The 112,283-nt window shown below is 64.9% G+C and carries 108 protein-coding genes and 1 pseudogene (2 of these 109 running past the window's edge); 47 read left to right on the top strand and 62 right to left on the bottom strand.

What is annotated here, in order from left to right:
• On the bottom strand, window positions 1-687 hold the 5' portion of the coding sequence (locus tag NOV72_RS02345; protein ID WP_106852944.1) for a response regulator. It extends 9 nt beyond the left edge of the window; only the first 687 of its 696 coding nucleotides appear in the window; the start codon lies at window positions 685-687; its stop codon lies beyond the left edge, outside the window.
• 196 nt (window positions 688-883) lie between these two features.
• Between NOV72_RS02345 and NOV72_RS02340 the strand changes: the two genes are divergently transcribed.
• Window positions 884-1,336, top strand: a complete 453-nt coding sequence (locus NOV72_RS02340; protein ID WP_106853247.1) for a response regulator — start codon at window positions 884-886, stop codon at window positions 1,334-1,336.
• Between the two features lie 120 nt (window positions 1,337-1,456).
• Here the strand turns inward: NOV72_RS02340 and NOV72_RS02335 are convergent, their stop codons facing one another.
• The 9 genes from NOV72_RS02335 to NOV72_RS02295 form a co-directional block, all read right to left on the bottom strand.
• A complete protein-coding gene (locus NOV72_RS02335) occupies window positions 1,457-2,392 on the bottom strand; it encodes an aldose epimerase family protein (RefSeq protein WP_106852943.1) in 936 nt (311 codons plus the stop codon).
• 51 nt (window positions 2,393-2,443) lie between these two features.
• Window positions 2,444-3,346, bottom strand: a complete 903-nt coding sequence (locus tag NOV72_RS02330) for an ABC transporter permease (protein ID WP_106852942.1) — start codon at window positions 3,344-3,346, stop codon at window positions 2,444-2,446.
• Window positions 3,346-4,212: an ABC transporter permease gene (locus tag NOV72_RS02325; protein WP_106852941.1), complete on the bottom strand. Its 867-nt coding sequence runs from the start codon at window positions 4,210-4,212 to the stop codon at window positions 3,346-3,348. Before NOV72_RS02325 ends, NOV72_RS02330 begins: the two co-directional genes overlap by 1 nt.
• Window positions 4,209-5,285 carry an ABC transporter ATP-binding protein gene (locus NOV72_RS02320; protein ID WP_106852940.1) on the bottom strand — a complete coding sequence of 359 codons (1,077 nt, stop codon included), beginning with the start codon at window positions 5,283-5,285 and terminating at the stop codon, window positions 4,209-4,211. Before NOV72_RS02320 ends, NOV72_RS02325 begins: the two co-directional genes overlap by 4 nt.
• A 91-nt stretch (window positions 5,286-5,376) precedes the next feature.
• Window positions 5,377-6,480 carry an ABC transporter substrate-binding protein gene (locus NOV72_RS02315; RefSeq protein ID WP_245932879.1) on the bottom strand — a complete coding sequence of 368 codons (1,104 nt, stop codon included), beginning with the start codon at window positions 6,478-6,480 and terminating at the stop codon, window positions 5,377-5,379.
• A 612-nt stretch (window positions 6,481-7,092) separates the two neighbouring features.
• The gene (locus NOV72_RS02310) at window positions 7,093-7,785 is read right to left on the bottom strand and encodes a FadR/GntR family transcriptional regulator (RefSeq protein WP_106852938.1); all 693 of its coding nucleotides are present in this window, start codon (window positions 7,783-7,785) and stop codon (window positions 7,093-7,095) included.
• 125 nt (window positions 7,786-7,910) lie between these two features.
• Window positions 7,911-8,747, bottom strand: a complete 837-nt coding sequence (locus tag NOV72_RS02305; RefSeq protein WP_106852937.1) for a 3-oxoadipate:acetyl-CoA acetyltransferase — start codon at window positions 8,745-8,747, stop codon at window positions 7,911-7,913.
• A gap of 172 nt (window positions 8,748-8,919) precedes the next feature.
• Window positions 8,920-9,201, bottom strand: a complete 282-nt coding sequence (locus NOV72_RS02300) for a DUF3303 domain-containing protein (RefSeq protein WP_106853246.1) — start codon at window positions 9,199-9,201, stop codon at window positions 8,920-8,922.
• Window positions 9,202-9,310: 109 nt separating this feature from the next.
• The gene (locus NOV72_RS02295) at window positions 9,311-9,622 is read right to left on the bottom strand and encodes a hypothetical protein (RefSeq protein WP_245932858.1); all 312 of its coding nucleotides are present in this window, start codon (window positions 9,620-9,622) and stop codon (window positions 9,311-9,313) included.
• A gap of 256 nt (window positions 9,623-9,878) precedes the next feature.
• Here NOV72_RS02295 and NOV72_RS02290 point away from each other — a divergent pair, with 256 nt between their 5' ends.
• The 3 genes from NOV72_RS02290 to NOV72_RS02280 are packed head-to-tail and all read left to right on the top strand — an operon-like array spanning window position 9,879 to window position 12,259.
• Window positions 9,879-10,181, top strand: a complete 303-nt coding sequence (locus tag NOV72_RS02290) for an EF-hand domain-containing protein (RefSeq protein WP_106852935.1) — start codon at window positions 9,879-9,881, stop codon at window positions 10,179-10,181.
• A 12-nt stretch (window positions 10,182-10,193) separates the two neighbouring features.
• A complete protein-coding gene (locus tag NOV72_RS02285) occupies window positions 10,194-10,907 on the top strand; it encodes a response regulator (RefSeq protein ID WP_106852934.1) in 714 nt (237 codons plus the stop codon).
• 5 nt (window positions 10,908-10,912) lie between these two features.
• Window positions 10,913-12,259 carry an ATP-binding protein gene (locus NOV72_RS02280; protein WP_106853245.1) on the top strand — a complete coding sequence of 449 codons (1,347 nt, stop codon included), beginning with the start codon at window positions 10,913-10,915 and terminating at the stop codon, window positions 12,257-12,259.
• A gap of 2 nt (window positions 12,260-12,261) precedes the next feature.
• Here the strand turns inward: NOV72_RS02280 and NOV72_RS02275 are convergent, their stop codons facing one another.
• Window positions 12,262-13,653: a polyhydroxyalkanoate depolymerase gene (locus NOV72_RS02275; RefSeq protein ID WP_106852933.1), complete on the bottom strand. Its 1,392-nt coding sequence runs from the start codon at window positions 13,651-13,653 to the stop codon at window positions 12,262-12,264.
• 187 nt (window positions 13,654-13,840) lie between these two features.
• On the opposite strand from NOV72_RS02275, the gene NOV72_RS02270 reads away from it, so the two are divergent.
• The 3 genes from NOV72_RS02270 to NOV72_RS02260 all read left to right on the top strand — a co-directional run bounded on the left by NOV72_RS02270 (window position 13,841) and on the right by NOV72_RS02260 (window position 16,199).
• A complete protein-coding gene (locus NOV72_RS02270) occupies window positions 13,841-14,494 on the top strand; it encodes a glutathione S-transferase family protein (RefSeq protein ID WP_106853244.1) in 654 nt (217 codons plus the stop codon).
• 65 nt (window positions 14,495-14,559) lie between these two features.
• Window positions 14,560-15,267, top strand: a complete 708-nt coding sequence (locus NOV72_RS02265; protein WP_106852932.1) for a Crp/Fnr family transcriptional regulator — start codon at window positions 14,560-14,562, stop codon at window positions 15,265-15,267.
• Window positions 15,268-15,824: 557 nt separating this feature from the next.
• Window positions 15,825-16,199: a DUF3564 family protein gene (locus NOV72_RS02260; protein ID WP_245932857.1), complete on the top strand. Its 375-nt coding sequence runs from the start codon at window positions 15,825-15,827 to the stop codon at window positions 16,197-16,199.
• A 15-nt stretch (window positions 16,200-16,214) separates the two neighbouring features.
• Here NOV72_RS02260 and NOV72_RS33040 read toward each other — a convergent pair whose 3' ends face one another.
• On the bottom strand, window positions 16,215-16,541 hold the full coding sequence (locus NOV72_RS33040; protein WP_342753354.1) for a DUF2964 family protein: 327 nt from the start codon (window positions 16,539-16,541) through the stop codon (window positions 16,215-16,217).
• Between the two features lie 174 nt (window positions 16,542-16,715).
• Here NOV72_RS33040 and phaP point away from each other — a divergent pair, with 174 nt between their 5' ends.
• The gene (gene phaP, locus NOV72_RS02250; RefSeq protein ID WP_106852930.1) at window positions 16,716-17,138 is read left to right on the top strand and encodes a phasin family protein; all 423 of its coding nucleotides are present in this window, start codon (window positions 16,716-16,718) and stop codon (window positions 17,136-17,138) included.
• Window positions 17,139-17,201: 63 nt separating this feature from the next.
• Here phaP and NOV72_RS02245 read toward each other — a convergent pair whose 3' ends face one another.
• A complete protein-coding gene (locus NOV72_RS02245; RefSeq protein ID WP_106853242.1) occupies window positions 17,202-19,346 on the bottom strand; it encodes a serine/threonine-protein kinase in 2,145 nt (714 codons plus the stop codon).
• A gap of 397 nt (window positions 19,347-19,743) precedes the next feature.
• Between NOV72_RS02245 and NOV72_RS02240 the strand changes: the two genes are divergently transcribed.
• Window positions 19,744-19,965 (top strand): hypothetical protein, encoded by a 222-nt coding sequence (locus tag NOV72_RS02240; protein WP_106852929.1) that lies wholly within the window; start codon window positions 19,744-19,746, stop codon window positions 19,963-19,965.
• 9 nt (window positions 19,966-19,974) lie between these two features.
• Here the strand turns inward: NOV72_RS02240 and NOV72_RS02235 are convergent, their stop codons facing one another.
• The gene (locus NOV72_RS02235) at window positions 19,975-24,342 is read right to left on the bottom strand and encodes a DEAD/DEAH box helicase (RefSeq protein ID WP_106852928.1); all 4,368 of its coding nucleotides are present in this window, start codon (window positions 24,340-24,342) and stop codon (window positions 19,975-19,977) included.
• 223 nt (window positions 24,343-24,565) lie between these two features.
• Here NOV72_RS02235 and NOV72_RS02230 point away from each other — a divergent pair, with 223 nt between their 5' ends.
• Window positions 24,566-26,965: a phosphoketolase family protein gene (locus NOV72_RS02230; protein ID WP_106852927.1), complete on the top strand. Its 2,400-nt coding sequence runs from the start codon at window positions 24,566-24,568 to the stop codon at window positions 26,963-26,965.
• 48 nt (window positions 26,966-27,013) lie between these two features.
• On the opposite strand, the gene NOV72_RS02225 is transcribed toward NOV72_RS02230, so the two are convergent.
• From NOV72_RS02225 to amaB, 8 genes are all read right to left on the bottom strand, one after another.
• Complete coding sequence (locus NOV72_RS02225) at window positions 27,014-28,351, bottom strand: MFS transporter (RefSeq protein WP_106852926.1); 1,338 nt, start codon at window positions 28,349-28,351, stop codon at window positions 27,014-27,016.
• A 32-nt stretch (window positions 28,352-28,383) separates the two neighbouring features.
• Window positions 28,384-29,322: a hydroxymethylglutaryl-CoA lyase gene (locus tag NOV72_RS02220; RefSeq protein ID WP_106852925.1), complete on the bottom strand. Its 939-nt coding sequence runs from the start codon at window positions 29,320-29,322 to the stop codon at window positions 28,384-28,386.
• Window positions 29,319-30,512, bottom strand: coding sequence for a CaiB/BaiF CoA transferase family protein (locus NOV72_RS02215; protein WP_106852924.1), 1,194 nt, complete (start codon window positions 30,510-30,512; stop codon window positions 29,319-29,321). The genes NOV72_RS02220 and NOV72_RS02215 overlap by 4 nt, the downstream gene beginning before the upstream one ends.
• Window positions 30,513-30,632: 120 nt before the next feature.
• Window positions 30,633-31,550, bottom strand: coding sequence for a LysR family transcriptional regulator (locus NOV72_RS02210; RefSeq protein WP_106852923.1), 918 nt, complete (start codon window positions 31,548-31,550; stop codon window positions 30,633-30,635).
• Window positions 31,551-31,567: 17 nt separating this feature from the next.
• Complete coding sequence (locus tag NOV72_RS02205; RefSeq protein ID WP_425428701.1) at window positions 31,568-31,996, bottom strand: PaaI family thioesterase; 429 nt, start codon at window positions 31,994-31,996, stop codon at window positions 31,568-31,570.
• 272 nt (window positions 31,997-32,268) lie between these two features.
• Window positions 32,269-32,460 carry a hypothetical protein gene (locus NOV72_RS02200; protein WP_106852922.1) on the bottom strand — a complete coding sequence of 64 codons (192 nt, stop codon included), beginning with the start codon at window positions 32,458-32,460 and terminating at the stop codon, window positions 32,269-32,271.
• A gap of 265 nt (window positions 32,461-32,725) precedes the next feature.
• Window positions 32,726-33,898: an NAD(P)/FAD-dependent oxidoreductase gene (locus NOV72_RS02195; RefSeq protein ID WP_106852921.1), complete on the bottom strand. Its 1,173-nt coding sequence runs from the start codon at window positions 33,896-33,898 to the stop codon at window positions 32,726-32,728.
• Between the two features lie 121 nt (window positions 33,899-34,019).
• Window positions 34,020-35,519 (bottom strand): L-piperidine-6-carboxylate dehydrogenase, encoded by a 1,500-nt coding sequence (gene amaB, locus NOV72_RS02190; RefSeq protein ID WP_106852920.1) that lies wholly within the window; start codon window positions 35,517-35,519, stop codon window positions 34,020-34,022.
• A gap of 222 nt (window positions 35,520-35,741) precedes the next feature.
• On the opposite strand from amaB, the gene NOV72_RS02185 reads away from it, so the two are divergent.
• Complete coding sequence (locus NOV72_RS02185; protein ID WP_106852919.1) at window positions 35,742-36,380, top strand: helix-turn-helix domain-containing protein; 639 nt, start codon at window positions 35,742-35,744, stop codon at window positions 36,378-36,380.
• 5 nt (window positions 36,381-36,385) lie between these two features.
• On the opposite strand, the gene NOV72_RS02180 is transcribed toward NOV72_RS02185, so the two are convergent.
• From NOV72_RS02180 to NOV72_RS02145, 8 genes are all read right to left on the bottom strand, one after another.
• Window positions 36,386-37,837 carry a cytochrome P450 gene (locus NOV72_RS02180; RefSeq protein ID WP_106852918.1) on the bottom strand — a complete coding sequence of 484 codons (1,452 nt, stop codon included), beginning with the start codon at window positions 37,835-37,837 and terminating at the stop codon, window positions 36,386-36,388.
• A 111-nt stretch (window positions 37,838-37,948) separates the two neighbouring features.
• On the bottom strand, window positions 37,949-38,227 hold the full coding sequence (locus NOV72_RS02175) for a type II toxin-antitoxin system RelE/ParE family toxin (protein WP_106852917.1): 279 nt from the start codon (window positions 38,225-38,227) through the stop codon (window positions 37,949-37,951).
• On the bottom strand, window positions 38,227-38,442 hold the full coding sequence (gene relB / locus NOV72_RS02170) for a type II toxin-antitoxin system RelB family antitoxin (protein WP_245932856.1): 216 nt from the start codon (window positions 38,440-38,442) through the stop codon (window positions 38,227-38,229). The genes NOV72_RS02175 and relB overlap by 1 nt, the downstream gene beginning before the upstream one ends.
• Window positions 38,443-38,511: 69 nt before the next feature.
• Entirely contained in the window at window positions 38,512-39,351 is an 840-nt protein-coding gene (locus NOV72_RS02165; protein ID WP_106852916.1) for an IclR family transcriptional regulator, read from the bottom strand.
• A gap of 72 nt (window positions 39,352-39,423) precedes the next feature.
• Window positions 39,424-40,248 carry a sugar phosphate isomerase/epimerase family protein gene (locus tag NOV72_RS02160; protein ID WP_106852915.1) on the bottom strand — a complete coding sequence of 275 codons (825 nt, stop codon included), beginning with the start codon at window positions 40,246-40,248 and terminating at the stop codon, window positions 39,424-39,426.
• A gap of 12 nt (window positions 40,249-40,260) precedes the next feature.
• Entirely contained in the window at window positions 40,261-40,872 is a 612-nt protein-coding gene (locus NOV72_RS02155; protein ID WP_106852914.1) for an NIPSNAP family protein, read from the bottom strand.
• Window positions 40,869-42,605, bottom strand: a complete 1,737-nt coding sequence (locus NOV72_RS02150; RefSeq protein WP_106852913.1) for an FAD-dependent oxidoreductase — start codon at window positions 42,603-42,605, stop codon at window positions 40,869-40,871. The genes NOV72_RS02155 and NOV72_RS02150 overlap by 4 nt, the downstream gene beginning before the upstream one ends.
• A complete protein-coding gene (locus NOV72_RS02145) occupies window positions 42,602-44,371 on the bottom strand; it encodes an FAD-dependent oxidoreductase (RefSeq protein WP_106852912.1) in 1,770 nt (589 codons plus the stop codon). The genes NOV72_RS02150 and NOV72_RS02145 overlap by 4 nt, the downstream gene beginning before the upstream one ends.
• Window positions 44,372-44,564: 193 nt before the next feature.
• On the opposite strand from NOV72_RS02145, the gene NOV72_RS02140 reads away from it, so the two are divergent.
• The 4 genes from NOV72_RS02140 to NOV72_RS02125 all read left to right on the top strand — a co-directional run bounded on the left by NOV72_RS02140 (window position 44,565) and on the right by NOV72_RS02125 (window position 49,158).
• On the top strand, window positions 44,565-46,283 hold the full coding sequence (locus tag NOV72_RS02140; protein WP_106852911.1) for a SulP family inorganic anion transporter: 1,719 nt from the start codon (window positions 44,565-44,567) through the stop codon (window positions 46,281-46,283).
• A 141-nt stretch (window positions 46,284-46,424) separates the two neighbouring features.
• Complete coding sequence (locus tag NOV72_RS02135) at window positions 46,425-47,252, top strand: shikimate dehydrogenase family protein (RefSeq protein WP_106852910.1); 828 nt, start codon at window positions 46,425-46,427, stop codon at window positions 47,250-47,252.
• 364 nt (window positions 47,253-47,616) lie between these two features.
• Window positions 47,617-48,483 (top strand): alpha/beta fold hydrolase, encoded by an 867-nt coding sequence (locus tag NOV72_RS02130; RefSeq protein ID WP_106852909.1) that lies wholly within the window; start codon window positions 47,617-47,619, stop codon window positions 48,481-48,483.
• Window positions 48,484-48,687: 204 nt separating this feature from the next.
• The gene (locus NOV72_RS02125; RefSeq protein ID WP_106852908.1) at window positions 48,688-49,158 is read left to right on the top strand and encodes a hypothetical protein; all 471 of its coding nucleotides are present in this window, start codon (window positions 48,688-48,690) and stop codon (window positions 49,156-49,158) included.
• A 2-nt stretch (window positions 49,159-49,160) separates the two neighbouring features.
• On the opposite strand, the gene NOV72_RS02120 is transcribed toward NOV72_RS02125, so the two are convergent.
• Window positions 49,161-50,489 (bottom strand): MFS transporter, encoded by a 1,329-nt coding sequence (locus NOV72_RS02120; RefSeq protein ID WP_106852907.1) that lies wholly within the window; start codon window positions 50,487-50,489, stop codon window positions 49,161-49,163.
• Window positions 50,490-50,595: 106 nt separating this feature from the next.
• Window positions 50,596-51,555: an MBL fold metallo-hydrolase gene (locus tag NOV72_RS02115; protein WP_106852906.1), complete on the bottom strand. Its 960-nt coding sequence runs from the start codon at window positions 51,553-51,555 to the stop codon at window positions 50,596-50,598.
• 176 nt (window positions 51,556-51,731) lie between these two features.
• Between NOV72_RS02115 and NOV72_RS32595 the strand changes: the two are divergent.
• Window positions 51,732-53,299: pseudogene (locus NOV72_RS32595) on the top strand (IclR family transcriptional regulator).
• Here NOV72_RS32595 and pdxY read toward each other — a convergent pair.
• The gene (gene pdxY, locus NOV72_RS02100) at window positions 53,296-54,177 is read right to left on the bottom strand and encodes a pyridoxal kinase PdxY (protein ID WP_106852903.1); all 882 of its coding nucleotides are present in this window, start codon (window positions 54,175-54,177) and stop codon (window positions 53,296-53,298) included. The pseudogene NOV72_RS32595 and the gene pdxY sit on opposite strands and share 4 nt — an antisense overlap.
• Window positions 54,178-54,672: 495 nt before the next feature.
• On the opposite strand from pdxY, the gene glgC reads away from it, so the two are divergent.
• The 4 genes from glgC to NOV72_RS02080 are packed head-to-tail and all read left to right on the top strand — an operon-like array spanning window position 54,673 to window position 59,790.
• Window positions 54,673-55,947, top strand: a complete 1,275-nt coding sequence (gene glgC, locus NOV72_RS02095) for a glucose-1-phosphate adenylyltransferase (RefSeq protein WP_106852902.1) — start codon at window positions 54,673-54,675, stop codon at window positions 55,945-55,947.
• A 54-nt stretch (window positions 55,948-56,001) separates the two neighbouring features.
• Entirely contained in the window at window positions 56,002-57,465 is a 1,464-nt protein-coding gene (gene glgA / locus NOV72_RS02090) for a glycogen synthase GlgA (protein ID WP_106852901.1), read from the top strand.
• A 57-nt stretch (window positions 57,466-57,522) separates the two neighbouring features.
• Window positions 57,523-58,323 carry an SDR family oxidoreductase gene (locus NOV72_RS02085; protein WP_106852900.1) on the top strand — a complete coding sequence of 267 codons (801 nt, stop codon included), beginning with the start codon at window positions 57,523-57,525 and terminating at the stop codon, window positions 58,321-58,323.
• A 30-nt stretch (window positions 58,324-58,353) separates the two neighbouring features.
• On the top strand, window positions 58,354-59,790 hold the full coding sequence (locus NOV72_RS02080) for a dihydrolipoyl dehydrogenase (RefSeq protein ID WP_106852899.1): 1,437 nt from the start codon (window positions 58,354-58,356) through the stop codon (window positions 59,788-59,790).
• 76 nt (window positions 59,791-59,866) lie between these two features.
• Here NOV72_RS02080 and NOV72_RS02075 read toward each other — a convergent pair whose 3' ends face one another.
• The 3 genes from NOV72_RS02075 to NOV72_RS02065 form a co-directional block, all read right to left on the bottom strand.
• The gene (locus NOV72_RS02075; protein ID WP_035507454.1) at window positions 59,867-60,223 is read right to left on the bottom strand and encodes a hypothetical protein; all 357 of its coding nucleotides are present in this window, start codon (window positions 60,221-60,223) and stop codon (window positions 59,867-59,869) included.
• A 264-nt stretch (window positions 60,224-60,487) separates the two neighbouring features.
• A complete protein-coding gene (gene mmsB, locus NOV72_RS02070; RefSeq protein ID WP_106852898.1) occupies window positions 60,488-61,384 on the bottom strand; it encodes a 3-hydroxyisobutyrate dehydrogenase in 897 nt (298 codons plus the stop codon).
• Window positions 61,385-61,396: 12 nt separating this feature from the next.
• Entirely contained in the window at window positions 61,397-62,929 is a 1,533-nt protein-coding gene (locus tag NOV72_RS02065) for a CoA-acylating methylmalonate-semialdehyde dehydrogenase (RefSeq protein WP_106852897.1), read from the bottom strand.
• Window positions 62,930-63,146: 217 nt separating this feature from the next.
• Between NOV72_RS02065 and NOV72_RS02060 the strand changes: the two genes are divergently transcribed.
• From NOV72_RS02060 to infA, 6 genes are all read left to right on the top strand, one after another.
• A complete protein-coding gene (locus NOV72_RS02060) occupies window positions 63,147-64,106 on the top strand; it encodes a LysR family transcriptional regulator (protein ID WP_245932855.1) in 960 nt (319 codons plus the stop codon).
• Between the two features lie 282 nt (window positions 64,107-64,388).
• Window positions 64,389-65,339 carry a M23 family metallopeptidase gene (locus NOV72_RS02055; RefSeq protein WP_106852895.1) on the top strand — a complete coding sequence of 317 codons (951 nt, stop codon included), beginning with the start codon at window positions 64,389-64,391 and terminating at the stop codon, window positions 65,337-65,339.
• Window positions 65,326-65,691 (top strand): hypothetical protein, encoded by a 366-nt coding sequence (locus NOV72_RS02050; RefSeq protein ID WP_106852894.1) that lies wholly within the window; start codon window positions 65,326-65,328, stop codon window positions 65,689-65,691. The genes NOV72_RS02055 and NOV72_RS02050 overlap by 14 nt, the downstream gene beginning before the upstream one ends.
• Before the next feature lie 58 nt (window positions 65,692-65,749).
• Window positions 65,750-66,184, top strand: coding sequence for a bactofilin family protein (locus NOV72_RS02045; RefSeq protein ID WP_106852893.1), 435 nt, complete (start codon window positions 65,750-65,752; stop codon window positions 66,182-66,184).
• Between the two features lie 167 nt (window positions 66,185-66,351).
• Entirely contained in the window at window positions 66,352-67,329 is a 978-nt protein-coding gene (gene corA, locus NOV72_RS02040; protein ID WP_106852892.1) for a magnesium/cobalt transporter CorA, read from the top strand.
• 458 nt (window positions 67,330-67,787) lie between these two features.
• A complete protein-coding gene (infA, locus tag NOV72_RS02035) occupies window positions 67,788-68,054 on the top strand; it encodes a translation initiation factor IF-1 (RefSeq protein ID WP_006999277.1) in 267 nt (88 codons plus the stop codon).
• 162 nt (window positions 68,055-68,216) lie between these two features.
• Here the strand turns inward: infA and NOV72_RS02030 are convergent, their stop codons facing one another.
• Genes NOV72_RS02030 through zwf form a run of 3 tightly spaced genes read right to left on the bottom strand, consistent with a single transcriptional unit; the run spans window position 68,217 to window position 71,527 of the window.
• A complete protein-coding gene (locus tag NOV72_RS02030; protein ID WP_106852891.1) occupies window positions 68,217-69,101 on the bottom strand; it encodes an HAD family hydrolase in 885 nt (294 codons plus the stop codon).
• Window positions 69,101-69,922: an ROK family protein gene (locus tag NOV72_RS02025; RefSeq protein ID WP_425428698.1), complete on the bottom strand. Its 822-nt coding sequence runs from the start codon at window positions 69,920-69,922 to the stop codon at window positions 69,101-69,103. Before NOV72_RS02025 ends, NOV72_RS02030 begins: the two co-directional genes overlap by 1 nt.
• Before the next feature lie 39 nt (window positions 69,923-69,961).
• Window positions 69,962-71,527, bottom strand: coding sequence for a glucose-6-phosphate dehydrogenase (gene zwf, locus NOV72_RS02020; RefSeq protein WP_106852890.1), 1,566 nt, complete (start codon window positions 71,525-71,527; stop codon window positions 69,962-69,964).
• Between the two features lie 208 nt (window positions 71,528-71,735).
• Here zwf and NOV72_RS02015 point away from each other — a divergent pair, with 208 nt between their 5' ends.
• The 6 genes from NOV72_RS02015 (at window position 71,736) to NOV72_RS01990 (ending at window position 76,175) form a co-directional block, all read left to right on the top strand.
• Window positions 71,736-72,572: an arylamine N-acetyltransferase family protein gene (locus NOV72_RS02015; RefSeq protein WP_106852889.1), complete on the top strand. Its 837-nt coding sequence runs from the start codon at window positions 71,736-71,738 to the stop codon at window positions 72,570-72,572.
• Window positions 72,573-72,596: 24 nt separating this feature from the next.
• Window positions 72,597-74,300, top strand: a complete 1,704-nt coding sequence (locus tag NOV72_RS02010; protein ID WP_106852888.1) for a peptidoglycan D,D-transpeptidase FtsI family protein — start codon at window positions 72,597-72,599, stop codon at window positions 74,298-74,300.
• 119 nt (window positions 74,301-74,419) lie between these two features.
• Window positions 74,420-74,785, top strand: coding sequence for a hypothetical protein (locus NOV72_RS02005; protein ID WP_106852887.1), 366 nt, complete (start codon window positions 74,420-74,422; stop codon window positions 74,783-74,785).
• Window positions 74,786-74,795: 10 nt separating this feature from the next.
• Window positions 74,796-75,068, top strand: a complete 273-nt coding sequence (locus NOV72_RS02000; protein WP_106852886.1) for a hypothetical protein — start codon at window positions 74,796-74,798, stop codon at window positions 75,066-75,068.
• Between the two features lie 276 nt (window positions 75,069-75,344).
• Window positions 75,345-75,650 carry a hypothetical protein gene (locus NOV72_RS01995; RefSeq protein ID WP_106852885.1) on the top strand — a complete coding sequence of 102 codons (306 nt, stop codon included), beginning with the start codon at window positions 75,345-75,347 and terminating at the stop codon, window positions 75,648-75,650.
• A 192-nt stretch (window positions 75,651-75,842) separates the two neighbouring features.
• Window positions 75,843-76,175, top strand: a complete 333-nt coding sequence (locus tag NOV72_RS01990) for a beta-xylosidase (protein ID WP_106852884.1) — start codon at window positions 75,843-75,845, stop codon at window positions 76,173-76,175.
• A gap of 14 nt (window positions 76,176-76,189) precedes the next feature.
• On the opposite strand, the gene NOV72_RS01985 is transcribed toward NOV72_RS01990, so the two are convergent.
• The 3 genes from NOV72_RS01985 to NOV72_RS01975 all read right to left on the bottom strand — a co-directional run bounded on the left by NOV72_RS01985 (window position 76,190) and on the right by NOV72_RS01975 (window position 79,415).
• Window positions 76,190-77,047: a formate/nitrite transporter family protein gene (locus NOV72_RS01985; RefSeq protein ID WP_106852883.1), complete on the bottom strand. Its 858-nt coding sequence runs from the start codon at window positions 77,045-77,047 to the stop codon at window positions 76,190-76,192.
• An 83-nt stretch (window positions 77,048-77,130) separates the two neighbouring features.
• Complete coding sequence (locus NOV72_RS01980) at window positions 77,131-78,198, bottom strand: HoxN/HupN/NixA family nickel/cobalt transporter (RefSeq protein WP_106852882.1); 1,068 nt, start codon at window positions 78,196-78,198, stop codon at window positions 77,131-77,133.
• A gap of 101 nt (window positions 78,199-78,299) precedes the next feature.
• Window positions 78,300-79,415 (bottom strand): YjgN family protein, encoded by a 1,116-nt coding sequence (locus NOV72_RS01975; RefSeq protein ID WP_106852881.1) that lies wholly within the window; start codon window positions 79,413-79,415, stop codon window positions 78,300-78,302.
• Window positions 79,416-79,661: 246 nt separating this feature from the next.
• Here NOV72_RS01975 and NOV72_RS01970 point away from each other — a divergent pair, with 246 nt between their 5' ends.
• The 7 genes from NOV72_RS01970 to NOV72_RS01940 all read left to right on the top strand — a co-directional run bounded on the left by NOV72_RS01970 (window position 79,662) and on the right by NOV72_RS01940 (window position 85,318).
• Window positions 79,662-80,669, top strand: a complete 1,008-nt coding sequence (locus NOV72_RS01970) for a fatty acid desaturase (RefSeq protein ID WP_106852880.1) — start codon at window positions 79,662-79,664, stop codon at window positions 80,667-80,669.
• Window positions 80,670-80,716: 47 nt separating this feature from the next.
• Window positions 80,717-81,529 carry a phosphate/phosphite/phosphonate ABC transporter substrate-binding protein gene (locus NOV72_RS01965; RefSeq protein ID WP_106852879.1) on the top strand — a complete coding sequence of 271 codons (813 nt, stop codon included), beginning with the start codon at window positions 80,717-80,719 and terminating at the stop codon, window positions 81,527-81,529.
• Between the two features lie 117 nt (window positions 81,530-81,646).
• Window positions 81,647-82,642 (top strand): luciferase-like monooxygenase, encoded by a 996-nt coding sequence (locus tag NOV72_RS01960; protein WP_106852878.1) that lies wholly within the window; start codon window positions 81,647-81,649, stop codon window positions 82,640-82,642.
• 241 nt (window positions 82,643-82,883) lie between these two features.
• Window positions 82,884-83,129: a hypothetical protein gene (locus NOV72_RS01955; RefSeq protein ID WP_008353523.1), complete on the top strand. Its 246-nt coding sequence runs from the start codon at window positions 82,884-82,886 to the stop codon at window positions 83,127-83,129.
• Between the two features lie 366 nt (window positions 83,130-83,495).
• On the top strand, window positions 83,496-83,825 hold the full coding sequence (locus NOV72_RS01950) for an H-NS family nucleoid-associated regulatory protein (RefSeq protein ID WP_106852877.1): 330 nt from the start codon (window positions 83,496-83,498) through the stop codon (window positions 83,823-83,825).
• 430 nt (window positions 83,826-84,255) lie between these two features.
• On the top strand, window positions 84,256-84,660 hold the full coding sequence (locus NOV72_RS01945) for a helix-turn-helix domain-containing protein (RefSeq protein ID WP_181290796.1): 405 nt from the start codon (window positions 84,256-84,258) through the stop codon (window positions 84,658-84,660).
• A 52-nt stretch (window positions 84,661-84,712) separates the two neighbouring features.
• Entirely contained in the window at window positions 84,713-85,318 is a 606-nt protein-coding gene (locus tag NOV72_RS01940; protein WP_106852876.1) for a copper-binding protein, read from the top strand.
• 278 nt (window positions 85,319-85,596) lie between these two features.
• On the opposite strand, the gene rhaS is transcribed toward NOV72_RS01940, so the two are convergent.
• From rhaS to rhaM, 6 genes are all read right to left on the bottom strand, one after another.
• Window positions 85,597-86,610, bottom strand: coding sequence for a rhamnose ABC transporter substrate-binding protein (gene rhaS, locus NOV72_RS01935; protein ID WP_106852875.1), 1,014 nt, complete (start codon window positions 86,608-86,610; stop codon window positions 85,597-85,599).
• 67 nt (window positions 86,611-86,677) lie between these two features.
• The gene (locus NOV72_RS01930) at window positions 86,678-87,682 is read right to left on the bottom strand and encodes an ABC transporter permease (RefSeq protein WP_106852874.1); all 1,005 of its coding nucleotides are present in this window, start codon (window positions 87,680-87,682) and stop codon (window positions 86,678-86,680) included.
• Window positions 87,675-88,715, bottom strand: a complete 1,041-nt coding sequence (locus tag NOV72_RS01925; RefSeq protein WP_106853237.1) for an ABC transporter permease — start codon at window positions 88,713-88,715, stop codon at window positions 87,675-87,677. The genes NOV72_RS01930 and NOV72_RS01925 overlap by 8 nt, the downstream gene beginning before the upstream one ends.
• On the bottom strand, window positions 88,715-90,229 hold the full coding sequence (locus NOV72_RS01920; RefSeq protein WP_106852873.1) for a sugar ABC transporter ATP-binding protein: 1,515 nt from the start codon (window positions 90,227-90,229) through the stop codon (window positions 88,715-88,717). The genes NOV72_RS01925 and NOV72_RS01920 overlap by 1 nt, the downstream gene beginning before the upstream one ends.
• 11 nt (window positions 90,230-90,240) lie before the next feature.
• A complete protein-coding gene (locus NOV72_RS01915) occupies window positions 90,241-91,125 on the bottom strand; it encodes an amidohydrolase family protein (RefSeq protein ID WP_106852872.1) in 885 nt (294 codons plus the stop codon).
• A gap of 30 nt (window positions 91,126-91,155) precedes the next feature.
• On the bottom strand, window positions 91,156-91,470 hold the full coding sequence (rhaM, locus tag NOV72_RS01910; RefSeq protein ID WP_106852871.1) for an L-rhamnose mutarotase: 315 nt from the start codon (window positions 91,468-91,470) through the stop codon (window positions 91,156-91,158).
• Window positions 91,471-91,633: 163 nt separating this feature from the next.
• On the opposite strand from rhaM, the gene NOV72_RS01905 reads away from it, so the two are divergent.
• On the top strand, window positions 91,634-92,590 hold the full coding sequence (locus NOV72_RS01905) for a LysR family transcriptional regulator (RefSeq protein WP_425428697.1): 957 nt from the start codon (window positions 91,634-91,636) through the stop codon (window positions 92,588-92,590).
• Here the strand turns inward: NOV72_RS01905 and lra1 are convergent.
• The 4 genes from lra1 to NOV72_RS01885 are packed head-to-tail and all read right to left on the bottom strand — an operon-like array spanning window position 92,584 to window position 96,692.
• Window positions 92,584-93,366, bottom strand: coding sequence for an L-rhamnose 1-dehydrogenase Lra1 (gene lra1 / locus NOV72_RS01900; RefSeq protein ID WP_106852870.1), 783 nt, complete (start codon window positions 93,364-93,366; stop codon window positions 92,584-92,586). The genes NOV72_RS01905 and lra1 overlap by 7 nt on opposite strands.
• 11 nt (window positions 93,367-93,377) lie before the next feature.
• Complete coding sequence (gene rhmD, locus NOV72_RS01895; RefSeq protein WP_106852869.1) at window positions 93,378-94,556, bottom strand: L-rhamnonate dehydratase; 1,179 nt, start codon at window positions 94,554-94,556, stop codon at window positions 93,378-93,380.
• Window positions 94,557-94,576: 20 nt separating this feature from the next.
• Complete coding sequence (locus NOV72_RS01890; RefSeq protein WP_106852868.1) at window positions 94,577-95,908, bottom strand: MFS transporter; 1,332 nt, start codon at window positions 95,906-95,908, stop codon at window positions 94,577-94,579.
• Between the two features lie 22 nt (window positions 95,909-95,930).
• Window positions 95,931-96,692: an SDR family NAD(P)-dependent oxidoreductase gene (locus NOV72_RS01885; protein WP_106852867.1), complete on the bottom strand. Its 762-nt coding sequence runs from the start codon at window positions 96,690-96,692 to the stop codon at window positions 95,931-95,933.
• Window positions 96,693-96,887: 195 nt separating this feature from the next.
• On the opposite strand from NOV72_RS01885, the gene NOV72_RS31805 reads away from it, so the two are divergent.
• From NOV72_RS31805 to NOV72_RS01870, 3 genes are all read left to right on the top strand, one after another.
• The gene (locus NOV72_RS31805) at window positions 96,888-97,142 is read left to right on the top strand and encodes a hypothetical protein (RefSeq protein ID WP_146149935.1); all 255 of its coding nucleotides are present in this window, start codon (window positions 96,888-96,890) and stop codon (window positions 97,140-97,142) included.
• 22 nt (window positions 97,143-97,164) lie between these two features.
• On the top strand, window positions 97,165-97,422 hold the full coding sequence (locus NOV72_RS01875; RefSeq protein WP_245932854.1) for a hypothetical protein: 258 nt from the start codon (window positions 97,165-97,167) through the stop codon (window positions 97,420-97,422).
• 192 nt (window positions 97,423-97,614) lie between these two features.
• Entirely contained in the window at window positions 97,615-98,469 is an 855-nt protein-coding gene (locus tag NOV72_RS01870) for a helix-turn-helix domain-containing protein (protein WP_106852864.1), read from the top strand.
• Between the two features lie 9 nt (window positions 98,470-98,478).
• On the opposite strand, the gene NOV72_RS01865 is transcribed toward NOV72_RS01870, so the two are convergent.
• The 3 genes from NOV72_RS01865 to NOV72_RS01855 form a co-directional block, all read right to left on the bottom strand.
• Window positions 98,479-100,317, bottom strand: coding sequence for an ATP-binding response regulator (locus NOV72_RS01865; protein ID WP_106852863.1), 1,839 nt, complete (start codon window positions 100,315-100,317; stop codon window positions 98,479-98,481).
• Between the two features lie 3 nt (window positions 100,318-100,320).
• Complete coding sequence (locus NOV72_RS01860) at window positions 100,321-101,958, bottom strand: ATP-binding domain-containing protein (RefSeq protein WP_106852862.1); 1,638 nt, start codon at window positions 101,956-101,958, stop codon at window positions 100,321-100,323.
• Window positions 101,959-102,036: 78 nt separating this feature from the next.
• Window positions 102,037-102,708 carry a glutathione S-transferase family protein gene (locus NOV72_RS01855; RefSeq protein ID WP_106852861.1) on the bottom strand — a complete coding sequence of 224 codons (672 nt, stop codon included), beginning with the start codon at window positions 102,706-102,708 and terminating at the stop codon, window positions 102,037-102,039.
• A gap of 151 nt (window positions 102,709-102,859) precedes the next feature.
• Here NOV72_RS01855 and NOV72_RS32145 point away from each other — a divergent pair, with 151 nt between their 5' ends.
• Complete coding sequence (locus NOV72_RS32145) at window positions 102,860-103,030, top strand: hypothetical protein (RefSeq protein WP_181290794.1); 171 nt, start codon at window positions 102,860-102,862, stop codon at window positions 103,028-103,030.
• A gap of 37 nt (window positions 103,031-103,067) precedes the next feature.
• On the opposite strand, the gene NOV72_RS01850 is transcribed toward NOV72_RS32145, so the two are convergent.
• From NOV72_RS01850 to NOV72_RS01825, 6 genes are all read right to left on the bottom strand, one after another.
• Window positions 103,068-103,478, bottom strand: coding sequence for a response regulator (locus NOV72_RS01850; protein WP_245932853.1), 411 nt, complete (start codon window positions 103,476-103,478; stop codon window positions 103,068-103,070).
• A 339-nt stretch (window positions 103,479-103,817) separates the two neighbouring features.
• On the bottom strand, window positions 103,818-104,621 hold the full coding sequence (locus NOV72_RS01845; protein ID WP_106853235.1) for an AraC family transcriptional regulator: 804 nt from the start codon (window positions 104,619-104,621) through the stop codon (window positions 103,818-103,820).
• 106 nt (window positions 104,622-104,727) lie between these two features.
• The gene (locus NOV72_RS01840) at window positions 104,728-105,999 is read right to left on the bottom strand and encodes an NAD(P)/FAD-dependent oxidoreductase (RefSeq protein ID WP_106852859.1); all 1,272 of its coding nucleotides are present in this window, start codon (window positions 105,997-105,999) and stop codon (window positions 104,728-104,730) included.
• The gene (locus NOV72_RS01835; protein ID WP_106852858.1) at window positions 105,996-106,244 is read right to left on the bottom strand and encodes a 2Fe-2S iron-sulfur cluster-binding protein; all 249 of its coding nucleotides are present in this window, start codon (window positions 106,242-106,244) and stop codon (window positions 105,996-105,998) included. The genes NOV72_RS01840 and NOV72_RS01835 overlap by 4 nt, the downstream gene beginning before the upstream one ends.
• A complete protein-coding gene (locus NOV72_RS01830) occupies window positions 106,237-107,376 on the bottom strand; it encodes an NAD(P)/FAD-dependent oxidoreductase (RefSeq protein ID WP_106852857.1) in 1,140 nt (379 codons plus the stop codon). The genes NOV72_RS01835 and NOV72_RS01830 overlap by 8 nt, the downstream gene beginning before the upstream one ends.
• A complete protein-coding gene (locus NOV72_RS01825) occupies window positions 107,373-108,314 on the bottom strand; it encodes a 4-hydroxyproline epimerase (RefSeq protein ID WP_106853234.1) in 942 nt (313 codons plus the stop codon). Before NOV72_RS01825 ends, NOV72_RS01830 begins: the two co-directional genes overlap by 4 nt.
• 215 nt (window positions 108,315-108,529) lie before the next feature.
• Here NOV72_RS01825 and NOV72_RS01820 point away from each other — a divergent pair, with 215 nt between their 5' ends.
• Window positions 108,530-109,435, top strand: coding sequence for a dihydrodipicolinate synthase family protein (locus NOV72_RS01820; RefSeq protein WP_106852856.1), 906 nt, complete (start codon window positions 108,530-108,532; stop codon window positions 109,433-109,435).
• Window positions 109,436-109,492: 57 nt separating this feature from the next.
• Here the strand turns inward: NOV72_RS01820 and NOV72_RS01815 are convergent, their stop codons facing one another.
• A complete protein-coding gene (locus tag NOV72_RS01815; protein ID WP_106852855.1) occupies window positions 109,493-110,236 on the bottom strand; it encodes a response regulator transcription factor in 744 nt (247 codons plus the stop codon).
• A gap of 528 nt (window positions 110,237-110,764) precedes the next feature.
• Here NOV72_RS01815 and NOV72_RS01810 point away from each other — a divergent pair.
• Together NOV72_RS01810 and NOV72_RS01805 are read left to right on the top strand one after the other, a co-directional pair.
• A complete protein-coding gene (locus NOV72_RS01810; protein WP_106852854.1) occupies window positions 110,765-112,057 on the top strand; it encodes an MFS transporter in 1,293 nt (430 codons plus the stop codon).
• Between the two features lie 59 nt (window positions 112,058-112,116).
• Window positions 112,117-112,283, top strand: the 5' portion of a protein-coding gene (locus tag NOV72_RS01805) for an MFS transporter (protein ID WP_106853233.1). It continues 1,297 nt past the right edge of the window; the window shows 167 of its 1,464 coding nt (coding positions 1-167); its start codon is at window positions 112,117-112,119; its stop codon lies beyond the right edge, outside the window.

Below are 112,283 nucleotides of genomic sequence, written 5' to 3'. Positions count from 1 at the left end.
CGACGACGTATTGCTCATCGGCATTTCGATCCCGCGCCGCGCCATCTCGACGATCAGAAAAGTTCGCCGCGTGACGTGAAAACGCGCGAGCAGATCGCTCGAATATTCCTTGGCGGTGTTCTCGCTGATGTTCATCTTGCGCGCGATCGCCTTGTTCGACAGTCCCTGCAGCAGATAGCGCAGCGTCTCGGTCAGGCGCGGCGGCAGATCCAGCGATTCGACCGTCACGCCCGCATGCGGCGAAACCGGCTTCGGGCTGTGGCCGCCCTTGCCGAGCACCGTGTTCGGCAAATAGACGCGCCCGTTGAGAATGGTTTTGAGCGCTTCGCGGAAGACGCCCGCGCCCTGCTCGCTGCCCTTCGAGATGAACCCGCACGCGCCATTCTTGATGCATTCGAGCACGGTGTCGCGGTCGTCCTGCGCGGACAGCATGATCGTCTGGATTTCGCGCTCTTCCTCGCGAATCCAGTTGAGCAGGTCCATGCCGGTGGCCTGGCCGCGCAAGTGGTAGTCGAGGAACATCAGATCGTAGGTATTGGCGGAAAGCTTGACTTTCGCCTGCTCGAATCCGTCGGCTTCGTCGATTTCGAGCAAAGGCTCGTTCGCCAGAATGAGGCTTTTCATGGCGCTCCGGGTGAGCCCTTCGTCCTCTACCAGCAACACAGTTTTGAAATAGCCATTTTCCATTGCGACGCTCCGAGAACGGTTTCGATATTACGCGCGCCCTGTCCGACTTCCACCCTCCTTTCGCAGGGATACATTCGGCAGTCCCCCAAAATCTCCCGCATTCCCCTCCCGTGCCGGGTTTGGCGATCGATACGTTCAGTCGAAACTGGTCGCAGTCGAATCGCTCACGTCACGCAATACGAGAATGGAGGATGAGATGTCAAGCCGTCTGGCCGACAACGAACGCGAATTCGCGTTGTGGCGTATCAAGCGGGCCCGCAACGGGGACGCCTCGCGCCGAGTGCTGATCGCCCACAAGGACAAGTCGATCGGCGATTCCCTCGCCGTGCAACTTCGGCTCAAAGGCTTGCAGGTCATCCATTCGCAGGATCTGAAATCCGTGCGCGCGCTCGTGCATAGCTGGCAACCGCAGGCGTTGCTTCTCGACACGAGCCTCGACAACGATTCCGGCTACGTCTTTCTGCGCACGCTGCGCATGGACGCCGAAGTCACCGGGCGGCTCCTCGTCGCGATGAGCAACGTCTGGCCGGCCGATCCGGTTCAGACGCTCAAGGAAGCCGGTTTCGACGCCCACTGCCGCCGGCCTTGCGCGACCTGGCGCATCGTCGATCTGGTCGAGTCCTTCTTTTCCATGCCGCTCACGCGCTGATACGCAAATCTGGAGGTGCCGCCATGAGCAGGGACGCTTGCCTCGTCGTCGGGAGCCGGTTGCCGGCGAATGCGTCGCGCTTTTCCGCGATGCGCGAGCGCGCCTGCGTCGAGGCGCGCGTCAGGCGGCGTCGCCGTCGCGTGGGACCGGGTTCGCGCCGGCTGCCATCACGAGCGACGCCCGTATTTCACTACCTGGCTCGATGATCGCGATGCCGGTTCCGGCCAGCCCTCGCGCCGCGAGGTTGAAGCCGTCGCTCACATGCGAAACCGGCTCGACGCACAGATAGCCCGCGCCCGCCGGACAATGCACGACGACGTGATTCAGTGTGTCGTCGGCGCGCAGTCCTAGCGTGCGGCCGTCCGCGTAATGCAGCGTGGCGCGGCCGTCCCAGCCGCTCAGATAACGCGTGTAGCCCTCCGATTCCCGCACATGCCGACGCGCGGGCGATTCGATCGTCGGCTCGATCGCGATTTCGGCTTCGTGACGCCAGTGCGTCGTCGCATGAAGTTCGGCCTCCTGCGCGCCGAAGTAAGGGTGAAAGCCGAGGCCGACCGGCATCGGGCTCAACGACCGGTTCGCGATTCGCATCGAAAGACGCGCGCCCTCGGCATTCGCTTCGATCAGTTGCACGGCCTCGAACGCCCACGGCCAGCCGTGCTCGCCTTCGCCGTGCACGTAGCGCAGCACGGCGCAATCCGCCTCCTGAAGCTCGACGCTCCACGCCGCGAACTGGCCGAAGCCATGCAGCGCGTGCGCCATGCCCGGAAACGTCGCGAGTTCGACGACGGCACCATCGGGCGCGGCAAAGCGCGCATCGCGCACGCGATTGGAAAACGGCACGAGCGGATAGCTGCCGCCTTTGGGCCATGCGTCGCACGGCCAACTGGCGGCCGTCACGGGCACGAGCCAGTCCTGCAATCCGCGCGCGCCTCGCGTGGCGAAACGCGTGATGCGTCCGCCCGCCGCCGGCGCGATCTCGACGACATGCGGCCCGCTCGATATGCTCAGGCGCGGCTCCGCGCTCAGCGATACGACTTCACGAAATTTCGTCACGACACGACTTCAGTATGAAAAGAACCCGCGCGCAGCCGCGCGGGCGAGACGTCACTGCTTCTGTTCCTTCACGCGCGACACGAGTTGCGTCGGGCTCACGAACTGCAGCGCGATCAGCACCCAGACCATCGTGATGGCCATGTAGATCATCGCCATCGCGTCGATGGACTGCGGCGCGCGCACGCCCGTCGAGAACACCGCGTAGTAGAGCGCGACGACGAGCGTCTGCGTGGTCGGCCCCGCGGTGAAGAACGTCAGCTCGAACATGCCGATGGTGCGCACCAGCACGAGCAGCCCCGCGGCCAGCATGCCGGGCACGAGCAGCGGCAGCAGCACGTAGCGGAAATAGCGGAACGTGTTCGCGCCGAAGATGCGCGCGGCCGATTCCAGATTCGGATCGATCTGCTCGATGAAAGGCGTCATCACGAGAATGACGAACGGCAGCGCAGGCACCAGATTCGCGAGGATCACGCCGGTCAGCGTGCCCGCGAGATGGAACTTGTACATGACCGTCGCCATCGGGATGCCGTAGGTCACGGGCGGCACCATCAGCGGCAGCAGAAACACGAGCATCGCGAAACGCTTGCCGGGAAACTGCACGCGGGCGAGCGCGTAAGCCGCCGGCACGCCCAGCGCGATCGACAGCAGCACCACCGCGCCCACCACTTCGAGCGTGACCAGCAGCACGCTCGAAAGCTGGAAGTCGCTCCACGCCTGCGCGTACCAGTGCAGCGTGAAGCCCTGCGGCAACAGCGTGCCGAACCAGCGCGTCGCCACCGAATTCACCGCGACGGTCGCGATCAGCAGCAGCACGTTGACGAGGAAGAAGCCCATCGTCGCCCAGACGAAGCACTTCCACAGCCTGTCGCGCAGGCTCGACTGTTGTTTCATGACCTTGCCCGCGTTGTTGCCGGGCGATGCCCAGGCCGGCGCCGTTTGATTATCGAGAGCCATTATCCCTTGCCTCCCGTCACCGGACCCGTATAGAAGAAGCGGCGCGCGCCGAGCATGCCGCCCACGACGAGCAACTGCACGAAGCCCATCACGATCGCGATGGTCGAAGCGAGCGCGTAGTCGTAGTTCTCGAACGCGGCTTCGGACGCGGCGATCGAAATCACGCGCGTCGGACCGGCCGGCGCGCCGAGCAGCACCGCCGACGGAAACACCGAGAACGCCTGCACGAACGAGAGACAGGCGGTCATCGTCAGGCCCGGCAACAGCAGCGGCAGATAGATCTGACGGAACTGCTGCCACGGACTCGCGCCGAGCGTCGCGGCGGCGCGCGCGAGCGTCGGGTCGATGCCGGTCACGTACGACAGCGTCAGCAGAAACGCGAACGGAAAGCCCGACACGATCAGCGAAATCAGCACGCCCCAGTAGTTGTGCGTGAGGCGCACTTCATCGCCGTAGAGATGCAGCGCCTGCAACGCCTGCGGAAACCAGCCGTTCGGGCTGAAGTACGTCAGCATGCCGTCGGCGATCAGCACGGTGCCGAGCGTCACCGGCACGACGAGCAGCGTCGTCACGAACTTCTGCCACGGCGACGTGCGGCGCAACGCGAACGCCACCGGCACCGACACGCCGACGTTGATGATCGCCGCGGGCACGGCGAGCTTCAGCGTGACGATGATCGTCGGCCACATCGACGAATCGGTGAAGAACGTGATGTAGTTCGTCCAGACGCTGCCGCCGTTCATCGGACTGAACGACAGCCTCAGCCCGTAGGCGAACGGATAGATGAACAGCGCGAGGATGAAGACGAGCGCCGGCGCGACGAGCCAGCCCTTCGGATCGCGCGGCTGCGCGGGAAGCGCGATCATTTTTCTTCTCCGTACACGAGCGTTTTCGACGGCGCGACGCGCAGCGAAATGCGCTCGCCTTCGGCGCATTCGCCCGCGATGCGCGCCCACAGCTTGCCGAACGCGGTATTGACGATGATGAGCGAATCGCGGCCGCCGTATTCGACGACTTCGACGTGCGCATCGAACGCGTTCTCCGCGCCGGGCGTCGTGCGTTCCATGTCTTCCGGGCGCAGCGCAACGGCCACGCGCTTGCTGTCGAAACCTTCCATCGGCGTGCCGAGGAGGCGCACGCCGTTCGCGTTCACCGCGACTGCATCGCCCTGCGTGCCTTCGAGCGTCGCCGCGACGACGTTGCGAAAGCCCATGAAACGCGCGACGTGCAGATTCTTCGGCCGCGAATAGACTTCCTTCGGCGAGGCCACCTGCTGGACGACGCCCTCTTTCATCACGACGATGCGATCGGCCATCGACAGCGCTTCGTCCTGATCGTGCGTCACGTAGATGGTCGCGCGCTCCAGCTTGCCGTGGATGCGGCGAATTTCGGCGCGCATCTCGATGCGCAGCTTGGTGTCGAGATTCGAGAGCGGTTCGTCCATCAGCACGAGCGGCGGCTCGATGACGATCGCGCGCGCGATCGCCACGCGCTGCTGCTGACCGCCCGACAACTGGCCGGGCAGCTTGGCGTCGTGGCCGATCAGTTGCACGAGCTGCAACGCGGCCTTCGCGCGCTTCGTCGCTTCCGCCTTCGGCATGCCGCGCATCTTCAGGCCGAAGCCGACGTTGTCCAGCACCGACATATGCGGAAACAGCGCGTAGTTCTGAAAGACCATGCCGAAGCCGCGCTTTTCGGGCGGAAGCACGTCGATACGCTGGTCGTCGAGCCAGATGCCGCCGCCCGTCAGCGGCTGCAATCCGGCGATGCAGTTCAGCGCGGTCGACTTGCCGCAGCCCGAAGGCCCCAGCAGCGCGATGAACTCGCCGCGCTGGATGTTCAGGTCGAGTCCCTTCAACGCCGCCAGTTGCTGCCCTTGCGCGTTGGTGAAGCTGCGCGAGACCGCGTCCAGACGCAACTGCTCAAATGTGTGCTTCATGACAATTTCCTGCGCTTTTTTGTAGAAGCGGCGACGCGTCCTGACCGGAGCGCCGCCGTCTCATGACAGCCCTACGCCGACTCAGGCCGACTTACTTGGTCTTTGCCGCGCCGATTTCGCGGTCCCATTTCTGGAACGCCGCGACCATCGACTGTGCATTGAGCGGCAGCACGTGCGGACGATCGGCGAGCAGCTTCGCGTACTCGGGCCGGCCGAACTTCTGGATGACTTCCTGACTCTTCGCGGGCGCCATCGAGAGCGGCACGTCCTTCACCGCCGGGCCGGGATAGAAGTAACCGTCGTCATAGGTGAGCGCCTGCTGCGCCGGCTCGAGCATGAAGTTCATCAGCTTGTAGAGCACGTCGAGCTTTTCCTTCGGCACGCCCTTCGGGATCACCATGTAGTGGGCGTCGTTCACCCAGGTCATGTTGTCGAACGCGCCGACCTTGAACTCCGCGGGCACGATGCCGAGCGCGCGCGGGTTGATGTCCCAGCCGGTCACGGTGACGGTCATGTCGCGCGTGCCTTCGCCCAGTTCCTTCATGACCGCCGACGTGCCGCCCGGGTAGTACGGAATGCAGTCGTTCAGTTGCTTGAGGAACGCCCAGGTCTTGTCCCAGCCGTTGATCGGGTCCATCGGGTCCTTGTCGCCGAGCACGTACGGCAGGCCCATCAGGAAGGTGCGGCCCGGACCGGAATTCGCCGGACGCGCGTAGATCAGCTTGTTCGGATGCGCCTTGCACCATGCGAGCAGTTGATCGGGCGTCTTCGGAACGTCGGTGACCTTGGCCGGGTTGTATTCGAGCAGCGGGCCGGCGGGCATGTAGGTCACTTCGAGACCGTAGCCCTGCGCGATGTCCTGCATCTTGCGCGGGCCGGGCGCGTATTTGTCGAGCACGCCGGGGAACGCCTTCGCGTTGTCGGGAAGCAGCTTCTCCCACAGGCCTTGCTGGATGCCGGCCGCGAGCGCATCGGTGCCGGTCACGACGAGGTCGATGTCCGAGCGGCCCGCCGCCTGCATCGCCTTGATCTTGCCCGGCAGTTGCGGCGCGGGCGCGTTCGTGAAGGTGATGCTGGAAACCAGATCGGGATATTTCGCCTTGAACGCCTCGAAGCCCTTTTGCGTCAGTTGCAGATTGCCCGCAACGTCGACGATGTTGATCGATACGGGATCGGCCGCGTAGGCCGCGGTCATGCCGAAAGCCGCGCCAACCGCGACGCAAACTGCCGCCAGTTTCACTGACAGTCCTGCCTTGAAAGCCATTTTGTCTCCTCACTTCTCTCGCAACCGGTGGTCGGGAAAGGTCCGGTCATATCGTCGATGTTGTCGATTCGTGTCGATCGCCGGCCTGTTTGTGCTTCGTTCTGATTCGTTCGTGCGCCGCTTGCTGGCACCTTGAATGTAGCGTGTCTCTGTGCGCGTGCGTCCTCATGGCGACCGGATGCTGAAAAATAGCTAACGAGGTCATAGGATGTCAAGCAAATCGACGGCTCCGGGCGTGTTACCGAAACGTCGCCACACCCGTTTTTCTTCTGGCGATAGCGGTTTGCTGCGTGTCTCGGGAGATACCCGAAGGGGTTGTTACCTGACCGTTTAACTTGTGTTTCCTGCGAAATTACTTGATGTTTCCCCGTGGCTTGAATGAGGCGTTACTCGTCCGCCCAATCGCCGCGCAGCGGGGCGCGACGGCGGTCGTGCTTCACGACGGCCAGCTTGCCAATCGCGCAAAGTTGTCAAACAACTCACTCAATCGACGACGATTTTTAGCCTGCGAACGCCAAGGTTGTGTGACAACTGCGCGCGTGGCTAGTCGCCGAACATGCGATCGAGCGTGTTTTGCAGATGCGCCTTCATCGCTTTTCCGGCCCGGGCGGCGTCACGCGCGCGAATCGCTTCGAGGACTTCGAGATGTTCGCGCTGAACGACACGCTGTCGTTCGAGCGTCATCACGAACGACAGATTGCGCGACAGGTTCATGCTGACTTCGATCTGTTCCTCGATGAACGACAGCGCGGTAATGAAAAACTGATTCTTCGACGCGCGCGCGACCGCGAGATGGAACGCGAAATCCTCTTTCGCGCCGATGCCCTGCGCCGTTTCGACGACGCGCTCCATCTGATCCCAGGCATCGCGAATCGCGTGGATATCGTCGTCTTCGGCCTTGCTGGCGGCGAGTTCCGCCGCGCCGGACTCGGTCACGATCCGAAACTCGTAGCAGCGGCGAATATCCGAGAGCGTTTCGAGCGGCGCGAAACGGCGCACGTCCGGATCGGGCCGGCGCCCGACGACCGTTCCCGATCCGCGCCGCGTCACGATGATGCCGTCCGCGCGCAATCGTGCAAGCGCTTCGCGCACAGTCGGGCGTGAAGTCGCGAAGCGTTCGGCCAGCGCGTGTTCGGTGAGCAGCCGGTCGCCCTCCTTGAACTCGCCTTCCACGATGCTGTTGAGGATGTCGCTGTAAATCCGGTCGGCGAGCCCGGATGACTTACGCTCGTTCATGTGCGCGCTTGCCGTGCTTGTCAGGGTGGAGACCGATTGTAAGACAGATTTTCGGACGCAAAAACAGAAAGGCGCGTCGCCGGATACCCCGGCGACGCGCCTCCGAAAAAATACGTCAAACGAATTTACAGCGACAACAACTCCCGCGCTTCCTTCGCCGTCGCCACCGGCCGCCCATATTCCGCACACAACGACGCCACCCGGCTCACGAGTTGCGCATTGCTCTTCGCGAGCGTGTCCTTGTCCCAGCGCACGTTGTCTTCCAGCCCCGTCCGGCAGTGCCCGCCCAACTGCAGCGTCCAGTGATTCACTTCGAGCTGATGACGCCCGATGCCCGCCGCCGTCCACGTCGCATCGGGCAAATTCTTCTTCAATTGCTCGACTTCGAACTCCAGAATCTCGAGCCGCGCGGGCAAGGCGTTCTTCACGCCGAGCACGAATTGCACGTGCACGGGCGGCTTCAGCAAGCCCTGATTCACGAGATCGACGGTGCTATAGAGCATCGCCAGATCGAAAATCTCGATCTCGGGCTTCACGTTGTGATCGAGCATCGTTTGCGCGAGCGAGCGCACGAAATCGGGCGGATTCTCGTAGACGATCGTCGGAAAATTGACCGAACCCGTCGCGAGCGACGCCATGTCGGGCTTCAGGTCGAGCATCGCGCCGCGCTGCTCGAACGAACGTCCGCGGCCGCCCGTCGAAAACTGGATGATGATGTCCGGACAATGCTTGCGAATACCCTCCTGCAATTCCGCGAAGCGATGCCGGTCCGAGCTCGAGCGTTCATCTTCGTCGCGCACATGCAGGTGTACGAGCGTCGCGCCCGCTTCATACGCTTCGTGCGTGCTCTCGATCTGCTCGGGGATCGTGATCGGCACGGCGGGATTGTCCTTCTTGCGCGGCACCGAGCCGGTGATCGCCACCGATATCACACAAGGTTCTTTCGTAGGGGATTGGGTCACGCTTCGCTCCTTGACGGCGCCATCCTTGCGGGAACAATTCGGGGATCGCGAACGGCGCTCACTTTTGAACTAACTAGTACGTTCCAATAATGCGGCATTGTCCGCTGCGCGGCAAGCCAAACAAACCCTGATGCGCCCGCCGTTCGTACGAAGAATCGGGCGCGTGTTTCGTCTACTGGCGCTCCGCGAATTCCACGAGCATTTTTCCGACCTGCTCGTCGGTCATCGCAGGCTTGATGTCGAACATGAAGAGATCGGCCCATTCGTGCGCCCAGCGCGCGAGCGGCTCGATGTCCTCGCATTCGCAAACGGCGACGCCCCAGATGGAGCCGATCGCATGCCAGCGTCCCAGCAGTTCGATGCCGTCGGGCGGCGCGCCGCGGGTCTGAATGAATCGCTCGGCGGCCTGTCGTTCGACCTCGGGCTGCGCACTCCAATTGACGATGAATAGCATGGCACGATCCTCCTGTTGGAACGCCATGAAACGGCGCGATGCGCCGGGTCGCCGCCGCATCGGCATATCGGGCGAACGCGGTTCATCCAGTATAGGAGGCCGCGATCGATCAATGCATCACGACGACGGGTGCCGCCAGCACCGGCTGCGCATAAGTGATCCTGACGCCCGGCATCACCGCGTAAGGCGACACGACGACCGTCGGTCTCGGCGGCGAAGGCGGCGGCACGGCGACCGCCACCGGCGCGACGACCACGGTGCGCGCGGGCACGTAGTAATAAGCCGGCCTCGGCGGCGGCGCGTAGTAGTACACGGGAGGCGCGACATAGGAAACCTGCACGCTCGTTCCAGCCGACGCGGATTTCGCGCAGGTCAGACTGATGGCGGCAACGGCGGAAACGCTGAGCAAACGGATGTTCATGTTGAAGTCCTCATGCATCGTGAGAGATGAATCTCGGCAGCGCGAATCGAACACGTCTGCCGGCGATGAGAACGATAGCCAAGCGTCGCTGAAAGCGTGAGCCGTAACTTGTGTCGCCGTGTGTCGGCGCAAGCGCGCGTGAGATCTGGCGACATGATTCGTAGCATTCACCAGATTGCGTTCGCCGCGCGGCTCAATAGAATGACATCACCGATCACCGCTGACATGCATCCGTATCCGGAACAGGGAGAAAGCCATGCGAAAAATTCTTGCCGCCCTTGCTGCCTGCGCGGCGTGCGCCACGTCGGGCGCCGCGTTCGCGCAAACCGCCACTCAGCCGATGGGCGCAAGCCCGCGCGTCGAACGCGCGCTCGGGCAGTTGCAGACGCGCTTTTCGAACGCCAACACGACGCACGACGGCAAGCTCACGCGCGAACAGGCATCGGCGGGCATGCCGATGGTGGCCAAACACTTCGACCAGATCGACACGCAGAAGAACGGTTACGTGACGCTGCCGCAGATCGAAGCCTTCATGCGCGAGCACGCCGCACAACGCTGATCCGGAGCCTCCATGGAAACCCTGCCGAAGATCGTCGTGCTCGACGACGAAGCCGAGTTGCGCAACATGCTGCAGCGCTTTCTGAGTTCGCAGGGTTTCGAGGTGCGCGTCGTCGAAAATGGCAAGCGGCTCGACCGCTACCTTCAGCGCGAGCCTTACGACCTGCTCGTGCTCGACTGGATGATGGAGCCCGAAGACGGCCTCTCGGTCTGCAAGCGCCTGCGCGCCGAAGGTCAGACGCTGCCTATCCTCATGCTCACGGCGAAGGGCGATCCGGTCGACAAGGTGATCGGCCTCGAAACCGGCGCCGACGATTACCTCGCCAAACCGTTCCTGCCACAAGAACTGGTGGCTCGCGTGCGCGCGCTGCTGCGCCGCCAGAAAATCGCCGCCGGCGATCCGACGCACACGCAGCACGTCGTCCGCTTCGGTGAGTTCCGCCTCGATCTCGCGAAACAGAAGCTGTATCGCAACGGCGAGCCGTTCGACATTCATTCCGCGCAGATGCAACTGCTGCACGCGCTCGGCTCCTCGCCGAATCGCGCGGTGAGCCGCGACAATCTCATCGCCCGCACGCGCGGCCGCGATCACGACGCGCTCGATCGCAGCATCGACGTGCAGGTGCTGCGGCTGCGCCAGATCGTCGAGGAAGACCCGGGCAAGCCGCGCTTCATCAAGACCGTCTGGGGCGTCGGCTACATGCTGCTCGCCGAAATCGAATCGTGAGCCGCGTGCCGCTCGTGCCGCGCTCGCTCTTCGCGCGCAACGTCCTGCTGCTGGTCGCGCTCGTCGCGGTGAGCCAGATTTGCGCGATCGCGGTGCTGCTGCACTTCATCCAGACGCCGCGCATCGAGCGTGCGGCCGCGACGTTCGCGAGCTACATCGTCACGCTCGACACGCTGCTGCAAACGACGCCGCCCGAAGCCGCGCAAAGCGTCGGCGCCCATCTCGACATCCACGCCGAACTGCCCGCCGGCGCGCACGAGACGGCGCCGGGATCGCGCTTGCGCTTCTATCAAACGTATCAGCGTCAGACCTTCGTCGAGAGTCTGCGGCGGCATTTGCCCGCCGACATGCTCGTGCGCTGGCAAGGCGGCGATTCCGCCGACGACGGCCAGCAACGCCTGTGGATTCGCGCGCATTTGTCGGGCGAGCCGCGCTGGCTTGCGCTGCCGGTCCCCGAAGCCGCGCACGACGACGGCCTCGTGACCGCCCTGCTCCTTTCGCTCGGGCTCGGCGCGCTCGCGTTCGCGACGGCGTATGTGATCCAGCGCCACCTGAACCGTCCGCTCTCGCATCTCGCCGATGCCGCGCGGCTCGTTTCCGCGGGCGGCGAGCCGGGCGTTCTGCCGACGGACGGCCCGACGGAAATCGCGCAGGTGAGCGGCGCATTCAACCGCATGACGGCCGCGCTGAAGGAAGCCGAAGCGACGCGCGCGCTGATGCTCGCGGGCATCTCGCACGACATCCGCACGCCGATGACCAAGCTGCGCCTCGCCATGGCGATGTCCTCCGTGCCGTCGACGGACGCGACCTTCACGGCATCGGCGGAAGGTTATCTCGACACCATCGACACGATTCTTCAGCAGTTCATGGATTACGCGGGCAGCGGCGCGAAGGAGACGCCCGTCGTCGGCGATCTCAACGAACTGATCGCCAATCTCGCCGCCGATTTCGCGGGACTGGGACACGAGTTCGCGCTCGATCTCGGCGAGATCGAACCGTTTGCGTTTCGCCCCATCAGCATGATGCGCGTGCTCATGAACCTGATGCAGAACGCCGTGCTGTACGGCGTCGTCGGGCTGGAAGTGCGCACGTGGACGGACAAGCGGGCGAACGCCGCGTGCGTCGTGATCGCGGATCGCGGCAAAGGACTTGGCGGACAAGACCCGGAAGCGCTCAAGCAGCCGTTCAAACGCGGCGGCGGCGAAGGCCAGCCGAAGGGCACCGGTCTCGGTCTCGCGATCGTCGAGCGCATTGCGCGGCTGCATGGCGGCACGCTCGAATTGCGCGCGCGCGAAGGCGGCGGCGCGGAGTCGCGCCTCGTCCTGCCACTTTCGGGCGTGGCGACGGGCTGACGCTATTCGGTTGCGCGTGCGTCGTCGGGATCGGCGATCGCCTGCTTGCCGCCGCTCTGCTGCGCCGCCTGCGCCTGCTCCTCCGCAACCGTCGATTCACGCGCGAGCGGCGCGATCGCCTGCAACGGGACCATCGGCTGCGCGCGCGCGTTGACGCCGGCCGGGCTCGGTTCGTTGTCGTGTATCAATGCGCGGATTCGCGGATAAATCTGCCGCTCCCAGCGCTTGCCGTTGAAGACGCCGTAGTGCCCGACGCCCGTCTGCACGTGATGCGCCTTCAGATAAGGCCGCAGCTTGTCGCACAGATCCTGCGCGGCGAGCGTCTGCCCGACAGCGCAGATGTCGTCGCGCTCGCCCTCGACGGTGAAGAGCGCGGTACGCCGGATCGCCGACGGATCGACCTTCCGGCCGCGCACTTCGAGTTGCTTCAGCGGCAGCGCGTGACGCTGAAAGACGGTATCGACGGTTTCCAGATAGAACTCGGCGGTGAGATCCATCGTCGCGAAATATTCCTCGTAGAAAACGCGGATCGCGTCCGCCTGCGCGGGGTCGCCCTTCGCGCGCTGACGATACATGTCCTCGAACGATTCGAGATGGCGCGCGAGATTCATCGACATGAACGCGCCCAGTTGCACGAAGCCCGGATACACGCGCCGCATCGCGCCCGCGAAGCCGAACGGCACCATGCCGATCAGATTGCGCTCGAACCATTCGAGCGGCTTGCTCTTCGCGAGCTCGTTCACGCGGGTCGGATTCACGCGCGTGTCGATGGGGCCGGCCATCAGCGTCATGCTCGCCGGCTCGGCGGGATGCCGGTCCTCGGCCATCAACGCAACCGCCGACAGCGCCGCGACGGTCGGCTGACACACCGCCAGCAGATGCGCCCCCGGCCCGATCGTTTCGATGAAATCGACGATGTGCTGCACGTACTCGTCGAAGCCGAAGCGGCCGTGCATCAGCGAGACGTCGCGCGGATTGCGCCAGTCGGTGATGTAGACGTCGTGGTCGGCGAGCATCGTGCGCACGGTGCCGCGCAAAAGGGTCGCGAAGTGGCCGGACATCGGCGCGACGACGAGCACGCGCGGCTGCGCGACGGATACACCGTCCTTGCGGAAATGCAGCAGGTCGCAGAACGGCGTGCGCGCCGCAACCTCTTCCGCGACGCGCATCGGCTTGCCTTCGACGTCCACTTCCGCGATACCGAACGACGGCCGCGCGTGCGTCAGCCCGGCGAGTTCGATCTGCTCGCAGATCGCCGCGAGGCCGCGGCCCTGCGGCGTCGCGCCGATCTCCGGCCAGACGCGCAGCGCGCCGCCGACGAGCGCGGCGGCGTGACGTATCGGCAGCATCGAATCGGACCAGGCCTGATAGCCCGCGTAGGCGAACGGATTCATCTCTCTTGCACGCGGGCGGCGCATGCGTCGATGTGGAGCGTCGAAAGAGGCAATAGACATGCCAATCGCCCGAACGATTGGCATATCCTTTGCACGGCTACCATCCACGAGCGCGTAGTGCCGCCTTTCGGTGCCTGCACGCACCGCGCTCGATCCGTCTTGGTGCACGACGCGCGAGGAGAAGCTCATGGCGAAGGCCACGCTCACCATCAGCAGCAAGAACTATTCGTCCTGGTCGTTGCGCGGCTGGCTGCTCGCGAAGTTCAGCGGACTGCCGTTCGAGGAAGCCGTAATGCCCGCCGACGATCCCGGCGCGCGCGCCGAACTCCTTCTGCTTTCGCCGTCGATTCTCGTGCCCTGCCTCTTTCACGACGGCATCAAGGTCTGGGACACGCTCGCGATCGCCGAGTATCTGAACGAAGTGCGCCCCGACGCCGGGCTGCTGCCGAAGGAACGCGCCGAGCGCGCGCATTGCCGCGCGATCTGCGGCGAGATGCATTCGGGCTTCGCCGCGTTGCGCTCCGCGTTGCCGATGAACCTGAAAGCGCACTTTCCCGGCTTCAAGGTGTGGGCGCGCGCGCAGACCGACATCGAGCGCATCGTGGCGATCTGGCACGAGTGCCTTGCGCAATACGGCGGGCCGTATCTCTTCGGCGAACGCTCGTGCGCGGATGCGATGTTCGCGCCGGTCGTCACGCGCTTCGTCACCTACGACGTCAAGCTCGACGCGGATATCGTCGCGTATGGCGAGCGCATTCTCGCGATGCCGGAAATGCGCCAGTGGATCGCCGATGCGCAACAGGAAGCCGAAGAGATCGACGAGCTGGACATCGAATTCTGAACGCCGCGCCGGGTTGTCCTTTCCTTAGTCCGTGAACCATACTGATCAGTAGGGGGAAACCGCTCATGGAACCTTCAGCCAATTCGGGCGCTTCGGTCAGACACGCCGCGCCGACGCTGCACGTGCGCCTCTCGGACGCCGACGCCATTCCGTTTCCGACGCGCACCGTCGAGCGCGGCGATGCGCTTTATTGCATGGGCGAGCCATTGCGCAGCCTCTATACGGTGCAAAGCGGCTGCTTCAAAACCGTCGCGACGTATCCGAGCGGCGACGACGACAGCGCCCCGCACATGCAGGTCACCGGCTTCCATTTCACGAACGAAACGCTCGCCCTCGACGGCGTGTGCACCGGACGGCACGAAAGCGACGCCATCGCGCTCGAACCGAGCATCGTGCGCATCATGCCGGTCGGCATACTGGAACCTTTGTGCCGTGAATACGCGGCGATGCAGCACGAACTGCTCGCGATCATGAGCGCTGAAATCGTGCGCGCGTCGCGGCTTGCGCTGATGCTCGGCACCATGCCCGCGCGCGAGCGCGTGGCCGCGTTCCTGCTCGATTTTTCCGAGCGTCTCGACGCGCGCGATGCGTCAACCGGCGATCACGCGAACGAACTCATCCTGCCGATGACCCGCGCGGACATCGGCAGCTATCTGGGCCTGGAACTGGAAACCGTGAGCCGCACGCTCTCGAAGCTGCAACGCGAGGGCGCGATCGGTCTCAACGGGCGACAGGTGCGCATCGTCGATCGGACGATGCTCGAACATCACTGACGAACGTTCGCGCGTATCGTGGGCGCCGCCGCGTCGATATTGCAGCGCAGCGCTTCACGCCCGAAACGGCCCGACTTGCTCACAACCCTCTGCAACGCGTTGAGGCGCGCAAAGCCGGCGTGGTGCACACATGCACGGCGAGCGAGCGTCGACGTAACGTGACATCGCACGACGATGCGCCGCGTTCGTCGCGCCCGCATGCGGCGATATGCCCGCGATGCCTGTCGCTGAAGCGTCAGATTGTCGTACTAAACTAAAGCCGCACGGTCACGAAGCAAGGGCATGGTTCGGCATCGGACTTGCTTGATGCTTTAACTGTTCTGTCTGTTGCGGCGCGGCGCGCTCGAGCGACGTCTCTGCGATGGAACCCATTACATGCGTCGCGTTAAAACTTATTTGGCGCACGCCGTTCGAACCTCTTATCGCGGCCTCACATGAGCCGTGTAGCAACGCCTTAACAATACGCGCGGCGCAAGCCGCCATTCAATCGACGACGCTCATGGCCAGTGCGGAAGTGCTGAGCGTCTCGTCCATCGAATCGTTTCATGGAGGATGACATGCGTATCACGGTCAAGCTGGATGGCTTCGAAGGCGCTCCGTCGGCGGCCTACGCCATCCTGTGGCTCGACAAGGAAACCCGCCGATGGTCACGCGAAGGACATCAGGCGGTGGAAGTGCCGGACTGGGGCGGCCTGCGTTCGGGATTGAACGGCACGATGATCTGCGACCAGCACGTCGGCGATCCCATCTGCGTGCTGGAACGCCTCGACGTCGATGCTCCCGGCGGCCCATGTGAAGGCCTTGCTGGACGCGTGCTCTGGTATGTGGACGGCGCAACGGCAAAAAGCACCGGACGCTGGCACGTGCAGTGCATCGACCGCGAACAGATCAGGGCGGAGCGCGGCGTTTTCGCGGGCGAGGAGGGAATCTGATCGAAGGACGCGATCTCAGGGCTCGTCGCCCGGCAACGGTGTGAGCATCACGACGAACGACGCAGCGCCGATCAGAATCGCGAGGACGCCGTAGTACATCACGGCCGTCTCGTCGAAGAGCAGGCCGCGCAACGCGGCATTGATGCCGCCCAGCGTCACGAACACGGCGCCCAAGGCCGCGACGATGCGCCCTTCACCCCTGATCATGATCTTCTCCCGACCGTCGGGCGGCCTCGGCCGCCCGCGCTGCACGCCGATATTGCGCCGCCATAATTCATGGTCGTCGGCCCGGCGCGGCGAGCGTTGACCTGCATCAATCGCGAGAAAACGCGGCCGCGACACGATCGCTCGTTCTGGTGTTTTCCCTTGCCCCATTTCCGGCGCTTATATTGGTAGTATCAGGTGCTGGCGCGCGTTGGCATGATTTCGCGCACACGGCGCATGCTGCCCGGGCCATCCTCGCCTTCGCCCGCAAGAATGGCTCGCATTCGACCAACAGAACCCTGGGGAGGCACCATGAATCAAAATTTCAGCGATCCGTTCAGCCAGTTTGCCGCCATGTTCCAGCAGTATCAGCTTCCTGGGTTCGACGTCACCGCGATCATGGAATCGCGGCGCAAGGACGTCGAAGCGCTCGCGGCGACCAATCGCGTCGCGTTCGGCGGCATGGAAGCGCTGCGCGACAAACAAGTCGAAATCCTGCGCCGGACCTTGAGCGATCTGGAATCCATCGCGAAGCAATTCGCCAATACGTCGACGCAACCTCCATTCAACGCGAACGAAGTCGTGCAACGCGTGCTGCACAACGCGCTCGCCGACATGCAGGACATCGCGCGCACGACGCAGCAGACTCAGGCGGAAGCGTATGCGCTCGTCAGCAAGCGCATGGAAGACGCCCTGAAGGAACTGAAAGCGACTATCGAGAAGCCCAAAACCTGACCTCGCTTCTTCCCGACAAGGCCCGGCCTCCCGCGTGGATGATCCACATGCGCGGGACGGGCCTTATTTCTTGCCCTGCGTCGTGATCTGAAAAATATCGACGGCCACGCGGTCGTGGCCATACTTGCCCGCGAGCGCGGTGAGGCGCTTCTCGACGGCGCGCAGGTAGTCGGGCTTCGCCTCGCTGTCGGGGCGCGCCGAATCGAAGAGCGGCGCGGGCGTGACCGTCAGCACGATCATCTCCGAGCCGAACGGCTTGCCGACGACCCAATCGCCCATGGTGCCGATGGTGGCCGTGTAGTTCGCCGGCGCCTGGTTGTCGCGCGAGCGCGCGTTGGGCAGCAGATGCACGACGCTGCCGTCGAGCATGAAGTAATCGACGTTGACGTACGACTCGAACGCCGGCGTCATCAAGTCGATGATGAGCGGATCGCCCTCGGTGAGGCGCGTCGCGCGCGAACGCGTGTGCACCGACGCCGGCCTGCCCGACTGCCGGTTGGCCGTCCAGAACGGCGCGAATACCTTGAGCAGATCGCATTTGTCGTCGGCGACCTGCTGCACGCCGAAGTTCGTGGTCTTCACGCCGGGCACGCGGCCGAGCGCATCCTTCAGCCGCGCGAGCCCGTATTTCTGCGATACGAAGCCCTGCACGTCGACGGTCTGATCGTGCACCGAAGCGACCAGCGCCGAACACGGCACGCTCGCGAGCACGGGCGTGACGGCGGCCATCGTCAGTTCGGGAATGGGCCGCGGCGGCACCGCGGGCGTGATCGCCACGGCGGAAGCCGGCGCGGCTTTTTCCGGCGCGTGCTGGGTCACCGTGCCCGTGGCGCTGCCTTCGGATGAGGACGGCGGCGCTTCGCGCGCGGTCTCCTCGCCGCGTCCCGACTGCTCGTAGAAGTAATAGCCCGCCCCGGCGATCAACGCCGCCACGACCGCCGCCGCGCCGATCGCGAGCTTCGGCGCGGCGCTCTTTTTCGCCTTGCGGCCGGTGGCGGGCGCGGCGTGCTCCTCGGCGATTTCCTCGAGGAATTGCACGACGCTCGGCGTGCGCGCCTCGCGCTCGAACGCGAGCGCGGCTTTCAGCGCTTTCCACTGCCGGTTGCCGAGATGCTCGGGGCGCTGCGGCTTCATGCCCGCGCTCCTCGCCTGCAACGCGGGCACGCGATCGAACGGATGTTTGCCGGTCAGCAGTTCATACGTGATGCAGCCGAGCGCGTAGATGTCGTCGCGCGGATCGGGTTCGCGATGCTCCATCATCTCCGGGCTCGCGTACGCCGGGGTCATCGCGCCGAGACTGCCGGGATCGAAGACGGTCGCCTCGGTCTCTTCCTCGGGCCGCTGAATGACGCGCGAAATCCCGAAATCGATCACTTTCACTTCCGACGTATCGGTCAGAAAAACGTTGGCCGGCTTGAAATCGCAGTGAACGAAACCGCGCTCGTGCGCGTAGGCGAGCGCGTTGGCCATGCCCTTGAAGATCGGAAAGACTTCGGCGAACGGCATGCCCTTGAAATTCGGGTTCCGAAGCAATCGGGACAGCGGCTGGCCGGAGAGATATTCCATCGTCAGGTAGACGATCTGGCCGTCGCGGTCGAAATCGTAAACAGTGACGATGTTCCGGTGCGCAAGCTGTTGCGCCTTGCGCGCCTCGCGCTGCAACGCGATCAGCGACTTCGGATTGCCGCGAAACTGGAGATTCAGCACCTTGATCGCGACATACGGGCGCCGGTCCGACGCTTCCAGCTTGCGCAGGTCGAGCGCCTTGTAGACGGTGCCCATCCCGCCGATGCCGAGACATTCTTCCAGCACGAAGCGGCTGTTGAGCGTGTCGCCGACGCCTTTCATCTGCTGATCGTGATCGACGATCACCTGCGTCGCCTGGCTGCCGGTGCCGCTGCTCGGATCGCGCGAGGGCGGCGGCGCAAAGCCCGGCGCGGTCTGCAGACGGGTTTCGTCGCGGCTCGCGGGGCCCGTGGGGGAATCGGCGTCCGGGCGCATGCGCGCCGCGTGCTCGATGCGGCGGCGAATGGCCGCATAGATGTCGGGAGGCAACGGTTGCGCCGCATGCTCCTCGTCGAGGATTTCCATGAGCCGCTTCGCCGGAGTCTGCTCGGTCGCCAGTGCGCCGTCCACTCCCGCGAAGAACTCGTCGCGCGACCCGCCGTCGCCCCGATAAGTACGAATCGCTTGCGCAAAACTTGTCATCTGTGCGTCGCGATGCGTCTCCAATCGAACGAAAATACTTGTCGTAACATAAGCCCGGTGCTCGTTCGATACTAGCCTTCACATCACGCTTTCGCAAATGGCGTTTTCGATCATGAGCGGTATCGCGCACATGTCGTTCGGAGACCGACACATCGACGGCAAGTGTTGGCGTCGCAGCGGCTAAGCGTGCGCAGCGGTTCGATCAAAATTCAGCAAAATCAACGGCTTGCGGAATCGCCCAAGCCAGGCACGGCTTTCGCATTAGATGATGCGAACGTCCTCGCGGCAGAAGGCTTACGCTTTTGCCGCCATCGGCGTTTGCCATCCGATGTATGGGCGGTGCGGCAAGCACATTGTCTATACTCGACTACGACTCCCCTTTCTGGAGGAAACATCCATGGCTGTCCTCAAAATCAGGGATCTCGCCGACAGCGTCGAACTCGACAGACAGGCGATGCATACGATCGTCGGCGGCGCGCGCGATGGCGTGCGGGCGTCGTTTCGCATCCGCCCGGCGTCGAACACGAATCGTGTCGTCGACTATCCGGGCGTGCCGGTGAAGGACGTGCCGGCCGCGCAGACCGGGCCGTTCACGACCAAGATCGTCACGAAGAAGTAGCGTCTGCCTTCAGCGAGGGATCGCGTCCCTCGCTGCTTCAATCCCGCGTCCAACCGATGTCCCGAGCGAATGCGCCGTGCGCTTGACGAGCGCGAGCCGAACGCGTTCGCGCCCTTCCCCTTCGATATCGCCGAAATAGCGCGTCTTGCCCGCGACCACCGCGCCGACAGGCACGCCGTCGAGATACAGCACGCGATTGCCCGCGAGCGCCGGCACTTTCTCGCCCGGCAGCAAGGTGCCGGCGAGATTGAGCGGATCGACCGCCGAAAGCGCGACGAACGCGCCGTCCTTCGGCCGTTTGCGCATGTCGCGCAGGAGCGGCACCGCGTCGGGCAGCGCGAACTGCTCGCCCGCGAGCCCGGCGACGAAACGCCCGCCGCGAATCTCGCCGCGCGCTTCCAGCCGGTGAAACACGCGCAGCAGGTCGCGCCACGGCGGCAGCCATTCGGCCTCGCGCTCCAGGAGCCGCCAGAACACGACGCCATAGCGCCGCAACAGCGTCAGCGCGACGTGCTCCAGATCGCCTTCGCCGCGCGCGTCGTCCGGCTTCGCGCGGCGCAGGAGCGCCCAGCGCCCGGCGTCGTCCATTCCGCCGATGAACAGTCCGCCGCGCCGCGGACGGCGCGCGAACGCGTTGCGCTTCGCCGCCGGCGCGAGGAGCGCGCGCAGGCCCGCGAAGCTGTCGGCGTTGACGAGCCCGAGCGCGACGAGTTCGCCGAGCGCGTCTTCGAGTTCGGTCCGCAAGAGCCGCACGTCGGCGAGAAGCTCGTCGAAGAACATCGCGCCGTGGGCGTTCAGCGCATCGAACACGCGCTCCGCGCGCGACGACAACTGCGGCGCTTCGTCCGGACGCATGAGCCCGTTCCACGCGTCGAGGTGACGACGCGGCAACAGCACGATCGGCGTGCCGCGCACCGGACCGCCCGACGCGCGCGAGCGTCCCGCCGGGCGCGTCCACACGAGCTTGCCCGCGCGGCAGAGATCGTCGAGCCACATGCCGGAATAATCGGCGATACGCGCCGGCAGAATCTCGTCCTCCCACGCGACGGCGGGCGCTTCGAATCCTTCGAGCTGCTCCAGCACGGCGGCGAGCGCGTCGCGGCCCTCGCCGTGGGATTCGGGCGCGACGCGCTGCCATTCGAGCAGAAAGCGCATGAAGTCCTGCCGCTCGACCGGCTCGATTTCGCGACGCAGCCGCCGCACCGTATAGCGATGAATCCGCGCGAGCAGATGCCGCTCGCACCATTCCTCGGCCTGTGCGCCGGGCGTGAATCGGCCGCGCATCACGTAGCCCTGCGCTTCGAGCCGCGTCAACGCGAGTGCGATCGCCGATGCGGGCAGCGCGAGCGGACGCGCGATCTCCGGCACCGTCAGCGGCCCAAAGCCCGACAAGCGCGCGCGCACGATTTCGACGAGCGCATCGTCGGGCGACCAGGCGTCGTCGAAGCCGGGCGGCGGATGCAGCGCGGGATCCATCGGCGCGTGCTCGTAGACGGCGCGCACGCAGGAAAGACGCTCGACGGGCGTCCACAGCGCGTCGCGCTCCGCGATCCTCAGCCGCGTCGCGCGGCCGGAGCGGGCCAGCGAATCGAGCCATGCGGACCATTGCGGGCTGCGCTGCGCTTCGCTTTCGGCGATGCAGGCGAGCGTCGTCAGCGCCTCGTGCATTTCGTCGGCGCTGGTGACGTCGGGCCACGCCTCGTCGCGCACGCTCGCGATCGCTTCGGGATCGAGCGCGCCGAGATCGCCGGCGGATTGCGGATCGGTCCAGCGGCGCGCGAGCACGGCCTGCGTGCGGCGCTCTTCGATCGGCGCATCGTCGAGGAACGCGTAGGGTCGCGCCGACAGAATCTCCGCGGCGAGCGGCGACGGCGCGGGCAGTTCGCGCGTGACGAGCCGCACGCCACCCGCTTCGATGCGTCGCAGAAGCGCGAGCCACGCGTCGCTGTCCATTGCGTCGTGCAGACAATCGTCGATGGTTTGCTCGACGAGCGGATGCGCCGGCACGTCGCGCTCGCCCGCGATGTTCTCCGCGCACGCGACCTGATCCGGAAACACGGCCGCGAGCAGGTCCTCGCTTTTCATGCGCTGCAGTTGCGGCGCGACCTTGCGCCCGCCCGTGTAGCGCGGCAGCGCAAGCGAATTGGTCGCGTTCCAGCGCCAGCGCACGCCGAAAAGCGGCGCGTCGAGCAGCGCCTGGATCAGCACGTGTTCCGCCGTCGCGGACTTCAGATAGCGCCACACGTCGTCGAGCGCGAAGCTGTGGCTGCCCGTCAGAGAGAGCACGATCGCGTCTTCGGTCGCCGCCGCCTGCAATTCGAAGTTGAACGTGCGGCAAAAGCGCTTGCGCAGCGCGAGGCCCCACGCGCGATTCACGCGGCTGCCGAACGGCGCGTGGATGACGAGCTGCGTGCCGCCGGATTCGTCGAAGAAGCGCTCCATGACGAGCGTGTCCTGCGTCGGCAGCACGGTGAGCGCGGCGCGCGAGCGCGCCAGATAATCGACGATCTGCCGCGCCGCTTCGAGCGCGATGCCGCTTTCCCGTGCGAGCCAGGCGACGGCGGCATCGACGCCGTCATCGAGGCGCGCGTCGATATCCGCGCGCAGACGCGAGATCGCGTGAGAAAGCTCGTCGCTGCGGCCCGGCGCTTCGCCGAGCCAGAACGGGATGTTCGGCGGCTGGCCGTTGGCGTTCTCCACGCGCACGCGCCCGCCTTCCACCCGCATGATCCGATACGACGTATTGCCCAGTTGAAAAATATCGCCCGCGAGGCTTTCGACGGCGAAATCCTCGTTCACCGTGCCGATCTGCAAGCCCTGCGGCTCGAGGATCACGGCGAAATCGGCGTTGTCGGGAATGGCGCCGCCCGATGTCACCGCCGTCAGCTTGCCGCCGCGCCGGCCGCGCAGCGTGCGCGAGACGGCATCGCGATGCACGTAAGCCGCGCGCACGCCCTGCCGCCCGGTATAGCCTTCCGCGAGCGTGCGCAGCACCGCCTCGTAATGGGCGCGGTCGAGCGTCGCGTACGGATACGCGCGCGTGATGCGCTCGAAAAGCGCGTCTTCGCCCCACTCCCGGCACGCGACTTCGGCGGTGATCTGCTGCGCGAGCACGTCGAGCGGCGCGCGCGGAATGGTCAGCGCGTCGAGCTCGACGCGCCGCACGCAATCGAGCAACGCCGCGCATTCGATGAGATCGTCGCGCGACGTCGGGAAAAGCCGCCCTTTCGGCGTGCCGCCCACGTGATGCCCCGAGCGCCCGACGCGCTGCAGGAACGCGCCTATCGAACCGGGCGAGCCGATCTGGCAGACGAGATCGACATCGCCGATATCGATGCCCAGTTCCAGCGAGGCGGTTGCGATCAGCACGCGCAATTCGCCGCGCTTGAGCCGCTGCTCCGCGTCCAGCCGATGCTCCCGCGCGAGACTGCCGTGATGCGCCGCGACCGCGTCCTTGCCGAGACGCTCGGTCAGATGCCGCGCCGCGCGCTCGGCCATGCGGCGCGTGTTGACGAAGACGAGCGTCGTGCGATGCTGCCCCGCGAGTTCCGCGAGGCGGTCGTAGACGCGCTCCCACGTATCGTTCGACATGATCGCTTCGAGCGGCATCGGCGGAATGTCGAGCGCGAGATCGCGCGCGCGCACGTGGCCCACGTCGACGATTTCGCACGGCTCGTTTTCACCGACGAGAAACTTCGCGACCCGCTCGATCGGCTTTTGCGTCGCCGACAATCCGACGCGCACCGGCCGCTCGCCGCCCGCGTCCTCGCACAGCGCGTCGAGCCGCGCGAGCGAAAGGCTCAGGTGCGAGCCGCGCTTGCTGCCCGCGACCGCATGAATTTCGTCGACGATCACGGTGCGCGTGGCCGACAGCATCGCGCGTCCCGAATCCGACGAAAGCAGCACATAGAGCGATTCGGGCGTCGTCACGAGAATATGCGGCGGGCGCTTCTTCACCGCGTTGCGCTCCTGCTGCGTCGTGTCGCCGGTGCGCACGGCCGCGCGGATCTCGGGCGCGGCCACGCCGGCGTCGCGCAGCGTCTGGGCGATTCCCGCGAGCGGTTCCTCCAGATTCACGTGAATGTCGTTCGACAGCGCCTTCAGCGGCGACACGTACACGACGCGCGTCTCGTCCGGCAGCGTCCCGCCGAGCGCGACGCCGTCGCGCACGAGTTCGTCGATGGCGGCGAGAAACGCGGTCAGCGTCTTGCCGGAGCCCGTCGGCGCGGCGACGAGCGTCGAGCGGCGCGCGTGGACGAGCGGCCATGCGCGCGCCTGCGCGGGCGTCGGCGCGGGAAAGCGCGAGCGGAACCAGCCGGCGACGGCGGGATGAAAGCCCTGGAAGGCGTCGGTCGCAAAAGCGGATTTTCGGGTCATCCGGACATTTTATGAGCGCTTGAGAAATGACGTATTGCGTAAGAATTTCTGTGCAGGCGCCCGCCGAAGCGTCCGGGCGACGTCGCGGGCGTCGATGCCGCACCGCCCTGCCAACATAACGCCACAAACATTTCCGATCATTGCACCACGCGCGGGACTCTGTCTTGCGCCAATCCGCACGCGCGACGCTCGACCGATCCTTCCACTTGTCAAGGAGAAGCAATTGAACGACGACGTCTCTCGCACGACCGCTCTCGACACGCCGCTCGACCCCGACCTCCTCGCGAACATCGACGCCTACTGGCGGGCCTGCAATTACCTGTCGGTCGGCATGATCTACCTGCGCGCGAATCCGCTGCTGCGCGAGCCGCTCAAGCCCGAGCACATCAAACGGCGTCTGCTCGGCCACTGGGGTTCGGATCCCGGCCAGTCGTTCGTGTGGGTGCATCTGAACCGGCTCATCAGGCGCGACGACCTGAATGTGCTGTTCGTCTCCGGCCCCGGCCACGGCGCGCCCGCCACGCTCGCCAATTCCTGGCTCGAAGAGCACTACTCGGACATCTATCCCGATCGCAGCGCCGACGAGCGCGGCATGCTCAGACTCTTCCGGGCGTTTTCGTCGCCGGGCGGCATCGGCTCGCATTGCACGCCGGAAACGCCGGGATCGATACACGAAGGCGGCGAACTCGGCTACAGCCTCTCGCATTCATTCGGCGCGGCCTTCGACAATCCGGATCTGATCGTCGCGACGGTCGTCGGGGACGGCGAAGCGGAAACCGGCCCGCTCGCCACGTCCTGGCATTCGAACAAGTTCCTCAATCCCGCGACCGACGGCGCCGTGCTGCCGATCCTTCATCTGAACGGCTACAAGATCGCCAATCCGACGATCCTCGCGCGCATTCCGCACGACGAGCTCGAAGCGCTCTTCAAGGGCTATGGCTACGCGCCGCATTTCGTCGAAGGCGACGAACCGGAAGCGATGCATCAGCGCATGGCCGCGACGCTGGAGCGCTGCATCGCCGATATCCGCGCGATCCAGGCGAACGCGCGCGCCCATCCGGAAGACGTGACGCGCCCGCGCTGGCCGATGATCGTCCTGCGCACGCCGAAGGGCTGGACCGGGCCGAAGGAAGTGGACGGTCACCAGGTCGAGAATTTCTGGCGCTCGCATCAGGTGCCGATCGCCGATCCGGCCAGCAATCACCGGAATCTCGCGCTGCTGGAAGCGTGGCTGCGCAGCTACCGGCCGGAGGAATTGTTCGACGAAAACGGCCGCCTGATCGAGACGCTGCGCGCGCTCGCGCCCGAAGGCGCGCGACGCATCAGCGCGAATCCGCATGCGAATGGCGGCGCGTTGCGCCGGTCGCTCGATTTGCCCGACATTCGCGAATACGCGTTCGAATTCAAGCGCGCGGCGAGCGTCTATCAGTCGCCGACAGCCGTGCTCGCCACCTTCCTGCGCGACGTGATCCGCCGCAACATGACGAGCTTCCGTCTCTTCGGCCCGGACGAAACCGCCAGCAACAAGCTCGACGGCGTCTACGAAGCGTCGGGCAAGCGCTGGCTCGCGCAGACGCTGCCCGAAGACGCCGACGGCGGCGCGCTGTCCATCGACGGCCGCGTGATGGAGATGCTCTCCGAGCACACGCTCGAAGGCTGGTTCGAAGGCTACGTGCTGACCGGCCGCCACGGCCTTTTCGCGACATACGAAGCGTTCGTCCACGTGATCGACTCGATGTTCAATCAGCACGCGAAGTGGCTCGAAAAGGCGAAGAACGAGCTCGACTGGCGCGCGCCGGTGCCGTCGATCAATCTGCTCATCACGTCGCTCGTGTGGCGTCAGGATCACAACGGCTTCACGCATCAGGACCCCGGCTTTCTCGATGTCGTCACGAACAAGAGCCCGGGCGTCGTGCGCATTTATCTGCCGCCCGACGCGAACTGCCTGTTGAGCGTCGCGGATCACTGCCTGCGCACGCATGATTACGTGAACGTGATCGTCGCGGACAAACAGCCGCATTTGCAGTATCTGAGCATGAAGGACGCCATCGTGCATTGCGCGAAGGGCATCGGCATCTGGGATTGGGCGTCGACGGATCAGGGCCAGGAGCCGGACGTCGTGATCGCGTGCGCAGGCGATATCGCGACGATGGAAGCGCTCGCGGCCGTCGAAATCCTGAAGGCGAATTGCGCGGATCTGAAAATCCGCTTCGTCAATGTCGTCGATCTCTTCAGGCTGTTGCCGGACACGGATCATCCGCACGGCCTGTCGCATCGCGATTTCGATTCGATCTTCACGCGCGACAAACCGGTGATCTTCAACTTCCACTCGTACCCGACGCTCGTGCACAAGCTCACCTATAACCGCACGAATCACGCGAACATGCACGTGCACGGCTATCGCGAGCGCGGCAATATCAACACGCCGTTCGAGCTCGCGATCATCAACGGCGTGGATCGCTATACGCTCGCGATCGACGTGATCGACCGCGTGCCGCGCATCGCCGGCAGCGGCGCGCATACGAAGGAATGGCTCAAGAATCAGATCATCGAGAGCGTGCGGTACGCGCACGAGGAAGGCATCGACCGCGACGAGATTCGCGAGTGGACCTGGAAGGATTGAGGCACAGGCAAACGCCCGGCGGGAAGGCATTCCGCCGGGCTTTTTCTGTCAGGCCTTGTGCTCGGAATGATCGCGCTGCCGCAGCGATTGCGGCAAGCCGAACAGCAGCAACAGCGCGCACACCACGCTCATCGCGCCGATCGCGTACAGCGCGGGCGTCGTGCTGCCCATCGTGTCGCGGATACGGCCGACCATCACCGGACTCACGATGCCGCCGAGCTGCCCGAGCGTATTGATCAGCGCGATGCCGCCCGCCGCGCCCGCGCCGGTCAAAAGCTTCGGCGGCAGCGCCCAGAATGCCGGGATCGACGCGATCACGCCCGCGCCCATCACGCCGAGCGCGGCGATGAGAAGCGTCGTCTGCTTGTCGAAGATGCCTGCCGCGAAGAAGCCGGCCGCCGCCAACACGAGCAGTAACGCGACGAACTTGCGGCGCTCGCCCGAACGATCCGACATGCGGCCGACCACGACCATGCAGATCGCGCCGCAGATGTACGGCACGGCCGTCAGGAGCCCGATGATCGTCGGATTCTGCGTGCCCGCCGCGCGAATCAGGTGCGGCGCCCAGAAGTTCAGCCCATACGATGCGATCTGAATCAGGAAGTAGATGAAGCCGAGCATCAGAAAGCCGGGCGTCCTGATCGCGCCGAACAGCGAATGGCCGGTGTCGGTGTGCTGGCTTTGCGTCGAAATCCGGCTCTTCAGATACGTCTTCTCGGATGCCGAGAGCCACGCGGCGTCATCGATGCGATCTTTCAGCACCTTCAGCACGAGCACGCCGAGCAGCACGCACGGCAGGCCGCCGAGCAGGAACAGCCAGTGCCAGCCGGCAATGCCGAACACGCCGTTCATGTGCCCGAGCACGAGACCCGAAAGCGGCGCGCCGACGAGCCCCGAAAACGCCGACGCCAAAAACAGCAGCGACGTGATGCGTCCGCGATAGCTCGCCGGAAACCACAGCGTCAGGTAATACAGCACGCCCGGCGCGAAGCCCGCCTCCATCGCGCCGATGATGAAGCGCAGCCCGTAGAACTGCCACTCCGTCTGCACGAAGACCATCAGCGCGGTCGCGATGCCCCACGAAATCATGATGCGCGCGATCCAGCGCCGCGCGCCGACCTTATAGAGCAGCATGTTGCTTGGCACTTCGAACAAAACATAGCCGATCACGAAGAGACTCGCGCCGAGGCCGTAAGCCGTGTCGGAAAAACCGAGCGAGCTTTGTAGCTGAAACTTCGCGAAGCTGATGTTGATGCGGTCGAAGAACGCGAAGAGATAACACAGCATGATGAGCGGCATCAGCCGCCATGCCACCTTGCGGATGATGTCCGCGGTGTTTTCGCTCGTCTGCGGCCCGTTGGCCGCGCTTACGCTCAGATCGCTCATGATTGTCTCCAGTGTGATTTTGTCTTTTGAATTCAAAGTGCAAGAACGTATTCGGGGACGGGATGCAGATCGCAATTGCGTCCCGCCTTCGCGACTTGTCCCGACACCTCGTGTCCGACGAGCGCGGGCAGCGTACGCGATAGCGCGATGAGCTTTTGCAGATCGATGCCCGTCGGAATGCCCATCTCGTCGCACATGTTCACGAGGTCTTCGGTGCAGATGTTTCCCGAGGCGCCCGGCGCGAACGGACAACCGCCGAGACCGCCGAGCGCGGCATCGAAGCGGCGCGCGCCTGCGTCGTACGCGGCGAGGACATTGGCGAGACCGAGGCCGCGCGTGTTGTGAAAGTGCAGCGTCAGATCCGCGGCGGGCACGTCTTCGAGCACGCGCGCAACGAGGCGCGCGACCTGGCGCGGATTCGCCATGCCGGTCGTATCGGCGAGCGTGATGCCGGTGATGCCCATCTCCCGATACGTCCGCACGATCGACACGACACGGTCCTCGTCGATGCGCCCTTCGAACGGGCAGCCGAACGCCGTGGCCACGGTGGCGTTCAGTGAAACCTTCGCCGAGGCGAGGCGCACGACATCGCCGAAACCGGCCAGCGACGACTCGCAACTCATGCGCATGTTCGCGCGGTTGTGCGTCTGGCTCGCGGACATCACGAGATTGAGTTCGTCGGCGCGGGCGGCGAGCGCGCGTTCCGCGCCCTTCACGTTCGGCACGAGCGCGACATAGATCACGCCCGCTTCACGCCGGATTCCGCCGAACACCGCGTCGCCATCGCGCAGCGCGGGAATCGCCTTGGGCGACACGAACGAGCCCGCCTCGATGCGCGTGAAGCCGCAGGCCGAAAGGCCATCGATCAGCGCGATCTTGTCCGCCGTCTCGACCCATTGCTTTTCGATCTGCAAGCCGTCGCGCGGCGCGACTTCCTGAACGATCAGCGGTTCTTTGTATGCATGATTCATTGCACCGCTCCTTCGGCACGCAGCCGCTGCACTTCATCGGCGTCGAAGCCGAGCGATTCCAGAACCGCTTGCGTATGCTCGCCGAGCGCCGGACCTTGCCAGTGCACTTCGCCCGGCGTGTCGGAGAGCTTCGGCACGATGCCCGGCATCTTCACCGATGCGCCGCCCGGCAAATCGGCCTTCAGCAACATGTCGCGCGCCTGGTAATGCGCATCGCCGACGATGTCCGCGACCGAGTAGATGCGGCCCGACGGCACTTCCTCGCGTTCGAGCGTCGCGAGCACGTCGTCCATCGAGTGATGCGAGGTCCACGCGGTGATCGCTTCGTCGAGCATCGCGCTTTGCTTCACGCGGCCGTCGTTATGGGCGAGCGCGGGATCGTCGGCGAGATCGGCGCGGCCGATCACGTGCATCAGGCGCCGGTAGATCGGATCGCTGTTGCCCGCGATCACGACGAAGCCGCCATCCTCGGTGCGATACGTATTCGACGGCGCGATGCCCGGCAGCGCCCCGCCGCTGCGCTCGCGCACATGGCCGAGCAGGTCGTATTCGGGCACGAGGCTTTCCATCAGGTTGAAGACGCTTTCGACGAGCGACACATCGACGACTTGTCCATCGCCCTGACCGGTCTTCACGCGCAGCACCGACATCAGCGCGCCGATCACGCCATGCAGCGACGCCAGCGAATCGCCCAGGCTCACGCCGACGCGCGCCGGCAGGCCTTCGGCGTCGCCCGTCGTGTAGCGGATGCCGCCCATCGCCTCGCCGATCGCGCCGAATCCCGGCCGGTCGCGGTAAGGGCCCGTCTGGCCGTAGCCGGAGATGCGGACCATCGTGAGCTTGGGGTTTATTGCATGCAAAATGTCCCAGCCGAGACCGAGCTTTTCGAGCGCGCCGGGACGCATGTTTTCGATGACGATGTCCGCATCCGCCGCCAGCCGCTTGATGACGTCCGCGCCTTCTGGCGACTTGAGATTCACGCACACCGACTTCTTGTTGCGCGATTGCAGATACCACCAGAGCGACGTGCCCTCGTGGAGTTTTCGCCATTTGCGGAGGGGATCGCCGCCATTCGGCGCTTCGATCTTGATGACTTCCGCGCCGAATTCGGCCAGCATGCGCGCCGCGAACGGCGCCGCGATCAGCGTGCCGATTTCGATGACGCGAATGCCCTGAAGAGGTCCGCTCATGTTGCCTGTCTCCTGTTTTGTACTGTGGAGACAAGCTTATTGGCGAACGCTGAGCCGCGTCCAACCGCATTTCGGCAAGGATCGTTCGCGAACCGCGAACGCTCGCTGGTTTTTTGAATTCTAAATGCGCGCTTCGACGGTCCGCAGATGATCGAACAGCAGGCGGCTCACGGGCGAGAGCGCATCCGAATCGCGCACGACGATCACGAGGCTGCGCGCGGCCCATTCGTCTTCGAGCGCGACGGCCGCAAGCCCGAGCTGGCGGCCCATCGCTTCGAACACCTGCATCGGCAGCACGCCGACGCCCATGCCCGCTTGCACCATGCGGCACACGGCATCGAAGCCGGGCACGTGGATGCGCAAGCGCAGCGCACGGCCCGCCTGCCGCGCCGCGAGATGCGTGCGCATGTTGATGGAGCTCGCCGAATGCAGGCCGATATGATCGAAGTCCAGCGTCTCTGCAAACGCGACGCTCGCGCGCCGCGCCAGCGGATGATCGCCGGGCATGACGATCGCGAGCCGGTCGTGACGGTAGTGCGCGCTTTCGAGTCCGCGCGTGTCGGCGTCGCCGGAACAGATACCGAGATCGACGAGACTGTCCGCCACGCCTTCCACGATGCCGCCGCTCGGCCGTTCTTCGAGATCGATCTTGATCTGGTCATGGACGGACGAAAACGCGCGCAAATCCTCCGGCAGAAATTCGACGATCGCGGACAGGTTGGCCATCATCCGCACGTAGCCGCGCACGCCGCTCGCATGCTCGGCGAGTTCGATGCCGATGTTCTCGACATCGCGCAATACGCGCCGCGCGTGGTGAAGCAGCGTTTCGCCCGCGGGCGTCAGCGCCATGCCGCGCGCCTTGCGCTCGAAGAGCACGGCGCCGACCGCCTGCTCCAGTTCGAGCAGCCGCTTGCTCGCCGCCGACACCGCGATCGCCTCGCGCTCGGCCGCGCGCGTGAGCGTGCCCTCCTCGAAGACCGCGAGAAAGAGTTGCAGCGTCGTGAGATCGAGGCGTCTGAGGAGATTTCGATTGGCCATCGTGAGACGCGCCGCGATCAGCGCGCGTACTTGAACGTGCCTTGCGCGCTCGCGATCATCACGCGATCGTCGACCCACGCCTCGCCGCGCGCGAAGTAAACGGAGCGTCCCTGCCGTTCGAGAAAGCCCTTCGCGACGACCTTGTCGCCGATGCCGCGATCGAGATAGTTGACCGTGAGGGAAAGCGTGAAACCGTGCACGGGCGCGACGTCCGTCGTGAAAAGACCCGCGTAGCCGCACGCCGCGTCGAGCAGCGTGGCGATCGCGCCACCCTGGAGGATGCGCTGGCGGTTCAGATGTGCCGCGCGGATCGGCATCGTGAATTCGGCGTAGCCCGCGTCCCACTTGGTGAAGGTCGCGCCGAGCGCTTCGAGAAACGGATTGTCCAGATCCAGATTCGCCACCGGCTGCTCCTGATATGCGGGCGTTGCGAGCGATTGTGCCATCGGCGGGCGCGGTCTGCCGGGCGGTTCGAAGAACCTTCAGAACGCGTCATGCATGAAAAAACCCGCTCGCGGCGGGTTCTATTTGCACACTGGCGATAAACGACGACCTTCTGTTTGACAACGCACACAAAATTCATAATGCCGGTTTATTTCAGCCGGCATTATGCGTTTCATGAAGTCTCGTCATGAATCGCCGAATGCGCATTCTCACGCGTTCAAATAAGCACGGTCACAAACCGTGTCACGCGCGCAACACACTGCGTTAAAGATCGTCAGTTATATCCGCGAATGACGCAGGAATTTTTTTCCTCTTCGGTCTTTGCGAAACGTCCGCAAATTTCGGTGACATACTCGGGCTCCGCCGATACCTGACTGGAACGATGCGACACACTGACGCTCGTGTCCGGCGGCAGCTCGCCGTCGTCGATCCAGGCATAGAAATGGGCGCTCGTATTCGCTTCCATGTTTTGTCTCCTTTCTATGAAGCGCAGAAAAAACGTTTTTGACGCTTCCAGAATGCGCTTCTCGAAAGCGGCTGGCCCTAGTGGATTTCATTGATGGACTTCGCACGTCAGCGTGACGATGATGATAAGAATGCCTGTCCGAAACCCTGTCAGACCAGTTTCAATCCGCTTGTCTATTTCCGTAGCTAAAAAAATGCCCGGTGAAAAGTACCGGGCATTCTTAAGTCATCGGTTATGAAAGCGGCGGCTGTCGGTCATCTATCAGTTATACGACATTCTTTTCGACGATCGGGCGGCCTTCCAGAACTCGCGTCCAGTCGAGCGGCGATAAATCGATCGTTTCGTAGCGTCCGCGCAAAATCAGCTCGCTCACGCCGCGCCCCGTCGCCGGGCCTTGTTGCAGGCCGTGTCCGCTGAATCCGTTGGCGAAGATGCAATTCTCCACGTCCGGATGGCGGCCGATGATCGCGTTTTGATCAAGCACGTTGTATTCGTAATACCCGGACCAGCAGCGCTCCACGCGCAGCGCCTCGAACGCCGGCACGCGGTGCGCGAGCGTCGGCCAGATTACGTCGTCGAAGAGCGCGTGATCGACTTCATCGAGCGGCAAGTCGTCGGGATCATTGTCCGCCGAGGGCGACGTGCCGCAGATATACGTGCGCCCTTCGGGACGGAAATAGACGCCGGTCGGATCGATCAGCAGCGGCGCGCGTTCGAGCTTCGCCGGCGACGACACGTTGAAGATGCTGCGCCGCCGCGCATACACCGGAATGTCGATGCCGAGCATGGCCGCGATCCCGCGCGACCATGCGCCCGCCGCGTTCACGACGACATCGCACGCATAGGTCTCGCCGTTGGCCGCGCGCACGGCCGTCGCGCGCCGTGCTTCCCGCTCGATGCCGACGACTTCCGTCGTCACATAGCGCGCGCCGAGCGACTGCGCCTTGCGCCGCAGCGCCTGCACGAGACCGTAGCCGTCGAACCAGCCTTCGCCGCTCTCGCCGAACGCGCCCGCGGCGAGATCGTCCGTGTTGAGCCACGGAAAACGCGCACGCAGTTGCGCGGAATCGAAGAGGCTGATGTCCGCGCCGAGTTCGCGCTGCAGCGCGTGATTTTCGCGCAGCGTCGCTTCGCCGGGCGACGTCGCGAGGAAGAGATAACCGCCTTCGTGCAGATCGATCGACGGACGTTCGCCGTTCACTTCGAGCCGTTCGCCGATCGAGCGCAGGAACTCGATGCCGAAGAGCGACATGCGCACCGAAAGCGGCGTCGAGAACTGCTGCCGGATCGATGCCGCCGACAGCGCCGACGACGAGCGCGCGTAAGTCGGATCGCGCTCGATCACCGTCACCTGCACCGTCGGGTCCGCCGCGCGAAGGAAATACGCGACCGAACTGCCGATCACCCCACCGCCCACGATCACCACTTGAGAAGCCACGCCGCCTCCATTCGCCGATGAATTCCCGCTACGTCACGCATCGCTCGCCGATACGGACATCGCGCGTTTGCATGCAACAGACAAAACGCAAAATGCCAACGCGGCGCGCAGAACGCATGCGTCAGCCGAGATTGAAGTCGATGCCCTGCGCAAGCGGCAATTCCGACGAGTAGTTGATCGTGTTGGTTGCACGGCGCATATAGGCCTTCCATGCATCCGAGCCCGATTCGCGGCCGCCGCCCGTTTCCTTCTCGCCACCGAATGCGCCGCCGATCTCCGCGCCGCTCGGCCCGATGTTTACGTTGGCGATGCCGCAATCGCTGCCCGATGCGGACAGGAAGCGCTCGGCCTCGCGCAGGTCGGTCGTGAACGCGCACGACGACAGGCCATGCGCGGCGGCGTTGTTCGCGGCGATGGCTTCGTCGAAATCGGAATAGCGCATCACGTAAAGAATCGGCGCGAAGGTTTCCTTCAGCACGACATCCGTTTGCGACGGCATTTCGACGAGCGCCGGGCGCACGTAGTAGCCGCTTTCATGGCCCTTCACGGTGACGCGCTCGCCGCCGGACACCTTGCCGCCCTCGCCCTTCGCCTGTTCGAGCGCATCCTGCATGCGCGCGAATGCCTGCACGTCGATGAGCGGGCCCATCAGCACGCCTTGCTCCAGCGGATTGCCGACGGGCACCTTCGCGTAGAGATCTTTCAGGCGCGCGACGGTTTCGTCGTAAATGCTGTCATGCACGAAGAGACGCCGCAGCGACGTGCAGCGTTGCCCCGCCGTGCCGACCGCCGAAAACAGGATGCCGCGCAGCGCGAGATCGCGATTGGCGGTCTCCGAGACGATGCCCGCGTTGTTGCCGCCGAGTTCGAGAATCGAGCGGCCGAAGCGCTCCGCGACGGCGACGCCGACCTTGCGGCCCATTTCCGTGCTGCCCGTCGCGCTGACGATGTCCGACCGCTTGTCCGCGACGAGCGCCGCGCCGACGTCTCGTCCGCCGATGATCACCGACGCGAGGCCCGCCGGCGCGGCGCCGAATTCGTCGATGGCCTCGCGCAAGATGCGATCGACGGCGAGCGCGGTGAGCGGCGTCTTCTCGGACGGCTTCCACACCACCGCGTTGCCGCACACGAGCGCGAGCGCCGCGTTCCACGACCACACCGCGACCGGGAAATTGAACGCCGAGATGATCGTGCACACGCCGAACGGATGCCACGTCTCCGCCATGCGATGGCCGGGACGCTCGGACGCGATCGTCAGGCCGTACAACTGGCGTGAGAGCCCGACGGCGAAATCGCAGATGTCGATCATTTCCTGCACTTCGCCGAGACCTTCCTGGAGAATCTTGCCCGCCTCGAGCGACACGAGACGGCCGAGCGCCTCCTTTTTGTCGCGCAGCCGATTGCCGAGCAGACGCACGAGTTCGCCGCGTCGCGGCGCAGGCACATTGCGCCACGCGGCGAACGCGGTGCGCGCGGCGCCCAGGGCAGCATCGACGTCGGCGGTGGTGTTCTGCTTCACCCGGCCGATGACTTCGCCGGTAATCGGTGAAGTGACGGCGATGTCGCCATCGGTGACGAGGCTCGCGATGCCGAGGTCGGAGAGAATCGATTGTGCGTTCACGATGAGGTCCTTTCGAAGCGGGTTCGTTCTGCAAGCGAAGTTTCTGATAAGAAACTTTCGTGAGTCCGGCCACTATACGCGCTGCCGCCTTTGCTCACAACAGCGGACAATATCGGGGTTGTCCCCCATGCGCACGGCCTTGTGCGGCGGTAGATTCGGCTTGTCGACGGGATCTTTCGCCAGCCTTCGCGATGTTATGATCGGAAACTAAACGCTTTTCCTATGCCCAGCCTCAGCACAAAAAATTCACCCGAACAATCCGCATCCGATCTCGGGCGCCGGGTGAAGCGCGCACGGCTCGCGCATGATCTGACGCTCGAAACCGCGAGCCGCCTGTGCGGCGTGTCGCGTTCGGCGCTGTCGAAAATCGAAAACGGGCTGATGTCGCCGACCTTCGACGTGTTGCAGAAAATCGTGCGCGGCCTGCGGATCGATCTCGCCGAATTGTTCGGCACCGCGCCCGCGCCGAACGCCAGCGGCCGGCGGGCGCTCACGCGGCGCGACGAAGGGCAGCGCCACGCGTATCGCGGCTACCAGATGGAACTGCTCGCCACCGAACTCGCGCACAAGGCGATGCTGCCGTTTCGCATCCGCATTTCGGCGCACACGCTCGATGCCTTCGACGACTGGGGCCGTCACGAGGGCGAAGAATTTCTCTACGTGATAAGCGGCAGCGTGTGCCTCTACTCCGAACTCTACGCGCCAACGCATCTGAACGCCGGCGACAGCATCTACTTCGACAGCCGCACCGGCCACGCGGCCATATCGACGAGCGAGGATGACGCCGAAGTGCTGTGGATGGCGACCGGCGGCGTGCCGGCACCCGCTTCCACCGCCGCCGATGCGCTCGACGCCGGCTGACGCGGCTATCGCAGCGCGAGGCGCATCGGCATTTCGCTCGGAACGGCGGTGAACGTGCAGATTTCGCGGATATCGCCGGGATTCGTGGCAAGTTGCGCGGTGAAGTTCGCTGTCAGCATCGATATGACGAGCCGCATCTCCACCGCCGCCAGATGCCGCCCCGGACACACGCGCGGCCCCGCGCCGAATTGCAGATAGGCGCGCGGTTCATGTGCGCCGCGCGGCGACGCGTTTTCCTGCCGATGGTCGTGCAGCCATCGATCGGGATCGTAACGCTCGGGATCGGCGTAATTGTGCGGGTCCAGCATCGCGGGGCGATGCAGCATGAAAATCTTCGTGCCGGCGGGCAAGCGCACGCCCTGCAGCCGCACTTCCTCCAGCGGCTCGAACGACAGATACGGCGCGACCGGATGCAGCCGGCTCGCTTCCGTGCACACCGCTTCGCACAGATCGAGCTCACGCATCGCGCCATAGCTCGGGCATACCACCGAGCCGCCGAGCACGCGCCGCGCGCAGGCGGAGACGCGCGCCTGCAATGCGTCGTCGGTGCCGAGAAAAAGCAGCGCCCACGCGATCGACGTCGCCGTCGTCTCCTCGCCCGCGACGAGCATGGTCAGCACGTTGGCGGCGACTTCGTCGTCGGTGATGCCGGAGCCGGGCGCGTCGCGCAGGGCAAGCATCGCGTCGAGCAGATTGCGCGGCGCTTGGGGCGTCTCGTGCGCTTGCGCAGCCGCTTCCTCGCGCATGCGGGCGCGCGCCCTCGCCATCAGTTCGCGGATATGACGATGCACGTCGATCATCGCTTCGTCGAACTTGCGGTCGCGCGGAAACTTCACGTAGTGCCAGTAGGCGAAAGGCGCGTTCACGCGCGCCATCAGCGTCGGCAGGAGCATCGCCAGTTGCTCCTGGATCAGCACGCGCTCGTTCTCCAGCGTGTTCGGATCTTCGCCGAACGCGAGCGCGCTCGTGACATCGACGGTGAAGCGCTTCAGATCCTCGGTCATCTCGACCACGCGCCCCGCGTGCGCCGCCGCTTCCCAGCGCCGCCGCAGCCGCTCGGTGATCGCGGCGAGCGTCGGATAGAACGCCTTGATGTGCGGAATCGACAATGCCTGCATCACGAGACGCCGCTGCGGTTCCCAGGCGGCGCCTTCGATCGAGAAGAGTCCGTTGCAGCCAAACTCCTTCAGGATATTTTCGATGGGCGCATAGCGACGATACCGATGCGGCCGCTCACGCATCACGGCATGCGACAACTCGATGTCGTTCCACACCGTGACGGGCGTCGCGCCGAAGCGGAACACGTACGGCGTGCCGAGTTCGGCGGCCCAGCGCTCGAGCGTCAGATGATGCGTGGCGGGCGGCAACTGGTGCAGGTTGCCAAGCAGCGGCAGGCCGCGCGGCGACGGCAAATCATTGATTTCGCGCAGGGATGGGGTGACAGACGCCGCGTTCATGATCCGCCTTGCGAGGGCTTGATCTGTGGAGGATAGTGCAGGAGCGGACGGTCGGCTTGGAAAGTGAAAGGCGCCGCGAGGTGCGGCGCCAGGCATTCGCCCGTCGAAACTTTATCCGGGATACCGTTGCCGTGCGTGAACGACGCCCATCACCTGTATCCAGCCATCGACGATTTCATAAACGACGATGTAGTTCGGATGAGCGACGATCTCGCGCGTTCCGGCGACGCGTCCTGGACGGAAAATGTAGGGATGAGTCGCGGCGGGGATGATAGAGTTTTGAATCAGCTCGAATATGTCGACTGCGGCCCAGATACTATCTTCGGCAATGTGATCGGTCAGTTCATCGAGGTTGTCGAGCGCTTTGGTGGACCATCGAATCGGCAACATTACTTTCGCGCTTTCTCCTGCTCTTTTATTCTCGCCTGGAGCTTGTTGCGAATGCGCGCCATCGCTTCATCGTGGGGGATGAGCGGACCGGGATTCGCGCGTGCAGCCTGGATCTTCTCCCGGAACCACTTGTCATAAGCCTCGGCTTCTTCGACGGTAGCGAATTCGGACACGATCGGATCGAGTGGGGTAGGCATTTCAATTTCTCGCTTCATGATGAAAACGATGATAACGCAGGCGTTTCTCCCGCGTCACCTCGGCCATTCGGCCAATTTAGCGCGTCTTTAAACGGCCTTCGTCTTCCCGGCCGTCATCGCCGCCGCTTCCTCCGCCCTCACCACCGACCGCTTGAAATAAGGCGAACTCAACGTCGCCGCGCCCATATCCGATGCCGCTTCGAGCAGCGCCGGCGCCAGTTCCTTCAGGCGCGCATCGGGCAAGCGGCTCGTCGGCCCGGCGAGACTCACGACGCCCACGACAACCCCCGTCACCGGATGATGAATCGGCGCGGCCATCGACGTCATGCCGGCCTCGTATGTCTCGCTCGCGATTCCATAGCCGCGCTCGCGCGCCGCCTGCAGGTCCGCGAGAAATTGCTGGATCGTCTTCGGCGCCTTCGGACCGCCCGCGCCCGGCTTGCCCAGCCCGCCCTGCTTCGACACGAGTTCCAGCGCTTCCTCGTCCGTGAGCGACGACAGCCACGCCTGTCCGCTCGCCGTGCAGTGCAAGGGCGGCTGGCTGCCCATGTCGGGGTCGTAGCGCAGCCCCGATTTCGCGCCCTGCGCCTTGCCGACGAACGTGATGTGATCGTCCTCGACCACGCCGAGGCGCGCCAGTTCGCCCGACTGCGCCGCGAGCCGGTCGAGCACGGGCTGCGACACGTCGAGCACGCCGCCCGTCGACAGATAAATGAGCGCGAGCGATACGAGCTTCAGCGCGAGCATGTACTCGCCGTGATCCTCGTCCTGCCGCACGTAGCCTTCGTCGATCAGCATCGCGAGCAGGCGGTGCGTGCCGCTGCGCGGAATATTGAGCGTATCGGCGATGGCGGCGAGCTGCATCCGCCCGCCGTTTTTCGCCAGCAACTCAATGATCGACAACGCCCGCTCAAGATTTCCTGCCATCTTTCAGTCTCTCGAAGTTCCGATGCGGCATGAGTAGAACACGATTCCACCTCGGAATTCAACCGGCGCGGGTCAATGTTCGGCGTATGCCTCCTGAAGCACCGCGAGCGTCGCCTCGCGCAGACGCTTTGCGCGCGTGAGCGCGTTCGCGGTTTTCGCCCATGCGTTCATCGGCACTTCGATCGACAGCGGCAATCCGTCCGGCAAAGCGCGCAGGATGCCCGCGAGATCGATGCCGCCCTCGCCCGGAATCATGCGCTCGGCGCGCGCCTGATACAGCAGCGTGTCGAGATCGGCCGGGCGCTCGGCGGGCGCATCGCAGAACTGCACGTAGCCGAACCATTCGCGCGGCAGTTCGCGCAGCGTTTGCGTCGACGATCCCGCGCGGTCGAAATGAAGCGGATCGACGATCAGCCCCGTGTTCGCGCGCGCCGCCGCCCGCACGATGCGCGCGCCCTGCACGATGTCCTTCGCGTCGGTCCACGGCATCGGTTCGAGCGACGGCGACAAGCCGTACGGTTTCGCGAGATCGCAGAGCGCCGCGAGCCGTTCGGCGGCGCGCGCCTCGTCGGGATCGTTGCCCGCGACGAGCACATAACGCGCGCCCAGCGCCGCGGCGGTTTCGAGCATCGGTTCGTAATCGGCGACGTTCGTATCCGGCTTCAGACGCAGGATTTCGGCGTCGAGCACGCCGATTCCCGTGTCTTTCAGCGCCGCGAGCGTTTCGCGCCGCAACGGCGTCGCGCCGACGATCTCGTGCCGCACCTCCGTATCGGTCGCGGGCACGAGCCGCAGGCCGACGAAGTCGTAGCCCGCCTGCGCCGCGCACTCGACCATCTGCGGCGGCGTCAGTTCGAGAACCGTCAGCGCGGACAAGGACAGCTTGCGTCGTGACATCGATGTCTCCGGTTAGCGCAGCGGCGAGAACGGCGCGGGCATGTAGATGGTCGATTCCATCGTCGTCAGATGCGCCGGTCCGCCCTTCGGCGGCCAGATGCCGTCCTTCACGGCTTCGGCGCGAATGCGCGAGCGCTCGTCGACGCTCTTGTACGGCCAGATGTTGAGAAAGCGCGGCACGGTGCCGTCGAGCGCGTACATCGCGCCGATGAGCGGCGAGCGCTTCGTGCGTTCCGGCACGGCGTTCTGCCATGCGTCGATCGTATGTTGCAGGCTCGCGAGCTTCGTGCCGTAGACGCGCATCTCGTAGATGCCGCCGTGCACGGCCGGCTCGACCGGCGGGAGAAACGGAAAGAGCGCGTAGCCGTTCACTTCGACATCGGTGACGAATTCGCCGCAGCCGAACGGATTGCCTTCGAGCAGCAGACGCCGGCGTTCCCCGATCAGCGCCGCTTCCGATTCGAAACCGCGCAGCACCATGACCTTGCCGAGCGCGCCGATATCCGAATACCAGCAGCCGAGCAGCTTCGAGCCGGGCGCATCGCCGCTCGCCTTGATGTTCTCGAAGACCTGCGCGTTCGCGCCGATCTTCACCGTCAATGTGACTGTGTCGTACAGAGTCATTGCAGCGTCCTTGCCTGTTTGAAGTTGGAGAGATTGGTTATGTCTTCGCGTGCCGGTTCGGCCAGTTCGAGGCCCGCGAGATAGCCGAAGGTCATCGCCGGTCCGAGCGTGATGCCGCCCGCGGGATAGTGGCCGCCCATCATGCTCGCGGCGTCGTTGCCGACCGCGTAGAGGCCGGGAATCGGCGCGCGCGATGCGTCGAGCACGCGGGAGCGCGCATCCGTCGACAATCCGGCGAAGGTGCCGAGGCTGCCCGGCACGATTTTCACGGCGTGAAACGGGCCGCCGGCGATCGGCGCGAGGCACGGATTCGGCCCGTGCGATGGATCGCCCTGCACGCGGTTGTACGGCGTCGAGCCCTTGTGGAATTGCGGATCGAAGCCGTCTTTCGCGTAGCCGTTGTAAGTGGCGACGGTATCGGCGAGGCCGCGCGCATCGATGCCGCATTGCTGCGCCAGCGCGTCGAGCGTCGGCGCGGATTTCAGATAGCCCGAGCGTTCATACGGACCGAGCGGAAACGGAAACGGCTTCGCGAAGCCGAGTCCGTATCGGCGCTGGAACCGGTGATCGCAGACGAGCCACGCGCAGGCTTCCTCGCCCGGCGGCGTCGTGCCGAGCAGCGCGCAAATGAAGTCGTAGTACGACGACGCCTCGTTCGTGAAGCGCCTGCCCACGCGCGTCACCGCGATCACGCCCGGCTTCGCGCGCTCGATCAGATGCGGGAACGCGGCCGCCTCGCCCTTCTTCTTCGGCACGAGCGACACCGGCGCCCACGCGGCGGGCGCTTCGAGCGAAGCATCGAAATGCGCGCCTGCCGCTTCGCCGATACGAATGCCGTCGCCGGTATTGCTCTTCGGCGCCGCCGACCAGTGCGGCGCATACGGAAACGTCTGTGCCTGACGCCTCGCGTCGTGCGGATAACCGCCGCACGCGAGCACGACGCCGCGCCGCGCGCGCACCGCGTGCATCACGCCGTCGATCTCGACGCGCGCACCCGTCACGCGATTCTCCTCGCGCATGAGCGACACGGCCCGCGCGCCGGTGCGCAGATCGACGCCGCGATCCGCCGCCGACTTCAACAGACGCGCGACGAGCGCATTGCCATTCACGAGATGCATCGAACGCCGATGACGCAGCATGTGCCACGCGAACGCCGCGAAGCGCTTCGTCACGTGCCATGCCGATTTCGCGTTGCGCGTCGCGTTCAGGAAATGCGCGAGGTCTTGTCCCGACGCGATCGCCATGCCCTTGATCGTCACTTCCGCGAGCGGCGGGCGCAGCTTGCCGATCAGCGGACCGAGCTCGCGCCCGTCGAACGGCATCGCGCAGACCGAGCGGCCGCCGGTGGCCGCGCCTTGCGTCGTGTGGAAATCGGGAATGCGATTGCCGTCGACGAAGCGCATCGACGTATTGCGTTCGAAGAATTCGACCATGCGCGGCCCGTGGTCGATGAGCGCGTCGGCCTTGGCGGCATCGAAATGCGCGCCGAGCTCGCTCTTCAGATACGTGCGCGGCGCGCGCTCGTCTTCGACGATGCCCGCGCGCGTCGCGAGCGGATTGCGCGGAATCCACATCCAGCCGCCCGACCACGCGGTCGTGCCGCCGAAGACGTCTTCCTTCTCGCAGACGAGCACGGACAGACCTTGCGTCGCCGCGGTGACGGCCGTCGACAAGCCGCCCGCGCCGGAACCCAGCACGAGGACGTCGCATTCGAGAATCGGTTCGAGCTTCATTTGGCGTGTGCGAGCGTTTCGTCGCGTGCGTCTGTCGGCGCAACGTGCGATGTCCGGCCGCGCGTCACAGCATGCCGCGCCGCCAGATAACCGAAGGCGAGACCCGGACCGAGCGTGATGCCGGGGCCGGGATAGACGCCGCCCATCACCGATTGCATGTCGTTGCCGCACGCGTAGAGGCCGCCGATCGGCCGATCGTCGCGATCGAGCACGCGCGCGTGCGCGTCGGTGACGAGGCCGGTCGCCGCGCCGATGTCGCCGGGATAGAGCCGCACCGCATAGAACGGCGCCTGTCCGATCGGACCGAGGCACTTGTTCGGGCCATGCCAGTTGGCGTCGCCATTGGCGTTCTGATAATCGGTCGTGCCGCGCTGAAAGTCCTCGTCGATGCCGGTTTGCGCATAGCGATTCATGCGCGCGACGCTATCGGCGAGACCGGTCTTGTCGATGCCGAGCTTCGCCGCCAGTTCGTCGAGCGTCTTTCCCTCGACGAGATAGCCATCGGCGAGAAACGGCGCGAGCCCCTTGCCGCCCGGACGCACCATGCCGAGCCCGTACTTGCGCAATCCTTCGGAGTCCGTCACGAGATACGCGGGCACCGAAGGCGTCGTTTCGTTCGCTTTTTGCATGGCGATGCCGAACAGGTGATACGACGTGTTTTCGTTGAGAAAGCGCCTGCCCGTCTTGTCGACGGTCATCATGCCCGGCTTGCCGCGATCCATGATGAAGTGCGGGAACACGGCGGTCGTGCCGTCGGCGCGCTTGCGCACGGAAACCGGCGCCCAGAACGCATTCGACAACGCGCCCTCGCCGAAGCGCGCGCCCACGGCCAGCGCGAGATCCTGCGCGCTGCCGGTGTGGCCGGGCGCGCCGGGACACCATGACGGATCGGCGCCCGGCAGCATCTCGGCGCGCCGCGCCGGATGACGGTTGAAGCCGCCGCTCGCGAGAATCACGCCGCCGTTCACGTTCACGCGGCGCCGCTCGTTGACGTGGCTGAGCGTCACGGCTTCGATGCCGTTCGCGCCGCGATGCAACGCATCGACTTTCGTGTTCGTCAGCACCGTGACGCCGCGCTGAAGCAACGAATACAGCAATCTTCCGATCAACGCGTTGCCCATCACGAGCCGCGTGCCGCGCGGCGCGCTCATGCGGTCGCGCGCGTGACGCGCGAGCAGCTTCGCCGCATGTCGGAACGACGCGAACAACTTCGTCATGTCGAGCAGATGCCCGACGTCGTCGCGATCGACCATCATGCCGCCGAGCACGGTGAATTCGGGAATCGGCGGACGGATCAGCGAGAACGCGCGGCCGAGCTTGCGGCCGTCGAAAGGCAGCGGCTCCAGCGCGCGTCCGCGCAGCGTCGAGCCCTCGATCTCGGACAGATAGTCCGGATGAAACGGGCGCGCGCGATATTTCACGTCGGAGTTCGCTTCGATATGCGCGACCGCTTTCGGGCCGGCATCGAGAAACGCGCGGCGCATCGTGGCGCTGCTGCGCTCGCCGACCGCGCGATCCAGAAAGCCTTCGGCGTTCGCGGACGTATCGTCGCGATTGACGCCTGGCGCGTGCATCGACGCGGGAATCCACGTCGTTCCGGCCGAAAAGGCCGTCGTGCCGCCGACGTATTCCGTGCTTTCGACGAGCAGCACACGCGCGCCGTCGATCGCCGCGACGAGCGCCGCCGACATGCCCGCGCCACCCGCGCCGATCACGACGACATCGAACGTTGCGTTCTGTCCCAGATTGTTTAGTGTCTCCACCATTCGTCCGCCCGCCTCAGTAGAACTCGCTTTGATATTGGAATAGTATTCCACAAACACAAGCGAAGCCAAGCTCTTTTTCGGGACGTGACGATGGATTGCGGCAAACCGTGGCGCGCCACCAAGGACGAAGCGGGCCTTGGCACCGCATGTTCCTTGGGGCACGATTCGCTACTTCAGGAACACGGTGCCACGCATGCAAGACACGACCCGAACGCCCGCGACGCCGGCGAAGCTGCTCAAAGGCATCCTCCCGATCAATCGCGCCGCCGTGTTGCGCGACGCGCTCGCGGGCATCTCGCTTGCGTCGATGGACATTCCGCAGGTGCTCGGCTATGCGCGCATCGCCGGCATGCCCGCGGTGACGGGCCTCTACACGGCGTTCCTGCCGCTCTTCGCGTTCGCGCTCTTCGGCGCGTCGCGGCATCTCGTGGTCGCCGCCGACTCCGCGACGGCAACGATCTTCGCGAGCAGACTCTCTTCGATGGCCGCGATGGGCAGCCCGGAATACGTCGCGCTCGCCGGCATGGTCGCGCTGCAGACCGCCGCGCTCCTGCTGCTCGCGCGCCTCTTCAAGCTCGGCTTTCTCGCGGACTTTCTGTCGCGCACCGTGCTGACCGGCTTTCTCGCGGGCGTGGGCGTGCAGGTGTCGATCGCGATGCTCGGCGATCTCTTCGGCATGACGGTGCCGTATCCGTCCTCGCGCAGCCTCGCGCAACTCTTCTACGTGGCCGGGCATGTCACGCACGCCCATGCGCCTACGCTCCTGCTCGCGCTCGCCGTGATCGTGGCCATTCTGGGCTGCAAGCGCTTCGCGCCTCGCCTGCCGATACCGCTCGTCGCGGTGATCGGCAGCATCGTCGCGAGCGAGATGTTCGACTTCGCCGCGCGCGGCATTTCGGTGCTCGGTCCCATCGACGGCGGCTTGCCCGCGATCCGCTTTCCCGATGTCACCTGGCAGCAATCGCTCGATCTCATGCCCGTCGCGGCGTCGTGCTTCGTGATGATCATCGCGCAGAGCGCGGCCGCGGCGCGCGTGTTCGCGCAGCAGTATCACGAGGACGTCGATACCAACAGCGATATCCTCGGCCTCGCCGCGGCGAACGCGGCAGCGGCGCTGAGCGGCACGTTCGTCGTCAACGGCAGCCCGACGCAGACCGCGATGGCCGAGCGCGCCGGCACGCGCAGCCAGTTCGGGCAGCTCGCGTTCGCGGCGGTCGTCGCGGTCGTGCTGCTGTTTTGGAGCGGCTATCTGCGCTATCTGCCGCACTGCGTGCTGGCGGGCATCGTGTTCACGATCGCGATCGGCCTCATCAACGTGCAAAGCCTGAGAGACATTCGCGCCGAAAGTCCCGGCGAATTCGCGCTCGCGCTCATCACGGCCGGCGCGGTGGTCGTGGCGGGCGTCGAGCACGGCATTCTGCTCGCGGTCGCGCTCTCGCTGATGCGCCACGTGCGCCACAGCTATCATCCGCACACGATGGTGCTCATGCCCGTCGCGCCCGGCAAACCCTGGCAATTCATGCCGACGACACCCGGCGCGATGACCACGCCGCAACTCATCGTCTACCGCTTCGGCGCGGATCTGTTCTACGCGAACGATCATTTTTTCGCGTCGGAAGTGACGAAGCTCGTCGATACGGCATTCGACAGCTTGCGTCATCTCGTCGTCGATGCCGGCGCCATCACCGATCTCGACTACTCCGCGGCCCGCACCATCGGCGCGCTGGTGGAAACGTTGCGTGAGAGGGACGTCGCGGTGAGCTTCGGTCGCGTGAACCGTTTCCTGCGCAGCGACATGGACCGGCACGGGCTCACGCCGGTGCTTGGCGCGTCGAACGTTTTCGATACGTTGCATGAGGCGCTTGCGGCCGCCGGCGTGAATGCGGGCGCGCACGAGCCCGGCGCTCTGTAAATCGTGGGCGCGAGCCCAACTCGATGGCGTCCGAAAAGTTTGACCGTTAGTTGCTGGCGATGCCAAGAAATGATTTTGTTGAACACAATTCCATTTTCAACTAGCATTCACATAATCTGCAATTCAGGAGGCGACAAGGGCATGGCGCAGGACACTTCGTTTTCCGCATCGCTCGATGCGGGCTTGAGCGGCGCGACGCGCGTCTATTTCATCGTCGGCGATCCTATCGCGCAGGTGCGCTCGCCTTCCGGCGTCACGGCGGCGCTGCGAGCGACGGGCCGCGACGCGATCGTGATTCCGGCGCACGTCGCGCCCGGCGATCTCGACGCGTTCTTCGCGGGCATTGCGCCCTTGCAGAACTGCGACGGCCTCATCGTCACCGTGCCGCACAAGTTCAGCGCGACGGCCTTTTGCAAGTCGCTGACCGACGAAGGCGCGTTTCTCGGCGCGGTCAACATGCTCAAGCGCAACAAGGACGGCACGTGGCACGGCGGCGCATCGGACGGCATCGGCATGGTCGCCGCGTTGCGCGACGCGGGTTGCGAACCGAAGGGCAAACGCGCGCTGCTGATCGGCGCGGGCGGCGCAGGCTCGGCGATCGGCCGTGCGCTCGTCGATGCCGGCGTGGCGTCGCTCGCGATCCGCGATTTCGATGCCGAACGCACGCGCGCCCTCGCCTCGCGCCTCGCCGCGCTGGGCCGTGGCGCGGTGAGCGTCGCCGACGATGCGCCCGCCGAAAGCTACGAGCTCATCGTGAACGCGTCGCCGGCGGGCATGCGTCCCGGCGATGCGCTGCCGATCGACGTTTCGCGCCTGCCTCCGACGACTTTCGTCGGCGACGTGGTGACCAAGCCGCCGCTCACGCCTTTCATCGAAGCGGCCCGCGCGCGCGGTTGCAAGACCGTCACCGGCACGCAGATGTTCGGCCGCGTCTGCGACGCAATCGTCGCGTATTTGCTGAAGGACTGAGCGGTCTGCTTCGTTCGCGACGCGCGCCGGCCTGCTTGAACAGACCGCGCGTCTCATCCGCTGCGCCGCGAATCACAACAGTCCGGTCGATTCATTTGCATATCGAACGAATCACGCGATTCATCCTGAAATGCAGTGATTCACCCCGGCGGTTGTGCGGCCTGCAGCGCTTTGCCATACTGAACACAGTTGTCCTGTCTCCTCGCGCGTCCACTCTCGACTATCGAGCCCACACACGGACGCACTCCCGCCGCCCCTCCAGGCGGCGTTTTTTTGCACGCGGCCTATTACCTTCGGCGTAATTGCCCGGCTTGCTTCCTCCTGCGACGATGCAATCACACTGACCATCGACAAGGAGCCGGACATGCCCGCCAATCATCGCGTCCACGGAGCAATCGCCCGCCCGAACTACATTGCGACAAGCGGCGGCGTCGAGCTCTTCTATCGCGACTGGAGGCCCGAAGGCACGCCCGCCAACGGCAAAACCGTCGTGTTCGTCCCGAGCTATTCGCTGTCCGGCGACATGTGGGCGTATCAGATGCTGCCGCTCGCGCGCCAGGGTTTTCGCTGCATCGCCTACGACAGGCGCGGTCATGGCCGTTCCAGCGATCCGGGCGGCGGCTACGACTACGACACGCTCGCGGACGATCTCGCCGCGATCATCGACGCGCTCGATCTTTCGAATGTCACGCTCGTCGGCTATTCGATGGGCGGCGCGGAAGCCGTGCGCTATCTCACGCGTCACGGCAGCGCGCGCGTCGCACGGCTGGCGCTGATCGCATCGACCTTGCCGATGCTGGCGAAGACGCCGGACAACCCGGACGGCATCGACCGCGCCTACGCCGACGCCTTCCATCGCGACCTGATGACGGACTACCCGCAATGGCTCGCCGACAACGCGCGGCCGTTCGCCGGGCCGGGCGCATCGCAGGCCATGATCGACTGGATCAGGGAAATGGCGTTGCGCACGTCGCATCAGGCGCTTTTCGCGTGCAACGAAACGGTGAATAGCGGCGATTTCCGCGACGAGTTGCGCGACATCGACGTGCCGACGCTCATCGTGCAAGGCGATTGCGACGTGTCGAATCCGCTCGAACTGACCTCGCGACGCACGGCGCGCCTGATTCCGAACGCGCGGCTCGTCGTCTACGAAGGTTCCCCGCACGGCGTTTTTCTGAGCGACGCGGCGCGACTGACTGCGGATATTGGCGCGTTTGCATCCGCGTCATGACGCGCCGTATGGGGCAGCGACTTAATAACGGCGAGGATCAGCGTTTGTCGGATAATCGCTGAGTCCTGACGCGTTTGAAAACACTCATAACAATAGACTCTGGAAGAATGCCGGCAAAACCATAGCAATGCGAATCGACACCGCAACGCGCGACATGCGAGCATTGCCGCGCAGTCCTCCCCAACTCCATCGGAGTCCACCGCGATGATCTTCCACGCCTCCATTCCCGCCCACGACCCGAAGCATGTCGCGCAGGTGCTCGCCGAATTGTGGGACGGTTTCGCCGCGCCCTTCTCGCCATTTCCCGACGCGTGGATGGCGGTCGCGGGCGACGATCGCGGCAGCATCATCGAGGTCTATCCGAGCGACAAGGTGATCACGCCGGGCGGCGGCCACGAGGAAAGCGTGAGCTACGGCGCGGATACGTTGAAGCGCCCGCAGTACAGCGCGTTCCACATGGCGATCGCGACGAAGCTGAGCGCGGAAGACGTGATCGCCATCGGCGCACGCGAAGGCTGGCGTGCGGTGCGCTGCACGCGTGGCGACAACTTCTTCCACGTGATCGAATTCTGGATCGAAAATTCCACGATGCTCGAATTCCTCACGCCCGAGATGCAGGCCGAATACCTCGCGTTCGCCACGCCCGAAAACTTCAAGGCGATGGCGGCCGCCTGACCTCACACGCGGCGCCGCAAGCCGAAAAATAGCGCGGCGCCGCTCGCAAAGAGCAACAGCGCGAGCAGATGCACGGCGAGATCCATGCTGCCCGTCGCGGTGCGAATCTGGCCGATCACCCACGGACTCACGATGCCGCTCGTGATCCCGATACTGCTGATGAACGCGATGCCCGCCGCCGCGCTTCCGCCCGGCAGATGACTCGCGGGCACGGCCCAGAAAATCGGCAGCGCGGCGAAGATCAAGGTCGCGGCGAGCGAGAGAATCGCGAGCATCAGCGGGAAGCTCGGGAAATGCAGCGTGAGCGCCGCGAGCGCGATGCCGCCGCCGATCGTGCAGCACGCGAAATGCTTGCGCCGCTCGGCCACGCGATCCGAATGGCGCGCGATCAGAATCAGCCCCACCGCGCCGATCGCGTTCGGCACGACGGTGTAGAGGCTGACGGACACGACATCGGTGATGCCGAAATCGCGGATCATCAGCGGCATCCAGAAACTCAGCGTCAGCGACGCGCACGTCAGCGAAAAATAGATGAACGCGAAGAGATAGAGGCGCGGGTTGCGCAACGCGTCGAGCAGACTGCGGCGATCGTGCGCGTCGGTGCCGGCGTTCGTTTCGAAGCACAGCGCGGCCAGGCGCTGCTGTTCCGCCGGCGCGAGCCAGCGCGCATCGCGCGGCGTATCCACCAGCAGCCGCAATGCGGCGAGGCCGAGCAGCACGGCGGGCGCGCCTTCGATCGCGAACATCCATTGCCAGCCGTAGAGGCCCATGACGCCCGCCATGTCGCGCATGATCCAGCCCGAAACGAGCCCGCCGAACACGCCCGCCACCGCGACGCCCGCGAAAAACACCGACATCACGCCCGCGCGGCGCTTCGCCGGAAACCAGTACGTCAGATAAAGCACGATGCCCGGAAAGAAGCCCGCTTCGAACACGCCGAGGAGAAAGCGCAGCAGATAGAAATGCCCGGGCGTCGAAACGAACATCATGCCGACCGACGCCGCGCCCCACAGCAGCATGATCCGCGTGAACGTGCGGCGCGCGCCGAACTTCGCGAGCAGCAGGTTGCTCGGCACTTCGAAAAGCACGTAGCCGACGTAGAACACGGCGGCGCCGAGGCCGTACATCGCATCGGAGAAGCCGAGATCGTGCTTCATCTGCAACTGCGCGAAGCCGATATTGATGCGGTCCAGAAACGACACGACGTAGCACAGAAACAAGAACGGGATAATGCGCCACGCGATTTTGCGAAAGAGCGCGTCGTCCGAAAGGGCGTGCGTTGAGGCGTCGGCGCTCGCGCTGAGCGCCGCCGTGCTGATCGACTTCGACATGTCTCGCTCCAGATGGGCGTGAGAAGGCCGGCGTCTTGAGCGCGCCTTTTTTCCCTGAAGAGGTGAAAGCGCGGCGCGTTTCAGTACGCGCCGCGAGAGATGAACGTCAGTCCTGCAAGGCGGCCCACATGTCCTTGTCGCGCTGGGCCGTCCAGATGCGCGGATGCTTGATGCCGCTCGCCTCGTCGTACGCGCGCGACACGTCGAACGGCAGGCAGTGCTCGTAGATGAAGACGTGGCCGAACTTCGGGTCCATCGCCTTGCGGGTATGCGCCATCGAGCGCTTCAGATCGAGCTTGTCGGCGACCGCCTCGCGGCCCGCCTGCAGCAGTGTCGTGACGAAATCCTTCGTGTAGTCGAGACCCTTGTCCACGTCCGCCGGCGACAGCAGCGCGGGGCCGCGGCCCGGCACGAGCTTGTCCGCCTTCAGCGCGCGGAGCGCTTCGAGCGTCGCGGGCCATTCCTCGAGCTGGGCGTCGCCGCAATAGCAGGCGGCGTCGTACTCGACGAGATCGCCAGAAAACAGCACTTTCTGCGACGGCAGCCAGACGACCGTATCGCCCTTCGTGTGTCCCGAGCCGAGATGCGCGATCTTCACTTCGAGCTTGCCGAGGAAGAGCGTGATTTCCTTCTCGAAAACGAGCGTCGGCCACGTGAGGCCGGGCACCGTCTCGACGCCCGCGAACAGGCGCGGAAAGCGCTCGATCTCCGATTTCATGTCCTGCTCGCCGCGCTCGACGATCATTTCATACGTGCCGCGGCTCGCGATGACCTGCTGCGCGCCTTCCGCGAAATACGCCGACGCACCGAGCACGCGCACGGCGTGATAGTGCGACAGCACGACGTATTTGATCGGCTTGTCGGTGACGCTGCGGATCTTCGCGATGAGATCCTGCGCCATGGCGGGCGTGGCGGTCGTGTCGACGATCAGCACGCCGTCGTCGCCGATGATCACGCCCGAGTTCGGATCGCCCTCGGCCGTGTAGGCGTACGCGTTCTCGGAAAGCTGCGTGAAGGTGATCTTCTTCTCTTCCAGATCGGCCTGCGATGCGAATGCTTTTGCCATGGTCGTGTCTCGGTTCCATTCTCGTGGGGATGGGTGGATGATCGGCGTGACGCTGATTTTTGTCAACAGCAAGTACGCTTGCTATTTGCAAATTACGGGTAAGTACCGAATCGGTTCATCGGACGCTGCCTGCTCGGCTAACATCTGCGGTTCGTTCATCCTTTCCAGATTGCGGAGTGCTTTTGGCTCGTTCCGAAACCGGCGAAGAAAAAAAACAGCGCGGCATCCAGAGCGTCGAAGTCGGCGCGCGTCTGCTCGATGCGCTCGCCGCAAGACGCGAGCCGCTCGCGTTGAGCGCGCTCGCCGAAGCCGCCGGGCTGTCGTCCGCGCAGGCGCACACGTATCTCGTGAGTCTCACGCGCCTTGGACTCGTCAAGCGCGACGCGCTCACCGGCAACTACGAGCCGGGCCCGCTTTCGCTGCGTCTCGGTCTATTGAATCTAGAACATCAGCCGGCGTATCGTGCGGCCGCGTCGCGCGTGCCGGCGCTCGCGCTCGCGACCGGAATGAGCGTCGCGGTCAGCGTCGCCGGTCCGCAAGGGCCGACCATCGTGCGCTACGAGCGCGGCGGCTATCCGTTGCATGTCAATCTGCATGTCGGCACGGTGATGTCGCTTTCGTCGACATCGACGGGACGCGTCTTCCGCGCTTTCGACGACGACACGCGCGTCGCCGCGATGCTCGCGCATCAGGCCGAAGCCGACGCGCCGGAGATGCGCGAGCGTATCGGCGAGATTCGGGCGCGCGGCATCGAACGTAGCGTCGATGCGCCGAGTCCGGGCGTGAGCAGCATGAGCGTGCCCGTGTTCGACGCCGCGCACCGCATGCAGCTTGCGCTGACGGCGATCGGCCCGACCGGCCTCGCCGACGTCGGTTGGGACGGCCCGCTGACTCGCGCACTGAAGGATGCGGCACGCGACATCACCGGACTGCTTTCATGACGATGTTCGACGAAGACATCAAGCCGCAGCGCGGCATCAACGCGCTCGACGCGACCGGCGATCTGTTGCGCGCACTGGTCGCGGCAGGCCAGCCGCTCACGCTGCGCGATCTTGCCGCCGCCGCCGGCATGCCGCCCGCGAAGGCATTCGCGCATCTGGTGAGTCTCGTGAAGGTCGGCCTGCTCGCGCGCGACGACGCCGGGCTCTTCCACGCGGGCCCGCTGAGCCGCGAGCTCGGCCTGATCGCGCTGCAACGCCTTTCGCCGATCCGCGACGCGGAAAGCGAGATCGTCGCGCTTGCCGCGAGCACGTCGATGACGGTCGCCGCCGCCGCGCTCGGACCGCTCGGCCCCACCGTGATCCGGCTGGAAGAATCGGCGCGGCCGCAGCATGTGAGCTTGCGCGTCGGCACGGCGATGTCGTTCGTCAATACGGCGATCGGGCGCGTCTACGCCGCGCATCTGCCGGCGGACGTGCTCGCGTCGCTGATGGAGCAGGACGGCATCCGGCTCGCGGGCGCGGCGCCGGATGCGGCGCTGGAGGCCGCGTATCGCGCACGGCTCGACGGCATCAGGGCGCGCGGCCTCGACACCGCGCTCGGCGCGCCGGTGCCCGGCATTCATACGCTGGCCGCGCCGGTGTTCGATCACACCGGCAGCGTGTGTCTCGTGATCGCGTTGATCGGCTCGTCGGGCGGCTTCGACAGCGCCGCGGACGGCCCGCTGGCGCGCGCCCTTCTCGCCGCGACGCGGCGTCTGTCGTGGCGTTTCGGCCTGATGGAAGCCGGCGACAAGGCAGGCTAGCGGCCCCTTGCCGTCTGCGTGCCGGTCACGCGGATCGCGGGAAAGCGGTCGGTCGGCTTCGCGATCTCGTCTTGCGACGCGACGATTTCCAGCTCGTAGCGCCCCGCGTCGTAAGTCGCCTTGACGACCGCGTTCACCGCTGCGAGCGTGTGCTCCAGCGCGGTGCGCAACGAATCGCCCTGCAGCGTGCGCGCGACGAACACCGCGCTCGTCAGATCGCCGACGCCCACCGGCTGCCGCGCGAACGGATAGAGCGGGCGCTGCGCGAACCACGCTTCGCTCGGCGTGACGGCGAGCATGTTGAAGGTGTCGGCGCGGCTGTTGCGGTCGAGCAGATGCTTCACCAGCACGATGCGCGGGCCGCGCGCGATCACTTCCTGGCATGCATCGACGGCTTCTTCCACCGTCTCGATGGCGCGCCCGACCAGCTTTTCCAGCTCGACGTGATTGGGCATGATCGCATCGGCGATCTCGGGCATCGTTGTGACGAGGAAATCCTCGATGCCGGGCGCGACCGTGCAGCCGCCCGTCTGACCCATGACCGGATCGCAGAAATAGAGGGCGCGCGGATTCACCGCCTTCACCATCTTCACGATTTCGACGACCGCGCGCGCCTGCTCCGGCGCGCCGAGATAGCCGGACAGCACCGCGTTGCAGCGCGCAAGCACGCCGATCGCGCCGATGCCCTCGATCACGTTCTGCAACTCGTCGGCGTCGAACGCGCTGCCGGTCCAGCGGCCGTACTGCGTGTGATTGGAGAACTGCACGGTGTTGAGCGGCCAGACGTTGACGCCGAGACGCCGCATCGGAAATACCGCCGCGCTATTACCGGCGTGGCCGAACACCACATGCGATTGAATGCTCAGGACGTTGTTCATGTTCTGATTCCCGATTGATCGTGTCCGGTCGGATAAAACGTTTTGTCGTACCGATGGTCGTGCGGCGCAGCGCGGCACCGGCCCGACGAAGAATGCCCGTGGACGCCGTCAGCGGGCGTGCGCGGGCATCGCAATCTTCGTATTGTGCCGTGCCTCGACGCACTGCGGCATGGCGTAATCGATATAAATCCGCAACACGCGTTTTATCAAGCGATCCGATCGATCAGAAGCCCGGAAGGTCGCGCGGCTGCAACACCGTCGCGGTCAAAAGACGCCGCGCAGCACGTCCGTACGCGATTCGGCATGCGGTTTGCTCGATCCACGCGGCGGCATCGGCGCCCGGCATCGAGAAAATCGCATCAAGAAAAAATGAGCGACTTCAGCACACGGAGTTGAATGCCCGCCGGATAATGCTTCATCAAAACTCAGCGAAAGCACACGAGGACGAATACACGGCAATACATCAATCGTCGCAGGTCAAATCAGGAGGCTGGCATGGAGACGCTGTCCAAGAATCGCACCGATTTGCAGAAGTCGACCCTCGCAATCGTTCTCGCCGGCGGGCGCGGCACCCGCCTCGGCCCGCTCACCGACAAGCGCGTGAAGCCGGCCGTTCACTTCGGCGGCAAGTACCGCATCATCGACTTCGCGCTGTCCAACTGCCTCAATTCCGGCATCCGGCGCATCGCCGTCGTCACGCAATACAAGGCCCATTCGCTCATTCGCCATCTCCAGCGCGGCTGGGGTTTCCTGCGTGGCGAGTTCAACGAGTTCATCGATATCTGGCCGGCGCAGCAGCGCGTCGATTCGAGCTGGTATCGCGGCACCGCCGACGCGGTCTATCAAAACCTCGACATCATCCGTTCGATCGGGCCGCAATTCGTCATCGTGCTGGCGGGCGATCACGTCTACAAGATGGATTACACGCGCATGGTGCTCGACCACGTGGAGAGCGGCGCGGACTGCACGGTCGGCTGTATCGAGGTGCCGCGCATGGATGCCGTCGCGTTCGGCGTGATGCACGTCGACGAGAACCGCCGCGTCACCGATTTTCTCGAAAAGCCCGCCGATCCGCCCGCGATGCCCGGAAAGCCCGACATCGCGCTCGCGAGCATGGGCATTTACGTGTTCAGCGCGAAATATCTCTACGAGATGCTGCAGGAGAACATCGAGACGTCGAACACGGATCACGACTTCGGCAAGGACATCATTCCGCGCGTCGTGACGACGGGCAAGGCGATCGCGCATCCGTTCGGCATGTCGTGCGTCACGTCGAGCACCGATCCCGAGGCGCCCGCGTACTGGCGCGACGTCGGCACCGTGGACGCCTACTGGTCGGCGAACCTCGACCTCGCCTCGACGATCCCCGAACTCGATCTCTACGACCGCAACTGGCCGATCTGGACCAACCAGGAACAGTTGCCGCCCGGCAAGTTCGTGCGCGACCTGAACGGCCAGCAAGGCGCGATCACCAATCTGCTCGTGTGCGGCGGCTGCGTGATCTCGGGATCGCAGGTGTCGAAGTCGGTGTTTTCGTCGGCGGTGCGGGTGCACTCGTTCTGTAACATCAATGAGGCAGTCTTGTTGCCTCAGGTGACCATCGGGCCGAGTTGCAGATTGCAGCGCGTCGTGATCGACCGCGGTTGCACGGTGCCCGAGGGTCTCGTGGTCGGCGAGGATCCGGACGACGATGCCGCGCGCTTCTTCCGCACGGACTCGGGCGTCACGCTCATCACGCGCGACGCGCTGGCGCGATTGCCGCAAGGTTAGCGAGCGGCGCGCCGGACGGCCACGACAACACGAATCCACTCGACGGGAGCGCCGATGACCGTATGCGTGCTGCATGCCGCAGCAGAAATGTTTCCGCTGTTGAAAACCGGCGGCCTCGCCGATGTCGTCGGCGCGTTGCCGCCCGCGCAGTCGCAACTGGGCACGCATGCGCGCGTCGTGCTGCCGGGCTTTCCCGCCGTGCTCGCGGGTCTCGACGACCTTCAACCCGTCGCCGGTCTGGGCGCGGCGTTCGGCGCGGGCGACGTGCGGCTCGAGCGCGGCGTGCTGCAGCCGCACGGCGTGGTGGTGTACGTCGTGCGCGCGGATCAGTTCTACGATCGCCCGGGCAATCCGTATCTCGACGCCGCGCATCGCTCGTATGCCGACAACGACCGCCGCTTCGCGCTGCTCGGCTGGGCGGCGGCTCGCATCGCGACGGGCGCCGATCCGGCGTGGAAGCCGCATATCGTCCATGCGCACGACTGGCACGCGGGGCTCGCGCCCGCGTATCTGCGCGCGTTCGAGCGCGGCGGCGCGGCGAGAGTCGCGAGCGTGATGACCGTGCACAACCTCGCGTATCAGGGCACGTTTGCTGCGTCGGCGTTCGGCGCGCTGCAGTTGCCCGGCGACTTTTACGCGGTCGATGGCGTGGAGTTTTACGGCCTCGTCTCGTTTCTGAAGGCGGGTCTCTATTACGCGGACCGCATTACGACGGTGAGCCCGACCTACGCGCGCGAAATCCAGACGCAGGCGCACGGCGCCGGGCTGCACGGCCTGCTGCAAACCCGCACGCACGACATCACCGGCATTCTGAACGGCGTCGATTATTCGATCTGGAGCCCGGCGGCCGATGAATCCATCGCGTCGAAGTACACCGCGTCGAAGCCTTCGGCCAAGTCGAAGTGCAAGGCGGCGTTGCAGGAGCGGATGGAACTCGCGCGCGACGAAGACGCGCTCCTCTTCGGCGTCGTCAGCCGGCTGACCGAGCAGAAAGGGCTGGATCTGCTGCTCTCGGCCGTGCCGGATATCGTGCAGCGCGGCGGCCAGCTCGTCGTGCTCGGCACCGGCGATCCGGCGCTCGAAACCGGCATGAAGAACGCGGCGGCGGCCCATCCGGGCGCGGTCGCGGTCGAGCTCGGTTTCGACGAGACGCTGTCGCATTCGATCATCGCCGGCAGCGACGTGGTGATGGTGCCGTCGCGCTTCGAGCCGTGCGGCCTCACGCAGCTTTATGCGCTCGCGTACGGCGCGCCGCCGCTCGTGCATCGCGTGGGCGGGCTGGCCGATACCGTCGTCGATTGTTCGCTCGAAAATCTCGCCGACGATCTCGCGACCGGCTTCGTCTTCGATACCTTCGATCGCGCGGGCATCGTCGGCGCGATCCGGCGCGCGTACGCCCTGAAAGCGCGGCGCTCGGACTGGAAAGCCGTCGTCAAGCGCGCGATGAGCCAGAGCTTCAGTTGGGAGGCGGCGGCGCTCGAGTACGCCGAGGTGTACCAGGGATTGCTTCGGGCGTGAGGTTCATCGGGCGCGCAACTTGCATCGCCGACGAGGAAACTTCACACGGAAACGCACATGCACAAACCCCTCGCAGGACAGATCGCGCTCGTGACGGGCGCGAGTTCGGGCATCGGCGCGGGCGTCGCCACCGCGCTCGCCGATGCGGGCGCGCACGTCGCCATCAACTATCACGCGCACGCCGAACCGGCTGAAAAGCTCGCCGCCGCGATCACGGCCAAAGGCGGCGAAGCGTTCGCCGTCGGCGCCGACGTGTCCGACGAATCCCAGATCGACGCAATGTTCGATGCCGTCGTGAAGTGCTTCGGCACCGTCGATATCGTCGTCGCGAATTCCGGGCTGCAAAAGGACGCGAAGCTCACCGCGCTCACGCTCGCCGACTGGAACACGGTGATCGAAACCAATCTCACCGGCCAGTTCCTCACCGCGCAGCGCGCCGTGCGCGCGTTCGAGCGGCGCGGCATGCGCGACGTGTCGAAGGCGCTCGGCAAGATCATCTGCATGAGCTCGGTTCACGAGGTCATTCCGTGGGCGGGACATGTGAACTACGCCGCGTCCAAAGGCGGCATTCAGATGATGATGAAAACCATCGCGCAGGAAGTCGCGCCGCAGCGCATCCGCGTGAACGGCATCGCGCCGGGCGCGATTCGCACGCCGATCAACAAGGACGCGTGGGACACGCCGGAGAACCTCGACAAGCTTCTGACGCTGATTCCGTACGGGCGCGTCGGCGAAGTGGAGGATATCGGCCGCGCGGCGGTCTGGCTCGCGTCCGACGACAGCGATTACGTCGTCGGCACCACGCTTTTCGTCGATGGCGGCATGACGCTTTATCCGGGATTCGCGGATAACGGCTGAAGCCGCATCGACAAAAACACGGGGAGCGGAATGAACGAACTCAAGGTGGACGTTGCCGTGATCGGCGCGGGCACGGCCGGCCTGGCCGCGTTTCGCGCGGCGCGGCTCGCGGGCGCGAACGCGGTGCTGATCGAAAGCGGCGAGCTGGGCACGACGTGCGCACGCGTCGGCTGCATGCCGTCGAAGCTGCTGCTCGCGGCGGCGAACGGCTTGCACGACGCGCATTCGTTGGCCGCGCGCGGCATCGAAGGCACGCACGCGCTCGACGCGAACTACGCGCACGTGCTCGACTACGTGCGGCGCGAACGCGATTACTTCGTCAAGAGCGTGATCGAAGAAGTGAATGCGCTGCCCGCCGGCGTGCTGCTGCGCGGCGAGGCGCGCTTCGAAGCGCCGACGTGGCTCGTCGTAGGCGGCGAGACGCGGGTCGAGGCGAAGCGCATCGTGATCGCGACGGGCGCGGCGCCGAGCGTGCCCGACGAACTGAAGGTGTTCGGCGACAAGCTCATCACGAGCGACGATCTTTTCGAACTGCGCACGCTGCCCAAACGCATCGTGGTGTTCGGCGCGGGACCGATCGCGCTGGAACTCGGGCAGGCGCTCGCCCGCCTCGACATCGAAATCTTCATGTTCGGCAAGGGCGGCAACGTGGCGGCGCTCACCGACAAGCCCGTGCGCGATGCACTCACCGCCGCGCTCGCCGACGAGTTCTATTTCGATCCCGACGCGAAGTTCGACGACATGTCGCTCGAAGACGGCATGCCTGCGCTGCGCTTCACGACGCCGGATGGCGACAAGCACGTCGAGCGCTTCGACCTCGTACTCGCCGCGACGGGCCGCAAGCCCAATCTGAAATCGCTCGCGCTCGAAAACGCGGGCATCGAACTGAATGAAAAAGGCGTGCCGCTCTTCGACGAAACCACGATGCAATGCGGCGAAAGTTCCGTTTTCATAGCAGGCGATTGCGACGGCACGCGCCCCTGGCTTCACGACGCCGCCGACGAAGGCAAGCTCGCCGGCGACAACGCCGCGCGCTTCCCCGACGTGCAGAGGGTCAAGCGCAAGGTGCCCTTCTCGCTCGTCTTCAGCGAGCCGCAGGTGGCGATCGTCGGCGCGTCATACGACGATCTCGACAAGCAGATGACGGTGACCGGCGAAGCATCGTTCGAGAATCAGGGCAGAAGCCGCGTGATGCGGCAGAATCGCGGCCTGCTGCACGTCTACGCCGACGCGAAAACCGGCAAGCTGCGCGGCGCGCAAGGCTGCGGCCCGGCGATGGAACATCTCGGGCACTTGCTCGCGTGGGCGCTGCAACTGGAACTGACGCTCGACGAGGCGCTCAAGCTGCCTTTCTATCATCCGGTCGTGGAAGAAGGTTTGCGCAGCGCGCTGAAGGATGCGGACCGAAAATGCTACGAGGAACGTTCGGAGACGCCGCCGGCGCTACCGGGCGCAGCGGGTTGCTAGGCTCATAAAACAAAAACGCCGGTTGCGGGCAACCGGCGTCTTAGTTTTCCGAATCAAATTCGGGCACTGCCCGCGATTAACTTCCGCTCAGTCCATATTGCAGTGCAAGATCGAAACCCAGCACCACCAGCGAGCAGAACAGACCCAGCGACAGATTCGCCAGCCGGTGGCCGACGTCCTTGTGCTTCGTCAGAACGGCCCCCGCGAGGAACGCGATTTCCACGATAACCTGCATACAGAACACGGCGATCATCAACGCGAACTCGTAACCCATCGAGTTGAAGTTCATGAAATTAAAGCCGTTCACCGCGACCCAGGAACCCACTCGCCAGGCTTCGTATGCCAATAGCAGCAACGGGAAGAAATAGCTGGCTACATAAGTCGGCACCGTGGCGTGCCGCAATTCCATATTTAAGTGACGTGTTACTTGCATCGCGTACTCCTCATCTGATTGCCCGAAAATGACGGGCGTTCTACCAGCACCGTGGCGCAACCGGAGCGTTCTGACCGAACGGCAGACGGGCGTCGTGCTTTCAGAATAGGACAATTTTTGGGAAAGCGAATCATCGTATTCCCGATGATCACGCCCAGTAAGAGATTGCGCGATGTATTGTGCAGTGCAACTGAACAACGCAGTTATTTAGACGTTTGAATTCGGCACGTGCGTACGTGCCGAATTCATGACTCGTTTGATTCGCTACTGGCCGTTTTGTTGCTTCGCGTACAGCTTGATAATGCCTGAAAAATCGAGTCCGCCGAGTCCTTGCTGGCTCATCGACTGATACAACTGTTGTGCCAGCGCGCCCATGAAAACGGGCTGCTTAGCGCCGCGCGCCGCATCGACCGCAAGGCCCAGATCCTTCAGCATCAGATCCGCGCCGAAACCGCCTAAATATCCGCGCGAAGCGGGCGCCGTCTCGATAATGCCGGGATAGGGATTACACGTATCCGAACTCCAGCAACGGCCAGTCGATGTATTGACGATACTCGCCAGTTTCGTCGGATCGATGCCGAGCGTTTCGCCTAGTTTCATCGCTTCCGCAACGCCGATCATGGAAATCGCCAGCAGCAGGTTATTGCAGATTTTCGCGATCTGACCGGTGCCCGTTTCGCCGCAGCGCACCATGTTCTTGCCCATACCGGAAAGGACGGGACGCAGCGTTTCGAAGAGCGCTTCATCGGCGCCGACCATGAACGTCAGCGTGCCCGCTTGCGCGCCGACGACGCCGCCGGAAACCGGCGCATCCGCGAAGGGATTGCCCTGTTTCGCCGCCGTTTCGCCGATGAGTTTCGCGGTGGCCGGATCGATCGTGCTGCTGTCGACGAGCGGCACGCCTTTCGCGACACCGGCGAGCACGCCGTCGTCGTTCAGATAGACCGCTTTGACATGCTGCGCCGCGGGAAGCATGGTGATGACGACTTCCGCGCCCCCGGCCGCCGCGCGCGGCGATGCGGCCAGCGTCGCCCCCGCCGCCTTCGCCGCGTCGAGCGCCTCGGGCACGAGATCGAACGCCGTCAGGGTGTGCCCGGCCTTCAGGAGATTGGCGGCCATCGGACCGCCCATGTGACCCAAACCAACGAAGCCGATTTGCATGAGAACGCTCCCTCAGCGCAGCGAGATGGTCGTGTTGACGCCGTCGTTCACGGTGGCGTCGTCGAACCAGCGCGCGGTGACCGTCTTCGTCTGCGTGTAGAACTGCACGACCTGCTTGCCGTACGGCCCGAGATCGCCGAGCTTCGAGCCGCGCGAGCCCGTGAAGCTGAACGCCGGCACCGGCACCGGAATCGGAATGTTGATGCCCACCTGGCCGATATCGATCTCGCTCTGGAACTTGCGCGCCGCCGCGCCGCTCTGCGTGAAGAGGCCGACGCCGTTGCCCATCGGATTGCGGTTGACGAGCGCGATCGCGTCATCGAGCGTGTCGGCTTCGACCACGCACAGCACCGGGCCGAAGATCTCGGTCTTGTAGATCGACATGTCCGTGCCGACCTTCGTGAAGATCGTCGGACCGATGAAGTTGCCGCTCTCGTAGCCCTTCACGTCGATCTCGCGGCCGTCGAGCGCGAGCGTCGCACCCTCGTCCACGCCCTTGCCGATCAGCCCGAGAATGCGCTCCTTCGCCGCCTTCGAAACGACCGGGCCGACATCCGTATTCGGCTCGATGCCCGCGTTGACCTTGAGCGTCTTCGCGCGCTCGACGAGTTCCGGCACCCAGTCCTTCGACGCCCCGACGAACACCGCCACCGACGTCGCCATGCAGCGCTGGCCCGCCGCGCCGAAACCCGCGCCCGCGAGCGCGTTGAGCGTCTGTTCCTTGTTCGCGTCGGGCAGCACGACGGCGTGATTCTTCGCGCCCATCATCGACTGCACGCGCTTGCCGTGCTGGCTCGCGAGGTTGTAGACGTGCGTGCCGACGGCCGTCGAGCCGACGAACGAGATCGCCTTGATGTCGGGATGCGTGCAGATCGCATCGACGACTTCCTTGCCGCCATGCACGACGTTGAGCACGCCCGCCGGCACGCCGGCTTCGATCGCCAGTTCGACGAGTTCCATGGTCGAAAGCGGATCTTGCTCCGACGGTTTCAGCACGAAGGTGTTGCCGCAGACGATCGCCATCGGGAACATCCACAGCGGGATCATCGCGGGGAAGTTGAACGGCGTGATGCCCGCGCAGACGCCGATCGGCTGGCGCAGCGTGTAGGTATCGACACCGCCCGCGACGTTTTCGGAGAATTCGCCTTGCTGCAGGGTGCTGATCGAACAAGCATGCTCGACGACTTCGAGGCCGCGAAAGATGTCGCCCTCGGCATCGGCGAGCGTCTTGCCCTGCTCGGCCGTGAGCGTCCGCGCAATGCGCTTCTGGTTCTGGCGCACGAGGTCCTGGAACTTCAGCATCAGACGCATGCGCACGCCGAGCGGCGTCGTGCGCCACGTCTGAAACGCCTTCTGCGCGGCGGCGACGGCGGCGTTCACTTCGTCCATCGTCGCGAAGGGCACGCAGCCGACCACTTCCTGCGTCGCGGGATTGACGATGTCGCGCCATTCCGTCGTCTTCGAATCGACGAACTGGCCGTCGATGAGCAGCTTGGCCGTACGGACGGATGCATTCTGCGCCGGATGTTCAGCAGCGATATTCACGAGTCACTCCTTGTCGGGAAAGTTTCAAACGCGGGGTTGGGAGGAAAGGCGAAGACGCGCGGACGGGACGCCTTGGCGGCGCCGAAGGGAAAAGGCATGTCGTCTCCGTTTATATGAAATCGGCCTGCACTGCTGCACGCTCGTTTCCTTGAGTATAGTTATGCAAAAGTCCATCATGGCACTATAAAAACACCCGATCGATATGCAAAAAAAGGCCATGCAAACCGGCAAGCTCGACCTCTCCCGGCTCAACTGGGACGATCTGCGCTTTTTTCTCGAAGTTGCCCGCACGCAGCGCGCGAGCGGCGCGGCGAAGCGCCTGGGCGTCGACTACACGACGGTCGCGCGGCGCGTGCGCGCGCTCGAAGACGCGCTCGGCACCCTGCTGTTCGACAAGTCGCGCAGCGGCGGATTCATTCTGACCGCCGAAGGCCAGCGCCTGCTCGGTTTCGTCGATTCGATCGAGACGACGGTGCAGTCCGCCACCGAGCAGATCGCCAATACGGGCCACGCGCTGTCGGGACATGTGCGCGTCGGCTCGACGGAAGGCTTCGGCTGCTTTTTTCTCGCGCCGCAACTGGCGCGCTTTCAGGACGCGCATCCGAACATTTCCATCGATCTGTTGCCGGTGCCGCATTTCGTGAGCCTGTCGAAGCGCGAGGCGGACATCGCCGTGACGCTGGAGCGCCCCGAGCAGGGCCAGTACGTCTATACGAAGCTCTGCGAATACCGCCTCAAGCTCTACGCGACCGCCGAATATCTGAACGCGCACGAGCCGATCCGCACGACCGACGATCTGCGGCATCATCGCTTCGCGAGCTATATCGACGACCTCGCGTTCAGTTACGAACTGCTGTATCTCGAACGCGCGGTGCCGGGCGCGGTGTCGCGCTGGCGCAGCACGAGCGCGATCGCGCAATACTTCGCGGCGCTGCAGGGCCGCGCGCTCGCAATCCTGCCGTGCTTCATGACCTCGCCCGATCCGCGCTTCGTGCCGGTGCTGCCGGACGAAATAGTCGTGACGCGCGCCTTCTATCTGTCGTGCCGCGAAGACCTGCGCAAGCTCAAGCGCATCACGGCCGTGTGGGACTATCTGCGGGCGGCCGCCGAAGCGAACCGCGCTTTCCTGATGGGCGACGGCACGCAGATGGCGTGGGTCGACGTCCAGTCATCCTGATCGAGTCACGGTTTTTGACAGCGAGATCAAGTCGAACGTGGTACCCATCTACTCGCGTCCAAGCGACACAAAATTTGACTCAATGGAATTCGTGTAATTTTGCTTCGATATCCTCTCGAACCGTCATTTGACGCATCGAGTCGGGCATAATCGCCGGCCAGTCTTTTCGTTTTTTGCCGTGAGAATCGCGGCGCACTCCATCCCCTTGATTATTCTCTCTTCCGCCGGCCGTAAGGGCTGCCACGCGCGCTGATGGCTTTCGTCATCTGGTCACGGCGGACCATGTCCCGCCAGCGCATACGCTTCGTCGAGGCACGAACCGCGCGCGCCATCGCCATCATCGGCGCGATCACGCTTCTGATCGCCGCGCTGGCGCTCGGCATCGCGATCGGCACGTTGTTCGCCCGCAGCCATCTCGGCGAAGAGCAGGCGCTGATGTCGCGCCGTTCGTACGAGATCGAAGCGCTCGGCCGCATCAATGCCGCGCTGATCGAACTCGCGCCGCGTGTCGAAGGGCTTTCGGCGCAAGTGAACGAACTGCACGATTTCGACGCGCATCTGAAGGCCGCGCACGGCCCGGGCAACACGACCGGCGTGCACGATGTGCCGCCGCTGCCCGACAGCGAAGGGCCGGCATCGTCGCTCGACGGCGCCGGCGGCCCGGACCTGGCGCCGCGCCTGTGCGGCACCGGCCGCGGGGCGTCCGGCACGCCGCGCCAGCGTCTGAAGAGCGCGCAGCGCACCGTCGATTGCCTGAACGAGGCAATTTCGCAACTGCAGACGCAAACGCTCGCGCACTATGCCTCGTACATGGCGTTTCCCGGCCGCGATCCGGCGCCCGGCGCGCGCAGCGGCTCGCCTTACGGCAATCGTATCGATCCGTTCACGGCGCATCTGAGCTTTCATCCGGGTGTCGATCTCGTCGCGCCGACGGGCACGCCGATTCTCGCGAGCGCAGGCGGACGCGTCGTGCAGGCGGGCGAACACGGCGGCTACGGCAACGCGGTCGATATCCGTCACGCCGACGGCATGGTGACGCGCTACGGACATGCGTCGCGCGTCCTCGTGAAAGCCGGCGACTACGTGATGCCCGGACAGGAAGTCGCGGAAGTCGGCTCGACCGGGCGCTCCACGGGCCCGCATCTGCATTTCGAAGTCATCGTCGACGGCGCGCAGATCAATCCGTTTCCCTATCTCGCGCTCTTCAGGCGCAAGCCGAATGCGCAAAGTTGATTCGAAGCGGCTGTCGCTGCAACTCACTCGCCAGTCCTATTCGCTCACGCCCAAGCGCGGCGCGGGCATCTGGATCGGCCTGATCGCAGCGACGTGCGCGATCGCGGCGCTCGCCGCCGCGGGCTACGCGCTCAAGCGTTCGAACGAGGACGCGCGCAAGCTGGACACGCTCTGCGCGCCGCCCGCCTCCGAGCAGACGCTGCGCGATCAGCTCGCGCACGCGCAACTCGCGCTCGAACAGGAAACGGCGACGCGCGCAGCGCTGGAGCAACGCGTGACCGATGGCACAGTCGAGATCCAGCGCCTGCAGACCGATCTCGCTTTCCTTAAAAAACAGCACAAACCCGACTGAGCGGCACGCGTGACGCGCTCGCTTCGTGCAACTCTTTACCGCATCGCAAGGACTCGACATGTTTTCATCGAAGAAGGATTCAAACGGCGTCAAGATGGCCAAGCTCGCGACGCTCGTCGCGCATAACGTTCACATCTCGGGCGATCTCGAATTCAGCGAGGGCCTGCGCATGGATGGTCAGGTCACGGGCAACGTGAACGGCCGCCCCGGCGAAGAGACGCTGCTCGTCGTGAGCGATCAGGGCGCGATTCGCGGCAACGTGAGCGCCTACGACGTCATCATCAACGGCTCCGTGACGGGCGACGTCACCGTCGCGCATTTCGTCGAACTTCAGTCCAACGCGCGCGTTCTTGGCAACATCTATTATCAGAAGCTGCGCATGGATATCGGTGCGACCGTCGAGGGCAAGCTCACCAAGTTCGATTCGCAGTCCACGTCTGTTCCGACGCTGCCCGCGCCGCCGGGATATGCCGTCGAATTCGACGCCAACTGACGCCAGGCAACGAGCGCCGCAGGTTCGGCGCTCGTTGGCAACAGCGCGCATGTCCAGCTAAGATTCAATGGATGGAGGCCACGCGCTCGCGCCCCGCGCGAATCACGCGACTTCGAGCGCCCATCGACGCGTGGCCGGTGACATCGAAATAACTATAAGGGCGCCCCATGCTGGTCAATTGCGCGGCTTATCAAAACGGCCGAAAACTCGCGGACGTCAATATCGACGATATCAACGCTTATCGCGATATGCCCGACTCTTTCATTTGGGTTGCATTGAAGGAGCCCGGCCCCGGCGAGCTCGCGCACATGACGCACCAGTTCGGTCTGCACGAGCTGGCGGTCGAAGATGCGCAGCACGGTCATCAGCGGCCGAAGATCGAGGAATACGGCGATTCGCTATTCGCGGTCTTCCACACGGTCGAGTTCGATGAAGAAGGCGAAGTGCTGGTCGGCGAAATGAACGTGTTCGTCGGCAAGAACTACGTGCTCTCGGTGCGCAATCGGACGACGCAAGGCTTTCAGGAAGTGCGCAAGCGCTGCGAGCGCGAGCCGCATCTGCTCAAGCACGGGCCGGCCTTCGTGATGTACGCGCTGCTCGACGCCGTCGTCGATCGTTATTTTCCCGTGCTGGAAACGCTCGGCGCGGAAGTCGACGAAGTCGAAGAGCGCATCTTCGAACAGAAGGGTTCGGTGGAATCGCGCGAGATCATCGAGGATCTGTACTCGCTCAAGCGTCGCATGACGATTCTGCAGCATCACACGGCGCCGCTGCTCGAAGCCGTCAGCAAACTGTATGGCGGGCGTTCGCCGGGCGTCTGCTCGGGCATGCAGGAATATTTCCGCGACGTGTACGACCACCTGCTGCGCATCGTGAAGACCATCGAAGGGCGCCGCGAAATGATCGTCACGGCGATTCAGGTGAACCTCGGCCTGATCGCCCTTGCGGAAAGCGAAGTGACCAAGCGCCTCGGCTCGTTCGCGGCCCTCTTCGCCGTACCGACGATGATCGCCGGCATCTACGGCATGAACTTCAAGTCGATTCCGGAACTCGACTGGATCTACGGCTATCCGACGTGTCTCGCCGTCATGCTGCTGGTGGACCTCGTGCTCTACTGGCGATTCAAGAAGGCCGGCTGGCTGTAGCGAAAGCGCGTCTTTCAGGAACCTTCAGGCGAAATTCATTGTCTAATCAAGCGATTTGCGCGAGAATGTGGGGCTGGCCTTGCAAACCGGCCAATCGACCTTACATGACGTGAACGCACGTCGCACTTTCATCGCTTTTCGTTTCACACCCGCACGTCGGCACTGCTGTTCGCCGATGTCGCCGTCCCGGTCATGCCGGCCACGGCGCGCCGCCATCGCGGTTTGCCCGGTTGTCCGGCCTATGCCGTCAAGCTCACAATGAGCCTGAAATCGAGACGCGGCGCGCTCCGGTCGCACGTTTGATCGTGCCGGACGTGCCAGGCCACGCTTTGCTCGCCTCTTTCGTTTCGTCGCGACGCCGCCCGTGGGCAGCGCCGCCCGACACTTCATCGGCGTTTAATGCGCGTCCCGCAGGATGCGCGGCAGCACCTACAATTTAATGACCACAGGAGCCCCATATGGCGAAAGAAGAACTCATCGAACTCGACGGCATCGTTGACGAAGTGCTTCCCGACAGCCGCTATCGCGTGACGCTGGACAACGGCGTTGTCGTCGGCGCGTACGCCTCGGGCCGCATGCGCAAGAATCACATCCGCATTCTGGCCGGCGACCGCGTGACGCTGGAACTGTCGGTGTACGACCTGACGAAGGGCCGCATCAACTTCCGTCACAAGGACGAGCGTGCAGGCGGCGGCGCCCCGCGCGCACCGATGCGCCGTCGTTGATGCTTCACCGTTTCATCTGATTCATCCGCAACGAGCGTGAGCCTGATCCGCCGCGCACGCTTTTGAACCATCCGCGGATCACCTGTACTTCGACGCGGCCGCGTGCCCCGCGCCTGGCCGTTCAAGGCTGCGCGACGCGTCGATGCCCCTTCCCGCAAGCCTTCAAGCCGCGCCGCGCGCCGCCAGCAGCGCGTCGACGCCGATCGCGAAGCCGTCCTCGTCGTTGCTCTTCGAGACCAGGCTCGCGCGACGCTGCACGGTGTCGGATGCCTGCCCCATCGCGATCGATACGCCCGCGATCTCGAACATCGCCATGTCGTTGCCCATGTCGCCGAGCACGGCCACGCGTTCGAGCGGCACGCCGGCGAGTTGCGCGAGTTCGCGCACCGCCGTGCCCTTGTTCGCTTCCAGGCTCGTGATGTCGAGGTAGTACGTCTGCGAGCGCGCCGCATGGCCGCGGCCTTCCAGTTGCCGCTGCAGATCGCTTTCCACGCGCGCGAGCAGCGCCGTGTCGGCAGTCGAGCCGACGATCTTGTCGACCGCGCCGAGATCGACATCGTCGAAACGCGCGACGCGCACGCCCTCATAGCCGACCGTGCGCGTTTCGAGCGGCACGTAGGTGCCTTCGGGATGCGTCAGATACCATGCGTCGTCGATGAACACCCACGCGTCGATATTCGCGGCGGTGAGCGCTTCGAGCGTGGTCTGCACGACATCGCGCGGCAGCTTGTGCGACGACAGCACTTCCCACGTGCCCGGCCTCACGAGACTGCCGCCGTTGTACGACGCATAAGGCATGTCGACCGACAGCGCCTCCACGATGTGCCGCATGCCCTTGCCCGGCCGGCTGCTGGCGACCGTGAAGCGCACGCCGGCTTCCCGCAGGCGGCGCACGGCGTCTATCGCGGGCTGGCCGAGCGCCTTGTCGGTGTAGAGCAGCGTGCCGTCGCAGTCGGTGACGACGAGCTCCGCTTTGGCGAGCGCTTCGAAGGCCGCATCGGCGTCGCCGGTCGCGCTGTGGAGGCCGTATTTGCCTTGAGCGTTCATCACTGCACCCCTTCACGCTGATTGAAGTGCGGCAACTGCCGCGTCTCGCGCACCGAGCGCGGATGCCACAGCCGCGCGCCGCCTTCGATGCCCGCCGCGTTCGACACGATCGCCACGTTATCCGGCAGCTTGAACTTGACGTGCGCCGCGTTGCCGCCGCCGATCCAGAGCCGGTCGTAATTCACGAGCGTCGCAAGGATCTCGATGATCTTCTCCACGCGCCGGCTCCAGCGTTTCTTGCCCGCCTTCTCGCGCGCCGCGTTGCCGATATATTCGTCATAAGTCTTGTCCTTCGCGACCGGATGATGCGCGAGCTCCAGATGCGGCATCAGTTCGCCGTCGCGAAAGAGCGCGGTGCCCGCGCCGGTGCCGAGCGTCAGCACCATTTCGATGCCGTGTCCTTCGATCGCCGCGAGCCCCTGCATTTCGGCATCGTTGATCATGCGCGCCGGCATGCCGCCGAGACGATCGGAAAGCAGTTGCGCGAGCGGTGTGCCGCGCCAGGCCGGCGTGCCGAGATTCGGCGCGGTCAGCACGACGTTGTCGCGCACGACGCCCGGAAAGCCGATGGAAATATGCGTCGGCGGCTCCGCGACGATCGGCGCGACCAGTTCGATGAGCGTCTCGACGACCACGTCGGGCTTCGCCGGATGCGGCGTCGCCACGCGCACGCGATCGCTCTTCATCTCGCCATCTTCGGAGATGACGGCCGCCTTCAGACCGGTCCCGCCGATATCGATCGCGAGAATCCGTTCGGCCTTGATCGCGAGTTTGTCCGCTGAGACATGCGTCTTCTGCTTGGCTTTCGATTCAGTGCTCACGCTCGTTGTCCTTATGGTTTGCGTTGTCGTTGGATGAGTTCAGTCCTTCTTGCGCGTATCGGTCAGCGCGCGCCACGTGCGGCCGTCCTGCGCCAGCAATTGATCCGACTGGGCCGGTCCCGCGCTGCCCGCCGCATAGTTGTGCACGGCGAGCGGGCTGTCCGGATGCAGCACGCGATCCACCGCCGCCCACGCCGTCTCGATACTGTCGGCGCGCTGAAAGAGCGTGGCGTCGCCGAGCATGCAGTCGTAGAGCAGCGTCTCGTAGCCGACATTCGCCCGCTCCGCGAAGAAGTCCGCGTAGCTGAAGGCCGAGCGCACCTTGCCGATCTGCATCACCGGTCCCGGCACTTTCACGTTGAAATCGAACGTCGTGCCGTGCGCCGGATCGATGCGCAGCGTGAACACGTTCGGCGTGAGCGCATCGACGGGCGTGTCGCGGAATAGCAGGAACGGCACGGCCTTCAGTTGCACCGAAATCTCCGTGCGCCGTTCGGTCAGCCGCTTGCCGGTGCGCAGATAGAACGGCACGCCCGCCCAGCGCCAGTTCTCGACATAGACGCGCGCGGCCGCATAGGTTTCGGTGCGGCTGTCCTTCGCGACGCCGGGCTCTTCCTTGTAGCCCGGCCCCGCCGGTCCGGCTTCGTATTGGCCGAGCACGACGTCGTTCGCGGTGAGCGGCCGGATTGCATCGAAGATTTCGGCTTTGCGGTCACGCACGGATTCGGCATCGAAGGAGTTGGGCGGCTCCATCGCCACCATGCCGAGCAACTGGAAGAGATGGTTCGGCAGCATGTCGCGAAACGCGCCCGTCTGCTCGTAGAACTTGCCGCGCCCTTCCACGCCGATCGTCTCGGCCGCCGTGATCTGCACGTTGTCGATGTATTCGCGCCGCCAGATCGGTTCGAACATCGCGTTGGCGAAGCGCACGGCGAGAATGCTCTGCACCGTGTCCTTGCCGAGAAAATGGTCGATGCGATACACCTGCGACTCGCTCGCAAAGTTGAGGATGCAGGCGTTGAGCGCCTGCGCCGACGCGAGATCCGTCCCGAACGGCTTCTCGACGACGAGCCGCCTGAAGTTGCCGTCCTTCTCTTCGAGCAGGCCCGCCGCGCCCAGATGCTCGATGATCGGCTGGAAAAAACGCGCGCCCACCGCGAGATAGAACACGATGTTGCCGGACTTCGCTTTCGCGAGCCGCGCCTTGAGCCGCGCGAAGGTTTCGTCTTCCTCGAACTCGCCCGCAAAGTATTCGAGCCGTCCGACGACCCAGTTCCACGCCTCCTCGTTCAACTGCGACGTGTGAAACGTGGCAGCCTTGTCGGCGGCGAAGCTGCGCAGCGACTGCGTGAGCTCGTCGCGCCATTCGGAGGTTTCGCGCTCGCCGTGATTCACGCCGATGATTTCCATGCCGTCGTCGAGCAGCTTGTCGGCGGACAGGTTGTAGAGCGACGGCATCAGGAGACGCTTGGTGAGGTCGCCGCCGGCTCCGAAGATCACGAGCGTGCAGGGTGGCGCGGGATGCTTGCCGGCGCACGTCTCACTCGCCGGGTTCGCGGGTTTCGCTTCGTTCGATTGATTCGCTTCGTTCGATTCTTTCGGCATGGCGTATCGACCCTTGTCAGTTGCGCTTGAACCTGGAAAGACCTGCATCGATGCGGCACAGTTCATTTCGATGACGCACTCCGAACCCGCGCACCAAAAAACGTATGCTTATTGTAATTTTTAACCTTTCGTGTCGTAAAATATGCGCGCTTGCGACCGCGCTCGCCGACCTTGCGACATCGAAGCCGACCCGAGGCCTGGACTCCACATGAACGCACACGACACTGCCATCGACCTTGCCGCGTACTTCGAACGCATCGGTTTTTCAGGACCGGCGCGGCCCGCGCCGACGCTCGACACATTGCGCACGCTGCATCTGCTCCATCCCCAGGCCATTCCTTTCGAAAACCTCGACGTGCTGATCGGCAATCCGGTCAGGCTCGATCTGGCATCGGTCCAGCGCAAGCTCGTCGAAAACCGGCGCGGCGGCTATTGCTACGAGCATAACCTGCTGTTTCGCAGCGTACTGCAGACGCTGGGATTTCGCGTGCGCAGTTTCGCGGGCCGCGTGCTCTGGGGCCGCGACGCGCCCGAGATGCCGGCGCGCACGCACATGCTGCTGCTCGCCGATCTCGACGAAGGCACCTTCCTCACCGATGTCGGTTTCGGCGGCATGACGCTGTCCGCGCCGCTCGCGCTTGAGACCGGCCTCGAACAGATCACGCCGCACGGCGCCTTCCGCCTCGACGATGCCGGCGGCGAACCGCATGCGTATGTCCTGCAGGCGCTCGTGAACGGCGCATGGACGCGCGTCTATCGCTTCGATCTCGATCCGCAGTATGACGCCGACTACGCGATGTCGAACCATTTCGTGTCCACGTACCCGCAGTCGATCTTCCTGCACAACCTGCTGGCGGCTCGCCTCGCGCCGGGCAAACGCATCGGCCTCTTCAACCGGAGCTTGTCTACGCACGATGAACGCGAAGGCACCGGACATCGCGAGCTCGATAGCGTGGCCGACTTGCGCCGCGCGCTCGAAAACGAGCTCGGCATTCGTCTGCCGGATAACGCCGGTCTCGACGCCGCCCTCGCCCGCCTGCCCTGAACCCAGCTTAACCACAGGACCACGATGTTCAAGAAGAAGACGCGCGGCGGCCGCGATTTCCAGACGCATCACCGCAGCACGGTGCTCGTGAACCCGCTGCCCGCATGGCGCTCGCGCCTCGTTCTCATCGGCGTGACGGTGGCGTTCCTGTCGCTCGCGGGCCGCGCGCTGTGGGTGCAGGTCATCGACCACGAGTTCTATATCGGCGAAGGCCAGAAGCGCTATCAGCGCACGCTGGCGCTTTCGGCGACGCGCGGGCGCATCGTCGATCGCAATGGCGCGATGCTCGCCGTGAGCCTCGCCACGTATGAAGTCTGGGCGACGCCCCGGCTCTTCGACGGCGATCACGGCAACGAGATCGCGCGCCTGCTCGACATGCCACCGAAGGACTTGCAGCGGCGCATCGAAGGGAATCGCGCGTTCGTCCTGCTCAGGCGTCAGGTGGAAGCGGAAACGGCCGAGCGGATCGCGACGCTCGGGCGCGCGGGCATCACGCTCGTGCCGGATACGAAGCGCTTCTATCCCGAGGGGGAATCGGCGGCGCATATCGTCGGCTTCACCAATAACGAGGATCACGGGCAGGAAGGCGTCGAGCTTGCCGCCGATACGCGTCTCACGGGCGAAGCCGGCCAGCGCGAGGTGATTCGCGACCGGCTGGGGCGCGTCGTCTCGCAGATCGGCGAGCCGGCCATGCCGCAGAACGGCGAGACCATTCAACTGACGATCGACCGGCGCATCCAGCAACTCGCGCATTCGCAACTGAAGGCGGCGATCGCGAAGCACAAGGCGCGCGCGGGCAGCGTCGTCGTGCTCGATGCGAAGAATGGCGAAGTGCTCGCGCTCGCCAACTATCCGAGCTTCGATCCGAACGATCGCGCGCGCCTCACCGGCGAGCAGTTGCGCAACCGCGCGCTCACCGACACCTTCGAGCCCGGCTCGACGATCAAGCCGCTCGTCGCCGCGCTGTCGATCGATCTGGGCAAGGTGCGCCCGGACACGCGTATCGACACGGCGCCGGGAACGTTCAAGCTCGGCCCGAACGTGATCCACGACACGTCGAACCACGGCGTCATCACCGTAGCCGAGGCCGTGCAGATGTCCAGCAACGTCGCGCTCACGAAGCTCGCGCTGCAACTCCCGGCACAGACGATCTGGGACAAGTATCGCGAATACGGCATCGGCCGCGCGCCCGAACTGACCTTTCCCGGCGCTGCGACCGGCCGCCTGCGCGCGCCCGAGCGCTGGAAGCCGATCGAACAGGCGACCATGGCCTACGGCTACGGCCTGTCGCTTTCGCTGTTGCAGATCGCGCAGATCTATACCGCCTACGCCGGCGACGGACGCTTTCATCCGGCGACGCTGATCCACGACGAAGCCCGCCGCGACGCTTTGCAGGTGACGAAGCCCGCGACCGCGCAAGCGGTGCGCAACATGCTCGAAAACGCGACCGGCGACCACGGCACGGGGCGCGCGGCGGCGGTCGAGGGCTATCGTGTCGGCGGCAAGACCGGCACGGCGCGCAAGCAGATCGGGCGCGCGTATGCGGCGAACAAGTACCGCGCGTCGTTCGTCGGCATCGCACCGATGAGCGATCCGCGCGTGATCGTCGCGGTGATGATCGACGAACCCACGGGCGGCACCTACTACGGCGGCACGGTAGCGGGGCCGGTGTTCTCGGGCATCGTCGGCGCGACGCTGCCGCTGCTCGGCATTCCGCCCGACGCCTGAACGCAGGCGGGCGCGGGCCTTGCTGCACCGACCATGCCCGCCCCGCCAACCTGACCGGACTGTAAAGGGCTTGTGCTCTAATGGCGTGTTCGGCACGAAGAGATCAAACGGGAAAGACCATGAAAAAACTCGCCGCGGCGCTCGCGTTGCCTGTGCTTTTCGCCGCTTGCGCCCAGTTTCATAACGAAGACGCGGGACAGCCGGAAGTCGAAAAGTCATCGACGGAAAACAAGGTGAACGGCATCGTGCAATGCATCGCCGGCGAAGCGAAGAAGCACGACGCCCAATACAAACAGACGGCCATCCCGCAAGGCGTGATGCTCGAATTCGGCGATTCCAACGTCATCAAGGTCCGTTACGACAACGGCGAGACCACGTATCGCTTCTATCCGGGGCAGCGTCATCCGTCGAATCTGTGGATCGAGGGCGCGGGCAAGAAATGCGCGCCCGCGGACGCGACCGCCCACGACGAGCCACAGAAATAACAGGCACATCATGCGCTCGACCAAAGCCATCAGCGCCGTCGAACGGCTCAAGACGCGCAGCGGCAACACCAGTTACGCGGCCATCTCGATGCCGGGCGGCTACTTCTATCTCGCCGAGCGCTCGGCCGAAGGCTCGAAGAAACTCTCCGATCCCATGCCGATGGACGACTTCGTCGCGTTCGTCAACGCGCGCGAGCCGGCCAAGCCGCGCAAGGTGAGCAAGCTCGATCTCGCGATGGAGGAACAGATCGGCCGCAGCGGCAAGCGCACCGGCGGCGAGTAAGCCGTTCACGCGTCACCTTGGCGCGGCGCAGCATCGAAATCCCCGCCTCCCCAGCGCATGAATGTGCGATGACAGACGGAGCCAGCAGGCTTGCGTTGCGTACATTTTTGCTAACGGTCGAACTCGCCGAGACGGGCAACGATCGGTCTACCGAAGAAAAGAGCAAGGGCCACCCGCAGCGGTACAAAAATATGCGCGGGTGAACGGGGTGCCTCAACGGCGCGCGTGTCCGATGTCCGGACCCAGGCGCCGTATGGCCGAGAGGAAGACCACAAAATGAAGAAGAAGAGTGAGACCAGGGGCAGCCTGCTGCCCTCGGCGTTGGCGGACGTCGAGCTTCAACACATCGAGCGCGCACTCGCGCAACTCCGCACGATGAACAAACAGTCTTCCGGCACGCTCAACGTCGAATACTGGCGCGAGCGTCTCACCGCGGTGATGAAGGGTTACGCGCTCGTGCCCGCGCAGAAGCAGCGCATCGAAGCGCTGCGCATCGCGCTCGACTCGGTGGACAGCGGCCCGCGCGACGGCTCCGGCAGCCGAAAGAAGTCGACCAACAGGCTTTGGGCGAAAGCGGCCTGACGACCGCTTTCGCCGCTCGCGCCTCGGCGCGAATCTTTCGTTCGCGCCCGCGTCTCGTGACGAGCCGGGCGCGCAACGGCTTTCCGAATTTCCGACATTTCACGACACGCGTGCATCGTCAACGCGTCCAGCCGGCGCGCCGGGCACCGTTCATGCTCGAAAGCAATACCTTCGATCATGCCGGGAGCCGTCATGTCCACACATCGTCACGACCTCACGCGCAGTTCGCGCCGTCCCTGGGCGATGCTCGCGAACGCGATCCTCGCCAGTCTTATTGCAACGTTCAGCACGAATGGCGTCGCGCAGATCACGAACGAAGGCGGCGCCGGGCGTGAGAACAGCCGACAGTCCGATTCGACATCGCGCGCCGATCCGTCGGGCGCCGCGATGCATGAATCGCAAAAGCCGCAATCGAAGGATGCCGCGAAGGGCCGCGCCGCCACCGCCGGCAAGAATCACAAGCCCGAAGGCAGCGGCGGCTTCAACAACGGCTTGTACGGCACGGGCGCCGGCAACAACAAGTAGGCGCGCGCCCGCGTTCAGTCGTCGCTATCCCGCCGCACGCCCGTGATTTCCGGTGCGATCGCCGCATGATTGACGATCGCGACGAGCGACACCCCGCCGATCACGTTGCCGATGAACGTCGGCACGAGGAACACGAAAAAATAGTCCGGAATGCTGCCCGCGCCGATCATCACCGCGTACGCCGCTTCGACCGATCCCGCGATCACGTGCGTGAGCTTGCTCACCGCGACGGTGTAGGTCACGAGCAGGATCGTCAGCAGACGCGCCGAGCGCGCGCTCGGCAGCAGCCACACCATCAACGCGATGAGCCAGCCGGAGAACACGCCGCGCACGACGGTCACGCCGAAATCGGCGGAAAACGGCGTCATCGCGACTTCCGCGAGCGCCTCGGTCACTTCCGGCGAAAATACGCCGCGAATTTGCAGGATCGCGGCGAAGATCGTCGTGCCGACGAGATTGAAGAACAGCACGATCGCCCAGACACGCAGCGCCTTGAACAAGGTCGCCAGATCGCGGCGCGTGAGCACGGGCAGCACCGCCGTCAGCGTGCTTTCCGTGAAGAGCTGCTGACGTCCGAGAATCACGAAGACGAAGCCGATCGTATATCCCAAGCTCGATACGAGCCCGCTCCAGGCCGCCTTCGGCAGCGCGCTTTCGAGGATCGACTGGACGAGAAAGGAGAAGCCCATCGACAGCCCTGCGGCGAGCGCCGACGCCATCAGCGCGACGAAGGTGCGCTCCATCGCGACTTCGCCTTCCTCGCGCACGATTTCGTGGATGACGAGCGGATGCGGCGCGGAATGCTCGGCGGCCTGCTCCTGCTCGGCGCTATCGAGGTGCGGTGAATCCGCGCCGGCTTGCGGGTCGTTCATGATCGTTCTCCCTGAACGCCGCTCGATACGGAAAGTGGATGAGCGGCTGGCGCATCCACGAAGCAGGAAGAGTGCCCATGACCCTAGCGGGCGATGGTGGCGTCCAGAGCGTCGTATCCACGCCACTTGTAGATGAGCGCGGAAACGAGCCAGCACGCGGCGAAGATCGCGACGATGCCATAGCCCAGCATCCCGAAGTGCCCGGACAGCGACGCGCTCGCATCCCACAGTCCGCCCTTCAATTGCAGCCGGTCCGCGATCAGCCCCAACGCCTCGATGCCGCCGACGAGCACCGCGATCAGCACCGACACGAACGTGACGGTGAGGTTGTAGTAGAGCTTGCGGATCGGCTTCATGAACGCCCAGCCGTAGGCGCCCGTCATCAGCAGGCTGTCGGCGGTGTCGACGAGCGACATGCCGGCCGTGAAGAGCGCCGGAAACACGAGAATCGACCAGACCGGCATGCCGCGCGCGGCTTCGGCGGCGGCGACGCCCATCAGGCCGATTTCGGTGGCCGTGTCGAAACCGAGCCCGAACAGGAAGCCGAGCGGAACCATGTGCCAGCTCTTGCCGATCAGCCGGAAGAGCGGCCGCGCGATCCGCGCGAGCGGCCCGCCGCCGACCGCGAGCATGTCGATGTCTTCGCCGCTGCACGATTCGCCGCGCCGCACGCGCCTGAAAGCGCGCCACACGCCGCGCAGCACGACGAGGTTCATCGCCGCGATGAGAAACAGAAACAGCGACGACACCGCCGTGCCGATAATCCCGCCGATCTCGCGAAACTCGGCGAAGCGGCCCTGCACGGCCATCGCGGTCGCGGCGATCAGCGCGGTGGCGGCGACGACGATCGTCGAATGCCCGAGCGAGAAGAAGAAGCCGACGAAGAGCGGCCGCTTGCCTTCGTGCATCAGCTTGCGCGTGACGTTGTCGATGGCGGCGATGTGGTCGGCATCGACCGCATGGCGCAGCCCGAGCGAATACGCGAGCAGCGACGTGCCGAGCAGCAGCGGATAGTGACGGAACGCGACGAGCGCCCAGAGCCACGCGAGCACATTGAACGCGATCAGGCCGGCGATGAGCCGCGCGGACTTGCGCGGCCGTTTTCGATGCGTCGGACTCGACGCGGAAGCGGGCTCGAAGGGTTCGGTCATCTGCGCGCGCGGGCGGTATCGAAGGGATCAAGGATACCGTGCCTGCGCGCTGCGCCAATATTGAGCGCCGCGATACGGAGGAACGCGGCTACGACGCTCGATCAGATCATGCCGCCGGGTTCCAGCACGCTCAGCATGCCTTCGCCCGTTTCGGGTTTGGGCAGCGTGCTTTGATGGAGCGAATCCAGATCGATCTTGCCCGTCACGACCAGGTTATCCGCCGTGAAGCGCAAGCTGCGTTGCAACGCGAGCGGAAAGCCGAAACCCAACGTGCAAATGATGAGCAACAAATTGCCGAGAATCAGCTTCATCAGGCTAGCCGTTGTGACACGGCTGCCGAATTGGAGCAGCCCGCCGAAGCTCGTGTTGTTGACGACGTGCCGCGTGACCGTCGCGAGGTAATGGCAAGCGATCAGCCATGCGCCGAGAAGGTACACGATGTAAGCCGCGCACAGGTGGAGCACAAAGCTCGGCGTGAGCCCGGATTCGCGAAGCGGCACCGCCTGAGCGGACAGTTCCTGAATCTGGTCGAACGTCGGCTTCAGCATCAAGAAGTACAAGGCGATCATCAGCACGACACTGCCGACCAGCGACAGCAGGAACGAACCGTAGATCTTGCTCGCCTTCCCCTCGAAGTGAAAAGACCGGTCGCCGAAACTCGCCGAGTTGATGCGCCGCTCCGCGAGACGCATCGACATCCACGGAATGAGTTGATAGAGCGAAAACACACACAACACGCTGTAGAGCAGCACCTTGACGCCATAGCTGAAAGCGGAGCCCGTCATGCCGCCGTGAATCCCGCGCCACGACGTGCGGCTCAGACGATAACGTTCCGCGCTGTAGAAAGCGCCCGCGGCCCAGATCGCGAGCAGGCACGACACCGCGATCGTGGGCAAGGCGCCGAGCAGCTTGCTGCCCGTCGCGGCCTGTAGCACGACCCCCACGACGACCGCCCCCCCGATTGCGCCGATCACCGCTGCGAGCGCGATCACGAAGCCCTTGAACAGTTCGCCGCCCGTGCCGGTGTAGGTGAACCGTTCTCCCTGAAACCGCATATGCGACCAGACGTAACGGCGCAAATTGGACGTGCCCCAGAACCGATAAATACCGAACGTGAGCAGTGTGAGCAGCAGGTTCTTGAAGAAGATGGCGAAGAGTTCGCCGGTTTCGCCGTCATAGTCGAGCAGACGGCGGGTCTGGTCTTGCGTGTTATTCATGTTGGCTTCGATGTTTGTGTTGATGCGCTGACTCGTCGGCCGGTCGTGCCTGACCGGACCATCAAATACCGAGGAGCCCTAAGATATAGCACGGTCGGACTATTCGACGCGGTCAAGATTTGCAAAAGTCCGTACCACGCGAGGGTGCGTGCTTTGCGCCAGCCGCGAATTCCTTAGCCGGATTCCTTCGTTGGGACGAAGCGGGCGCGCCGCTACGATGGCGCTTCGCCTTCATCGAAGTCCGCCATGCCCCGCTATCTCGACGACGCCCAACGCCAGGAACTCCAGCGCCAACGCAAAACCCTGCGCTGGCGCAGCGAATGGCCGACGTGGACAGTTATCGTCGCGATCTACGGCGGCTGGTTCGGCGTCGCGCTCAGCGCCCGCACGATCGGCATCGTGCCCGCCGTCGCGCTGCTCGCGCTGTTGTCGTGCTGGTACATGTCGCTGCAACACGAACTGATGCACGGGCATCCGACGCGCTGGCCGCTCGTCAACATGCTCTTCGGCGTTGCGCCGCTCGCGGTGTGGTTTCCGTACGAGGTGTATCGGGAATCGCATCTGCGTCATCACGACGACACGCATCTGACCGAACCCGGCCGCGATCCCGAAAGCTATTACGTGAGCCCTGAACAGTGGGCGAACGCGGGCCCGGTGCTGCGCGCCGCGCTCGCCGCGCGCAATACCTTCGCGGGCCGCATGCTGATCGGGCCGTGGTTCTCGATCGCGGCATCGTGGCGCGAGGCGGCGCAGGCGGTCGTCGAACGGCGCGGGCGCATCGTCGCGAGCTGGGCCGCGCATCTCGCATCGCTCGTGCTGCTCGCAAGCTGGCTCGACACGCGATGCGGCATTCCGTGGCGCGCGTTCGTGTTCGGCGTCGGTTATGCGTCGGTGGCGCTGGCCTCGGTGCGCTCGTTTCAGGAACATCGCGCGGCGGAGGCGGAAAGAGAACGGACGGTCGTCAACGAAGCCGCGTGGCCGTGGCGTCTGCTCTTTCTCAACAACAACTTTCACGCCGTGCATCACGATCTGCCCGGCGTGCCGTGGTTCGCACTCGGCGAAATCTATTCGCGCCGCCGCGACGCCTATTGCGCGAGCAACGGCGGCTTCGTCGTGCGCGGATACGGCGAATGGGCGCGCCGCCACGCGTTCGCACAGGCGGCGGAACCGGTGCATCCGTTCGTCGCGCGGCAATCGCCGGCCGGCCGACGCCGCCACGCGCGCAGCGGCGACACCGCCAGCCTCGCGAGCTGACGCGCCGCGCTGTACGATTCGACATCGTCATTCGTTATCCGCTCGCGATGCAATGGCTCGCCGCCCTGCCGATGTACAACGTCTCGCCCGCGCTCGCCACTGACTGGCGCACGCTGCTCGCTCACGTCGGCGAGCGTCTCGCGGACTGGCTGAGCGCGCGCGGCGATACGCTCGAAATCGTCGATCCCGGTCCCGATCTCACCGCCTTCTGGCTGCGCGACGAGGTGTTGCTCTCGCAGACCTGCGGCTATCCGCTCGTGCATACGCTTGCGAATCGCGTGCGGCTCGTCGGTGCGCCCGACTTCGACGTGCCCGGATGCGAGAACGGCGCCTATCGCAGCGTGATCGTCGCGGGCGGGCATGTCGCGGCGCAATCCATCGAAGATTGCCGCGGCCTGCGCGCCGCCTATAACGACGACGATTCCAACAGCGGCATGAACCTGTTCCGGCACGCCGTCGCACGATTCGCGCACGGCGGACGGTTCTTCGCCTCCGTGACGAAAACCGGCGCGCATCTCGCCTCGCTGCGCGCGCTCGCCGAGCGGCGCGCGGATGTCGCCGCGATCGACTGCGTCACGTTCGCGTTCGCACAGTCGCATCTGCCGGAACTGACGGCCGGCGTGCGCGTGCTCGGCGTGACGGCCAGCGCCGGCGCGCTGCCGTTCATCGCGTCGATGCGCGTGCCGCACGATTCCATCGACATCGTTTTTCAGGCGCTCGCCGGTGCGCTCGACCAGGATCGCGCGCTCGCCTCCCGGCTCAGGCTCAAAGGCGTCGTACGGCGCACGCAAGCGGATTACGCGCCGATTCTCGACTACGAACGCGACGCCATCGAACGCGGCTATCCGCGGCTCGCTTGAGCGGAACGCGCCTGCCCGATCCGGCAGGTTTTCCGGAGTTTCGGCACAATCGGTTTTTTCAGCGCGTGTCCCGCGGTCTCGATGTTTCGCGATCCGCCACGTTTTCGGAAAGCCGCAATGATCCCCTTCTCGCTACTCGACCTTTCTCCGGTTCCGCTCGGCTCGACGCCCGCCGACGCCTTCGCCCATTCCCTCGATCTCGCCCGGCACGCCGAGCGCTGGGGCTATCTGCGCTACTGGCTCGCCGAGCATCACAACATGACGGGCATCGCCAGCGCGGCGACCGCCGTGGTGATCGGGCATATCGCGGCGGGCACCAAAACGATTCGCGTCGGCTCGGGCGGCGTCATGCTGCCGAATCACGCGCCGCTCGTGATCGCCGAGCAGTTCGGCACGCTCGCGTCGCTGTTTCCGGGACGCATCGACCTCGGGCTCGGACGCGCGCCCGGCACCGACCAGACCACGGCGCGCGCGTTGCGCCGCGATATGCACGGCAGCGCCGAATCGTTCCCGGACGATGTCGTCGAATTGCAACGCTATTTCGCCGATCCGGTCGAAGGCCAGCGCGTGCGCGCCGTGCCCGGCGCCGGGCTGCATGTGCCGATCTGGCTGCTCGGCTCCTCGCTCTTCTCGGCGCAACTCGCGGCCGCGCTGGGGCTGCCGTTCGCGTTCGCATCGCATTTCGCGCCGGATTATCTGCTGACCGCGCTCGAGGTCTATCGCAAGCAATTCCGCCCGTCCGCGACGCTGCAAAAGCCCTACGCGATGGTCGGCGTCAACGTCTTCGCCGCCGATACCGCCGAGGAAGCGCGCTTTCACTTCACGTCGCTGCAGCAGCAGTTCATCAATCTGCGCCGCGGCACGCCCGGCCAGTTGCCGCCGCCGGTCGAATCGATCGTGTGGAGCGAGGCCGAACGCGCGGGCGTCGAGCAGGCGCTCGCGTGCTCCGTCGTCGGCGCACCCGCCGATGTCGAAGCCGGCCTGCGCTCGGTGATCGACCAGACGCAGGCCGACGAGCTCATCATCACCGCGCAGATTTTCGATCATCGGGCGCGCCTGCGCTCGTTCGAGCTCGCGCGCGAGGCGCGGGACGCGATCGGCAAAAGCGCTTGAACGCAAGCGTCGCCTGAACAAAATAAGGGGTCACACGATTCCGGCGCGCCTCCCGCTGGACGCGCGCACTTTTGGCAGGCAATAATGAGATACCGGAGGACGGCGCAGGCCGCGCCGTCTTTCGCGTCCGCCTCGTTCGTCAATCTGAATCCCAATGTAGCGCGCCCGATTTTCGTGCACGCCGGTGGATGACGCGGTGAAACAACAACAACGACGTCGCAAGACGGGAGGAAGAATGTCGATGCCGAGAAGCGCCGCCACCGGCGCCATGACGCTCCTGACGGAATATGACGATGCCAGCGGACAGGAAGTGCGTTCGCTGCGCCTCGAACCCGCGGCGGATGGCAAAGCCGTACTGCTGATTGAAATCGACGAGCGCAAACCCGGCATTCACCGCGAAGTGCGTTATGAAATAACGCCTGCGGAGCTGATTGCCGCCATTCGCGCGCATGGTGCGGAATTACCGGGGGAACAACACAGTCGTTAAAACGTTTTAATAGTCGCCGCAAGCAGCATACAATAGAGACGAGCGAGGTTTCGGCGCCGTGTTGCATGGCGGCGCGGGCTTCGCCATCGGTTCGTGGCTCCCCGACGTGACTTTCCGCGCACATTCGATTCGCGCGTCCGTCACGGCGATGTCCGGGGCAGGCGAACGTTCGCATTCGGTGCAATGCCCGCATTAAAGGCAAAGTCACCGGGCGAGTTAATCGAAGTGCGGTAAATACACTAATTGACGCGAGGCAAGCGCTGCGTCACGCTTCATAAAACACTTATATTCGAGTCTTCGAACCGCCCCGGTCCGCGCGGGGTTTCGGTTCGTCTTCTGAAAATCAAAAGTTGAATCAGGAAAGCCGTGGACGAAAGAAAGCGAGACAGCATCATTGCGTATTTGCGCAGCCGAATGGCTGAGTTCGGGATAACGGAAAGAGCGTTGGCTGAAGCATTGGCCGAAGCGCCGGTGGTGCCCCCACCGCCCTCCTTCACCAAGACCAACGGGGCTCATGGCGCGCCCAAGGCAAAGCGGCCGATGCCGCAATTGCCTTTGTTTCCGCATTCGGCGGATGGCGCCGGGCCGATATTCCGAAACGCGAATGGCGATACGTGGGACGGCCTCGGCGATATGCCCGAGTGGCTCAAGCGCGCGGTTCACGCCGGTCAGGACATCGAGTTCTATCGCGTTTGACGCCTGGCCGATCATCCGACACGCGTTGAAACGGACGCGCGCGGCATTGCACGCCGCGTCGCGCGTCGTCGGTTGCGTGTTCGTTGCTCATCGGCAGTCTTCATAGGCAATTCGCCGGAATTTATCAAGCCCAAAAAATTTTCGCCGATGGTTGCCCGTCGAGCCTGAAAACGTTTATTGGTACTTCTCTGTAAGCCGGCTCAGATATATGAGCCGCGCATCGTCCAACGTCAAGCACCCGATCAAGTCCCGCCGTCTCCATTCGACAAGGGGGCAAGCATGAATGCGCACGGACGCCGCAACGTTGCACCCATTGCCCGAGTGCATCGGCGGGCACAAGGACGAGCATCAGAGGCGGCTTCGCCGGGCGCGGCCGTGCGTGACGTCGCGGGCGATCGCACGTAATCCGAACGATCGAGCGGCGCGCGCCATGCTCTCCCGTCCCGACACCCTGCCGAGCGTCGTGCGACGCATGACGGCCGGGCGCATGCTGCTCGATGGCGCGTCGGTCGAGGCGGTGGCCGAGCAGTTGCACCTTTCGGTGCAGACGGTGCGGCGCTACAAGGCCATCGTCGCCGAAGGCGGTCTCGACGCGCTCGCGAAAATGGGCGTCGGCGGGCGTGCGTCGGTGCTGGATCGCGAGGCGCTCGACTGGATCGCCGCCGCGCTGCGAGGACCGGCGCGCGAGCATGGCTTCGCGAGCGACACGTGGACCAATGCGCGGCTGCGCGAGCTGATCGAGCGGCGCTACGGCGTGCGTTATTCGCGCGTCTATATCTGGCAGATCGCCACGAATCTCGGGCTGGGACATTTGTTGTCGAAGTCGCGCCGCTGAGGGCGGCTTTGCGGCGATCGACGGGAAATCAACTGAGGCAAGGAGACTACGCATGATTCGTTCGTCAAACCCATGGCCGCATCGCTCCGTTACGCTGTTCGCGACCTGCGCGGCCCTCGCTTTAGCGGGGATCGGCAGTTCATCGGCTCAGGATGCGGCCTCGGCTCCGGTGGCACGCGGCGCGGCGGCGATTGCGCAAATTCAGGCGCGCGTGGTCGGCATCGATCCCGTCACCAACAGCGTGTCGCTGCAAGGCCCGGCCGGCCGCGTCGTGGAAGTGGCGGTCGATCCCGCAATCGGCGATGTCAAGAAGTTGCAGTTGGGCGATGTCGTGAACATCGAATATCGCGCCGCGGTGCTCGTTCGCGCGACGAAGGTGAAGTCCGATGGCATACGTCAGCGCATCGATACCGAAGCGACGATCCCGGCGTCGGGCGGCGTGATGGCGCAGGCGCGCACCGTGGAGGTGATCGGGACGATCGAGCGCATCGATACGGCGAAGCGGCGCGTGACCCTGCGCGGGCCGAGCCGCACGGTGACGCTCGATGTCGCGCCGGATTTGTCGCTTGCAGGGCTGAAGAAGGGAGACGCGGTGCATGCGCAGTTCGAATCGGCGACGGCGGTGCAGGTTTTGAGAGGCGGGCAGGCGGTTAAGTGAGCCATGGCCTGGACTGTCCTGCCACGGTTGTTTACCAGCGCGTGCCGTGGTAGTCACGCGTTCACTCCGTGGCTTGCGTGCTTGTCTCGCTCATGCCGTGATTCTCAAAGCTAAAAAAAGCCCCGCACAATGCGGGGCAAATATCCAAAGGGCGTTGCCGGATAGCCCCAACCCTCTGACCGCAAAGCCGATTTCCGCACGCACTCACAACACAGCGGCCTCAAGAAAACAAAACGCCCCGAAGGGCGTTTCGTCATCCGCCCGGCTTCCCGTTGACTCTAAAAATTAAAGTTATCGATATTTGCCGCATCGAACGTCGTCGGCGGCCCGAGAATCACTTCGCCGCTCTTGCCCACGGTCCGCTTGCCGAGCTTGCCCGCATCGAACGAATCGCCTTCCTTGCCGGTGATCGTCCCCGATGCGAGATTGGCCGCCGCGAACGCCGCGAGATAACCCAACTGGCCCGGATCCCACAACTGGAACGCCTTGACCGTGCCGTTCTTCACGAACGCGCGCATCTGATTGGGCGTGCCCAGTCCCGTCACGACGACCTTGCCCTTCGACGGCGAACTCGAGATATAGCGCGCCGCCGCCGCGATCCCGACGGATGTCGGCGCGACGATGCCCTTCAGATTCGGATACGCCTGCAGCAAGCCCTGCGTCTCGACGAACGACTTCTGATCGTCGTCGTTGCCGTAGGCGATCTTCACGAGCTTCATCTTCGAATACTCGGGCTTCTTCAGTTCCTCCTGCATCCACTTGATCCACGTGTTCTGATTCGTCGCGTTGGGCGTTGCCGAGAGAATCGCGAATTCGCCCTCGCCGCCGATCAGCTTCGACAGCAACTGAATCTGCCCGCGCCCGATCGCTTCCGATTCGGCCTGATTCACGAAGATCTGGCGTCCGTCCGGCGCGGTATCGGAGTCGAAGGTCACGACCTTGATGCCTTGCGCCATCGCCTTCTTCAGATACGGCACGACCGCGTTCGCATCGTTCGCCGCGATCACGATCGCGTTCTGCCGCTGCGTGATGAGCGTGTTGATATAACTCACCTGCGACGACGCGCCCGCATCCGACGGCCCGACCACCTTGCCATCGCCCTTCATCTCCTTGATGGCGGCCATGCCGCCGTCGTCGGCGATCACTTCGTACGGGTTGTTGATCTGCTTCGGCAAAAAGGCGATCTTCAGACCGCTCTTGATGTCGGCGGCGCTCGCCGTCAGCGCGACGGTCGCGGCCAGCAACGCCGCCGCCAGCGCCGGGCCGCGCGGGAATCGAATGGGCTTTTTCATGTCGTAAAGTCTCCTGTCATTGCGCATGGCTGCGCTGGTTATCAACCTCAACGGACAACGTACTCGATCAAAGCGCCTGCGTCATCAGACGTTTCTCGCGCGCAGCCCGCCAGCGCGCGACGAGATTCGGTATCAACACCGACGAGAGCAGCAGCGCGCCCGTCACGATCGTGAGCGTTTCGCTCGATACATCCGCGAGCGTCAACGCATTGCGCAACACGCCGATGATCACGAGCGACAGCAGCACGCCGATCATCGAGCCGCGTCCGCCGAAAATGCTCACGCCGCCGAACAGCACCGCCGCGATCACCGAAAGCTCGAAGCCCTCGCCGTTGTCGCCGCGCGCGCTTGTGAAGCGCAACGTGTAGACGATGCCCGCGAGCGCCGCCACCGCGCCCGACATCATGAAGAGCTTGAGCTTCGTCTTCGCGACGTCGATGCCCGAGAACTGCGCGGCCGTCGGATTCGCGCCGATCGCGAAGAGGCTGCGGCCGAAAGGCGTCGCCTGCAGCAAGATCGTGAAGACGATCGCGCCCGCGATGACCAGGACGAACGGCATCGGCAGGAAGGTGCCGCCGACCGTATCGATGCCGAACGCCGTGTACGACGCCGGAAAATCCGCGATCGCCTGATCGCCGAGCAGCACGTACGCGAGACCTCGAAACAATGCGAGCGTGCCGATCGTCACGGCAAGCGACGGCAGATTGAAGCGCACGATCACGAGGCCGTTGAAGAGGCCCGCGAGCGTGCCGAAGAGGAGCACGAGCACGATGACGAGCGGCATCGGCAAGCCCATGTGCCACAGCACGCCCATCAGCGCGCTGGATGCGCCCAGCACCGACGCCACCGACAGATCGATCTCCGCCGCCACGATGATGAGCGTCATCGGCAGCGCGATCAGCGCGATCTCGGTGAAATCGGCAAGCATGTTCGAGACGTTCGCCGCCGACAAAAAGAGCGGCGACAGCACGCGCCCCGCGACGAGCGAGACGACGAGCACGATCGCGAGCATCGCTTCCCATTGCAGATGGCGGCGCTTCGTCGTGGACAGAGCGGAATCGGGTTTAGCCATGATCGCGTTTCCTCATCATGCGGCGCGCGACCGAACGCGCGAGCAAGGTATCGAGCGCGATCGCCGCGACGATCAGCGCGCCTTGAATCGCCTGCTGCCAGAACGGCGACACGCGCAACACCACGAGCGCAATGTTGATGACGCCGAGCACGAGCGCGCCGAGCGTCGCGCCCGCGATCGTCCCGACGCCGCCCGTGATCGCGACGCTGCCCACCACCGCCGCCGCGACCACTTGCAGTTCGATGCCCTTCGCCGTGCTGGCATCGACGGTGCCGAAGCGCGCGAGCCACAACACGCCGGCCAGGCCCGCAATCGCGCCGGAAAGCAGGAAGCCGATCATCACGCGGCGGTCCACGCGAATGCCCGCGAGCCGCGCGGCCTCGGGATTCGAGCCGATCGCGTAGTGCTCGCGCCCGCCGCGATACTGCTTCAGATACACCGAAAGCGCGATCAGCACCACGAGCGCGATCAGCACGAGATTCGGCACGCCGAGCAGCGCGCCCGTCGCGATGGACGCGAACGCATCGGGCAGGCTCGTCGCGTTGATCTGGCCGCCGTGGACCCACGCGTAATCCGCGCCGCGCACGATGTAGAGCGTGGAAAGCGTCGCGACGAGCGACGGCACGCGCCCGAACGTGACGAGCGCGCCGTTGACCGCGCCGATCGCAAGCCCGATGCCGATGCCCGCGAACATCGCGACGATCACCGGCATGTGCGGGAACATCACGAACAGACTGCCGACCGCATACGCCGATACGCCCACCACCGACGCAACCGACAGATCGATATGCCGCATCAGCATCACGATCGTCATGCCTGCGGTAAGCAAGCCGATGATCGACACGTTGAGCAGCACGTCGCGCAGATTCTGCAGATTGAGGAAGTCGGGCTTGACGGCGGCCGTCGCGCCGATCAGTACGAGCAGCACGATGAAGAGCGTCAGTTCACGGCTCTTCGCGATCGAGACCGCGAGGCTTTCGCGTTTCGTTTCGGACGGCGGCATCGCGGGTAGCGTCGGAGAGTGTCGTGTCATCATGCTGCGCGTCCTAACGAATTCGGCGTGGCGCCGAGCGCCGCGCTCATCACGCGTTCCTCATTCGCATCGGCGCGAGCGATATCCGCGCTGATGCGGCCTTCGTGCATCACGAGCACGCGATCGGCCATGCCGAGCACTTCGGGCAATTCGCTCGATATCATCAGCACGGCCATCCCTTCTTTCACGAGTTCCGCCAGCGTGCGATACACCTCCGCTTTCGCGCCGACGTCGATGCCGCGTGTCGGCTCGTCGATGATGAGCACCTTCGGATTCGTCGCGAGCCATTTGCCGAGCACGACCTTCTGCTGATTGCCGCCCGATAGCGTGCCGACGGGCGCATCGAGATCGCTGGCTTTGAGGCGCAGCCGCTTGCCCCAGTCGGAAGCCAATGTCGATTCACTGCGCGATGAAATCAGCCCGTGACGCACGAGACGCCCGAGCACGGTCAAAGACGCGTTGCGCGCGATGCTCAGCTCCAGCGCGAGCCCTTGCGCGCGGCGATCCTCCGGCACGAGCGCGAGTCCCGCGCGCACGGCCGCCGCCGGATGTCCCAGCGCGAGCTTCTTGCCCGCGATCATCACTTCGCCGCCATCGACCGGATCGATGCCGAAGATCGCGCGCGCGACTTCGCTGCGCCCCGCGCCGACGAGTCCCGCGAGCGCGACGATCTCGCCCGCGCGGACATCGAAGGACACGTTTTTGAACACGCCTTCGCGCGTGAGATTGCGCACCGAAAGACGCACGTCGCCGGGCGCGACATCGGCTTTCGGATAGAACGTGTCGAGATCGCGGCCGACCATCCTGCTCACGATCGCGTCGATCGTCATGTCTTCGGTGAGCGCGTCGTGGACCTTCATGCCGTCGCGCATGATCGTCATGCGTTGCGTCAGCGCGAACACTTCGTCGAGACGATGCGTGATGAAGAGAATCGCCACGTCGCGCACGCGCAATGCGCGCACGATCGCAAAGAGCCGCTCCACTTCGGGCAGCGAGAGCGCGGCGGTCGGCTCGTCCATGATGAGCACGTTCGCATCGAGCGACAAAGCCTTCGCGATCTCGACCACCTGCTGATCCGCAATCGACAGCCCGCGCACGAGCCGTTGCGCGCGCAGATTCACGCCGAGCGACGACAGCAGCGCATCGACTTCGCGATGCATCTCGTCGTAACGAATGCGTCCGAAGCGGTCGCGCGGCTGCCGGCCCATGTAGATGTTTTCCGCGATCGAAAGATCCGCGAAGAGCGTCGGCTCCTGATAGATCACGGCGATGCCCGCGTCGCGCGCTTCGGCGGGATTGGCGAAGCGGCGCGCGACGCCTTCGACGCGCAACTCGCCCGCATCGGGCTGATACACGCCCGCGAGCAGTTTCACGAGCGTCGATTTGCCCGCGCCGTTCTCGCCGAGCAACGCGTGCACTTCGCCGGGGAAGAGTTGCAGGCTGCCGTCGCCTAGCGCGCGCACGCGGCCGAAGGACTTGCTTGCATGCGTCAGTTCGAGACGTGGCGTCGTCATGTCATTGCCTCTCAGATGCGATAAATGCGTTCCGCGTTGCGTACGAAAAGCGCCCGCTTCTCGCTGTCGCTCGCATCGCCGACGATCTGCGCATACGCGTTCCACAGCGCCGTGTAAGTGCCGAACAGCCGATCCACCGGAAAGTTCGACGCGAACATCGCGCGATCGACGCCGAACGTGTCGATGGCTTCGTGCACGTAAGGACGCAGGCTCTCGACGGTCCAGTCGTGATCGAACATCGCGAAGCCGCTCAGCTTCACCGCGACGTTCGGGCACGCAGCCAGCATGCGCATGCCTTCGCGCCATGCGCGATAACCCTGCGTCGAATTCCGGTCGACGAACATGCCCGCATGATTGACGATGAATTGCGTGTCCGCATGCTCGCGCGCGAGTTGCGCGGCCTCCTGCATCTGCGACGGATAAAGCTGCAGATCGAACGACATGCCGAAGCGCTTCAGCAAGCCGAAGTGCTTGCGCCATTGCGGCTCGCGCATGTAATGACGCCCGACGTAGTCGTAGAGTTTGTCGCCGTGCACGTTGAGAATCTGGCGAATGCCGCGCGTATTGGCGAAGACCGCATGCGCTTCGAGCACGTGCTGCGCGTTGTCCGCCGAGAGATCCGCGCCCGCGACGATGCCGTTCGGCATGCCTTCGCTGTCCGCGATCGATTGCAGCCAGCGTGTTTCCTCGACGGGATCGGCGGGATCGTGATTCGCATCGACATGCACGAGCTTCAGCACCTCGATGTCCTGCGCATCGCGCAGCAGATCCGCAAGCAGATAGTCGTGCTGCAGATCGCGCGCATCGCCGACGAACGACGTCTGCGGATCCGCGAGCCAGGGGTAATGATGCGTGGACAGATCCCACAGATGAATATGCGGATCGACGACCTGCATGGTGCGCTCCTCGCGAAGGCTGCGAAGGTTTCAGGGAAGATGAAAGACCGGCACGAGCGGCGTCACGACGGGCGAGTTGTCCGCCTGCGTTTCCATCAGCTCGGCCATGTAGTCCCACCACTTGCGCATGATGGGCAGCGCCGGCAACGCGTTCGTCGTGTGCGTGTCCGTGCGCTGATGTATGGCGAAGAGATGCCCGGTCGATTCGTCGAGAAAGATGCGGTAATCGCGGATGCCCGCGTCGCGCAACGCGTCGGCCAGTTCCGGCCAGATCTCGCGATGGCGCTTCTCGTATTCCTCGCGCATGCCCGGCTTCAGGGTCATGCGAAATGCCACTGTCTCCATGGCGGCCGCCTTCTTCTGATTGGTTGAATCCCTGTGTCCGGGACTCGTTGTGCTGCGACTATAATTCGCCGACCGATAACACGACAATCCGAATGCAGGATTGGCCGATCGCAAAAACGTATCGCTGCGCCCTATGATCGCGCGGTTCAAAGGGGACTGTCGAATGATTCAGAACGTGTCCCAAAGTGTGTCGCCGAATGCACTCGTCAATCGGCTGAAGTTCAAGCACCTTGCGCTTCTGGTTGCGCTCGACGACGCGCGCAATCTGCATCAGGCCGCCGAGTCGATCAACGTCGCGCAGCCGAGCGCAAGCCGCATGCTTGCGGATATCGAAGAAGCGTTCGGGTTTCTGCTCTTCGAGCGCAATGCCCGCGGCATGCAGCCGACGCCGCTCGGCACCGCCGCGCTCGCCTACGCGCGCCGCTCGCTGGCGGACCTGACGCGCTTCGCCGACGATCTCGACGCCAAGCGCCGCGGCGGTCACGGCCAGCTCACCGTCGGCGCGATCATGGGCGCCGCGCCCGATGTGCTCGCGATGGCCGTCACCGAACTGAAATCCGAGCGGCCGCTCCTGAACGTGCGCATTCTCGGCGAGACGAGCGATCAGGTCGTGCAATTGCTGCATCGCCGCGAAGTCGATCTCGCGCTCGGACGTTTAACGACGCCCCTGCAGCACAACGATTTCGACTTCGAGCCGCTCGCACGCGAAGCAATGCGGCTCGTCGTGCGCGCGGGGCATCCGCTTGCCGCCAAAACCGGACTTACGCTCGCCACACTTGTCGGCTGGCCGTGGATTCTTCAGCCGATCACGAGTCCCGCGCGCGGACTCTTCGAAGACGAGCTCGCCCGCGCCGGCCTCACGACGCCCGCCGACATCGTCGAATGCGCGTCGATCTTCGCGACGCTGCAACTGCTGCAAAACAGCGAAGCCGTCGCGATGCTGCCGGAATCCGTCGTGCGCGACTATCTGCGGGCGCAATTGCTGATCGAGTTGCCCATCGAAATCGGCAAGAGCCTGTCGGGTTTCGGATTGCTGCGCCGCAAGTTCGAAACGCTCAGCGAGCCCGCCGAATACTTCATCGCGCTCTTGCGCAAGTACTCGGCGGTGTCGCGCTATTGAAGATTGACGAAGAGCCCGCCGTCCACCAGCAGCGACGCGCCCGTCACATAGCGCGCCCGATCCGAAGCGAGGAAAACGACGCACTGCGCCACGTCGTCGGGTTCGCCCAAGCGTCCTAGCGGAATGCGCTTTTCCATATACGCGCGCTTGTCCTCGTCCGACAGATCGTCGGCGTTCAGATCCGTCGCGATGGTGCCGGGCATCACCGAATTGCAACGGATGCCATACGGCCCGAGCGCGATCGCGCAGGATTGCATCAGCGAGTGGACGCCCGCCTTGGTCGGCGTGTAGTGCGTCTGCATGCCGCCGCCGACGAGCGCGCTGATCGAACTCGTCGCGACGATCGCGCCGCCCGCGCCCTGCGCCTTCATCTGGTTGGCTGCGGCCTGCGTCACGTAGAACGCGCCGTTCAGGTTCACCGCGACCGTGGATTCGTAGACGGAAGCGGGCATGTCGAGAAACGCATGAAACGGGCAGATGCCCGCGTTGCTCGACAACACATCGACGCGGCCGAACGCTTCGACCGTGCGTCCGATCAGTTCGGTGCCCGTGTCGCGCTCGGCCACGTTTCCCTCGACGGCGATCGCACGCCGCCCGAGCGCCTCGATCTCGCCGACGATCGATTCCACCGCCGATGCCTTTCCGTAAGACCGGTCGTTGTCACGCCAGTAGTTGATCGCGACGTCGGCGCCTTCGCGCGCGCTCGCGAGCGCGATTGCCCGGCCGATGCCGCGCGAACCGCCCGTCACCACGACGACCTTGTTCTCTAGCAACATGCGATGCCCCTTCAATGTGTGTAAGGCCGCGTCAGCGCGCACTCCGGATTCAGCCGCACGCCGAAGCCCGGCGTCTCCGGCACCTTCATGCGGCCGTTCACCGGCACGGGTTCGTCGAGCAGCAGAGGCGTGAACATCGGCACGACCTGATCGGCCTTGGGCGCCATCATCAGAAACTCGGCGAACGGCGAGTTGTGGCGCGTCACGACGAAGTGATAGCTGTACACCGACGACCCGTGCGGCACGACGAGCACGTTGTGCGCGTCCGCGAGCGCCGAAATCTTGATGAGTTCCGTGATGCCGCCGCACCAGCCCACATCCGGCTGCACGAGATCCGCGCAGCCCATCTCGAACAGCATGCGAAAGCCCCAGCGCGTCGCTTCGTGCTCGCCCGTCGTGACCATCATGCCCGCCGGCACCGCACGGCGCAGTTCGGCATAGCCCCAGTAGTCGTCGGGCGGCAGCGCTTCCTCGATCCACTTCAGGCCGTGCTCGCGCGCCGCGTTCGCGAGGCGCTTCGCGTAGTTGAGGTCGAGGCTCATCCAGCAATCGAACATTAGCCAGAAATCGTCGCCGACTTTCGCGCGCATGTCCGCGAGCTTCGCGATGTTTTTCGCGAGTCCTTCCTCGCCTTCGGCCGGGCCGTGCTGCAAGGGCATCTTCCCGCCGATAAAGCCCATTTCCTTCGCGAGATCGGGGCGCGCGCCGGTCGCGTAGAACTGCAACTCTTCGCGCACCGGACCGCCGAGCAGTTGAAAAACCGGTTCCTTGCGCACCTTCGCGAGCAGATCCCACAGCGCGAGATCGACGCCGGAAATCGCGTTGAGGACAATGCCCTTGCGCCCGTAGTAGAGCGTCGCGTTGTACATCTGATCCCACATCTTTTCGATGTCCGTCACGCGCTGCCCTTCGAGAAAGCGCGCCAGATGCTTTTCGACGATGAACGCGCCGATTTCGCCGCCCGTCGTCACCGCGAAGCCGACGGTGCCGTCGCTCGCCTCGATCTCGACGACGAGCGAGCCCAGCACGTTCAGCCCGAACGACTGACGGCTCTGGCGATATTCGGGATAGCGGGCCATCGGCGTGGCGATGTGATCGTCGATCCAGTGATCGGCGCCCTGGTCGTGATAGTCGGCGCCGCCGCCGCGAACGGTGAAGGCGCGCACGTGCTTGATGGTCGGCATGGACATGTCGTTGTCTCCGTCTCGGTTCAGGATGCGTCGGCGGTTTCGCCGTGCGTAATCGGTTGACATTCCGGTCGACGTACCGGCACGCGCACCAGCGCGACGATGATGAGCGCCGCGAGCACGCTCGCGCCCGCCAGCACCATGAGCCCGGCGCTCGTCGAGTGGAACGCGGCTTCGGCGGCGGTGCGGGCCATCGGCGCGAAAAAGCCGCCGAGTCCGCCGAGCGAATTGATGAGCGCGATGCCGGCCGCGGCGGCCGCGCCCGTGAGATAGCGCGTCGGAAAGGTCCAGAAAAGCGGTTGTGCCGCGATGAAGCCGCTCGCCGCGCAACACAGCGCGATGATCGAGACCACGGGCGACCCCGCGAGCCCCGATACGGCGATCGCGATGCCCGACAGCACGAGCAGCGCCGCCGCGCACGAGCGATGCCTTCCGGTGCGATCGGCGTAACGCGGCACGATCCACGTGACGATCACGGCGGCGATCCACGGAAGCGCCGTCACGAGCCCGACGCGAAAGCCCACTTTGGCGCCCAGCAGCGCCGACACCTGTTGCGGCAGGTAAAAAACGACACCGTACACGGCGGCCTGAATCAGGAAATACACGCAGCACAGCACGAGCACGCGGGGATCGACGAGCGACGCGAGCACGCTTCGCGGGCCGTGCAACGACGCCGAGCGCGCGTCTTCATCGAGACGGGCGACGAGCAGCGCGCGTTGGTCTTGCGTGAGCCATCGGGCTTTTGCGGGATGGTCGTCGAGATACCAGAACGCCCACACGCCGACGATCGACGCAAGCAGCCCTTCCACGAGAAAGAGCCATTGCCAGCCCTTGAAGCCGAGCGCGCCGTGCAGATCGAGCAGCAGGCCGGACAACGGCGCGCCGAAGATGAACGCGAGCGGCGCGCCGAAATAGAACACGCCGAGCGCGCGCGCCCGCGACGATTGCGGAAACCAGCGCGTCAGGTAATAGACGATGCCCGGAAAGAAACCCGCCTCCGCCACGCCGAGCAGAAAGCGCAGCGTGTAGAACGTGGTGGCGTTGTGCGCGAAGGCCATCGCCGCCGAGACGAGGCCCCACGTCACCATGATGCGGCACATCCACAGCTTCGCGCCGACGCGATGCAAGAGCAGATTGCTCGGCACCTCGAAAATCGCATAGCCGACGAAGAACACGCCCGCGCCGAACGCGAACGCGGCATTCGTCAAACCGGTGTCCTGCTGCAGCGCCTTTTGCGCGAAACCGATATTCGCGCGATCCAGAAACGCGAGCACGTACATGAGCAGCAGAAACGGCAGCAGCCTGCGCATCACGCGGGACGTGACGGCGCCTTCCGCGGAAGCGGACTGATTCATCGCGATTCTCCCGAAGGCGCAATCAGTAAGTCGCGCGTCCGCCCGACAGATCGAACACCGCGCCGGTGCTGAACGCGCAGTCTTCGGACGAGAGCCACAGAATCAGCGACGCGGCTTCCTGCGGCATCAGGAAGCGGTTCATCGGGATTTTGGAGAGCATGTAATCGATGTGCTGCTGCGACATCGAATCGAAGATTTCAGTCTTGGCTGCGGCGGGCGTCACGGCGTTCACGAGGATGTTCTTGCCCGCCAGTTCCTTGCCGAGCGACTTCGTGAGCCCGATCAGCCCGGCCTTCGACGCGCTGTAGTGCGACGCGTTCGGATTGCCTTCCTTGCCCGCAATCGACGCGATATTGACGATGCGCCCGTAGCCCGCCTTCAGCATGTGCGGCACAACGGCGCGGCACGTCAGATACGGCCCGATGAGGTTGACGTCGATCACCCGGCGCCACACGTCGGGCGCGAGTTCCCAGGTCGTGCCGTTGCCGCCGGTGATGCCCGCGTTGTTGACGAGCACGTCGATCCGGCCGTGCGTGGCGAAGGTCTTTTTCGCGGCGGCATCGACGGACGATTCATCGGTCAGTTCGACGACGGCTTCACTGACCTTGCGCTCCCTGTACTTCGCCGAGAGTTCCGCGCTGGTGCGCGCGAGGCGTTCGCCGTCGAGATCCCAGAGCGATACATCCGCGCCCGATTCCAGCGCGCGTTCCGCCACCGCAAGGCCGATGCCTCGCGCCCCGCCCGTGATGATCACGACGCGGTCGGCCAGGTCGATACGGTTCATGGATTCGTCTCCTTTCGTTGTTCGTCGCTATGGGTGGACATGCCGTGAGAGGCACTATAGTCCCGCGCCAATAGCGCAACAATTCGAAAGGGCGATCGTTCGATAGCAAAAGCGGATCGCCGCCTGAACCGCCCCGGCTCAACGCAGAGAGTTGTCCCGATAGGGCTTGCCCGATCGGACAGGCGAATCCTTGAAATGCCTGTCCGCGAAATGAGCGAATGCAAAAAGCGCCGCGACACCTACGGGACCGATCAAGAGAGCAGCAACGACCACGATAAAACTCCGATTCAACAATGCGTTGAGTTTATCGTCGATAAAGGCGTCAATTGTCGTGAAAAACGACAATACTCCGTTCAACAATCGCCAACTGTGTTGCAGGATTGTCCGATTGACGCCGCCGGGATCGCGCCGGGAACGCCGGTTGCTAAAGCCACCGGCCGTCAATCGTGACGATCACTCGACCTAAAAAAGCATGTTCACTTCGAAAGCCTGCACCACGACCTGTGTACTCGACGGAATGCCCGTCACCCTGACTTACTTCCCCGACAGCACGCTCCTGCGCATCACCGACGCCAGCGGCCATTGCGTGCGCGAAACCCGCTGGCCCGCGCCGTGGCGCACCTTGCTCGCGACCTTGCGCGAATTCGGCGCAGCCGACGCGCGAAATCAGCTTTCGACTCTGCTCGACGAAATGCCCTCTGCTTCGATGCCGGAATCGGCGCTGGCGTGACGAAGTGCGCGCCAGCGAACGGCGTCCGCAACTGGTTTTTCAATAACATCAATGTGTTGCAAGCGGTCCGCCGAGGCATTTTGAGCACGCGGACCCGCGCCGTTTACAATGTCGGATCGACTGCGAAGGGCCGTCCGGCCCGCGCCGAACCACACTCCGCGCAGTCCCACTTTCACGCATCCGACTGGCCGTATGGTCACTGAAACGTCTTCTTCGGAATCCCTCGCCGTCGCGGAGCGCGTACGCGAGCTGATGGGCCGTCATGGCATCGGGAAGCGGCAGCAAACCGCCGAGTTGTGCCGCATTCTCGACCTGAGCTTTTCGCAGGGCCATCGCAAGCTGCGTGGCAACAGCCCGTGGACGCTCGCGCAGATCCGCCGCGTCGCCGATGCCTTCGACGAACCCGCGCTCAAGCTCTTCGATTCGATCAACACGCGCCCCGACGAAACCGAAGGCACCGCGCACGACGCCGTGCTCAAACTCGGCTCGATGGAAATTCCCTGCATGGCGTGGGTCGGCAGCGCGCTCGAAGCGGGCAGCCGCCCGGATTTCATCGCGCAGAAGCTCAACAATCGCTGGATCGTCGCGAAGCACGAGGGCGTGCTGCTGCACGAAGCCTTCGACGTCCACAAGATCGAAATCCAGCCGCGCCGGCCCGACACCGACAAGCCGGTCATCGCCGTGGTGGACGACGACCACGCTTCCGCCGACAACCTCCACGACTATCTGGAAGCCACCGGCTTCACGGCGATGGCCTTCTACGGCCTCGACGCGTTCTTCGAAGCGCTCCAGACCCAGGTGTTCGATGCCGTCGTGATGGACTGGCTGTTCGGCATGCATACGTCGGCGGAGGCGATTCGCGCGGTGCGGGCGTCGGACAATCCGGACGCGCCGGTATTCGTGCTCACGGGCGAGCTGACCACGGGCAAGGCGAGCGAATCGGAGATCAGCCAGGTTATCCGCGACTACAACGTGACGTGTTTCGAAAAACCCGCGCGGCTCGGCATTCTCGTCGCGGATCTTTCCAAACGGCTGATGCGCAGCTAGCGGCGACGCTCACGCAACGCGCCGCCGCACGGTCACCGCGCGGTGCACCGCGCCCTTCAGCACTTCGTAGCGCACCGGTTTCAACAGGTAGTCGAAGAACAGCACCGCCGCGCTCGGGTCCACCAGTTCGGGCGCGTACGCGCTCACCGCGATGATCGGCACGCTCGCCCCCGGCGCACTGCGCGCGCGGTACTCGTTGGCGAACGAGTAGCCGTCCTTGCCGGGCATGTGCAGGTCCGCGAGGATCACGTCGGCGTCGTTGGCGCGCAGCCAGGCGAGCGCGCTGTCGACGTCGGGCAACGCGACGGCGTAATAACCCAGATGCGTGAGCATCTCGATCAGCGAATCGCGGATCGATTCGTGGTCGTCGATCACGAGCACGCGCGATTTGCGCAACTCGGGCGCATCGACCTCCTGCTCGGCGCCGGGCAGCCGGTCCGCCGAAGCCGCCGGCACACTCACGCGAAACGCGGCGCCTTGCCCCACTTCGCTCGACACCTCGATCTTCCCGCCGAGCAGTTCGACAAGCCCGCGCACGACCGCGAGCCCCATTCCCGCGCCGTCGAAACGCCGCGTGCTCGATGAATCGAGTTGCGTGAATTCCTGAAAAATGAGCGGCAACTGCTCGCGGGATATGCCTGGGCCCGTATCGATCACGGAAATATCGAGCCGCTCGTCCGTGCGCGCGAAATGCACGTCGATGGAACCCGCCTCGGTGTACTTGATTGCGTTGGTCACGAGATTCGTCACGATCTGCCGCACGCGATGCGGATCGGATTCGATCGGCTCGCGCTCGCCCGCGTAGTCGCCGCGCAATTCCAGTCCCTTTGCGGTCGCGGCGGGCGTGTTGGCATCGACGATCGAATCGAGCAGTTCCGCCGGATCGAACACCGTCATGCGCAGTTCGAGCTTGCCCGCGCCGAGCCGCGCGTAATCGGTCAGATCGCGCATCTGCGCTTCGAGATGACGCGCGCCCGCTTCCAGACGCTGCATGATCTTGCGGTCGGCGTCGCCGCGCGTATTGAGCCCGAGCAATTCGACCGACGAGACGATCGCGTGCAGCGGCGTGCGCAACTCGTGGCTGATCATGCCGAGAAACGTGTCCTTCGCGACGCCCGCCTCGCGCGCCGCGCGGGTTGCCTGATGCTCGGCCGCGAGCGCCGCGCGCTGCTGCTCGATCAGGCGCGTGCGCCGATAGCCGTTCAGCAGCAGCAACGCCGTCGCCGCCGCCGACAGCAGACCGAGCAGGATGCCGCCGTAGATCAGATAGCGACGCTTCGCCTCGAAGTCGCGCACGATCGCCTCGCGCTCGGCCGCGTCCATGAGCCGGCGCCCGCTCGCCAGTTCCGCGACGGCCGGCGCGTTCTGACGCAGCACGCCGATCACGCGCAAGGTGTGCGCAGGCCCGGCCTGGAGCCCTTCGACGTCCAACTGGATGGAATCCAGCGCGGTGTCCAACTGCCGCAGGATTTCGCGCTGCCGATTCAGCAGCGCTTCGTGTTCGTCCGACAATCCCGCCGATTCCGACACCTGCCTGAGCCGCGCGCGCAGCAGCCGATAACTCGCGCGCACGGCCTCCCCGTCCTCGTCGATGCCGTTGCGGTAAAGCAGCACCTGATTCTCGAAGCGCTCATAGCCGATCTGGAACTGCGCGGCGTCCCAGTAAACGTCGTAAGGCACGACGAGCCTGTGCGTCTCGCGCGCAATGAGGCCCGAATACAGCATGTAGCCGACCGCGCCGATCGGCGGCGCGACCGCGAGCGCGATCAGCGCCGCATACCAGAGACGGCGGAACCACGGACGCGCGGCGGGCGCGCGCAGGGACGGTTCGGTGCTGATGACGGCCATTCGTTACGGCAGCGCGTCGATGGCTTGGGCCGCGCGTTCGGATGCGACCACGATCAGCTTCATCGTCGCCCGGGTCGCGCCGACGAAGATCTTGCGCGCGGCCTGCTCGTCGAGCGCCTCGAAATCGACTTCGGTCAGGATCACGCACGGCGCGGATTGCCCCTTGAAGCGATAGATCGATTCGAGCAGCACGTCGCCCTCGCGATACTCCGGGTTCCCGAAGAGGTCATACGTGCCGGTGAACGCGCGCAGCCTGTGCGGACCGAGATGATCGACGCCGGTGAGCGCCGAGCCCTCGCGCCCCCGGAACGACAGCACCGCGATATCCTGCTTGCGAAAACCGAGCGAGAGCGCATGCGTGATCGCACGCTTGGTCGCCTCGATGATCTCCTCGGGATGCCCGTCCTCATAGGTCGACACGCTGACGTCCGAGCCGTCGAAGGGACTGCCCGCGTCGAGACGCACATCCGGCCCGACGATCTTGCGGATGAAGCCCAGCAGATCTCGCGGGCTGCGGTAGTTCGTGGTCTCGCGCAGGATGGTCCAGCCCGGCAGCGGCACCGGCTCGCGCAGATAGAGGTTCTGCATCGGGTCTTCGAGCCACCACCATGCGCCGTCGGGATTGAGCAGACGTTCGAGCGCTTCGACCCACGCCGCCTGAAAGTCCTGGCCTTCATCGACGATCAGCACGTCCGTCTTCCACTGTTCCGGCACGGGCACGGCGGCGAAGCGCTCTTCGAGCGTGGCGAAGACGTTCGGCTGAGTGAAATCGGGCGGGCTGCCGGCATCGCGCGCGACGGACGCGCTCAACTGATGGTAGTTCGCGATCCTCGCCTCTTTCGGCGCGATGGCGCGGATATGATCGGCGAGCGGCCGGTTGAAGCACACGTAGAGCACGCTCTTGCCTTGCGCGAGCGCGTCGCGCATCACGCGCACGGCGAGCTGCGTCTTGCCCGCGCCGGCGGTTGCGATCACGCGCAGGCGAAACGGCTCGAATTCGAGCCGGCGCGCCCACGTCGCGAGCCCGCCCGACAGCCGCGTGACGAGCGTGTTCGCCGCGCCGACGAGCGCGTTGGTGTCGGGCGTGAGCGAGAGTTCATCGGCGAGAAAGTGATGAATGCGCGCCGCCGATTCGAAGCGAGACTCGTCGGGCGGCAGAATTTCCAGCACGACGCGCGCAAGCTGCGACTTGCGGCTCGCATCGACGATGCGCGCGGGCGCGACGCCCGCAATCGCCGCGTTCTTCACCGTGTAGTCGGGGCAATACAGCAGTTCCTCGATCCGGTACGTGCCCGCGCCGAACGCCGCCGTGAAGCGCCGGTGCAGGTTTTCGAGCGTGCGCGCGAGCTGGATGGCGACGTTGCGTTCCTTCTGCAAATAAACCTTCACGAGGCCCTGACCGGTCTCGCGCAGAAAACCCGCCTTTTGTTCGATCATCAGCACGCGCCCCGACGGCGCGACGACCACGAAATCCGCCTCGCCGAACACGGAAAAACCTTCGTTGACGCGAGTCCAGTGAACGCCGTGATACACCGTGTAGTCGTCGGGCAGCTTTTCGAGCAGCGCGAGCGTTTCGAGTTCGCGCGCCGCCGCGCCGGTCGCTTCGAGATTTTTCCAGTCGTCGGGAACGATTCGGGCCATGCGTCGCCTTTGGGCTGAGTGGTTGCGTGCGAGTCATTGTACGCAACGCATTTCCCATACCGGCAGTCGGCCGAATGGCTAGCTTGCGTAGTCGTACCGGCCGCCGCGTTCGAGCGCGCGCTGGAAGGCCGGCCGCGCGTGAATACGTTCGAGAAACGCGCGGATATGCGGCATCGACTTCGCGCCGGCGCGCGCGCTGCCGGCTTCGAGCGGAAAGCTCATCTGCACATCGGCGGCGGTGAAGGTCTCGCCCGCGAACCACGGCGACTTCGCGAGCTCGCCTTCGATATAGCCGAAGTGCAGCCGCAGTTGCGGATCGATGAAACTGCTTTGCATCGTCTGCGCGATGCGCCGCGCGATCGGCTTCGCGAAGAACGGCATCTTCGCGCTCTCCAGCCGCCGCGCGACGAGCTTGAGCAGGAGCGGCGGCATCGCCGAGCCTTCCGCGTAGTGCATCCAGTAGTTGTAGCGCACGCGTTCGGGCGACGTTCCCGGCGGCGGCGAGAATCGGCCTTCGCCGTAACGATCGACGAGATATTCGATGATCGCGCCCGACTCCGCGAGCGTCAGACCGTCGTCGGTCACGACCGGCGATTTGCCGAGCGGATGCACCGCGCGCAATTCGGGCGGCGCGAGCATCGTGTGCGGGTCGCGCTGATAGCGCTTCAGTTCGTATTCGACGCCGAGTTCTTCCAGCATCCACAGGACGCGCTGGGAGCGGGAATTATTCAAATGATGGACGGTCAGCATGCTCTGGCTCTAGTAGTTTTGTTCGACGATGCCGCCCGCGGTACGCCCCTTGCATCCGGTGAACTTATGCGCGCCCGGGCGTCGAAAGGATAAGGCCCTTTCATGAAGGCCACGCAACGATTTCTAGCACACAACGAAAAAGGAGAAGTCGATGACGCTGATCATTTACCTTGTTGGCTGGCTGATTTTGATCGGAGGGGTATCGTGGGCGCTCGTCGCGATGCATGTCTCGCAGCATACGATCATGATCGTCGCCGTCATCATGCTGGGCATCGCGATCATTACGGGCGCTACGCGGGCGCGCAATCGCGACCGGTCGTAAAAGTCCGGGCCGCCCGCGAACGGCGGCCCTCGGTGCTTCACGTCACCACGCGCGCCCCGACCGCGTCCTGTATCAGCGCGACGAGTTCGTCCGGATGCACCGGCTTCGTCATGAAGTGCTGAAACCCTTCGCCGATACTGCGCAATCGGTATTCGTCGCCGTCATGTCCCGTCAGCGCGATCGCCACGGACGGCGGCAGGTTGCCGCGTATTTCGTGATCCCGCAAACGCTGGATGAGATAGAAACCATCCATCTCGGGTAGGTCGAGATCGCAGATCACCGCATCCGGAAGATGCTCGATCGCGGCTTGCGCGCCGTCTTCGGCGTCGGCCACCGCGATTACGTCGGCTCCTTCTTCTTCCAGCAACATCTGCAGCGATGCCCTGCTCTCGGGATCGTCCTCGATCAGGACGATCCGCATATGCCCCAGTCTTGCCACTTCGTTCATGATGTTCTTTTCTGCTGCCAAAAAACGGAATTCTCGCGACGGTCTCCATCCTCTCGCCGCCGCGCACGCTGTTGCGCGCATTGATTGACCCGAAAACGCGGCGGGAATTCCGAACGCACCGTTATTTATGTCGCGTGTGCGCCGGTGCGGAACGCCTCGCGGTTTTGAGCGGCGCCGATGCAGGTTTGCCCGGCCGCAGCGAGCGTAATCGAGCAAAATCCGGACCGACTTGCGCGCAATCGCGCGAAACCCGCATCGCGCGGGCCGTTCGGCCGATTGGCGGTTCGGCCTGAACGCACGACCGTGTAATTTCGGCGCGAAGCGTGCCCCGATTTCCCGTCAGACGTTTGCTGCCCGCCCGGAATCAGGGCGAGAAGCACTCGACGAACTCGCCTGCAACAGCGCCCGATATTCGCTCGGCGTGAGCCCAACCGTCGCCTTGAACTGGCGCGTAAAGGCGCTGTGATCGGTGTATCCGCACAGCGCGGCGACATCGGTGACCTTTCCGTTGGAGACGAGCAGCGCGGTGGCCGCATCGAGCCGCGTCTTCAGCAGCACCTGACGCGGCGTCAAATGGAAGACCTTGTGAAAATAGCGCTCCAGTTGCGCGATCGACATGTTCGCCATCTGCGCGAGCTGCCGCATGTTGAGCGGCTGCACATAGTTTTCCTGGATGTGCTGCACGACCGCCGCAAGCCGGCTGTAGGCGGGGTGCGTTCCTTCGGCGGCCTGCAAGTCGCGCGAAATTCCCGCGAGCCCGACGATATTTCCCTGCGTGTCGTGCAGCGGCTGCTTGCAGGTCATGCACCAGCCGGGCTCGCGTCCCGGATACAGATGCAATTCGAGCTGATCGATCAGTTGATGTCCCTGCGCGATGATCGCCTGATCCTGCGCCGTGTAGATGCGCCCGAAGCGCCTCGGGAACACGTCTTCCGCGGTCTTGCCGAGCAGCGCCGATTTGTCGTCCTTGTGGCCGCAGCGGCGCGCGAGCGTGCGGTTGACCATCGCGTAGCGCGCCTCGCGATCCTTCACGAAGAACACGATGTCGGGCATCGCGTCGAATACCGGCGCAAGCAACGCGAAATGCGCGAGCATGTCGGAGAGCGTCGACGCCGGCGGTTGTGCGATCGGCGCGGTGTTCATCATGAGGCCAGTCGTGCTCGTCATGCGTAAGGAAGGTTGCGTCCGGAATGGTCAGGCAACCGATTATAGGAGCGCGCACGCGCGGACGAAATTCGCGCTGGCCCCACTATGAAACGGGCGTTTCGGCGCTCTCGCGTGCGGCGATCAACGTATCGATGCGCACCGGCGTGAACGGCGGACGCGCCGCCGTGCGCGGCCATCCGAAATACACGGCCGCCGCCTCGCCGCAGATGCGCCCCTGGCACGGCCCCATGCCGCAACGCGTTTGCAGCTTCGCGTCGCGCCAGTTCGCGTGCGCGGCGACTTCTCCGATCGACACATCTTCGCAGCGGCACAACACGGTGTCCGGCGACGGCGTCGCGCGCGCGTCGGCGCCGAGTTCGAACGCGTGCGCCACGCGCCGGGCGAATGCGCGCCAGCGATCGCGCTCGCGCACGAGACGCGCATCGGCGGCGATGCCGAGCGCCGCATGCGCCGCGATCGCGCCTTCGACGCGCGCCAGTTCCATCCCGCCGATGCCCGTGCATTCGCCCGCCGCCAAGACGTGTTCCCGCGACGTGCGCTGCGCATCGTCGACGTGGATCGAGCCGTCGCGTTCGTCGGTCGAGCAGCCGAGTGCGAGCGCCAGCGTCGCGTTCGGCACGAGCCCGTAGCCGCACGCGACGCGATCCGCTTCGAGCGTTTCCTCGCGCCCGCGCGAGCGAATCGTGACCGCCTCCACGCACGCGCTTCCGTGCGCCTTCACGACGACACTGCCCGTCCGATAGCACGCAACCCCGAGCCTGACGGCCTGAGCCAGCTTGCCGGGCGTCAGCGCCAGCGACGCGACGAACCGTGCAACGCGCGCCGGCGGTGCCTGTTCGGCCACCGCGACGACACGCGCACCGTGACGGCGCGCCGTATCGGCGGCGGCGAGCAGAAGCGGCCCGCTGCCCGCGACGACGATGCGCTCGCCGCGCACCGGCATCCCGCCCTTGACGAGCGCCTGCAGACCGCCCGCGCCCGTCACGCCGGGCAAGGTCCAGCCGTCGAAGGGAAGCAGGCGCTCGCGCGCGCCGGTCGCGAGGATGAGCTTCGAGTACGCGAGCACGAGCGGCGCGCCGTCGCGTTCGATCAGAAGCCGCTGCTCGCCCGGCGCGGCGGCGACCTTCGTTCCGTTCGCGACGATGAGGTTCGCGCAAGCGCGCGTTTCATCGAGCCATTGGTGAAGCGGCGCGGCGGGCGCGAGCGTCGGCCCTTGCCGCCAGATCTGGCCGCCGGGGCGCGGATTGTCGTCGATGAGCGCGACGCGTACGCCCGCCCGCGCCGCGATTCGCGCCGCCGTGAGCCCCGCCGGCCCCGCGCCGACGATCGCGATATCGATGTGTTCGACATTCATCGCATCGTCTCGATCGAGAGTCCGTCGCGGCACAATGTCTGACAGCCGAGCACGTGCGCGCGGCCATCGACCGTCACACGGCATTCGTGGCACACGCCCATGCCGCAGAACGCGGCGCGCGGCTCGCCGGTGACGGAACGGCGCGTGCCGCCGGCGCCGCGCATCACGATGGCGGCCGCGACCGTCGTGAATGCGGGCACGGCGAGCGGCTCGCCGTCGATGATGACGCGCACGCAGTCATCCATCGGCGTGCTCCCGGGCGAATCGTTGCGGAGAGAAAGCGTGCGTGTCGGGCATATCGAACGGAAGCGGCTCGCCCAGCATCTGCGCGGCGATGAGCTTCGCGGTGCCGAGCGACGTCGTCACGCCGAGCCCTTCGTGGCCCGTCGCGAGCCACAGCCGGTCGCCGGGGAAACGCGCGGGGCCGATCAGCGGCAGGCCGTCGGGCGTCGCGGCGCGAAAACCGGTCCATGCGCGGATCGCGTTGAGCCCGCCGATGCCCGGCAGATAGCGCGTCGCGCGCTCGAGCATGGCGGCGAGCACGTCGATTTCGACAGCCGGATCGAGCGTGCCGAACTGGCGCGACGAGCCGATCAGCACCTGCCCCGTCGGGCGCGGCTGCGCATTGAACGCGACCGACGTGCCGCGCGCGTGATGCGCGCTCTTGATGTAGCCGAGTTCCAGCACCTGATGACGGATCGTGCCCGGATAGCGATCGGTGATGAGCAAATGTCCCTTCTTCGCTTCGAGCGGCGCGCCGGCGATCAGATCCGTCGCCATCAGCCCGTTCGCGACGACGACATGCGCCGCCGTGCGCCGATCGCCGTTCGCGAGCGTGACGCGCGCGTGCGTGCCGTCGGCGTCGACGGCGCGAACCGCGCAGCCGGTCGACACACGGATGCGCGTCGAGCATGTGAGGAGCCATTGCGCCGCGGCGGGCGCGTACACGATGGCGTCGTCGTCGATCAGCAAGCCGCCTTGCATCGCGTGGCTCACCGCCGGCTCCGCTTCGCGCAGCGCGGCGCGATCGAGCATGTGCGCGCGCACGCCCGCCGCCGCGAATGCGTCGCGCATGGCGCGGGCGGCGTCGAGTTCTTCGTCGTCTTCGGCGATCCAGAGCGTGCCGCAGCGCGAAAACGCCTCGCGCTCGCGCAGTTGGGCGCCGAGCGCGAGCCACAGTTCGCGCGAAGCACGCGCCAGCGCGAACTCGGCGGGCGAATCGTTCATCACGACGATGTGGCCCATGCCCGCCGCCGTCGCGCCGCCGCCGATGCCGCGCGCTTCCAGCACTTCGACCGTCAGGCCGCGCTGCGCGAGTTCCGCCGCGCACGCCGCCCCGACGATCCCGCCGCCTACGACGATCACGTCAGCCGTCATAGCCCTTTGATGAACGGATCGCGCTCGTCGAAGACGAGACGCCCTTCGCCCATGATGTGCGCGTAGCCGGTGATGGTCGGGACGAGCGCGTCGCCGTCGATCGCATAGCTGCCTTCGAACACGCTGCCGATGATGCTTTCCTGCCGCCAGATTTCGCCCGGCGCGAGGGCGTCGTCGGCCGCGAGGCACGCGAGTTTGGCGCTGGTGCCGGTGCCGCACGGCGAGCGATCGTAGGCGCTGCCCGGACACAGCACGAAATTGCGGCTGTCCACGCCCGCGACGGGCGAATCCGCGAACAGCTCGATATGGTCGATATACGCGCCCTCCGCGCCGGTGATGCCCTGCGCGTGCAAGGCGTCGCGGATGGCCTCGGCGAACGCGGTCAATCCGGCGATGTGCGCGCGCACGAGTTCGCGGCCGTGATCCGCGACGAGAAAGAACCAGTTGCCGCCCCACGCGACGTCGCCGGTGAGCGGGCCGTGGCCGGATACATCGACCGTCACCGCGCGCCGGTGCCGGTACGCCGGCACGTTGCGCACGCTGACGCTGCCGTTTGCGTTGAGCGTGGCATCGACGGGACCGACGGGCGTATCGATCCGATGCCGCCCCGCCGCTATTTTTCCCGCATGGGCGAGCGACGCGACCAGCCCGATCGTGCCGTGCCCGCACATGCCGAGATAGCCGACGTTATTGAAGAAGATGACGCCCGCCGCGGCGGAAGCGTCGTCCGGCTCGCACAGGAGCGCGCCGACCATCACGTCCGAGCCGCGCGGTTCGGTGACGATGGCGCGGCGCCAGTCGTCGAAGCGCGTGCGGAACGTGTCGAGCCGTTGCGCGAGTGTGCCGTAGCCCAGATCCGGGCCGCCCGCGATCACGAGGCGCGTCGGTTCGCCGCCCGTATGCGAGTCGATGATGTCGATGGTTTTCATGCCGCCTATCCTAGAAACGCACGCGATGGGCGTCTTGAAGCGGCTGGATCGTTTTGATGACGATATCGGCACAGTTCCCGGACGCCCGGACGAGCCTGGCGCGCGTTGCTTCCGGCGCCGAACGGCTATGCCGAAATCGGCACGCGGCGCGCGCGAAACACGCAAGACGCCCGATTTTTCGGTGCTTACACTGCGTACCGTTCAATCACTTTCGGAGCGCTGCCGTGACGCATATCTGGGAAGGCGTGATGCCCGCCGTGACCACCAAGTTCAACGCCGATTTCAGCATAGACCGCGCGTGGACCGCGAAGAATGTCGACGCGCAGATCGAAGCCGGCGTGGATGGGATCATCGTGTGCGGATCGCTCGGCGAAGCATCGACGTTATCGCTCGACGAAAAGCTCGACGTGCTCGACATCGCCGTGGACGCCGCGCGCGGCCGCGTGCCGGTGCTGCTAACGATCGCGGAAAACAGCACGCTCGACGGCTGCCGTCAGGCCGAGCGCGCCGCGCGTCACGGCGCGGCCGGCTATATGGTGCTGCCGGGCCTGCGGTATCTGTCGGACCGGCGCGAGACGCTCAACCACTTCCGCATGGTCGCCGACGCGAGCCCGCTGCCGCTGATGGTCTACAACAATCCGCTCGCCTATGGCGTCGATGTCACGCCGAAGATGTTCGCCGAACTCGCCGAAGACAGGAAGTTCGCGGCGATCAAGGAATCGAGCGGCGACGTGCGCCGCGTCACCGATCTCATCAACGAAACGGGCGATCGGTACGCGCTCTTCTGCGGCGTCGACAATCTCGCGATGGAAGCGATCTTGATGGGCGCGCATGGCTGGGTGGCGGGCCTCGTCTGCGCGTTCCCGCGCGAGACCGTGGCGATCTACAAGCTGATTCGCGCCGGACGTTTCGACGAAGCGCGCGCGATCTATCGCTGGTTCGCGCCGCTGCTCGCGCTCGACGTCTCGCACAAGCTCGTGCAGAACATCAAGCTGGCCGAGGCGATCGTCGGATTGGGCACGGAGCCGGTGCGCCCGCCGCGCCTGCCGCTCGCGGGCGAGGAGCGCAAGGAGATCGAGGCGTTGATTCGTCGCAGCATCGAGACGCGCCCGGCGCTGCCGGCTGTCTAAAGAAAAGCTCAAAAAAAATGCCGTCGTGCGACGGCATTTTTGCTGTGGATGGCGACTTCAGGCCGCGATCTGCGCAGCGGCGGGATCGTTGAGGTTGCCACCCGAGCCTTCGCCTTCATCGTAGAGATGCAGCAGGCGATAGCCGCTCTTGTACACCGGCTGCAAGCGGAAATTGTTGACCGGCTCGATTTCGAGCGCGAGGCGCAGGCGCGAAACGTGGCTGTCGATCGTGCGCGTGGTTTCGCGGAACTCGCGGCCCCAGACCATCGCGAAAATATGATCGCGAGACAGCACGCGGCCGATGTTCGAGAAGAACAGTTGTGCAAGACGGAACTGCGTGCCGCTCAGTTGCACCGGCTTGCCGCGCACGGTCACGATTTGCTGACGGGCGTCGAAACGGTACGGACCGACTTCGAGGCACGCGCTCGACGTCGCGGGATACGCGCGGCGCAGCAGCGCTTCGACGCGCGCGCCGAACTCGCCCGGACGGATCGGATACACGATGTAATCGTCCGCGCCCGCTGTCAGTGCGCAGACCACGTTGTGCTCGGCGCCGTCGGGCGTCGCGAACATGACGGGGACGCGTTCGCCGAAGCTCGAGCGCACGGATTTCAGCAGGTCGAGGCCGCACAGGCCCGTGGAATTCCAGTCGAGGATCAGCAGATCGACCGTCGAGCGGGACAGCGCTTTCGACAGCACGAGGCCGTCGCCGAACGTCACGCAGGTGTGGCCGAGTCGTTTGACGACATCGCTGATGAGATTTCGATAACTTGGGTCGGTTTGCAAAACGGCGACGCGCATGGTGTCTTACCTGATGAGTCCAAGGGACATGGGGCGGATGCCAAACTGCGGCCCACCGCCGGGTGTCTCGTCGCGGGAATGAGACGGGCATAATCAAGCTGCGCATTCTGGCCAGCGGGACGACCCTTTCCCATCGGACTCATCTGAATTGTCAACGCATGTGACTGCGCATCGCCCTGAGCGCGATGCGTCTCGTGCGCGCAACCATCTCGAAAATAGAACGGCTTTTCTCTTTTGCGCCGGCTTTCATCCTGTAACATGCCGCGTCTGGCTCACAAATTCCCGCTTCCGCCGTTTTACCGAGACGTCGCGTAGCAAGCTGCCGCGCGATTGTCCGTCGCGTCGCGCAGCGCGGATGACGGGCGGCGGCTCTCGAATCCGCGCCCGCCGACACCCGGCCCGGTTCGTTCCCGTTCCGCGCCGGGCCTTCACTTCGCGTCCACCCGGCGCGTGTCGTCACCCCCGCAGGGCAAAGCCTCGACCTACCGCGCGTCACGCGTGGCTTTTCCACTCACGGGTTTTCTTTCGATGCAGGCAACACCTCTGTCCGACGCCCCGCGCGCGGCCAGCCGTGCGCTCACGCGCGGCGACTACAAGACGCTCACGCTCGCCGCGCTCGGCGGCGCGCTCGAGTTCTACGACTTCATCATTTTTGTGTTCTTCGCGCCGGTCATCGGGCAACTGTTCTTCCCGCCTTCGATTCCTGACTGGCTGCGTCAATTGCAGACTTTCGGCATCTTCGCCGCCGGCTATCTCGCGCGCCCGCTTGGCGGGATCGTCATGGCGCACTTCGGCGACCTGCTCGGCCGCAAGCGCATGTTCACGCTCTCCGTGCTGCTGATGTCCGTGCCGACGCTCCTGATGGGCCTCTTGCCCACTTACGCGTCGATCGGCCTGATGGCGCCCGTGCTGCTGCTCCTGTTCCGCGTGATGCAGGGCGCGGCGGTCGGCGGCGAGGTGCCGGGCGCGTGGGTGTTCGTCTCGGAGCACGTGCCGGGGCGCCATGTCGGCTATGCGTGCGGCACGCTCACGGCCGGTCTGACGGCGGGCATCCTGCTCGGCTCGCTCATCGCCACGGCGATCAACAAGTCGTTCGCGCCCGCCGAAGTCGCCGATTTCGCCTGGCGTCTGCCGTTCCTGCTCGGCGGTCTGTTCGGTCTGTGCTCGGTCTATTTGCGCCGCTGGCTGCACGAAACGCCGGTGTTCGCCGAGTTGCAGCAGCGCAAGTCGCTCGCGGCGGAAATCCCGCTCAAGGCGGTGCTGCGCGACCACGGCCGCGCGGTGATCGTGTCGATGCTGCTCACGTGGATGCTCTCGGCGGCGATCGTCGTCGTCATCCTGATGACGCCGACGTTGCTGCAGAAGCAGTTCCACATCGCGCCGGCGACGGTGCTCGTCGCGAACTGCGCGGCGACGCTGTGTCTTACGATCGGCTGCGTGCTCGCGGGCGCGATTGCGGGACGCGTCGGCGCGGGCAAGACCATTTTCGTCGGCGGCATTGCGCTCGCCGTGTCGTACTGGCTGATGTTCGAACAGGTCGCCGCCGATGCCTCCGTGCTGCTGCCGTGGTACGCGCTCACGGGCTTTTTCGTCGGCGTGATCGGCGCGATTCCCTTCGTGATGGTGAAGGCCTTCCCGCCCGCCATCCGGTTCTCGGGCATCTCGTTCTCGTACAACGTCGCCTATGCGGTGTTCGGCGGGCTCACGCCGATCGTCGTCTCGCTGATGATGAAATCGAGCCCGATGGCGCCCGCGGCCTACGTCGGCGCACTGTGCGCGTTGGGCGCGCTGACGACGTTCTTCATCAGGAAAGCACGCTAGCGTTCACGTTTCAGGCCATGCCGAAACATCGAACGCGCAGCGCGCCTACGATGGTCGGCATGAACTCGAACCTTTCCTCCCGCGAAACGCATCTGTCCGCGCGGCAGATGCTCGTCGTCACGTCGACCAGCGTCGGCTTCGTCGTCTCTCAACTCGATGTCTCGATCGTCAATGTCGCGCTCGCGAGCATCGGTCACGATCTGCGGGCGAGCGTCGCGAGCCTGCA

Source organism: Caballeronia novacaledonica (assembly GCF_900258035.1).
Lineage (GTDB): Bacteria > Pseudomonadota > Gammaproteobacteria > Burkholderiales > Burkholderiaceae > Caballeronia > Caballeronia novacaledonica.
This window is presented reverse-complemented; position numbering and strand designations above follow the sequence as displayed.

Bases quoted from the DNA above. Each gene is read 5' to 3' on its own strand.
- NOV72_RS02340 (WP_106853247.1), top strand. From the start codon at position 884: ATGTCAAGCCGTCTGGCCGACAACGAACGCGAATTCGCGTTGTGGCGT.
- NOV72_RS02330 (WP_106852942.1), bottom strand. From the start codon at position 3,346: ATGGCTCTCGATAATCAAACGGCGCCGGCCTGGGCATCGCCCGGCAAC.
- NOV72_RS02325 (WP_106852941.1), bottom strand. From the start codon at position 4,212: ATGATCGCGCTTCCCGCGCAGCCGCGCGATCCGAAGGGCTGGCTCGTC.
- NOV72_RS02320 (WP_106852940.1), bottom strand. From the start codon at position 5,285: ATGAAGCACACATTTGAGCAGTTGCGTCTGGACGCGGTCTCGCGCAGC.
- NOV72_RS02315 (WP_245932879.1), bottom strand. From the start codon at position 6,480: ATGACCGCGGCCTACGCGGCCGATCCCGTATCGATCAACATCGTCGAC.
- NOV72_RS02310 (WP_106852938.1), bottom strand. From the start codon at position 7,785: ATGAACGAGCGTAAGTCATCCGGGCTCGCCGACCGGATTTACAGCGAC.
- NOV72_RS02300 (WP_106853246.1), bottom strand. From the start codon at position 9,201: ATGCTATTCATCGTCAATTGGAGTGCGCAGCCCGAGGTCGAACGACAG.
- NOV72_RS02295 (WP_245932858.1), bottom strand. From the start codon at position 9,622: ATGAACATCCGTTTGCTCAGCGTTTCCGCCGTTGCCGCCATCAGTCTG.
- NOV72_RS02290 (WP_106852935.1), top strand. From the start codon at position 9,879: ATGCGAAAAATTCTTGCCGCCCTTGCTGCCTGCGCGGCGTGCGCCACG.
- NOV72_RS02285 (WP_106852934.1), top strand. From the start codon at position 10,194: ATGGAAACCCTGCCGAAGATCGTCGTGCTCGACGACGAAGCCGAGTTG.
- NOV72_RS02275 (WP_106852933.1), bottom strand. From the start codon at position 13,653: ATGAATCCGTTCGCCTACGCGGGCTATCAGGCCTGGTCCGATTCGATG.
- NOV72_RS02270 (WP_106853244.1), top strand. From the start codon at position 13,841: ATGGCGAAGGCCACGCTCACCATCAGCAGCAAGAACTATTCGTCCTGG.
- NOV72_RS02265 (WP_106852932.1), top strand. From the start codon at position 14,560: ATGGAACCTTCAGCCAATTCGGGCGCTTCGGTCAGACACGCCGCGCCG.
- NOV72_RS02260 (WP_245932857.1), top strand. From the start codon at position 15,825: ATGCGTATCACGGTCAAGCTGGATGGCTTCGAAGGCGCTCCGTCGGCG.
- phaP (WP_106852930.1), top strand. From the start codon at position 16,716: ATGAATCAAAATTTCAGCGATCCGTTCAGCCAGTTTGCCGCCATGTTC.
- NOV72_RS02245 (WP_106853242.1), bottom strand. From the start codon at position 19,346: ATGACAAGTTTTGCGCAAGCGATTCGTACTTATCGGGGCGACGGCGGG.
- NOV72_RS02240 (WP_106852929.1), top strand. From the start codon at position 19,744: ATGGCTGTCCTCAAAATCAGGGATCTCGCCGACAGCGTCGAACTCGAC.
- NOV72_RS02235 (WP_106852928.1), bottom strand. From the start codon at position 24,342: ATGACCCGAAAATCCGCTTTTGCGACCGACGCCTTCCAGGGCTTTCAT.
- NOV72_RS02225 (WP_106852926.1), bottom strand. From the start codon at position 28,351: ATGAGCGATCTGAGCGTAAGCGCGGCCAACGGGCCGCAGACGAGCGAA.
- NOV72_RS02220 (WP_106852925.1), bottom strand. From the start codon at position 29,322: ATGAATCATGCATACAAAGAACCGCTGATCGTTCAGGAAGTCGCGCCG.
- NOV72_RS02215 (WP_106852924.1), bottom strand. From the start codon at position 30,512: ATGAGCGGACCTCTTCAGGGCATTCGCGTCATCGAAATCGGCACGCTG.
- NOV72_RS02210 (WP_106852923.1), bottom strand. From the start codon at position 31,550: ATGGCCAATCGAAATCTCCTCAGACGCCTCGATCTCACGACGCTGCAA.
- NOV72_RS02205 (WP_425428701.1), bottom strand. From the start codon at position 31,996: ATGGCACAATCGCTCGCAACGCCCGCATATCAGGAGCAGCCGGTGGCG.
- NOV72_RS02200 (WP_106852922.1), bottom strand. From the start codon at position 32,460: ATGGAAGCGAATACGAGCGCCCATTTCTATGCCTGGATCGACGACGGC.
- NOV72_RS02185 (WP_106852919.1), top strand. From the start codon at position 35,742: ATGCCCAGCCTCAGCACAAAAAATTCACCCGAACAATCCGCATCCGAT.
- NOV72_RS02180 (WP_106852918.1), bottom strand. From the start codon at position 37,837: ATGAACGCGGCGTCTGTCACCCCATCCCTGCGCGAAATCAATGATTTG.
- NOV72_RS02175 (WP_106852917.1), bottom strand. From the start codon at position 38,227: ATGTTGCCGATTCGATGGTCCACCAAAGCGCTCGACAACCTCGATGAA.
- relB (WP_245932856.1), bottom strand. From the start codon at position 38,442: ATGAAGCGAGAAATTGAAATGCCTACCCCACTCGATCCGATCGTGTCC.
- NOV72_RS02165 (WP_106852916.1), bottom strand. From the start codon at position 39,351: ATGGCAGGAAATCTTGAGCGGGCGTTGTCGATCATTGAGTTGCTGGCG.
- NOV72_RS02160 (WP_106852915.1), bottom strand. From the start codon at position 40,248: ATGTCACGACGCAAGCTGTCCTTGTCCGCGCTGACGGTTCTCGAACTG.
- NOV72_RS02155 (WP_106852914.1), bottom strand. From the start codon at position 40,872: ATGACTCTGTACGACACAGTCACATTGACGGTGAAGATCGGCGCGAAC.
- NOV72_RS02150 (WP_106852913.1), bottom strand. From the start codon at position 42,605: ATGAAGCTCGAACCGATTCTCGAATGCGACGTCCTCGTGCTGGGTTCC.
- NOV72_RS02145 (WP_106852912.1), bottom strand. From the start codon at position 44,371: ATGGTGGAGACACTAAACAATCTGGGACAGAACGCAACGTTCGATGTC.
- NOV72_RS02140 (WP_106852911.1), top strand. From the start codon at position 44,565: ATGCAAGACACGACCCGAACGCCCGCGACGCCGGCGAAGCTGCTCAAA.
- NOV72_RS02135 (WP_106852910.1), top strand. From the start codon at position 46,425: ATGGCGCAGGACACTTCGTTTTCCGCATCGCTCGATGCGGGCTTGAGC.
- NOV72_RS02130 (WP_106852909.1), top strand. From the start codon at position 47,617: ATGCCCGCCAATCATCGCGTCCACGGAGCAATCGCCCGCCCGAACTAC.
- NOV72_RS02125 (WP_106852908.1), top strand. From the start codon at position 48,688: ATGATCTTCCACGCCTCCATTCCCGCCCACGACCCGAAGCATGTCGCG.
- NOV72_RS02120 (WP_106852907.1), bottom strand. From the start codon at position 50,489: ATGTCGAAGTCGATCAGCACGGCGGCGCTCAGCGCGAGCGCCGACGCC.
- NOV72_RS02115 (WP_106852906.1), bottom strand. From the start codon at position 51,555: ATGGCAAAAGCATTCGCATCGCAGGCCGATCTGGAAGAGAAGAAGATC.
- pdxY (WP_106852903.1), bottom strand. From the start codon at position 54,177: ATGAACAACGTCCTGAGCATTCAATCGCATGTGGTGTTCGGCCACGCC.
- glgC (WP_106852902.1), top strand. From the start codon at position 54,673: ATGGAGACGCTGTCCAAGAATCGCACCGATTTGCAGAAGTCGACCCTC.
- glgA (WP_106852901.1), top strand. From the start codon at position 56,002: ATGACCGTATGCGTGCTGCATGCCGCAGCAGAAATGTTTCCGCTGTTG.
- NOV72_RS02085 (WP_106852900.1), top strand. From the start codon at position 57,523: ATGCACAAACCCCTCGCAGGACAGATCGCGCTCGTGACGGGCGCGAGT.
- NOV72_RS02080 (WP_106852899.1), top strand. From the start codon at position 58,354: ATGAACGAACTCAAGGTGGACGTTGCCGTGATCGGCGCGGGCACGGCC.
- NOV72_RS02075 (WP_035507454.1), bottom strand. From the start codon at position 60,223: ATGCAAGTAACACGTCACTTAAATATGGAATTGCGGCACGCCACGGTG.
- mmsB (WP_106852898.1), bottom strand. From the start codon at position 61,384: ATGCAAATCGGCTTCGTTGGTTTGGGTCACATGGGCGGTCCGATGGCC.
- NOV72_RS02060 (WP_245932855.1), top strand. From the start codon at position 63,147: ATGCAAACCGGCAAGCTCGACCTCTCCCGGCTCAACTGGGACGATCTG.
- NOV72_RS02055 (WP_106852895.1), top strand. From the start codon at position 64,389: ATGTCCCGCCAGCGCATACGCTTCGTCGAGGCACGAACCGCGCGCGCC.
- NOV72_RS02050 (WP_106852894.1), top strand. From the start codon at position 65,326: ATGCGCAAAGTTGATTCGAAGCGGCTGTCGCTGCAACTCACTCGCCAG.
- NOV72_RS02045 (WP_106852893.1), top strand. From the start codon at position 65,750: ATGTTTTCATCGAAGAAGGATTCAAACGGCGTCAAGATGGCCAAGCTC.
- corA (WP_106852892.1), top strand. From the start codon at position 66,352: ATGCTGGTCAATTGCGCGGCTTATCAAAACGGCCGAAAACTCGCGGAC.
- infA (WP_006999277.1), top strand. From the start codon at position 67,788: ATGGCGAAAGAAGAACTCATCGAACTCGACGGCATCGTTGACGAAGTG.
- NOV72_RS02030 (WP_106852891.1), bottom strand. From the start codon at position 69,101: ATGAACGCTCAAGGCAAATACGGCCTCCACAGCGCGACCGGCGACGCC.
- zwf (WP_106852890.1), bottom strand. From the start codon at position 71,527: ATGCCGAAAGAATCGAACGAAGCGAATCAATCGAACGAAGCGAAACCC.
- NOV72_RS02015 (WP_106852889.1), top strand. From the start codon at position 71,736: ATGAACGCACACGACACTGCCATCGACCTTGCCGCGTACTTCGAACGC.
- NOV72_RS02010 (WP_106852888.1), top strand. From the start codon at position 72,597: ATGTTCAAGAAGAAGACGCGCGGCGGCCGCGATTTCCAGACGCATCAC.
- NOV72_RS02005 (WP_106852887.1), top strand. From the start codon at position 74,420: ATGAAAAAACTCGCCGCGGCGCTCGCGTTGCCTGTGCTTTTCGCCGCT.
- NOV72_RS02000 (WP_106852886.1), top strand. From the start codon at position 74,796: ATGCGCTCGACCAAAGCCATCAGCGCCGTCGAACGGCTCAAGACGCGC.
- NOV72_RS01995 (WP_106852885.1), top strand. From the start codon at position 75,345: ATGAAGAAGAAGAGTGAGACCAGGGGCAGCCTGCTGCCCTCGGCGTTG.
- NOV72_RS01990 (WP_106852884.1), top strand. From the start codon at position 75,843: ATGTCCACACATCGTCACGACCTCACGCGCAGTTCGCGCCGTCCCTGG.
- NOV72_RS01985 (WP_106852883.1), bottom strand. From the start codon at position 77,047: ATGAACGACCCGCAAGCCGGCGCGGATTCACCGCACCTCGATAGCGCC.
- NOV72_RS01980 (WP_106852882.1), bottom strand. From the start codon at position 78,198: ATGACCGAACCCTTCGAGCCCGCTTCCGCGTCGAGTCCGACGCATCGA.
- NOV72_RS01975 (WP_106852881.1), bottom strand. From the start codon at position 79,415: ATGAATAACACGCAAGACCAGACCCGCCGTCTGCTCGACTATGACGGC.
- NOV72_RS01970 (WP_106852880.1), top strand. From the start codon at position 79,662: ATGCCCCGCTATCTCGACGACGCCCAACGCCAGGAACTCCAGCGCCAA.
- NOV72_RS01965 (WP_106852879.1), top strand. From the start codon at position 80,717: ATGCAATGGCTCGCCGCCCTGCCGATGTACAACGTCTCGCCCGCGCTC.
- NOV72_RS01960 (WP_106852878.1), top strand. From the start codon at position 81,647: ATGATCCCCTTCTCGCTACTCGACCTTTCTCCGGTTCCGCTCGGCTCG.
- NOV72_RS01955 (WP_008353523.1), top strand. From the start codon at position 82,884: ATGCCGAGAAGCGCCGCCACCGGCGCCATGACGCTCCTGACGGAATAT.
- NOV72_RS01945 (WP_181290796.1), top strand. From the start codon at position 84,256: ATGCTCTCCCGTCCCGACACCCTGCCGAGCGTCGTGCGACGCATGACG.
- NOV72_RS01940 (WP_106852876.1), top strand. From the start codon at position 84,713: ATGATTCGTTCGTCAAACCCATGGCCGCATCGCTCCGTTACGCTGTTC.
- rhaS (WP_106852875.1), bottom strand. From the start codon at position 86,610: ATGAAAAAGCCCATTCGATTCCCGCGCGGCCCGGCGCTGGCGGCGGCG.
- NOV72_RS01930 (WP_106852874.1), bottom strand. From the start codon at position 87,682: ATGGCTAAACCCGATTCCGCTCTGTCCACGACGAAGCGCCGCCATCTG.
- NOV72_RS01925 (WP_106853237.1), bottom strand. From the start codon at position 88,715: ATGACACGACACTCTCCGACGCTACCCGCGATGCCGCCGTCCGAAACG.
- NOV72_RS01920 (WP_106852873.1), bottom strand. From the start codon at position 90,229: ATGACGACGCCACGTCTCGAACTGACGCATGCAAGCAAGTCCTTCGGC.
- NOV72_RS01915 (WP_106852872.1), bottom strand. From the start codon at position 91,125: ATGCAGGTCGTCGATCCGCATATTCATCTGTGGGATCTGTCCACGCAT.
- rhaM (WP_106852871.1), bottom strand. From the start codon at position 91,470: ATGGAGACAGTGGCATTTCGCATGACCCTGAAGCCGGGCATGCGCGAG.
- NOV72_RS01905 (WP_425428697.1), top strand. From the start codon at position 91,634: ATGATTCAGAACGTGTCCCAAAGTGTGTCGCCGAATGCACTCGTCAAT.
- lra1 (WP_106852870.1), bottom strand. From the start codon at position 93,366: ATGTTGCTAGAGAACAAGGTCGTCGTGGTGACGGGCGGTTCGCGCGGC.
- rhmD (WP_106852869.1), bottom strand. From the start codon at position 94,556: ATGTCCATGCCGACCATCAAGCACGTGCGCGCCTTCACCGTTCGCGGC.
- NOV72_RS01890 (WP_106852868.1), bottom strand. From the start codon at position 95,908: ATGAATCAGTCCGCTTCCGCGGAAGGCGCCGTCACGTCCCGCGTGATG.
- NOV72_RS01885 (WP_106852867.1), bottom strand. From the start codon at position 96,692: ATGAACCGTATCGACCTGGCCGACCGCGTCGTGATCATCACGGGCGGG.
- NOV72_RS31805 (WP_146149935.1), top strand. From the start codon at position 96,888: ATGCCTGTCCGCGAAATGAGCGAATGCAAAAAGCGCCGCGACACCTAC.
- NOV72_RS01875 (WP_245932854.1), top strand. From the start codon at position 97,165: ATGTTCACTTCGAAAGCCTGCACCACGACCTGTGTACTCGACGGAATG.
- NOV72_RS01870 (WP_106852864.1), top strand. From the start codon at position 97,615: ATGGTCACTGAAACGTCTTCTTCGGAATCCCTCGCCGTCGCGGAGCGC.
- NOV72_RS01865 (WP_106852863.1), bottom strand. From the start codon at position 100,317: ATGGCCGTCATCAGCACCGAACCGTCCCTGCGCGCGCCCGCCGCGCGT.
- NOV72_RS01860 (WP_106852862.1), bottom strand. From the start codon at position 101,958: ATGGCCCGAATCGTTCCCGACGACTGGAAAAATCTCGAAGCGACCGGC.
- NOV72_RS01855 (WP_106852861.1), bottom strand. From the start codon at position 102,708: ATGCTGACCGTCCATCATTTGAATAATTCCCGCTCCCAGCGCGTCCTG.
- NOV72_RS32145 (WP_181290794.1), top strand. From the start codon at position 102,860: ATGACGCTGATCATTTACCTTGTTGGCTGGCTGATTTTGATCGGAGGG.
- NOV72_RS01850 (WP_245932853.1), bottom strand. From the start codon at position 103,478: ATGAACGAAGTGGCAAGACTGGGGCATATGCGGATCGTCCTGATCGAG.
- NOV72_RS01845 (WP_106853235.1), bottom strand. From the start codon at position 104,621: ATGAACACCGCGCCGATCGCACAACCGCCGGCGTCGACGCTCTCCGAC.
- NOV72_RS01840 (WP_106852859.1), bottom strand. From the start codon at position 105,999: ATGAATGTCGAACACATCGATATCGCGATCGTCGGCGCGGGGCCGGCG.
- NOV72_RS01835 (WP_106852858.1), bottom strand. From the start codon at position 106,244: ATGGATGACTGCGTGCGCGTCATCATCGACGGCGAGCCGCTCGCCGTG.
- NOV72_RS01830 (WP_106852857.1), bottom strand. From the start codon at position 107,376: ATGACGGCTGACGTGATCGTCGTAGGCGGCGGGATCGTCGGGGCGGCG.
- NOV72_RS01815 (WP_106852855.1), bottom strand. From the start codon at position 110,236: ATGCGCGTCGCCGTTTTGCAAACCGACCCAAGTTATCGAAATCTCATC.
- NOV72_RS01810 (WP_106852854.1), top strand. From the start codon at position 110,765: ATGCAGGCAACACCTCTGTCCGACGCCCCGCGCGCGGCCAGCCGTGCG.